We start from the raw sequence: 85,394 nt of genomic DNA, 5'->3' as shown, positions 1-85,394 counted from the left end.
CGTCGATATCGTACTGGATTTCGAGGCGACGAACGACAACGAGAAACTCGACTTCTCGGGGTTGAGCTCGATCTCGGACATCGCGGCCTTCGGGCTGGCGGCGAGCCAGGTCGGCGCGGATGTACTGATCGACACCGGTGGCGGCAAGTCGATCCTGCTGGAGAACGTCGATCTGGGCCAACTGGACGCGGCCGACTTCATTTTCTGACGGTTTCGGCGGGGCGCCGCCGATTCACCGGCGGCGCTTTCCAGTCAATCTTTCGCCACGTTCGTCTACAATGCTATGCCCCGATCCGGGGATGGAGCAGCATGAGAGGTAGACGGCATGGGTGTTGTAAGCGACTATACGGCACTGATCGACGGCACGAGCTGGTCGAGCGAGGACGGCTATCCCGCCGTTGTGAGCTATTCCTTCGGGACCGTGCCGCAATCCTATCTTGCCGATGAAGGTTACACCCAGGGCATGATCGATTCCTTCATGGCCTTCACCGCGCAGCAACAGGCGCTGGCGCAACAGGCGCTGGATGATTGGGCTTCGGTCAGCGGCATCACCTTTGTCGAGGTGGCCGCCGGCGACGGGGACATCCGGTTTGCCAATTACGACTTCAACCAGATCCCGGGCTATTCCGGATCGGGTGGGTTCGCCTATTACCCGTCGCGTAGTCTCTCGGGGACGGAGTATCTTCCCCAAGCTTTTGAGTATGCGCTGGGGGGCGACGTGTTCGTCAACACCTCCAACATGTATGACATGTCCTATTACCTGATCGTGCACGAGATCGGGCATGCCATCGGCCTGAAGCACCCGCTCGAGGGCGATCCGACGCTTGACCCATCTTTGGACGATGGTGACCACACGGTCATGTCCTACAATCAGGTGTGGGGCGTGACGGGCCTGGGCGAATACGACGATGACGCGGCGATTTACTATTACGGGACGCCCACATTCACCCCGTCAACCACCGGCGGCATGGAAAGCTTTGACTGGAATGAAACCGACCTTGTGCTGACGCAGGGGTGGGGCAATGCCAGCTCTGATATCCTGGGCAGCAGTTTTGCGGATATTGTCGATGCGGGAGCGGGAAGTGATCAAGTCGGGGGATACAGTGGCAATGACCGATTGGATGGTGGGACTGGTGACGACAGGCTGATAGGTGGTGCAGGTGATGACACTTTGTTAGCTGGTCTTGGAAATGATGAATTCGTGGGCGGCGACTCGTGGGACGATCCTGTCGGCCTTGACGACCTGCTCAGCTATGCCGCCATTGCCGCTGATCTTCGGGTGGACCTGCGTGACCAGTTCTATACCGGCTCGGTCTGGGTCAACGCGATCAGCAGCGCCACCGGCAACGACACTATCTATGGCATCGAGCATGTCGATTCCGGCGCTGGCAATGACAGCCTGACGGGCAACGACGATGCGAACCGCCTGCGTGGCGGTGCGGGCAATGACACCATGAACGGCGGCACCGGCGATGACACGCTGGAGGGCCAGGAGGGCGCCGACAGCCTGATCGGCGGCGTGGGCTTCGATTACGCCAGCTATGCCACCGCGGCCGAACGCGCGCGGGTGGATTTCCTGAAGGCTGGGGGCAACGGGCGCGCGGCGGCTGGCGACAGTTTCGATGGAATGGAAGGCGTAATCGGCACCGATTTCGACGACCTGCTGGCGACCGACATGAGTGAGAACGCTCTGATCGGCGGGCTGGGCGATGACGTGCTTCGCGCCCGCAAGGGCCGCGACACGATGAGCGGCGGCGACGGCAATGACGAGCTCGATGGCGGAAAGGGCCGCGACCGGATGGATGGCGATGACAACGATGACCTGATGCTGGGCCGGCGCGGGCATGACAACATGCGTGGCGGCAAGGGCAACGATACGCTCGATGGCGGCTCAGGAAAGGACCAGGTACTGGGTGGTCGCGGCAATGACACGCTGATCGGCGGCGAAGACAACGACACGCTGCAGGGCAACCGGAACGATGATGTGTTCGTCTTTGCCGACGGTCATGGTGAGGATGTGATCCTGGATTTCGAAGCCACCAGCAACGCCGAGAAGATCGATTTCTCGGGCCTGTCCACGATCGGTGATTTCGCGGCGGTCCAGGCGGCGGCGAGCCAGGTCGGCGGGGATGTCCTGATTGTCACGGGTGCCGGAAGTTCGATCCTGCTGGAAGGGGTTGCGGAGTCTGACCTGCACGCGGAAGACTTCATCTTCTGATCGCGCGGCCGCGCCCTGACGGTCTGTCGGGTACCAATGCCGGGCATCTGCCCCCTTCTTTATCCGGCTCGGGTAGTGACTTGGCCGGGCGCTGTTGTTACACGGCCCCAGAGTTTTCGGTGGGTTTCGTGGAGAATCGATTGCGGATTGAGAAAACCAGGCTGGATGGGGTGGTGATCGTGACGCCGCGCCGATTTGGCGACAGCCGGGGCTTCTTTTCCGAAAGCTGGAGCCGCCGTGCCATGGAAGAGGCCGGGCTGGGCTTTGACTGGGTGCAGGACAATCACTCGCTGTCGTCACAGGCAGGGACGGTGCGGGGGCTGCATTTCCAGGCGCCGCCGCATGCCCAGGACAAGCTGGTGCGCTGCGGCAAGGGCCGGCTGTTCGACGTGGCGGTGGACGTGCGCAGGGGCTCGCCCACCTATGGTCAGTGGGTTGGTGTCGAGCTGAGCTTTGAGAACGGCAAGCAGCTTTTGGTGCCCAAGGGATTCCTGCACGGGTTTGCCACCCGCGAACCCGATACCGAGATCATCTACAAGTGCTCGGATTATTACGCGCCCGAATGCGATGGCGCGGTGCGGTTCGACTCGCCCGGCCTGGACATCGACTGGGGCCTTGGCGACACGGCCCCGGTGCTGAGCGACAAGGACCGCGATGCGCCGCTCTTTGCCGAGTTCGACAGCCCCTTCACCTATGGAGATGCGCAATGAAGATCCTGGTTACCGGCGGGGCGGGGTTCATCGGGTCGGCCGTGGTGCGGCTGGCCGTGGCGCGCGGGCACGAGGTGGTCAACCTGGACGCGCTGACATACGCGGGACGCCGCGAGAACGTGGCCAGCGTGGCCGATGATCCGCGCCACGTGTTCGAGCAGGTCGATATCCGCGACCGTGCCGAACTGACCCGTGTCTTCGACCAGCACCAGCCAGACGCGGTGATGCACCTGGCCGCCGAAAGCCATGTCGACCGGTCGATCGACGGGCCGGGCGATTTCATCGAAACCAACATCACCGGCACCTACAACATGCTCGAGGCCGCGCGCGCCTACTGGGCGGGCAAGGGGCGGCCCGAGGCGTTCCGCTTTCATCATATCTCGACCGACGAAGTCTATGGCTCGCTGGGCGAGGAAGGGCTTTTCACCGAAGGCACGCCTTATGATCCGCGCAGCCCCTATTCGGCGTCCAAGGCTTCGTCCGATCACCTGGTGCGGGCGTGGTTTCATACCTACGGCCTGCCGGTGGTGCTGACCAACTGCTCGAACAATTACGGGCCCTACCACTTCCCGGAAAAGCTCATTCCCAAGGTCATCCTGAACGCGCTGCACGGCAAGGCGATCCCGGTTTACGGGCAGGGCCTGAACGTGCGCGACTGGCTTTATGTCGAGGATCACGCCGACGCGCTCCTGCTGGCGGTGGAAAAGGGCGTGCCGGGGCGCAGCTATAACGTCGGCGGCCATAACGAGCGGCGCAACATCGACCTGGTGCACACGATCTGCGATCTGCTGGACGCCAAGCGGCCGCGCACGCAGGGCAGCTATCGCGATCTCATCACCTTTGTCGAAGATCGCCCCGGACACGATGCGCGCTATGCGATCGATCCCGAACGGATCATGGGCGAACTGGGCTGGACGCCTTCGGTCACGGTAGAGCAGGGGCTGGACAAGACGGTGGACTGGTACCTGGAGAATGCCGACTGGTGGCAGCCGCTGCTTGAGCTTGAGGGCGTTGGCACAAGGTTGGGAAAAACGGGCTGAAGAACCGAACGCATGCCTATCGTCAGGATCAATGAAAAGCTGGTTTTCTTCGCCCATGTCCCGAAATGCGCGGGCACCGCGGTCGAGCGTTACCTTGAAGAGAGGTTCGGCCCGTTAGGCCTGCATGATCCGGCTTTCGGACGGCGCAGCCCGATCGAGGCCTGGACCCTGTCGCCCCCTCAGCACATCCCCGAACCGGTGCGCCGGGAGCTGCTGCCCGATGGGCTGTTCGATGCGCTGTTTGCAATTGTGCGGCATCCCGCGCTGCGCCTGCGCAGCGTGTTCCTGTTCCAGCGCGAAGTCGAAAAGGCGCTGCCGCCGAAAATGGGGTTCGGCAAGTGGCTGGCCACGCTGCCGCGCACGCTGGCGCTTGATCCGTATGCGCTGCACGGGCATCTGCGGCCGATGGCGGAAATCGTGCCCGAAAGCGCCCGGGTGTTCCGCCTGGAAGACGGGCTTGGCGATGTCGTGTCATGGCTGGACGGGATTGCCGGAACCACCGATGGCCCGCGCGAGATCGGGCAGGCGAATGTTCTAGCCACACGCGTGCCGGGCGGGGACGTGCCCGACATTGCGCTGACACCGGCGATCTGCAACCGGATTGCCGAGCTTTACCCGCAGGATTACACCCGGTTCGGATATTCCGTGATGCCAGGCGACGAGGGGATTGCCGCATGACCCTTCTTGTTTTCGGCCAGACCGGGCAGGTGGCGCGCGAATTGCAGCGCCTGGCGCCCGACGCAACATTCCTGGGCCGGGCCGAGGCCGACCTGTCTGATCCCGAGGCCTGTGCCGCGGCGATCGTGGCGCAGGCGCCCCACGCGGTGATCAACGCGGCGGCCTATACCGCGGTGGACCGGGCCGAGGACGAGGAAGAGCTGGCAACGCGGATCAACGGCGCGGCCCCCGGCGCGATGGCACGGGCCTGCGCCGGCCTCGGCATCCCTCTGGTGCATATCTCGACCGACTATGTCTTCGATGGCGCGGGCGATGCGCCGCGCCGCGAAACAGACCCTGTTCAACCGCAAAACGCCTATGGCCGCAGCAAGCTGGCCGGGGAACGCGCGGTAACCGAAGCGGGCGGACCGCATGGCATCCTGCGCACCAGCTGGGTGTTTTCGGCCCATGGCAACAATTTCGTGAAGACCATGCTGCGCCTTTCTGAGACCCGCGACGCGCTGAGCATCGTCGAGGACCAGATCGGCGGGCCGACGCCCGCCGCCGATATCGCCGCCGCCTGCCTGGATATGGCCGCGCAACTGAGCGCCGATCCGGCGAAATCTGGGATCTACCATTTTTCGGGTGCGCCCGATGTCAGCTGGAAAGACTTCGCCGAGGCGATCTTTGCGCTTGCCGGGCGGAAAGTCGCCGTCAGCGGCATCCCGACAAAGGACTATCCCACACCGGCGATACGCCCCTTGAATTCCCGGCTGGATTGCGGTGCAACCCGTACGGCGTTCGGGATCGGGCGGCCGGATTGGCGCACGGCCCTGAAAACGGTTCTGGCGCAGCTCGGTGAAACGGGCGCAGAGATGAAAACGTGAACGAGGGTAACATGACCAAGCGTAAAGGGATCATTCTGGCAGGCGGGTCGGGTACGCGGCTCTATCCGATCACCAAGGGGGTGTCGAAGCAGCTGCTGCCGATCTACGACAAGCCGATGGTCTATTACCCGCTGAGCGTCCTGATGCTGGCCGGGATCCGCGAAATCGCGATCATCACCACACCGCAGGACCAGGAACAGTTCCAGCGCCTGCTGGAAGACGGCAGCCAGTGGGGCCTCGAGTTCACCTATATCCAGCAACCTTCGCCCGACGGCCTGGCCCAGGCGTTCATCCTCGCCGAAGACTTCCTGGCGGGCGCGCCTTCTACACTGGTTCTGGGCGATAACATCTTTTTCGGCCACGGGTTGCCGAACATCCTGGCCCGCGCCGATGCCAAGACCGAAGGCGGAACGGTTTTCGGCTACCAGGTGGCCGATCCCGAACGCTATGGCGTGGTGGATTTCGACAAGGACGGCAAGGCGATCCACATCATCGAGAAGCCCGAGGTGCCGCCATCGAACTTCGCGGTGACGGGGCTTTACTTCGTCGATGGCAACGCGCCCGAGATGGCCAAGCGGGTCAAACCCTCGCCGCGCGGCGAGCTCGAGATCACCACGCTCCTGGAAATGTACCTGGAAGAGGGCCTGCTGGACGTGCAGCGCATGGGGCGCGGCTATGCCTGGCTGGATACCGGCACCCATGGCAGCCTGCTGGATGCTGGCAATTTCGTTCGCACGATCCAGAAGCGGCAGGGCCAGCAGATCGGCTGCCCGGAAGAGATTGCCTTCGAGATGGGTTTCATCACCCGCGAAGAGCTGGAAAAGCAGGCCGAGATCTACAGCAAGAACGGCTATGGCGCCTATCTGAAACGGCTATAGCAGAACGAGGGCGACGCCAGATATGGCACGCGACATCAACAAGCCGACGCAGGCCACGCCGACCAAGAATATCTGCCTGCGCCTGAACCCGCCGAAGCGGCTGCCGCTGCGGCGGACGCTGGTCGTGCTGGGTGTTGAACGCGGCGGCACGTCGATGGCGGCGGGTGTTCTGCGGGCGCTGGGTGTGCCGATGGGCGACAAGGCCGGCCTGAACCACGAGGATCCGCTGTTCCTGCGCGAAGGCGAGGACAGGCTTGATCGTGCGATCCGCACCCGCAACAAGGAGCATGATGTCTGGGGCTTCAAGGTGCCGAAGGCGTCGCTGATGCTGCCATTCCTGGAAAGCCGCCTTCGCAACCCGTTTTACGTTGTGGTCTATCGAAATCCGCTTAGCATCGTCGACAGCTGGCTGCAGCGCGGTGCCGGGCAGGCGCAGGACGTGCTGAACCGCATCAACACCTACCAGCAGGCGATTGCCGAGATGACGGCGACCACCCGCGCGCCGGTCCTCTTCGTCAATTACGAACGCGCGGTGGCCGATGACGCGGCCAAGCAGCAGGTTGTCGAAGAATTTGCCGATTTCGCGGGCATCGGCCTGACCGGCGATCTGCGCGCGCGGGCGATGTCGATGATGACCGGCGACGGCAAGGGATACGTGAACCTGCCCGAGCATTTCTTCCTGGTGCAGCCGGGCAATTTCCGGGGCGATCGCCCCGCGCTCGACCTGGCCGAGATCGAACCCGGGCACCGCGATGCGGGTGGCTGGGTGCTGAACGAAAAGCCGCGCCCGAAGATCATCTATGGACTGGCAGATGGCGGGAACCTGCCACGCCGGTTCTGGCTTGAGCTGGATGTGCAGGCCGAAGACCTTGATTTCACGGCACAGCCGGTCCGCGTTCACTTCAACTTCACCGGCGCCTATTTTCCCGGGCATTGCGCACGTCCCGAGATCGCGCCGGGGCGCAACCTCTACTGGGTCGAAACCAGCGGGAATGCGTCCGACATGGGTTTCGGCGTGGTAAACGTGCCCGCGCGGCTTAATATCCGGGCGCGGGCCTATTCCGCACTGGACAGCGATCAGCCGGCAACGGTAAATGCCGCGTCCGCCGCCCCCGAGATCGGGCAGAAAGCCGGGCTTGTGTCGCGTGTGGTAACGAGGGTTTTGCAAGATGGCGAATGACAGTGTGACCATCGTCATCCCGGTCAAGAACGGCCTGCCGCACTTCCGCGAGGTGTGCGATGCGCTGTCGGAGCAGGTCTATGATGCGCCCTGGCGTGTTCTGGTGATCGACTCGGGCTCGACCGACGGGTCGCAGGCGCTGGCGCGTGAACACGGCTTCGACGTGCACGAAATCCCGCCGTCCGAGTTTGGCCACGGCCGCACCCGTAACCTCGGCGCCGAGATGGCCGAGAGCGACTTTGTCGCCTTCCTGACCCACGATGCGATCCCGGCCGATGCGCACTGGCTGTCCAATCTTCTGCGGCCCATGCGCGACGATCCGAAAGTGGCGGGCGTGTTTTCGCGTCATATCGCGCATGACGGGGCCGATCCGTACACTGCGCTGGAGCTTGAGCAGCATTTCAAGAGCCTGGCCGATTTCCCGGTGGTCGAAATCACCGACTGGGACGAATACAACGCCAACGAGAGCCTGCGGCAGATCTATCATTTCTATTCCGACAACGCTTCGGCCCTGCGCCGCGAGGTGTGGGAAGAAATCCCCTATCCGGACGTGCAGTTCGCCGAAGACCAGATCTGGGCCCAGACGGTTGTCGAAGCCGGTTACCGCAAGGTTTTTGCTTATGATTCGGTGGTAAAGCATTCGCACAGCTTTGGCCCGTTCGAGACCCTTCAGCGCAGTTTCGACGAATCGCGCGCCCTGAACCGGCTGTTCGGCTACCGGCTGTCGCCCTCGCTGAAAACGGTGGCAAGATCGGCGGTATTTCTGTTCAAGCGTGACATGGGGCTTGCACTGCGCAGGGGCTGGTGGCTAAGCCATCCGGGCAAGACACTGTCTCGCATGGGCGAGGCGCTGACACGGCCGCTGGGGCATTACTATGGATGCCGGCCAAGCCTGCCGGGCTGGCTGGAAAAGAAACTTTCCCGCGACGACTGGATCCGGTCGTTGGGACAAATGAAAGAAGACCAGAACGTGACAGGCGGTGCTTTGAGGAAAGTGATGCGTTACCGGCGGGCCCACGGCACGCGCGCCACGCTGAGCGCGATCATGCGCAAGGTCACCACCGGCAGCGCCACGGGCATCCCCGCGCCAGAGGGAGCCGCCCCGCAGAGCGCCGGCGGCCAGCCGCAGGTACGCGCCTTTCAGAAGACCGATATCCTGGGTTTCTACCGCAATATCCTGGGCCACGAACACGGCAGCGAAGCCGAGCTGAACAAGGCCGACCCGGCGGAGAACACCCTGCAATGGGTGATCCCGAATTTCGGTTTCGGCTCGGGCGGGCACCTGAACATTTTCCGCTTCATCAACCACCTGGCCGACCTGGGCTATGATCAGCGCGTGGTGATCCTGCCGCCCTATGACTGGAAATCGGCCGATCACGCCAAGAAAACGATCGGCGAATGGTATCGCCCGCTCAAGGCCGAGGTGGCCCTGGGGATCGAAGGGTTCCGCCCGGCGCACGCGACCATCGCCACCGGATGGCAGACGGCCTATTGGGTGGCCAAGTACCAGGCGACCCGCGACCGGTTCTATTTCATCCAGGACTTCGAGCCAGCCTTCTATGCCAACTCGTCCGAATACTACTTTGCGGAAAACACCTATCGGCTGGGATTGAAGGGCATCACCGCGGGCACATGGCTGGCCGACATGCTGCACGAGGAATACGGGATGACCACCGGGGCCGTTTCGTTCGGCTGCGAGACGGATTTCTACAAACCCGGCAACCGTCGCCCGGGCAAGCACTTCAACATCCTGTTTTACTCCCGCCATGTGACCAAGCGGCGCCTGTTCGAACTGGGTCTGTGCGCGCTCGACACGCTGTGCCAGGAACATCCCGAGGTCGCGGTGATCTTTGCCGGTGGCGATGTCAGCGGGTTCAACATCCCGTTCCCGCATCTCAACGCCGGTGAGCTTACCCTGGATGAGTTGCCCGATCTCTACACCCAGTGCGACCTGGCACTGGTGCTCAGCGGTACGAACCTGTCGCTTCTGCCGCTGGAACTGGCGGCCTGCAAATGCCCCATCGTGATGAACGATTCACCCTCGGCGCGCTGGCTTCTGCCCGAGGACGCGGCCTATTACGCGCCGCTCGATCCCGATGGCATGGCCGAAACGCTGGCCCGCGCGGTGCGCGATGACAAGGGTCGCAAGGCACGGGCCGAGGCGGCCTACAAACTGGCCCAGGCCACGTCCTGGCGGGCCGAGGCCGAACACGTGGCACGTTACCTGGAAACGCTTTGATGTTCTGTATTCTGGGCGCATCGGGGTTTATCGGACGCAGCATGGCAGAGGCCATGCAAGACCGTGCGATGCCCTACCGCGCGCTGGTGCGCAACAAGGCCGAGCTGCCCGGCGATCTTTTTGCCGGGGCCGAGTCGGTGCACGACTTCGATTTCGAAGGCGGCATGGACATGCGCGTCTTTGACGGTATCAGCACCGTCCTGGTGGCCAGCTGGGCGACGAAGCCCAATACACCGAACAACACCCTGGTATCCGAGCTGCGCGAAAACGTGGTCGCCCACAGCCGGTTCCTGACCGCGCTGAAGAAAACCGGCGTCAAACACCTGATGTTTCTGAGTTCCGGCGGCGCGGTCTATGGCGCCGTGGACCAGAGCGAAAAGATCACCGAAGCGCAGCTCTGCGTGCCCTGCACGCCCTATGGCTATGGCAAACTGTGCATCGAGAAGGCCATCCAGGGGTTCTGGGGTAGTGACGGGCGCCGCTATACCATCCTGCGCCCGTCCAACCCCGTGGGCCGGCACCAGATGCTTTCGGTCGGTGTGCACGGTCTTTTCCCGTCGGTCATTCACGCGCTTATCCGGGGCGAGCCGGTCAACGTCTTCGGCGATGGCACGACGGTGCGCGATTACTTCGCGGTCGAGGACCTGGCCGATCTGGTCCTGGCGGCGGATGCGCGCGACGCGGGCAACCAGATCGTCAATGCCTCGTCCGGCACCGGGCTCAGCATCAACCAGGTGATCGCCCTCTGCGCCGAGGCGACAGGCAGGACGCCACAGCTGCGCCCGCTGCCCGACAAGCAGCCCGAGATCGCCTATAACGTGCTGTCGAATGACAGGGCCCGCCGCATCTTCGACTGGGCGCCCACACGGTCGATTGAGGATGTCGCGCGCGGGCTGGTCCGGGCGCTTGAAACGGGCGGCAACGGCGCCTGAACCGCCACGCTCAGCTGTTGTTCTTCAGCCAGGCCTCGCGCCAGTCGGCCGAGATTTTCCTGCGTTCCTCCGACAGGCCGCGCTCCATCCGGGCCCAGTGCTCCTGCAGGATTTCCTGGAACAGGGCGCGGTCGTTCAGCGCCACCGGCGCCGGCCTCTCCAGCTTGGCCAGCGCGGCCTCGGCGCGCAGGTTATGGCAGATCGCCTTGGCAAGATCGACATAGGCCAGACGCACGGCATCGCCGTCCTGCGCCGCGCTCAGCGCGGCCATGGCCCGTGCGCGGCCCTCGGCATCAAAGCCGAACGGGTTGTGCGTGCCTTCGCCGGAAACAACCCTGTTGGCCTTTTCAAACATCGCCAGGTCAAGCGGATGGCGCGCCGCGATCTCATCGTCGCTCAGCTCAAGCGTCGCCTTCTGCTCCGCCACGCGGCGGCGTTCCATCTCGTGCGGCAGGTTCAACTCGTCCATCAGGCCCTGCACCTGCGCATCCAGCTGCTCGGTCGTGAAGACATAGTCGAACTTGCGCAGGATCGAGATCACCTTGTCCTGCGGGGATTGCGCCCCGGCATCGGCCAGCGCCGCGAACTTGTTGATCAGCAGGGAGGAGAAGAAGTTTTCGCCGTCCTGCCGGACAAAGTCGTCCGAGCTGACCTCGAGCGCGCGCTTGGCCAGGTTGGTCTTGCGGTGATTGAAGCGCGACCGGGTCAGGCCCACCGGGTGGCGCAGCACCACGAGCAGCTTGATCGCGGTGTCGCCCAGCCAGGGCAGCACCTCTGACGATACGCCATGGCCCTGCACGACATGCAGGCCGTCGATGTCCTCACGCGACATTTCTTCCAACTGCGGCCGGTTGGTGAAAAACCGGGTCACGCGGTTGTGCTGGCCATAGGACAGGATCGCGTTGTCGCCAAGGTTGCGCCGGAAGTGATAGAGCAGCGTTGTGCCGCCGGTTTTCGGAATATGCGGAAAGACCAGTGTGAACGGTTTGGGCCCGGGCGGCGGAAAATCGAAACGGCTCACGACATGCCTCTTTGTGATGTTGCGCCCCGCGATAGCAAATGTGCCTGCCACAGGCAATTTGCCGAATCCGGAAAAACGCGCACTTGCTATAGCTTGCCCAGGTAGGCAGCGATTTTCAGCGACCGGTCGCCATGCGCGGTCTGGCGGTAGATACCCGAGCGTTCAAGGTGGCGCAGCGCGCGCGCGCCGGTTTCGGCGCGCAGATTCTGAAAGGACGCGACCAGCGCGCGGTTCTCGGCGGTCAGCATGTCGCTGCACGCTTCGAGCGCGGCCAGGTTGCGGCTGTTCCAGTCGCGGAACCGGTTGTTGAGCACGGCGTAAAGCCGTTTGACCTGCGCCATCAGCCCCGTGTTCGAGCCGATGATGTTGTTGTCGTGCTGGCGGTAAAGGATCGTCGGGGCGGGGTCATAGATTACCCGCCCGCCCGCGGCCGAGATCAACTGGTAGGCCCACCAGTCGTGCGTGACCACGTTCAGTTCGTGATGGGCCTGGCGCAGCAGTTCATGCGCGGCGGCGTTCATCAGCATGGTGTTGCCGCCGGCGATGCTTTGCACGATGGCGTTTGCAAACCCGGGCGGGCGCGTAAACAGCGGCGAATATCCCATCTGCTTCAGGTCGTCATCCACGATAACGGTCCGCGACCCATAAAGCGCCGGCTGTGCCGTGTCCGCGCCGATGGCGCGCAATCCGCGCTCAAGCCGGTCAGGTAGCCAGACATCATCCTGATCGGCAAAGGCGATCGGGCCACGTGGAATATCGGGGCGGTGCACCAGCGACAGGAAATTCCGGGTCGGTCCCTGCCGCGGCCCGTCAAGCCGCGTGATCTGGTGGGCTGTATGATCGGCGGCAAAGTCCTCGATGATCTGCGCCGTCGCATCCGAGGACCCGTCATCGCTGATCCACAGGGACCAGTTGCGATGGCTTTGCGCGGCTATCGAAGCAAGCTGCTCGGACAGGTGCGCCGCGCCGTTATAGGTGGCCATCAGGATCGCGATATGGGTGTTACGCACGCTCTGCCTCACAGCGAGTTCAGGATATCGCGGTTGAATCGATTGAGCAGGATCAATCCGATCACGAGGCAGATCAATCCGAAGAGGAAGGGATAGACCATCGAGACATAATCGCCCTGGTAGTTCGGATAGAAACCGCGCCGCATCTGCCCGATGATGTGCACCAGCGGGTTCCATTCAAGATAGGTTTTCCACGGCTCGGGAATGTCATCGTGCAGGAAGATAACGCCCGACACGATAAGCAAGGGACGATTGATCACTGACCAGGCCTGCTGCCAAAGCGGCGCAACCGAGGTCAGGTAGCAATTCAGGGCTCCAACGCCGACCCCGAGAACTATCGTCGCGCTTACGGCGGACATGACGTAACCCGGTGTGATCGAAGCGCGCGTTTCCCATATCATGATAATGGCGCCAATGATCAGATACCCGATCATGATTTGCGTCATGCTGCTGAATATCAGGCGCGCGATTAGCGAATCCATGTAGGTGACGCTGGGATAGTAGAGCAGTGCCCGCGAGAACCGGATCGAGCTTTGAATTTTCTGCTCAAGGTCACGGTAATAGAGGAACGGGAGCATCCCGGTTGCGTAATAGATCTGGAAGTTTACACCGATCGGCGGCGATCGCATGACCAGCGAGAACACGACCGTCAAGAGACCGATGCCCAGAACCGGTTCCATGATCGCCCAGAAATACCCCCCCGGGGATCTTCCATAGGTGGTCGAAATTTCGCGCACGAGCAGGGCAAAGACGGCGCGGGGCGTCTTGAACCTGCGTTCTTCTGCGGAGCGGACCGAGAAATCAGACATGGCCATGCAAACAGTTCTGCCGGGCTGCGCGCCGTACGGGATGCGCCACCGGAATATCACAGGACCTGGACATGCCGGTCAATGGCCCGGTTCGCCGTGACATGTCAACACGCCTGCCGTGCAAGGTGCACCCCGATCATGACGAAGCGCCGGGCGTTTCCTGCGGCTTTTCCTGTTCCTGGGCAAGCGCGCGCTGCGGCTTCTCGGGGCGGAAATTCCATTTCACCGCATCCTCCAGGAATTGGGTCCGCCACTGCTGGTTTTTCTCGTTGGCAAGCTTGACCAGCTTGCGTTCGGTCCGTGCGAAGCCGCCCTTCAGCCCGGCGATCTGCGCCACGGTATCGAGATGTGTCATCTCCGGATCCCGGGCCACGTCCTCGTAGACGAATTCCGTGGGCGTGATCCCGTTGGTTTCAAAGAACCGATCCCAGGTCAGGTTCTCCAGCACGATCGAGGTCAGATCGCGCAGGATCGGATTGTAACGGTAAACCGTTTGCTTGTTGTAATCCGACTTGTAACCCTTTTGCAGGTTTCCTGCGAAATGGTCGTCCTCGGGCGTGGCGGTGGCGTGGTTGATGCCCGTCTGGCGCGACATCACCCGCGAAATAGCCTGCGCAACCGTGTCGCGGCGGGTGAGCTTGACCCAGGTGTAGCCTTCGAAGGCGGCAGCGAAATGCGGAAACGTGCCGCTGCCCTTCGGCTCGATGAAACTGGCAAGGCAGGCATCGGCATTCGCCAGCTGATTGGCCATGACCTTGATCGACATGACACCGTTCTGGCCGGTCGCGCGTTTGCGCACGGCACCGAACGCATCTTTCCAGTTCACCTCTTTCGCGGGGTCCCACGGCAAAAGCCATTCTTCCGGGCGCCCCATCACGCCGGTATTGCGCATATCCTCGACAAAGAGCGTGGAGCCGCAGCGTTGGGTCGCGCACAGGATCACGTTGTTCATCGGCGGTTCCGGGCTCTGCTCGTTCTGGGTCATCTTCTATTGGTCTTCCTGCTCCGACGTGGACAATATGGCTTTCGCCCACGCAAGAAAAGCCTCGCCTCGGGGATTCAGGCGCTGACGCGGCAAAATCCTTTTGCCGAACAAATCGTTCAGGACGACGAGATTGGAAAGAGCAAATTTCGGATCGCACGCATTCGCCGCAGGCCGCACCGGCCGGGCCGGTCGCCTTTTCAGGCGGGTTCCCGCCGAAGCCAGCCGCTGATGGCGTTTCATGCCTGCATGTCATGGCGAGTGGCCCTGATGCGTCCATACCTGCGCGGAAACTGTGTTTGTCCTCGGTTTGCGTTCATGTAAAAGACGTTTGAACCTGCAGGAAAAGGTGATCTGTTGGATACCGAGAAAACCGCGCAACCAGCTGTGAAGCCTGACGAAAAAGTGCAGGATAACACGCCTGAGACCGCCGAAGAGCAGGCCCAGGCCCGGAAGAAGCGGAACAAGAACAAGGGTGCGGGTCAGGTGAACCCACGCCAACAGCGGCGCGAGGAACAGGCCCGCCGCAAGGCCGAGGAAGCCGAGCGCGCGCAAAAGGTGATCGATGCGATCAAGGTGTCGCCGCCTGCGCGCCCGTCGCGGCCGCGGCGCCGGCACTGGGGTGTCCTTGTCAGTTTCTTCGTCTTTGTCTGCCTGCCGCTGGCGGTGGAATGGTGGTACCTGCACGCGCGTGCCGCCGATCAATACGCCAGCGACGTCGGGTTTTCGGTCCGGACCGAGGAAACCTCCTCGGCGATGGAGCTTCTGGGCGGGCTGTCACAGATTTCGCGGGCCAGCTCTTCGGATACCGACATCCTCTACGAATTCATCCAGAGCCAGGAGCTGGTAAGCCGCATCGACGAGCGCCTGAACCTGCGCGAGATATATTCGAAACCCGAAAACGACCCGGTCTTCTCGTTCCCTGAAAACGGCACGATCGAGGACCTTGTCGATTACTGGAGCCGCATGGTGAAGATCGACTACGATGCCACGGCCGGCCTGCTGGTCCTGCGTGTCCTCGCCTTCGATCCGGTGGATTCCCACACCATCGCCAGCGTCATCTTCGAAGAGAGCTCGGCCAAGATCAACGAGCTGAGCGCGATCGCGCGCGAGGACGCCACGCGCTATGCGCGCGAAGAGCTGGAAGTGGCGATCGAGCGCCTGAAGCAGGCGCGACGCGCGATTACCGATTTCCGCAACAAGCACCAGCTGGTCGATCCGCAAACCGACATCCAGGGGCAGATCGGGCTGCTGAACACGCTGCAGCAGCAACTGGCAGAAGCCCTGATCGAGCTGGATATCCTCAGCACGACCACCTCGGAAACCGACCCGCGCGTGGTGCAGGTGCAGCGCAAGATCGACGTGATCCGCGCCCGAATCCGGGCCGAACGTCAGAAATTCGGCCAGGCCGGCGCGCTCTCGGGCGAAGCCTATTCGACGCTTCTGGGTGATTACGAAGAGCTCGATGTCGACCGCGAGTTCGCCGAACAGGCCTATCTTTCGGCGCTGTCGGCCTTCGACGAGGCCAAGGCCGAGGCGCAGCGGCAATCGCGATACCTTGCCCCGTTCATTTCGCCCACGCGGGCGGAAAAATCGACCTACCCGCGCCGCGACATGATCCTGCTGATCAGTGCGCTGTTCATCGTGCTGAGCTGGTCGACAGGCGTTCTTTTGTCCTATGCGATCAAGGACCGTCGATAGGGTCATGCCATGATCGAGCTGATCGACGTCTGGAAAAGCTTCGTGGAAACCGGCCACCGTACCGTTGTCGCCGCGGGGGTGAACGCGGTTTTTCCCACCGGCGTCAGCGTGGGCCTTCTGGGGCGAAACGGATCGGGCAAGACGACCATGCTCCGGATGATTGCCGGCACCATGAAGCCCGACAGCGGGCAGATAAAGGTGGCCGGCACCCTGTCCTGGCCGGTGGGATTTGCCGGCAGTTTCCATGGCGAGCTCACCGGCGCCCAGAACACCCGTTTCATCGCGCGCGTCTACGGTGTCGATACCGATGAACTGATGGCCTTTGTCGAGGAATTCGCCGATCTCGGGCCGCAATTCCATCACCCGCTGCGCACGTATTCCTCAGGCATGCGCTCGCGGCTGGCCTTCGGGGTGTCGATGGGAATCAAGTTCGACACCTATATCGTGGACGAGGTGACATCGGTCGGGGATACGGATTTCAAGGTGAAGGCCAAGAAGGTCTTTCATGAGAGGATGAAGAATTCATCCGCGATCGTCGTGTCGCACTCGCAGAACATGTTGCGCGACATGTGCGATGCCGGCGCGGTTCTCGAGAATGGGACCTTCACCTATTACGATGACATCCGCGATGCGATCACCCATCACGAATGGAACCTGGAAAACATTGCCCGCCGGCACGGACAGGTCGGCTGGGACGATGAAGGTGACTGGTAGAACAGTCTCTAATCCTGCTCAACCGGCGGCAGGTTGAACACCCGCGACGGGTGCAGCTCTCCGGCCTTGAAGATGCCGACGGCCACCGCCTGACCCTGGTAGGACGCCCAGCATTCCTCGCCGTATTCGACATCGTGGGCGATCACCATGCCGGGGTTGCCGTTGCGCAGGCGCGCGGCGCCCTGGTCGGTCGCCCTGACCTCGGGCAGCTCGGCCAGCCCTTCCTCCAGCGGGCGCAGATAGCTGTCCAGCTCGGGACTTTTCGCGAGCTGGTCGATCGTGTCGATATCCACGCCGTCGCCGGCCTCGAACGGGCCCGACCACAGCCGCCGCAACCAGGTGACATGCCCGTGACAGCCCAGCGCCTCGCCCAGGTCGCGGGCAATGGCGCGGACGTAGCCGCCCTTGCCGCAGGTCATCTCCAGGATCACCGTGTTCGGGTCGGGCCGGTCGATCATCACCAGTTCCTCGACCCAGAGCGGCCGCGCCTCGATCTCCACTTCCTCGCCCTCGCGGGCGAGCTTGTAGGCGCGCTGCCCGTCGATCTTCACTGCCGAGAATTTCGGCGGCACCTGCATGATCTCGCCGACAAAGCGGTTCAGCGCCTCCTTTATCTCGTCGTCTTCGGGGCGCGCCTCCGACGTGGCGATCACCTCGCCCTCGGCGTCGTCGGTATTGGTCGCCTGTCCCAGCCGCACGGCAAAGCGATAGGCCTTCAGCGCATCGGTGATAAAGGGCACGGTCTTCGTTGCCTCGCCCAGAGCCACCGCCAGAACGCCCGTGGCCTCGGGATCCAGCGTGCCGGCATGGCCCGCCTTTTTCGCATCGAACGCCCAGCGCACCTTGTTGACCACGGCGGTCGAGGTCATGCCGGCGGGTTTGTCCACCACCAGCCAGCCGGAAATATCGCGGCCCTTGCGCTTGCGTGCCATGCGTCTTGCCCTCTTGATCGACAGGTTCGGCGGCCTATCCCAAGCGGCGGTCTCCGTCAATCCAGCGCGTATGTCGTTTTCGGGCGTGCAGACCGGCCGCCGGCGCGGTTCAATGCCGTAAAACGAAAGGATGGCCATGCGCGCCGCACTCAGACCGATCGATTTCGCCATGGGCCTTTCCGTTGCGCTCGTCTGGGGCATGGGCATCGTCTTTGCCAAGGCCGCGATCGCGCATTTCCCGCCGATCCTGCTGATGTCGCTGCGTTTCACCGTCACCGCGCTGGCGCTGGTGTGGTTCGTGCGCCCGCCCGTGGGCCATCTTTGGCGGCTCTTCGTCATCGCTATCGTCGCGGCGGCGATCCAGTACAGCCTCACCTTCACCGGCCTGAAAGGGCTCGACGCCTCGGTCACCGCACTGGTCGTCCAGGTCGAAGTGCCGTTTCTGGTTCTGATCGGCGCGCTGTTCCTGGGCGAAACGCCGGGGATGCGCAAATGGATCGGCATCGCCATGGCCTTTGTCGGGGTTGCCTTCATCGCCGGTGCGTCACAGGTCTCGGTCGCGTGGGGCTCGGTCCTGCTGGTCCTCGCCGGGTGTTTCGCCTGGGCGGTGGGCCAGGCGATGGTGCGCGCGCTGAAAGACATCGACGGGCTGACCGTCACCGCCTGGATCGCGGTCTTTGCCGCGCCGCAACTTCTCGTCATGTCGCTGATCTTCGAATCCGGCCACGTGGCCGCGATCGGCTCGGCCGGCTGGGTCGTCTGGGCGGCGGTGGCCTACCTGGGCCTCATCATGACGGCGCTGGGCTATGGCATGTGGTATTCGCTGATCCGCCGCAACCCGGTCAGCCTCGTGGCGCCCTTCCTGCTGATGCTGCCGGTCTTCTCGGTCCTGGGCGGAATCCTTTTTCTTGGCGAAAGTCTAGGCCCGCGCACCCTGTTGGGCGGGGTGATCGTGATCGCCGGCGTGGCCTTCATCGTGGTTGAACGCGCGCCGCGCATAACCATGTCCGAGGTCTGAAACCAGTCTCTGACAAGGCCCAACAGGCCCTATTCGACCACCGCAACCATCGGCCCCAGAGGGGTGAACCCGGCATCCGACCGCCCAATATCCCGCGCGAAAAGCCGCGAGATATTGCCATCGAAAAACAATGCGTTGGGCAATTTCAGCACATCGCGGAAGAGCGTGCCGAATTCATGAAAGGTGACCACAGTATTGGAAATCGCGAACACCACCCGCCGACCGTCTGCCGTGCTGCCCACCCCGTTGCGCACATAGCGGCTGGTGCTGTCGGGCAGGAACCGCGGATGCAACGCGCCGTCGATCACCAGCATCGGCCCCGATTGCGTGGCGAACCGGCACTCCGGCGCCTCGCGCGCATAGCGCCGGGTCTCGATCACGTCGGCGCGTCCGTCGCGGATGCAGAATACGCCATTGGGCAGCAGCCCGAAATTGCCAGGCCCCGCGCTGGTAACAAGGCGCATCTTTTCGACGCCATCTTCGATGAACAGGCCCACGGGCGTGCGATCTTCGTGATACATGCCCGCGTTCATCGCCATCGCCAGGCGCTGGCCGCCCTGGCCCACAAGATCCTCCAGCGCGCCGAAATGGCCGATCACGTCACCCTGCGGCGTTTTCAGGAACAGCCGCAGCGTTTCCTGCGTGACGTCGATCTCGCAAATGGTAAAGCTCTTGTCTCGATGCTCGATATCCCGGCAGTCCACCGCGCCCGCCGCGGCCGGCACCACCAGCGCGCAGAGGGCAAGGGCCACCCGGCGCAGCATCTCAGCTCTCCAGGTCGCGGCGCACGTTGTCCTGCGAAAACAGGCGCCGCGTCTCGTCCATCTGGTCGAATGTCTCGTCCAGCCGGAAGCGCAGGTCGGGGGCATATTTCAGGGTCATCTCCTTGCCGATGATCCGGCGCAGTTCACCCTTGTTGCGGGCCAGAAGCTTCAGAACGTCCTCCTGCCCCTGTCCGCCCAGCGGCAGAACATAGGCGGTGGCGATCTTCAGGTCCGGCGAAACGCGCACCTCGCCCACGGTGATCGACATGCGGTTCAGGTCCGGATCGTGCACATCGCCGCGCGCCAGCACCTGCGCCAGCGTCCGCCGGATCAGTTCACCCACGCGCAGCTGGCGCTGCGAAGGGCCGGGACCATCGTGAAACTTGTTCTTTGCCATGCGCCGCACTTAAGCCTTCAGCAGGGCTTTGCCAAGCTCGGGTTGCTTCGCTAAGGAAGACAAAACCGCATTTCAGGAGAATGACAGATGTCAGACATGCCCCGCACCGATCTTCCCGGCATCGTGATCACCGGCGTTTCGGGCCGCATGGGCCAGATGCTGGTGCGCACCGTGGCGGCCAGCGACAAGGCCCGCCTTGTCGGCGCCATCGAACGGTCGGGGCACGACTGGATCGGCCGCGACGTGGGCGAGGCGATCGGCCTTGGCGCGCTGGGCGTGACGGTCGAGGATGAGCCGCTCGACGCCTTTGCCCGCGCCCAGGCGGTGATCGATTTCACCGCGCCCGAAGCGACGCTGGAATTTGCCGCGCTGGCCGCGCAGGCCCGCGCCGTGCACGTGATCGGCACCACGGGGATGAGCGACGATCAGATTGCCGCGCTCGAACCCGCCGCGCGCCACGCCGTCATCATCCGCGCCGGCAACATGAGCCTCGGCGTCAACCTGCTCACGCAGCTCACCCGCAAGGTGGCCGAGGCGCTGGACGATGATTACGACATCGAGGTGATCGAGGCGCACCATAACCAGAAGGTCGATGCGCCCTCGGGCACCGCGCTGATGCTGGGCGAGGCCGCCGCCGAAGGGCGCGGCGTGTCCTTGACGGACGTGGCCGACCGCGGCCGCGACGGCATCACCGGCAAACGTGTAAAGGGCCATATCGGGTTCAGTGCCATTCGCGGTGGCGACATCGTGGGTGAACATGACGTGATGTTCGCCGCCGCCGGCGAACGTATCATCCTGCGCCACGTCGCCACCGATCGCTCGATCTATGCGCGCGGCGCGCTCAAGGCCGCGCTCTGGGGGCAGGACAAATCGCCCGGTCAGTATGACATGATCGACGTGCTGGGGCTCTGATACCCGCCAGCACGGCGTAAGCCGGGCTTCAGCCCGGCACCCCCGGCTCAGAAATCGATGGCGATACCCTTCTTCTCCCAATCGCCGTAACGCACCGGCTCGGGGCCGTCGCGCCCGCCCAGCTCTTTCGGCATCGCCTTGGCCTCGGCTTCGCGTTTCTTGCGCCGCTCCTCGGCCTCGGCCAGGGCGCGGATCGCTGCGGGGGGAAGGTCTTTCTTGTCGCTCATGCGCTTGATATACGCCGCCATCGACGTCTTGCCAAGGAACGCGCATGTCCACCCCATCTTCCGCCCGCCGGTCCGCCATATACCTGCTCGATCAGGTCCTGGGCGAACAGCGCCTGATGAGCGAGCTGATCGGCTCCGGTGCGCTCGACCGGCTCGATCCCGCCGATCGCGCCCGCGCCCAGCGCCTCGCACTCGATACGTTGCGCGGGCTGGAACGGGCCGACCGGCTCCTGAAGCCCCACCTGCGGAAAAACCCCGCCCTGCACGTCCGCAACGTGTTGCGGCTGGCCACGGTCGAACTGGCGCTCGGCGGCGACGCGCATGGCGTGGTCAACGACGCGGTCGCAATCACCGGCGCGCATCGCCGGCACGGGCGGCTCAAGGGGCTCGTTAACGCCGTGCTGCGCAAGATGGCCGAGGAGGCCCCGTTGAAGTGGGACACGCTGCGCATTCCGCGCCTGCCTAAATGGCTGCGCGGGCCGCTGGTTCAGGCGTATTCGGCTGAAATAGTCTCACATATCGAAGCCGCGCATTTCGCCGGCGCGCCGCTTGACCTGACGGCGAAAGAGGATGCCGCGGCGGTGGCGCAGGCCACCGGCGGCATGGCCTTGCCCACCGGCTCGGTGCGCCTGTCGGATCACGGTCAGGTCTCGGCGCTGCCGGGCTATGACGCGGGCGACTGGTGGGTGCAGGATGCCGCGGCCGCGCTGCCCGCCCGTATCCTTGGGGCACAGCCGGGCGAGACGGTGCTTGATATGTGCGCCGCGCCGGGCGGCAAGACGCTGCAACTGGCCGCGGCAGGGGCCAAGGTGACCGCGCTCGACCTGTCGGAAAACCGCCTGAAACGGGTGCGCGAAAACCTCGCCCGCACCGAGCTCAAGGCCTCTGTCACGCAGGGCGACGCGCTGACTTTCCAGGATGGCCCGTATGACGCCATCCTTCTCGACGCGCCCTGCTCGGCCACCGGCACCATCCGCCGCCACCCCGACCTGCCCCACGCCAAGGACGGGGTCGAGTTCGGCACGCTGATCGAAATGCAGGCCGAGATGCTCGACCACGCGCTGTCGCTTCTGAAACCCGGCGGGCGGCTGGTGTTCTGCACCTGCAGCCTCTTGCCCGACGAAGGCGAATGCCAGGTCGACGAGGCGCTGCTCCGCCACCCGGACCTGCGCGTCGACCGCGACGCGCTTGCCCGTCCCGGCATCGATCCCGCCTGGATCACCGAGGAAGGCGGGTTGCGCCTGCGCCCCGATTTCTGGGCCGATCAGGGCGGCATGGACGGCTTTTACATCGCCTGCCTGCGCACACCCGCCTGACGGGTTTCCGCCCAACACCCCGCCGCGCGACATTCCTTGGTGACCCGCCCGCCAAGCCGGGCTATCATGCCCGCAAATCGCCGGCAGAGCGAAACGAGGCAGAAACGAGATGTCCCAAGGGGAACCGATCAGCGCGTGGGGGTCACGCATCCTGAACCGTGTGCACGCGCGGGCCAGCACCCTTGCGAAATCCGCCACCGCCTTCGTGTCCCACCCCGAACCACGCACCATCGGCCTCTATGCCCGCGGCAAACAGCTGATCGCCGGGAATTTTCTTTTCGCTGGTACCCTGATCGAGGATGACCAGGCCGGCCTCTGGGCCATCGGCGCCCCCAGTGCCGAGTTCGCCCAGGAAACCCATGGCTTCGGCTGGCTGGATGACCTGGCCGCCGTGGGCGACGCCAGGGCGCGTGAAATGGCGCAGGCCTGGCTTTGGCAGTGGATCGCGCGCTTCGGCAACGGCAGCGGCCCGGGCTGGACGCCGGAACTGACCGGGCGGCGTTTGATCCGCTGGATCAGTCACGCGATCTTCCTGCTGCACGGCACCGACAAGGCGCAGTCCGATGCCTTCTACCGCTCGCTGGCGCAGCAGACGAAATTCCTCGGCCGCCGCTGGAGCGCGGCCACGCCCGGCCTGCCCCGGTTCGAGGCGCTGACCGGCCTGCTCTATGCCGGTCTCTCGCTCGAGGGGATGGAGGCCCACGCCGCCCCGGCGATGCGCGCGCTCAGCCAGGAATGCCGGGCACAGGTCGATGAACAGGGCGGCATTCCCACCCGCAACCCCGAAGAACTGCTCGAGGTGTTCACCCTGCTCACATGGGCCGCCGCCGCGCTCGAAGAGACGGGCAAGGCCCCGCTGCCCGCCCATCTCGACGCGATCGAACGCATCGCCCCCACCCTGCGCACCCTGCGCCATGCCGATGGCTCGCTTGCGCGGTTTCATGGTGGCGGCAAAGGGGTCGAGGGACGGCTCGATCAGGCGCTCGCCGCCAGCGGCGTGAAATCGCGTGTCTCCGATGGCCTGTCGATGGGCTACGCCCGTCTCTCGGCCGGCCGCACCAGCGTGATCGTCGATGCCGCCCCGCCGCCCAGTGGCAAGGCCAGCCACGATGCCCATGCCTCCACCCTCGCGTTCGAGCTGACCTCGGGCCGCCGGCCGCTGATCGTCAATTGCGGCTCGGGCGCCAGCTTCGGCCTCGATTGGCGCCGGGCAGGCCGGGCCACGCCCTCGCATTCAACGCTCTGCATCGACGGCCATTCCAGCGCCCGGCTCTCGGGCGGCACCGGCATCTGGGGCGAATTGCTGGTCGATGCCCCCACGCACGTGCCGATCGAGATGAGCCAGGCCCCGGATGGCATCCGCTTCCAGGGCGGGCATGACGGCTGGGTCAAATCGCATGGTCTCACCCATGCGCGCACGCTCGAACTTACCTTCGATGGCGGCGGCATGTATGGCGAAGACCTGCTTGTCGCGCTGGAAGACGGCCACAAGAAGCAGATGGACAAGGTGCTCAGCGAAGCGCTGGATCCCGGGATCCTGTTCCAGATCCGGTTCCACCTGCATCCCGATGTCGATGCCGAGCTCGACATGGGCGGCGCCGCCGTTTCACTGGCGCTGAAAAGCGGCGAACTGTGGGTGTTGCGCACCGACGCGTCGGTCGACATGGAACTGGCCGCCAGCGTCTACCTTGAGAAGGGGCGGCTGAAGCCCCGCGCCGCGCGGCAGGTCGTGCTGTCGGGCCGGGCCACCGATTACGCCACGCGCGCCCGCTGGTCGCTGACCAAGGCGCAGAACTCACCCGTTGGCATCCGCGACGTGCAAATGGACGAACTCTTCCCGGAGACGACATGAGACTCCTCATTCTTGCCTCTTCGGTCGTTAGCCTTCTGCCCGGTCTGGTTGGCGCGGACGCGCCGCGCCAGGCGACCTTGACGGTAACCTCGAACATGACCTGCACGCACAAGGGCGCGGGCATCGACAATCAAAGCTCGGAAGAGACCATTCCGCTAGTGCTGCCGCCCATAGATGGCCCGGTTAAGGGGCAGGGCACCTACAATGTGCGCGGCACATTGGGGCCCTACGCCTTTGGCGGTGTCGCGGCCGCTTCAGGCAATGTTAGAGACGATTCCGAGCTGGTGTTGACCTATCGCCAATGGAACTACAACGGCGAATGGATGGTCTCTTACGCGCCCTTCGTTCCCACGGCGGCACAGCCGGTCACCATCCCGCTCGACCCCGGCGCAGAAAAGGTGGTGAGCTTCACCAATGCAGGCCCTCCCGAGGCACCGTGTTCCGGAACTGTGGTCTATCGGATCGACTTCAAGCGCGAAACGCAGGTCTGGCAGGTATCGCTGCCGGGCCATGTGCGGATCATCTATCACAACATGTATTCGCAGGTGGACCCGGTCACCGGAGCTCACAGCCCGCTCAAATACTCCCACGGGTTCACCTTCCGCTACAAGATGGCGGCCGAGGTCACACTGGAAAAACGTAAAGGCGCCTGGCAGTACAAATCCGGCATCGTAACGCAGGCCCAGATTCGACCGGAATACGAACAGGCGCCGCCGCTATATGCGGTCACGGGACAAAGCTGCCAGGGCTGCAACAAGGTTGCTGCTCTCAAGGGCACCGCAATCGGCGGCACGTCCGATGGTAAAACGCTTGAACTGGACTGGCCTGACATTCGTCCCGAGGCAACGGTCTTTAGCAAATTCGCAATGCAATGTGCGCCTGGTCCCAGCTTTTCCACCTGCCAGAACAAGATCAAACATGGCTCCAGCTTTTCGGATGACGACGGGTATTTCCTGTGGCGGGCAAGCGAGCAGGTTTTGCCGCTCAAAGACGGGCCGCTTACCTTCCGGGATGGCATACCGACCAATACGACCACACTTGATATCCTGCACGATTACAGCCTCAAGCGCCTCAAGTAGGATTTCAACGGAACCGCGACATATCGGCGGTTCAATCTCCGGGTCTTTTCGCGTATGCCGCGGCGCAGAAGCTGCCACCTGATTTACCGGAGCCCCCGATGACCCAATCCGCCCCCATCCACCGCGCCCTTCTCTCCGTCTCTGATAAGACCGGCCTAGTCGATCTGGCACGGGCGCTCGCCGAACGCAGGGTCGAGCTTCTTTCGACCGGGGGCAGCGCCAAGACGCTGCGCGAGGCCGGACTGGCGGTGAAAGACGTCTCCGAGGTCACCGGCTTCCCCGAAATGATGGATGGCCGGGTGAAAACCCTGCACCCGATGGTGCATGGCGGCCTCTTGGCGCTGCGCGATAACGATGCCCATGTCGCCGCGATGAACGAACACGGTATCGGCGCGATCGACCTGCTGGTCGTTAACCTCTACCCGTTCGAGGAAACCGTCGCCAAGGGCGCCGACTATGACACCTGCATCGAGAATATCGATATCGGCGGCCCGGCCATGATCCGCGCCGCCGCCAAGAACCACGCCTTCGTCAACGTGGTGGTCGACGTCGCCGATTATGGCGCGCTTTTGGCCGAGTTAGAGACACATGACGGCCAGACCACGCGCGCCTTCCGCCAGCGCCTGGCGCAAACCGCCTATGCCCGCACCGCGGCCTATGATGCCGCCGTGTCCACCTGGATGGCCGATGCGATCGCCGAAGAAACCCCGCGCCGCCGCGCCTTTGCCGGCACGCTGGCCCAGTCGCTGCGCTATGGCGAAAACCCGCACCAGAAGGCCGCCTTCTACACCGACGGCTCGAACCGCCCGGGCGTGGCCACCGCGCAGCAGCACCAGGGCAAGGAGCTGAGCTATAACAACATCAACGATACCGACGCCGCGTTCGAACTGGTCAGCGAATTTTCCGCCACCGAGGGCCCGGCCTGCGCGATCATCAAGCATGCCAACCCCTGCGGGGTCGCGCGCGGCACCACGCTGAAAGACGCCTATGTGAAGGCGTTTGATTGCGACCGCACCAGCGCCTTTGGTGGCATCGTCGCGCTGAATCAGCCGCTCGATGCCGAAACTGCCGAGGAAATCGTGCAGATCTTTACCGAGGTGGTGATCGCCCCCGAAGCCAGCGACGAGGCGCGCGCGATCTTTGCCGCCAAGAAGAACCTGCGCCTGCTGACCACCGGCGCGATGGCCGATCCCATGGCCGCGGGCCTGACCTTCCGCCAGGTCTCGGGCGGGTTCCTGGTGCAGGACAAGGACAACGGGCATATCGGCCTCGACGATCTCAAGGTGGTGACGAAACGCGCACCCTCGGATCAGGAAATGGCCGATCTGCTCTTTGCCTGGAAGGTGGCCAAACACGTGAAATCCAACGCGATTGTCTATGTGAAGGGTGGCGCGACCGTGGGCGTGGGCGCCGGCCAGATGAGCCGCGTCGACAGCGCCAACATCGCCGCGATCAAGGCCGGCCGGATGGGCGAAGCGCTGGGCCTGCCCGAGAACCCCGCCAAGGGTTCGGTCGTCGCCTCGGACGCGTTCTTCCCCTTCGCTGACGGGTTGATGGAGGCCGCCGCAGCCGGTGCCACGGCGGTGATTCAGCCCGGCGGCAGCATGCGCGACGACGAGGTGATCGCCGCCGCCGACGAGGCCGGGCTCGCAATGGTCTTGACCGGGATGCGCCATTTCCGGCACTAATGGGGCAGAAAATATGACCGAGGGCGGAAAAACCGCCCCGGGGGCAGAGGCAGGAGATAGACCCATGCGCACCGTTTTCTGGGTGGGGTTCTGGACCTTTCTGATCGATCAGGCCAGCAAATGGTATGTCGTCCATTGGCTGAACCTGTCGCAACGTCTGGAAATAGACGTGGTTCCGCCGCTTCTGAACCTGCGGATGGCGTGGAACTACGGCATCAATTTCGGCCTGTTCGCGGAAAACTCCGATCTCACCCGCTGGGTTCTGATCGCCGTGGCGCTGGTCATTTCCGGCGCGGTCCTCTGGTTTGTCCATCACGAAGAAAACGGCACCGCCGTCAGCATCTCCGCCGGTTTCCTGATCGGCGGCGCGCTGGGCAACGTGGTCGACCGGCTGCTTTACGGCGCCGTGGCCGACTTCCTGAACATGAGCTGCTGTGGAATCCGCAATCCTTATTCCTTCAACGTGGCCGATATCGCGGTGTTTGCCGGTGCGCTGGGAATGGTCATCTTTGCCGGGGGCGATACCAAGGAAAAAAAGGCCACGCAGGGAAAATAGGGGCAAAACGCCCCGTGACGCGGGCGCGGCGATAGGGTAAAGCTGTGCCACCGGAGTGGAGTTGAACGATGCGCAAAAGCGCCCTGATCCTGATGATGTCGGCCCTGGGCCTTGCCGCCTGCGGCGGTTATGAACGCGACATCACCCTGCGTGACGTGCGCTCGGCCTCGCCGGGCCCGGATGAGTTTTCGGTGCTTCCGACGAAACCGCTTCAGGAACCCGCCAGCTACTCGGACCTGCCGCCGCCCACGCCCGGCGCCGCGAACCTCGTCGACCAGAACCCGCTTGCCGATGGCGTGGCCGCCCTTGGCGGCCGGCCCGAGCGGCTTCAGGACAACGGTGTGCCGGCCGGCGATGGCGCGCTTGTCCGCCATGCCAGCCGCAACGGCGTCTCACCCACCATCCGCGAAGAACTGGCCGCGCAGGACGAGGATTTCCGCCGTCGCAAGTCGCGCTTCACCAAGTTCCGGATCGTCCGGCAGGACCTCTACAACAAAGTCTACAAGCGCGAAGCTCTCAAACCCCGCAGCGAGACCGAGCGCTTCCGCCGCAGCACCGGCGTGCGCACGCCCAGCTCGCCGCCCGCCAGCCGTTAGGCCCGGATCATCTCCGCCTCTCACATCTGCGTCACCAGACGCGCGATTTCTTGAAGCGCGCGCGGCTTGACGTATCTTTAGCTCAGCACAGCCAGCAAAAGGATGGATCATGCTTCGGATTCTGACGATGCTTTCGGCCCTTGTCGCGCTTGCCACCGTGGCGCGCGCCGACGATCAGGTGACCCATTTCACCCTGGATAACGGGATGGAGGTTGTCGTGATAGAAGACCACCGCGCGCCCGTTGTGGTGCATATGGTCTGGTACCGCGCGGGTTCGGCCGATGAAAAGCCGGGCGTCTCTGGCGTGGCGCATTTCCTCGAACACCTGCTCTTCAAGGGCACCGATACGCTGGCCCCGGGCGAGTTTTCCCGCACCGTGGCGCGCAACGGCGGCAACGACAACGCTTTCACCAGCTTCGATTACACCGCCTATTACCAGCGCGTCGCCGCCGACCGCCTGGAGCTGATGATGAAGATGGAGAGCGACCGGATGGTCAATCTGCGCCTCGACGAGGGCGATATCGCCACCGAACGCGCCGTCATCATAGAAGAGCGCAACATGCGCACCGAGAACAGCCCCTCGGCCCTCTTCCGCGAACAGAAGCGCGCGGCGCAGTACCTCAATCACCGCTACGGCGTGCCGGTGATCGGCTGGCGGCACGAAATGGAGGGCCTCGATCTCAAGGCCGCGCTGGACTACTACAAACAGTATTACGCGCCCAACAACGCCATCCTTGTCGTCGCTGGCGACGTGCAGCCCGATGATGTGCGCGCACTGGCCGAAAAATATTATGGCGCCCTGCCCGCCAACCCCGATCTTGGCGCCCGCACCCGCCCGTCCGAGCCGCGCCAGATGGCCGAACGCCGGATGGTCTTTCGCGATGCGCGCGTGGCCCAGCCCTATGTCAGCCGCTCCTACATCGCCCCCGAACGCGACAGTGGCGCCCAGGAAAAGGCCGCGGCCCTCACCATGCTGGCCGAGCTTCTGGGCGGCGGCACCACGTCCTACCTGGCCGAAAAGCTTCAATTCGAAACCCAGACGGCGGTTTACACCGCGGCCTTCTATGACGGGCTTTCGCTCGATGACAGCACCTTCTCTCTCATCGCCGTGCCGGCCGATGGCGTGAGCCTGCAACAGGCCGAAGATGCAATGGATGCCGCGGTAAAACAATTCATCGCCGACGGGATCGATCCGCAGGATCTCGACCGGATCAAGATGCAGCTCCGCGCCGCGCAGATCTACGCCCGCGACGATGTCGAACGTCTGGCCAACCGCTATGGCCAGGCCCTGACCCAGGGGCTGACCGTGGCCGATGTTCAGGCCTGGCCCGACATCCTTCAGGCCGTCACCGCCGACGATATCCTCTCCGCCGCGCAAGAGGTTCTCGACCGCGATAAGGCCGTGACCGGCTGGCTGATGAGCAAGGAACAGGAGATGACGCAATGACCCGGGTTCTTGCCGTCCTCGCCGCGCTGCTGCTGGCCCTTCCCGCCCGTGCCGGCGTAGAGATCAAGGAAGTCACCTCGCCCGGCGGCATCACCGCCTGGCTGGTCGAGGAGCATTCCATACCCTTCGTCGCGCTGGAACTGCGCTTTCGCGGGGGCGGATCGCTTGATGCGCCGGGCAAACGCGGCGCCACCAACCTGATGGTCGGCCTGCTTGAAGAAGGTGCCGGCGATCTCGATGCACGCGGCTTTGCCCGCGCGTCCGAGGAGCTGGCCGCCAGCTTCCGCTACAACGTGCATGATGATGCCGTGACCGTTTCGGCCAAGTTCCTGACCGAAAACCGCGACCAGGCCGTCGCGCTTCTGCGCGAAAGCCTTGTGAACCCGCGTTTCGATGAGGATGCGATCAACCGGGTGCGCGCCCAGGTACTCTCCTCGATCCGCTCGGACGAGCGTGACCCGCAGGCCATCGCCGGGCGCCGCTTCGATGCGCTGGTCTACGGCGATCACCCCTATGGCTCGCCGCTTGACGGCACGCTTGAAAGCGTCGGCGCGCTCACCCGCGACGATATCGTTGCCGCGCATCAGGGCGCATTGGCCCGTGACAGGCTCTATGTCAGCGTGGTTGGCGACATCACCGCCGAAGACCTTGGCGCGCTGCTCGACACGCTCGTGGGCGATCTGCCCGAAACCGGCGCGCCGATGCCGGCCGAGGTTACGCCCCGGTTCGAGGGGGGCATGACCATCGTCGATTTCGACACGCCGCAATCGGTGGTGATGTTCGGCCAGCCCGGCATTGCCTTCGAAGACCCCGACTATTTCGCGGCCTACCTGCTGAACGTCATCCTGGGTGGCGGCGGTTTTGAATCGCGCCTGATGCAGGAGGTCCGGGAAAAGCGCGGCCTCACCTATGGCGTTTATTCCTATCTCGTCGACAAGGACCAGGCGGATATCTGGATGGGCTCGGTCGCCTCTGCCAACGATCGCGTGGCCCAGGCGATCGAGGTGATCCGCGCCGAATGGGCCCGCGCCCGCGATCAGGGCGTCACGGCCGAAGAGCTGGACCTCGCCAAGACGTATCTCACCGGCGCTTATCCTCTGCGCTTCGATGGCAACGGTCCGATCGCCAACATCATGGTCGGGATGCAGATGTCGGGGATGCCCATCGACTACATCGAAACCCGCAATGATCGCGTGAACGCAGTCACCCTCGATGACGTGAACCGCGTCGCGCGCGCGTTGCTCGACCCCGGGAAACTCAGCTTCGTCGTGGTCGGCCGTCCGCAAGGCCTGTCGAACTAGCCGGCCTGGCGCGATTGAGTATTTTCACCAAGAAAGAGCCCGCGCCATGCTCTTTCTTGGTCATAAATACTCAAAACCCACCCTATCGACCGTGCGCCACGTTAACCTTAATGCGCGTTAACCCGGGCCGTTTTGCCCGACAGCCGGATGTCAGCCGGGCGGTGCACGCAAGTCACCCCCCATATTTCGACCGTGCGGTGGCGTTAACCTCTGCGCGTTCACTCGCCGTAGGGCACCCAGATGTTCTTGACTTCGGTCGCCGCCTCAAGGAAGTCGCGGCCTTCGCCCGCCGGCCCATACCAGTCTCTAACAAGGTCGAAATTGACCCAGGTGCGCTTCAGGTTGCCGGCGCTTTCACGCTCGATCACGCCGGATACGTCCGAGGATGAAAACGACCAGACCGCGTCGACATCCAGATGGCTCGCCAACACCGGCGCCAGTCCCTCGTGCGTCCCCGTCAGGATATTCACCACACCCCCAGGAACGTCCGAAGTTTCAAGGACTTGATAGAAATCCGTGGCCGCCAGCGGATAGGGTTCGCTGGCCACCAGAACCACCCTGTTGCCCATCGCCAGCGCCGGCCCCATCACCGACACCAGCCCCAGGAGCGGCGCTTCATCCGCGCACAGCGCCCCGATCACTCCCAGCGGCTCGCGCATCGCCAGCGCCACACCCCGCAGCGGCACCCCGTGCACCTGCCCGTCGAACTTGTCCGCCCAGGCGGCATAGGTGAACAGTCGCCGGATACTGGCTTCTACCTCTTTCTCGCCGCTGCGCCCACCTTTCATCTGGTTGATTCTGTGGGAAAATTCCTCGGCCCGCGCACTCAGGTTCTCGGCGATGAAATAGAGGATCTGCGCCCGAAGATGACCAGTTGTGCGCGACCAGCCGGAGGCTCCCCGCGCGGCCTCGACCGCGTTGCGGATATCCTTGCGGTTGGCTTCGGGCACCTGTCCCAGAAGCTTTCCGCTCCGCCCGAAGACCTGCCTGCTATAGCCGCCATCAGGCCGGGCCTGCTTACCTCCGATATAGAGCTTCGCCGTCCGGTCAATTCCGTCCACAGCGCCATTTTCGCCCGTGTTAGACTCGATTTTCTCCATTTTCCGCCTGCGCCCCTTGGCCCGCGTATAGGCGCGCAGCCCTTCCCAGCCGCCTTCGCGCCCGAACCCGCTTTCACGCACGCCGCCAAATCCGGCGGCCGCGTCGAACATGTTCGTGCCATTCACCCAGACGACCCCGGCCGCCAGCTTGGGCGCCACGTCCAGCGCCAGGTTCACGTTCTCGCTCCACACGCTTGCCGCAAGGCCGTAGCGCGTGTTGTTGGCCAGCTCGACTGCTTCGCCGGGCGTGCGGAAGGTGGTCGAAACCAGAACCGGTCCGAAAATCTCTTCCTGCATCAGCCGGTGCGACGGCTCCAGCCCGGTGATCAGCGTCGGTGGATAGAAACATCCCCCGGCCGGCAGCTGGGCATGCACGCTGAACCGGTCGCCCTCGGTGCAGTTGTCGACCATTTCGGTGATCGCCTGCAGTTGCACGGGGTCCACGACCGCGCCGATATCGATGCATTTGTCCAACGGGTTGCCGATGCGCAGGCTCTGCATCCGTGCCCTTAACTTGTCATGAAACCGCTCGGCGATCCCCTCTTGCACCAGCAAGCGCGAGCCGGCGCAGCACACCTGCCCCTGGTTGAACCAGATCGCGTCGACCAGCCCTTCGACCGCACTGTCGAGATCGGCATCGTCGAACACGATATAGGGCGATTTGCCCCCCAGTTCGAGCGTCAGCGCCTTGCCGCTGCCGGCGGTTGCCTGGCGGATTCTGCGCCCCACCTCGGTGCTGCCGGTAAAGGCCACCTTGTCGATGTCGGGATGGGTCACGATCATTTCGCCCACGGCGCCATCGCCGGTGACGATATTCACCACCCCCCTGGGCAGGCCCGCCTGACGACACAGATCGGCAAACAGCAGCGCGGTGAGCGAGGTGTATTCAGCGGGTTTCAACACCACCGTATTGCCCATCGCCAAGGCGGGCGCGACCTTCCACGCCAGCATCAGCAGGGGGAAGTTCCACGGGATCACCTGCCCGCACACGCCAACGGGTTCGCGATCGGGCAATTCACTGTCCATCAGCTGTGCCATGCCCGCGTGATAGTAGAAATGCCGCTGCACCAGCGGCACGTCGATATCGCGGCTTTCGCGGATCGGTTTGCCGTTATCAAGTGTCTCTAACACGGCACAAAGCCGTGCATTTTTCTGCAGGAGACGCGCGAGTGAATAGAGGTACCTGGCCCTGCCGTGGCCACCCAGACGGGCCCATTTGCCCTGCGCCCTGCGCGCGGCGGCAACGGCTGCATCCACATCGGCCTGGCTGGCCTGTGTCAGCGTGGCCAGCGTTTCGCCCGTGGCGGGGTTTTTCGACACAAAGCCGTTGCCCGGTTCAGTGAACGCGCCGTCGATAAAATGGCCGAACCGGTCGCCCTGATCCACCAGCCAGGCCAGCGCCTCGCTCGCATCCTCGGGGGCCGGGCCATAGTCCATGCTGTCGTAGATCTCTTTCACGCTCATCCTGTTACCCCATCGGATGCCGGTAGTCGGCAGAATAGGCACCGGTCACGTGGTGTTCCAGCTGCCGCTCGATATCGCCCAGCAGGCTCGATGCCCCAAAGCGGAAGAGGTGCGGCGAAAGCCAGTCGCGCCCCAGTTCCTCCTTGATCAGCATCAGATAGGCCAGCGCATCCTTGGCCTTGCTGATCCCGCCCGCCGGCTTGTACCCCACGCGAACGCCTGTTTGGCTGTAATAGTCTCGAATCGCGCGGATCATCACCAGCGAGACCGGCAATGTCGCGTTCACCCTTTCCTTGCCGGTCGAGGTCTTGATGAAATCGGCCCCGGCCATCATGCAGACAAGCGACGCACGCGCTACGTTGCGCAGGCTGCCCAGCTCTCCGGTCGCCAGGATCGCCTTGACATGCGCATCGCCACAGGCGGCGCGGAAACTGCGCATTTCGTCATAAAGCGCCTCCCAGTTGCCGGTCAGCACGTGCCGGCGCGAGATCACGATATCGATCTCCGCCGCGCCTGCCTTCACGCTTTCCTCGATCTCGTGCACCCGCAGGTGAAGCGGCGACAGGCCCGCAGGAAACCCGGTTGAGACCGCCGCCACCGGAATGCCCGATCCGGTCAGCGCGGTGATCGCGGGCGCGATCATGTCGTGATAGACGCAAACGGCGCCCACTGTCAGCCCCTGCATCCCCAGGGCATCCAGCAGATCGGCCCGCACCGGCTGTCGCGCCTTGGCGCAGAGGCGCGCGACGCGGCCTGCCGTGTCATCTCCGGCCAGCGTGGTCAGGTCGATACAGCTGATCGCCCTGCACAGCCACGCGGCCTGATAATCTTTCTTCACCGTGCGCCGCCCCGGCAACGTGGCCACCCGCCTCTCGATCGCCGAGCGGTTGGCCTGCGCGGCCATCACCCAGTCCAGGTCAAGGTCGGTCCCCGGATTGCGCGGTTCAACCGTCTGCGGCAGTTGCGCGGTTTTTTCACGCGTGTCGGTTTGCATTTCGTGCCCCTGATTTCGCCGGTTCAAGGTCTCACGCCCCCGCACCCAAGGCAAGCGCGTCGGTCTGCACGAAAACTGCGCAACTGCCACGTCCGGCCTGCACAGCCGCCCCTTAGACCCGGACACAGGCAAGACACGAAAGGGACAGACAATGAAAACCTATCTTCTTCGCGGCGTGCCGCATTCGGTGGCCATGGATGGCTGGTGGTTGTCGAGCAGTCCGCCGCCGCCCCCCCGTCCGCATGACCGAGATAGCCACAGCCTCGGGCTGCCGCTGCGGGCGGGGGTTCTGATCGGACTGATCGCCTTGGCCGACCTGTTGCTCTGGAAGGTGATGCCTGGGCTTTCCCTGGCAGTTTTCGGCTTGGTGGTTATCGCGGCGGCTTGGGGGCTGGCCGGCCAACGGGGGTCTGGCGCGCTTGGGTTGGCCGTGCTTTCGGTTCTGCCGGTGATCGAACGGGTGCAGGCACTATCGCTGGGGTTCTGGTTCACCGGCCTGGCACTTTCGGCAGCGTGGATCGCCCTGGCACGTTGGCCGGGTCTTGCGGCCATGCCCCGGATCCTGGGGCAGGCGCCGGTTCAAATGATCCGCGACGTCACGTCCCTGCAGCGGCAGGACACCGGGGCCGAGGCCCGCATGCAGGTCAAATCCCTGTTTCTCGGATGGTCATTGCCGTTCGGGCTCGGGCTTTTGTTCCTGTCGCTTCTGGTCGAAGCCAACCCGATACTGGCCAGCTGGCTCCGCCCTCCCGATCTCCATCTGGTGTCGGCCGAACGCGTTCTTTTCTGGCTTGGCGTCGGCATTCTGGCCTGGCCCTTCCTGCGGCTCACTGAAATCGGGGCCCGGCTCGCCGCGCGACCCGCAGGCGTCGCCAGGCGTGATCGGGCGCTCCCGGCGATCATCAATGCGCCCGCAATTCGCCGCTCTCTCATACTTTTCAACGCGTTGTTCGCGGTACAGACCCTGTCTGACATTGCCATCTTTACCGGTGGCGCCGCGTTGCCCGACGGGATGTCCTATGCGGAATATGCGCATCGCGGGGCGTATCCATTGCTTGCAACTGCGCTGCTGGCTGGCGTCTTCGCGCTGATCGCGCGCCCCTTCGCCCGCGAAAACCGCGCGCTGCATGCCGCGCTTCTGGCCTGGATGGTGCAGACGCTTCTTCTGGTCATTTCGTCTCTGATCCGGCTGGACTCCTACATTTCGGTCTATGGGCTGACGCATCTGCGCCTCGCTGCGCTGGTGTGGATGTGGGTCGTGGCAATCGGCGTTCTGCTTGTGATCGTCCAGATCGTGCTGAACTGGTCCGCCGCCTGGCTCCTGCGCCGCTGCGTGGTGCTGGGCACGGGAACGCTCTATCTGGCAAGCTTCACCAGCTTTGCCGCCATCATCGCGCAGTACAATCTTTCGCATGACGTGCCGCATGACCCGTCTTATCTGTGCAGGCTCGACCGTGCCGCGCTGCCCGCGATCCGCGCCCATGAACAGGCAACCGGTGCCCGTCTTTGTCGAAGTCAGACACCGGCGTTCGTCGCCACTGGCGATTGGCGCGAATGGGGGTTTCGCGACTGGCGCACCGCGCGTAGCCTGCAGGCGATCGAAACGGAGGCGCAGGAATGGCGCGGATACTGATTATTGATGACGATCCCCAGATCCGCGATGTACTGCGCATTGCGCTGAAGCAGGCCGGGTTCAGCACGCGCGAAGCGGGCGACGGCCCCGAAGGTCTTGCCAAGGCGCTCAACGGGCAGGATGACCTGATCGTGCTGGATATCGGCCTGCCGGGCATGGACGGGCTCGAACTCTGCCGCCGCTTGCGGGCCGAGAAGGACACGCCGGTCATCTTCCTCACCGCCCGAGATGACGAGGTCGACCGCATCGTCGGCCTTGAGCTGGGTGGCGACGACTATGTGGCCAAGCCGTTCTCCCCGCGTGAGTTGGTGGCCCGCGTGCGCGCGGTGCTGAAACGAAGCCAGGGGCAGGCCGGGGCAAACGGCATGCTGCGCCGAGGATTGCTCGAGATTGATCCCATGCGCCACCTGTGCCGTTTCGATGGTCGGGATGTGGCTCTGACACAGCGGGAAATGGGGCTATTGGTACATCTCATGGCCCGCCCGGGCAACGTCTATTCCAAGGCCCAGCTGTCCGACGCTGTCTATGGCCCGGTCATTCATGTTTCCGACCGGACGCTGGACAGCCACCTGCGCAACCTGCGCGCCAAGCTGGCCGATGCCGGCGCCGGCGGCGCGATTGAAACCGTGCACGGCGTCGGTGTCAGGATGGGGCCATGCACACGCGCATAAGGCAGAAATGGCGCCCGCCGCTGGCGCTTGTCGTGGCCTGCACGCTCGTTGCGGTTCTGTCGCTGCCGCTGATCGGGCTGGGCCTGTTACGGTGGTGGGCGCCTATCCTGGGCTGGGGGCAGGCGGCCGCGCTGATCGCTGCCGGGGTTCTGGCTGCGACGGGCGGGATCGGTTTTGTCCTCTGGCGTGTGTTGCTGCGCCCGGTCACCGCGCTTGCCGATCGCGCCCGCGCCCTCAAGTCAGGCGCGCCGCATGGCCTTGATCCGCTGGAGCATTACGGCACGGCCGAGTTCCGCGACCTCGGGCAGGCTATGCTGGACATGGGCGCCACCCTGCAGAATCGCGAAACCGGCATTCGCGCCTTCTCCGACCATGTCACGCACGAGATGAAGTCGCCCCTGACCAGTATCAGCGCCGCGGCCGAACTTCTGGATGGTCCGCTGGACGAGTCCGACCGCGCTCCGCTTGTCGAATCGATCCGCACCTCTGCGGCGCGCATGAATGATTTGCTTGGCGCGTTGCGTCGGCTGGCGGCGGCACGCACGCCGCTCGGGCCCGGGCCCGCGGATCTTGCCGATGTGGCCGATGCCTTGCGCGATCAATCCGGGCTGACGATCACGGTCAAGGACACGGGCCAGGTGCCGCTTGGCCGGGCCGGGCTTCTGGCCGTGCTCGAGCAGTTGGCGCAGAACGCCGAAGGACATGGTGCTCAGTCTCTAACACTGCACTATTCGGCCCAAAGCCTGCATGTTCAGGATGATGGCCCCGGCATTCCCGAAGGTGATCGGAGCCGCGTTTTCCAGCCTTTCTTCACGACCCGCCGCGCCCAGGGGGGCACCGGCATGGGGTTGGCCATCGTGCAAACCATGCTCGCTGCCTCGGGCGGGTCCATCGCGCTGATGCCATCCGAAAGCGGCACGCATTTCATCATCCGGTTCTGATCACGGGCCTGTTATTGCGAGTCATTCGCACTCTTGTTGACATTTCTGCGAATGACTCGCATCTTCATCTGCATGATGTCCGAACGGAGCCCGTGCATGCATTCTTCCCGTCGTGCCTTTTTGTCGGTTGCTGCTGGTGCCGCGCTTTGGCCGCTTGCGGCACGCGCCAGCGCGGCGCCGCTGCGCGTGGTGGCAACCACCGGCATGATCGCTGACACCGCCCGCCAGATCGGCGGCGATCTGACCGAGGTGCAGTCGCTCATGGGGCCCGGCGTCGATCCACACTCCTACCGCCAGACCCGTAGCGACATCGTTGCGCTGACCCGCGCCGATCTCGTTTTGCGCCATGGTCTCTATTTGGAGGCCCAGCTGGAAGAGCTGTTTTCACGCCTGTCCAAGCGCGTCACGGTCACGAACGTGGGCGAGGCCGTGCCGAAGGACCAGCTGCTGGCCCATGCCGACTATGACAACAAGTACGACCCGCATGTCTGGATGGTGCCCACGCTCTGGGCCCACGCCGCGGACGCCATCCGCGACACCCTGATCGCGGCCATGCCCGACCAGTCCGACCGGTTCCGTGAAACCGCCATGGCTTTCCGCAGTCAGCTCGATCAGCTCGACGCCTATGCACGGGCCATGCTGTCCACCGTACCCGAACCGTCGCGCGTACTTCTGACAGCGCATGATGCGTTTGGCTATTTCGGGCGCGCCTACGGCTGGGAAGTTGTCGGCATCCAGGGCATTTCAACCGAGTCCGAGGCCGGGCTGAACCGCATCGCGGACCTGGTCGATATGCTGGTCACGCGCAGGATCGGCGCCGCCTTCGTCGAAACCTCGGTGTCCGACCGCAACATCCGGGCGCTTGTCGAAGGCGCGGCAGCGCGTGGGCATGAGCTCAGGATCGGCGGCGAGTTGTTCTCGGATGCCATGGGCCCGCCGGACAGCTACGAAGGCACCTATATCGGCATGATCGATCACAACGTGACCACCATAACCCGCGCCCTTGGCGGCACCGCCCCGGAGCGCGGAATGCTCGGCCGGCTGGCCGCAGGCACATGAAGGGCTGAGCCATGAGCATCGAACTCGCCACCGACGATGGGCAGGCCGTTTTGCCAGGGGATCTCAGCCAGAGCCCCCTCGCCATCCGCGGGTTGACGGTTTCATACGGAGACAAGCCCGCGGTTTTTTCCGTCGACGCAACGTTTCAACCCGGAGCTATGACCGCGATCGTCGGACCCAATGGCGCGGGCAAGTCCACGATCCTGAAATCCGTCCTCGGCATCGTAAGGCCGCTGTCTGGCCAGATCCTCATCCATGGCAAGCCGGCTGCGCGCCAGATCCATCTTGTCGCCTATGTGCCGCAGCGCGCCTCGGTCGACTGGGATTTTCCCGCCCGGGTCATCGATGTCGTCCTGATGGGCCTGTCACGCGAACTGGGCCTGCTGCGCCGCGTCCGCCGCACGCATCTGGACCGCGCCATGGCCTGCCTGGCGCGCGTCGGCATGGAACGGTTTGCTGACCGTCAGATCGGTCAGCTTTCGGGCGGTCAGCAGCAACGCGTCTTCCTAGCCCGCGCGTTGGCGCAGGACGCGCAGATCTACCTGCTCGACGAACCCTTTGCGGGCGTCGATGCCGCGACCGAGGCAGCGATCATCGACGTCTTGAAATCCCTGCGTGACGAGGGACGCACAGTGATCGCCGTGCACCATGACCTGTCCACCGTGTCCGCGTATTTCGACCACGTGTTCCTGATCAACACCACCCGGATCGCCGAAGGCACGGTGGCCCAGGCCTTTACTTCGGAAAACCTGCACGCGGCATATGGCGGCCGCCTGCCGGCGATGCCAGCGGCGGGGCAGGCCGGCTGACATGTTCGGTCTCGGCTACAACGCTATTCTCGTGACCGTTGGCGCCGGTCTTCTGGGCGCGTCGGCGGGTTTGACGGGTACGTTTCTTTTCCTGCGAAAGCGTGCGCTTGTTTCGGATGCCATCGCGCATGCGACGCTGCCGGGGGTCGCGCTGGCATTCGTCGTCATGGTGGCGCTTGGCGGCGATGGCCGCGCCTTGCCCGGTCTGATGGCGGGTTCGGCCCTGTCGGCCTGGCTGGGCCTTCTGGCCGTCGGCTGGCTTTCAAGGCACACGCGCCTTGCCGAAGATGCCGCCATCGGTGCCATCCTTTCGGTGTTCTTTGGTGCCGGAATCGTCGGACTTACGGTGATTCAGTCTCTGAACACGGGCCGACAGGCCGGTCTCGAAACCTTCCTGCTCGGCTCGACCGCCGGCATGCTATTCACCGATGCGATGATCATCGCCATCGGCGGAGCCCTGGCGGTTGTGGCCGTGATCCTTCTGCGCCGGCCCATGCTGGCTGTGTGCTTCGATCCCGGCTATGCCGCGGCCACCGGGCGTGATGTGCACCGGATCGACCTTGCGATGATGGGCCTTGTCATGGCCGTTACCGTCGTCGGGCTCAAGATCGTCGGCCTCGTGCTGATCGTCGCGCTTCTGATCATCCCGCCGGTGGCCGCCCGGTTCTGGAGCGATGAGGCCGGTCGCGTGGTGCTGATTTCCGGCCTGATCGGCGCCTTTTCGGGCGCAACGGGTGCGATCCTTTCTGCCTCGGCCCCGAACCTGCCCACGGGCCCGCTCATCGTTCTTGCGGCCTTCGCGGTTTTCGCCGCGTCCTTCGTCATCGCGCCGAAGCGCGGGCTTCTGGCGTCTGTGCTCTGGCATCTCCGCTACCGCCGCCGCGTGCATCTGCGGCAGGGGCTTCTTGCGCTGGCGCAGGGCCACCCGATCTACGAAGCATTCACCATGCGCCTGTTGCGCCGCGCCGGTCTGGCGCGCGCCGATGGGGTTGCGACGGACCAGGGCCGCGCCGCCGCCGCGAACGCGCTACTCGATGAACGCCGTTGGCAGATTCTCCGCTCCGATCCGAAATTCGAAACCACCGCCGCCCTTTATGACGGGTTGCGCCCGATCGACACGGTTCTCACGCCTGACCAGATCACGCAGATCGACCGCGGCCTCGGGCCCCGGGGGGCGGCATGAACGGGGCCGAGTTCGTGGCGCTTTCGCTGCCGCCGATCCTGATCGGCGTTTTCGCGGCCATCGCCTGTGCGGTTCCGGGCAACTTCCTGCTGCTGCGCCGGCAGGCCCTGATCGGCGATGCCATCAGCCATGTGGCATTGCCCGGCATCGTCGTGGCATTCCTGATCACCGGCGCGGTCACGACCTGGCCGATGATGCTGGGCGCTGCCGGTGCAGCCATCATCGCCGTCGTGCTGATCGAATTGATCCGCCGTCTTGGCCGGATCGAGGTCGGCGCGGCCATGGGCGTGGTCTTCACCACCATGTTCACCGCCGGGGTGCTCCTGCTGGAACAGTCCGACACATCCAGCGTCCACCTCGATGTCGAACACGCGCTTTACGGCAATCTCGAAAGCCTGATCTGGCTGGACGCCACCGGATGGACCTCGCTGGCCGATCCGGCGGCGCTCGCGGGTCTGCCGCCGGAACTGCCGCGCATGGCCGTCGTCGCCCTACTCGTCGGTCTGCTCACCTTGCTGCTCTGGCGCCCGCTCACGATCTCCACCTTCGACGAAGGATTTGCCCGAGCCGCGGGCCTGCCGGTCACGGCCATTGGGCTCCTGCTCGTGATCATGGCGGCCGTCGCGGCCGTGGCGGCGTTCGATGCGGTGGGTTCGATCATCGTGATCGCCATGTTCATCTGCCCGCCCGCCGCCGCCCGGATGATGACCAACCGGCTCGACCACCAGATGGGTTGGAGCATCGGATTCGCTACGGTGTCTGCCCTGTCCGGCTATGTGCTGGCGGGCTATGGGCCGCTATGGCTTGGCTTTGACAATTCGATCAGCGCGGCCGGGATGATCGCCGTCATGTCGGGGCTGATCCTGGCGATTGCGGCGCGTTTCGGCCCCTGCCGGGCGCGGGTTGCAGGCAGCTAGGTCAACGCTTCGCGCGCGGCCTCCAGGCAGGCGCGCACATCGCCGCGCGCCACCGGCACATGCTGCGCCGCCAGCGCCTCCTCATACGCGCGGGCAAGCGCTCCGTCGCCCAGCACGACAACCTCGCGGCCCAGCCAGTAGGAACGCGCCGCCGCCAGCTCGGCGCCGATCAGGTGACCCAGGATTTCGTCACTATTTCCGCCCAAATCGGCCATTGCCAGGTGTTGGGCCAAGCGCTCGGGCCGGGCCATGGTTTCTTCGATGGCCCGGGATTCGGCGCCGTCTTCGGCGTTCAGGGCCCGGGCAAGACGCTCGGTCAGAAATGATACGAAGCCGATGATCTCGCCCGCGCTCAGATACACCCAGTGCGTCGGATCGCCGGGCAGCAGTACCACACCATCCCAGTTGGGCCGCGCCTGCGCCAATCCCGCCACCGCGAGGCGTGCAATGGCTTCCATCCGCGCGCGCGGGCTGCCCTGCACCACGTCCGCATCGCCCAGCGCGGGGCAGGGCACCGTATCGCTCACTTCGCGGAAACCTTCTCGGGTTTGGCCAGCCATTCCTTGCCGCGCAGCATCGCCTTCCAGTAGACCGGCGGCAGGATGCGCTCTTTCAGGAACCATGCCCGGCGAGACGGTTTCGTGCCGTCGATCATCCATTTCGGCAGCGTCGGCATCAGCACCCCGCCATAGCCGAACTCGGCCAGCACGATCTTTCCCCGCTCAACCGTCAGGGGGCAGGATCCGTAACCGGCGTAGATCGCGGTCGGTGACCGTCCTTCGATATCGTCGATCAGGTTATCGGCCAGCACCGGCGCCTGCGCCCGCGCGGCGGCGGCGGTTTTCGAATTGGGCGTGCTGGTCACATCGCCCAGCGCCCAGATGTTATCATAGGTGTTGTGGCGCAGCGTGGCGTTGTGCACGTCCACCCAGCCATCGGCATTGGCCAGCGGCGATACACGGATGAAATCCGGCGCGCATTGCGGCGGGGCCACGTGCAGCATGTCGAACTCGGTCTCCATCCGGCTTACCGCACCATCCTCGCCGGTGACGTCGAACCACGCCTTCCCGGCGCTGCCATCGACGGCCACCAGGTTGTGCTTGAACCGCACGCCGATGTGGTACCGATCGACATATTGCTCCAGCGCCGGCACGTAATCCGGCACGCCGAACAGGACATCGCCCGCCGTCATGAAGCGGATATCGACCTGGTTCAGAACGCCCTCCTGCCGCCAGTAGTCGGCGCTTAGATACATCGCTTTCTGCGGCGCGCCCGGGCATTTGATCGGTAGCGGCGGCTGGGTAAAGAGCGCGCGGCCCTTGCGCGTCTGTTTCACCATCTCCCAGGTATAGGGCGCCAGATCATAGCGATAGTTCGAGGTCACGCCATTGCGCCCCAGCGTCTCTTCAAGCCCCTCGATCGCCCGCCAATCCAGTTTGAGCCCCGGACAGACGATCAGGCGCTTGTATTTCACCACCCGGCAGCCATCCAGGATCACCGCGTTGTCCTTGGGTTCGAACGCGGCCACCGCCGACTTGATCCAGTGCACGCCGGCCGGGATCAGCTTGCCCATGGATTTCGCGGTGGTCGACGCATCCAGCAGGCCACCGCCCACCATGGTCCAGCCCGGTTGGTAATAATGCGTGCCAGCAGGGTCGATGATCGCGATATCCAGATCGCTCTTGCGGCTTTTCAGGCTGGCCGCCACTGCCACGCCGCCCGCACCTGCACCCACGATCACCACGTCGTAATGCGCATCGCCCGCATCGGTGGGCGTTTGGCCGCCGTTCACGATACGCCGTGCCACGCCTGCCATGTCGTATCCGGCCGTCTTCGTTGCATCCAGGATCTCGGGCAGGCTCTTCGTCTCGGCCATAGCCAGCGACCAGCAGGTCGCGCTGCGTGTCCCCGTCCGGCAATAGGCAAAGATCGGGCCTGGCAGCTCGACCATCGCCTGGCGCAGCGCGTCGGCATCGCTGTCTTTCACCGTCCCCTTGTCCACGGGCAGATAGCGGGTGGCAAGGCCCGCCTTCTTCGCCGCTGTCTCGACCTCGCCAAAGGTCGGCTGATCGTCAGCCTCGCCATCGGGGCGGTTGCAGATGATGGCGCGGTAACCGGCCTCGGCAATGGCCTTTACATCCGCGGGGGTGATCTGAGGTGATACCGCGATCTGATCCGAGAGTTTCCTGATTTCCATTTCGCCATCCTGACATCGGGGCGCGCGTTTCCGCCGTCCTATACATGTGCATCGCCGCCGCAATCAACGCGACATCGCGGCTCAGCCCATCAGCCCTGTGGCGTGACGGATTTGCGCGCGCGCCCGCGTTTCAGTCCCAGCCGGTGTTCGCGCAGAATGATGATGACACCGGCCAGGATAACCAGCGCCGCACCCCCCAGCATAGGTGCGGTCGGGACTTCGTCAAAGAAGACATAGCCGATGACCAGGGCAAACAGCATCGAGGCATAGTCGAACGGCGCCACCACGCTGGCATCGGCATGACGATAGGCCGAGGTCAGGAAAATCTGCCCGAACCCGCCGATCAGCCCGATCAGCACCAACAGCACCGCCTCCTTGCCCGTGGGCAGCACCCAGCCAAAGGGCAGGCTCAGCAGTGCCAGAAGGCTGGAGGTGAGCGAGAAGAAGAACACGATGGCCGAGGTCTGCTCGGTCTGAACCAGCTTGCGCACATAGATCTGCGCCAGCGCGGCACAGCCCGCGCCGGCCAGCACCACCATCGCACCCAGCGCCTGCGTGGTCTGCACCGTTTCGCCCGAAAACGCGGTCAGCCGCGGCGACAGCACGATCAGCACGCCCACCATGCCCAGTGCCACCGCGCCCAGCCGGAAAACGCCCACCCGTTCGTTCAGGAACATCGCGGCAAAGATCACCGTCAACAGCGGCGCGGCATAGCCGATCGCCGTCACCTCGGGCAGCGGCAACAGGCCCAGCCCGGTGAACATCAGCGCCATCGCCGTGGTGCCCACGAACCCGCGCCAGAAATGCCCCATAGGCGAGGCCACCTTGAGCCCCGTGCGCAGATCGCCCCGCGCCCACAGCCAGCCCAGGATCACCGGAATGGCAAAGAATGACCGGAAAAACACCGCCTCGCCCGGCGGCACGTGCTCGGACACGGCCTTGACCAGCGCCGACATGGTGATGAACGTCACCACCGACAGAAGTTTGAAGGCTATACCCCTGATCGGGTTCATTGCGCGCGTCCCTTGTCCTGCTCCACTCCTACGCGCCCGCGCGCAAAGATCAATCCGCACTTGAAAATACCCGCCATGCACCGCAGGAAAGGATCATCCGATCCAGGGGAGGTTTCCGATGTATGACGACAACTATCTTGCCCACCGTCTTGCCACGCATCTGGCGGGCAACGCAGACAAGGTGTTCGCCACGCGCCCGGGCCTGCCCGATATCACCTATGGCGAGTTGTTCACCGGGGCCGAGCGTCTGGCGGCCCGCCTGATTGATGCGGGCGTCAAACCCGGCGACCGCGTTGCCGTGCAGGTCGAAAAGACGATCGAGGCGGTGCAGCTTTATGTCGGCACCGTTCTCGCCGGCGGCGTTTTCTTGCCCCTCAACACCGCCTATACCGCCTCCGAGGTCGAATATTTCCTGTCCGATGCCACGCCCGCCGTCGTCGTCTGCGATCCCGCGCGCGAGGTCGAGATCGCGCCGCTGGCCGGCGCGGCCCGGGTCTTCACCCTCGATGGCACAGGGCAGGGCACGCTGACCGCCGATCTGTCCGAGGCCCCCGATTTCAAACCGGTCGCCCGCGGCGCCGATGATCTCGCGGCCATTCTCTACACCTCGGGCACCACCGGCCGCTCGAAGGGCGCGATGCTTTCGCACCGCAATCTCGCGTCCAACTCGGAAACCCTGCGCGACTACTGGCGTTTCACCGCCGATGATGTCCTCATCCACGCGCTGCCCATCTTCCATACGCACGGGCTTTTCGTGGCCACCAACGTGGCGCTCCTGGCAGGCGCCTCCACCGTCTTCCTGCCGAAATTCGACGCCAACGCCATTCTCGATGCGATGCCCACGTCAACCGCGCTCATGGGCGTGCCCACCTTCTATACCCGCCTGCTCGATGATCCGCGCCTTTCCCTTGAAACAGTCTCTAACATGCGGCTTTTCATCTCCGGCTCCGCGCCGCTCCTCGTCGACACGCACGAGAAGTGGGAGGAGCGCACCGGCCATCGCATCCTTGAGCGCTATGGCATGACCGAAACCAACATGAACACCTCGAACCCCTATGAGGGTGAACGCCGTGCCGGCACCGTCGGCTTCCCGCTGCCGGGGGTCGAGCTGCGCATTGTCGACGATGGCCGCGAAGTCGGCACCGGCGAGATCGGCATGATCGAGGTGCGCGGCCCTAACGTGTTCCAGGGCTATTGGCAGATGCCCGAGAAGACAGCCGAGGAACTGCGCCCCGATGGCTGGTTCATCACCGGTGACCTGGGCATGCGCGATGCTGACGGCTATGTCAGCATCGTCGGCCGCGGCAAGGACCTGATCATTTCCGGCGGCTTCAACGTTTACCCCAAGGAAATCGAAAGCCTGATCGACGATATTCCCGGCGTGCTGGAATCCGCTGTGATCGGCGTGCCGCATCCCGATTTCGGAGAAGGCGTGGTGGCGGTGATCGTCAAGGAGGACGAAAGCCTGACGCTTGAAGATATCACAGCCGAAACAGGCTCTAAACTGGCCAAATTCAAGCAGCCCAAGCATTACGAATTCGTGGCCGAGCTTCCCCGAAACACCATGGGCAAGGTGCAGAAAAAGGCGCTGCGCGAAACCTACGCCGGCCTCTTCGCGTAGGCCGGGCTTCAGCCCGGCACACCCTCAATCGGGGGCCAGCATGTAACCCGCCCCACGCACCGTCTGCAGATAGCGCGGCTGCTTCGGGTCGGTCTCGATCTTGCGGCGCAGCCGGGTAATCTGCACGTCCACCGCGCGTTCCTGCGCCTGCCCCCGGTCGCGGCCCAGGTCCTCGACCAGCTTCGTGCGGCTGACCGCCTCGCCGGGGCTCGACGCGAAGATGCGCATCAGCTGGCTTTCCGTTGCGGTCAGCCGGATCAGGTCTTCGCCCCGCCACAGCTCGCCGCGTTCCATGTCGTATCGGATATCGCCCAGGTGCAGCACCTTGGGCCGAACCTCTTCGCCCTGCGCCTCGGGCATCCGCCGCAGGATCGCGTTGATCCTCAGAAGCAGTTCCTTGGGCTCGAACGGCTTGGCCAGGTAATCGTCCGCCCCGGCCTCAAGTCCCGCAATCCGGTCCTCGGTCTCGCCCCGAGCAGTCAGAAGAAGGATCGGCGTGTTCGATGTCTCGCGCAGACTGCGCGTCAGGCTGATTCCGGTTTCACCGGGCATCATCACGTCCATCACGATCAGGTCGAAATCCAGCCCCGACAGGATGCGCCGCGCATGCGCCGCGTCCCGCGCCGCCGTCACCAGGAACCCGTTGCGGTTCAGGAATTTCTGCAAAAGCGTGCGGATACGTTCGTCATCATCGACGATCAGTAGATGTGGATCGAATTCGCTCATGCGCCGCCCTCCCGCAGGGCATTGTATTTCCGCCGCATCTCCGGGTCCATCATCGCCTCCAGCACGGTGCGAAACCCGGCAACGGCCTCAGGCCCGGCCTGGCGATAGGCCGCCCGCATCCGCGCGCGCTGCGCGTCACTCAGGCGCCGTTCCAGCGCCATGCCGTCCTCGGTCAGAAACAGGTTCCTCTCCCTACGGTCGGTGGTTCCGACCTTGCTTTCCACCAGACCGTCTTCGACCAGAGTACGCAAGACACGGTTCAGCGATTGCTTCGTGACCCCAAGGATTTCCAGCAGGTTGTTCACCGTCGTGCCCGGCGCCCGCGCGATGAAATGGATGGCCCGGTGATGCGCCCGGCCATAGGCCATCGTCGCCAGGATCCGGTCGGGATCGGCGGTGAAGCCGCGATAGGCAAAGAACATCGCCTCGATTCCCTGCCGCAACTGCTCGTCGGTCAGGAACAGAAGCGTCTCACCCCCTGTGCTTTCCGACATGCCGCACCCCTTCGATCACAAATTGCCTGTTCCTTACTCACAATACGTCAGCTTTGTTGACATTCCAAGACGCAACTGGTACCGAATCGCAGTTTTGGCGAAATATTATGTCCGCTCCGGACGTATATGGCGCAATAAATGCAAAGCTCGGACCTTGAAGGAGTAGAGAACATGACGGGCTATGATGATCGTGATGGCAAGATCTGGATGGATGGCAAGCTGGTCGACTGGCGTTCGGCTAACGTGCATATCCTGACCCACGCTTTGCATTACGCCTCCTCCGTATTCGAAGGCGAGCGGCTTTACGAGGGCAAGATCTTCCTTTCGCGCAAGCATTCCGAACGGCTGCGCAAATCCGGTGAACTGCTCGACATGCCGATCCCCTACTCGGTCGACGAAATCGAGGCGGCCAAGCAGGCCGTGGTCGAGGCCAACGGGCTGACCAATGCCTATGTGCGCGCGGTGGCCTGGCGTGGTGCGGGCGAAGACATGGGTGTCAGCTCAGCGCGCAACCCGGTGCGCATGGCCGTCGCGGCCTGGGAATGGGGAGACTACTACGGCGATGCCAAGTTCAAGGGCGCCAAGCTGGACCTCGCGAAATGGAAGCGCCCCAGCCCCGAAACCATCCCGACAGCGGCCAAGGCCGCGGGTCTCTACATGATCTGCACCATGTCGAAACACGCCGCCGAGGCCAAGGGCTGCTCGGACGCGATGTTCCTCGACTATCGCGGCTATGTCGCCGAGGCGACCGGCGCCAACATCTTCTTCGTCAAGGATGGCGAAGTACACACGCCCCTGCCCGATGCCATCCTGAACGGCCTGACCCGGCAAACCGTGATCGGCATGCTGCAGGAACGCGGCGTGAAAGTGCATGAGCGTCACATCCTGCCTGAAGAGCTGGACGGGATGGAACAATGCTGGCTCACCGGCTCCGCGGCCGAGGTCACCCCCGTCGGCCAGATCGCCGACTGGAACTTCGAGGTCGGCGCGCTGACCAGGGAAATTGCTACAAGTTACGAGAAACTTGTCCGCGAATGACAGCTGACAACCGCCTGAACGGCACCTTTTGGTCAGGATTCGATCCTACCCTTCGGAATGCGCAGCCGTTCCGGAGGGTTTTTCATGCAGTGCATCGGTGATGAGTGCGTCTCGCGGTCTGCGGCCCGAACCGCGCATGCCCCAACACGCCGCACGGGCCTGCGTAATGTCGCGCTGGGGATCATCTGCGCCGCCGCCGGATATGTCTCGGCGCGCCCCGTGCCGGATGTTGCCGGCGCTGGGCACCTGCCGATCCTTGCGCCGCCGATCGTGATGGTCTCGCATCTCGGGAACTGAGAGCGGCACCGTGCGCTGCATTAACTGAATCGCGCGTTAATCAATGGCGATTCCGCTGGCAGCCGGATGTCAGCCGGGGGGTGCACGCATGTCACCCCACTGTTTCCGACCGCGCGGTGGCGTTTACGATTTGACGTTGGCGGCCTTGTAAACGCGTTGCAGCTTGGCCATCCCACCGATCCAGCGGTCATAGTCGTTGACCTTGTTCTGCATGTATTGCGCCACCTCCGCATGCGGCAGAACCAGGAACTTTTCCGCCCGGATCGCATCCAGCGTTTTCTCGGCAACCTCTTGAGTCGAAAGGATTCCATCCGCCGTCGCGGGGTTCTCGCCGGCCCCGCGCACCATCGCTGTATCCACCCCTTGCGGGCACAGAACGGTCACGCGGATATTGTCATCCTTGTGCCCCAGCGCCAGCGCCTCGGCAAAGCCTACCGCGGCGTGTTTCGTCACCCCGTAAACCGCTGATCCGACTTGATTAAGAAGCCCCGCCGCACTGGCGGTATGCATGAAATACCCGCCTCCCCGCGCCTTCATTTTCGGCACCAGGTGGCGCGCGGCGTGCACGTGCGCCATCACGTTCACCGCCCAGGCCTTGTTCCACTCCTCGGTGCTTGCGAACGCGATGTTATCGAATGATTCATCAAGGCCCGTCAGGATGCCCGCATTCGAACACATCAGGTCGATCGGTCCGATTTCATCCTCGACCTTGTCGATCATCGCTTCGACCTGGGCCTGATCGCCTACATCGCAGGCAATCGCCGTGCCGCCAACTAGGCGTGCGGTTTCTTCGGCGCCTTCGATCTTCAGGTCGACGGCCACAACGTGTTTTGCACCCGCCGCCGCCAGTGCCTCGCACAGTGCGCGGCCGATGCCCTGCGCCGCGCCCGTGACGACGGCGATCTTTCCCTGAATGTCCACTGGTTTGCCCTCCCGTTTACCGGGGGCTCACCCCCCGCAGCCGCTCTGACCGGCGGCGCAACAGTTCCACCGTGGTCAGAAGCAGGATCGAAATGATCACGAGGATCGTTGCAACCGACAGAATTGCCGGGCTGATCTGCTCGCGGATACCGTTCCACATTTGCCGGGGGATGGTCTGTTCGTCCAGACCGCCGACGAAGAGAACAACCACAACTTCGTCAAATGACGTAACGAAAGCGAACAGCGCGCCCGAAATCACGCCGGGCAGGATCAGCGGCATCTGCACCCGGCGGAACGTTGTGACAGGATCCGCACCCAGACTGGCCGAGGCACGCGTCAGCGAGTGATCGAAGCCCACCAGCGTTGCCGTAACCGTGATGATGACAAACGGAATCCCCAGCGTCGCGTGCGCCAGGATGATCCCGAGATACGGAATACCCCAGTTCTGCATCCCGATGCTCGAGTAGAAAAAGAACAGCCCTGTTGCCACGATGATGATCGGCACGATCATCGGCGAAATCAGCATCGCCATGATCGCCCGGCGATAGGGCATTTCGGGGCGTGACAGGCCAAGGGCCGCGACCGTGCCAAGCGACGTGGCCAGAATGGTCGAGAAGAACCCGACAATGATAGAGTTCTTGGCGGCGTTGATCCAGTTCGCGTTGGCCCAGGCATCCGCCCACCAGCTTGTATCGCGCGGCGCTTCAGGCTCAAGCATGCCGAAGGTCAGCAGCAGGTCATACCAGCGCATGGAATACCCGGTGGGATCCAGCTTCAGCATTTTTTCGGTGAAGGTGAAATAAGGCTCGACGTTGAAGCTGAGCGGGATCACCACGAGGATCGGCGCGATCAGGAACAGGAAGATCAGCGCACAGATCACCAGGTAGGCGTAATGCCAGATCCGCTCGAGAGTCGACGCGTGTTTGGGAAGTGCCATGTCTTACCCCAGTTTCAGGTTGTCGATGCCGATCAGGCGATCGTAGAGCCAGTAAAGGATCAGGATGCCGGCCAGCAGCAGCGCCGCCAGCGCCGCCGCCAGCGACCAGTTGAGCGAGTTCTGCATATGGAAGGCGATGAGGTTCGAGATCAGCTGGCCATCGGCGCCACCGACAAGGGCGGGCGTGATGTAGTAGCCAACAGCCAGGATGAAGACGAGCAGCGCACCGGCCCCGATGCCCGGTACGGTCTGCGGGAAGTAGATCCGGCGAAAGGCCGTCCAGCTGGTTGCGCCCAGGCTGCGCGCGGCGCGCACATAGGAGGGGTTGATCGGCCGCATCACCGAATAGAGTGGCAGCACCATGAACGGCAGCAGGATGTGTGTCATCGCCACAACCGTGCCGATCTGGTTGTACATCATCTGAAGCCGGTTATCGTCGCCCAGGATACCCATCCCCACGAGCGCATCGTTAACCACCCCTTGAGATTGAAGAAGCACCATCCAGCTTGTCGTTCGCACCAGAAGCGATGTCCAGAACGGCAACAGGACGAAGATCATCAGGAGGTTCGAATAGCGCAGCGGCAGCGTCGCCAGAAGATGCGCGATCGGGTAACCCAGAAGGAAGGTCAGGAAGGTGATCAGCACCGACAGGAACAGCGTTCGGGTGAACAGCTTGATGTAGATCTGCCGGTTCTCGTCGACACTGACGATCTCGCCGTCGGCATTCTTGGAGCGGTCCAGGGCAGCAAGGTAGAAATTGAACGTATAAGCGGAGGACGCATCGCGCATGACGCGCCAAAGTTCCGGGTCGGCCCATTCCTCATCAACATCCAGGAATGCTTCCTTGTAAGGCGGGTCCATACGTTCCGCACGGCGGGCCGCCTTGGTGAACATCGAACGCGAGCCGCCGCGCTCATAGTTCACGCGGGTGCCAACCTGACCGGGGGCGCGCAATTCGCGAAGCAGCAGCATGTCTTCGTGCAGCGCCGCAAAGGCTGCCTCGTCCGGCTCGGTTCCGGCGGGGTTTTCATCGAACCATACCTTGAGGTTCGTCATGATCGGCGTGCGCTTTCCGCTGCCGATATCCTCGTGCATGACGAAGCCTGGGTTGTAGACCGATTGATGCAGCATTTGCCCGATCGGCATGACAAAGGTGATCAGGATGAATGCCAGAAGCGGTAAAACCAGCAGAAAGGCGCGGCGTCGCGCACGTGCCTGGGCACGGATCAGCGCCGCTTTCAGCGGCTTGCCATCAGCCGTCGTCAGCATTTCGGGCTTTCCGTTTGCGGTCGCGTCGGTCATGTCCGTTTTACACCCTGTCCCTGAGGTCGGACGGGCCTTTGGCGGCCCGCCCTTTATCGCAAGGCCCCGGCCAGACAGGCCGGGGGCAAGGGCCGGCTTAGTTTGCCAGCCAGGCGTTGAAGCGCTCGTTCAGCTCTGCGTCCATGTCGACCCAGAACTCGAAGTTGTTGACCAGCGCGTTTTCGAGGTTCGCCGCAGCCGTCGGCATGTGCGGTGCCATCTCGGTTTTGCCGTCCGAGTAGAGACCCACCATCGCACCCGAAGATTTACGTGCGGGGCCATAGCTGATCCAGCTGGCTTGGTCGGCGAGGCGCTTCGTATCGGTCGAGAACGCGATGAACTTCATTGCCGCGTCCTTGTTCGGCGCGCCCTTGGGAACCACGAACAGGTCGAAGTCGAGGATCTGGCCATCCCAGACGATTTCCAGCGGCTGGCCTTCGCCAACGGCGGCGTTGAAGATACGGCCGTTATAGGCGGTCGACATCACCACTTCGCCATCGGCCAGCAGCTGCGGCGGCTGCGCGCCGGCTTCCCACCAGACGATATCGTCCTTGATGGTGTCGAGCTTGGTAAACGCGCGGTCGATGCCTTCGTCCGTTTCCAGGACGTCATAGACTTCGCCAGCCGGAACGCCATCGGCCATCAGGGCCATTTCCAGCGTGGCCTTGGCCGATTTGCGCAGACCACGTTTGCCGGGAAACTTCCCGGTGTCGAAGAAGTCGGCGATGGTGGTCGGCGTGCCATCCACGTTTTCGCTGTTGTAGGCCATCACGGTCGACCAGACGATGTTTGCAACTGCACAATCCTGCAGCGCGCCCTCGATGAAGTCATCGGTCGCTGCGGTGCCATCCGGGGCTGCCGGCAGCATGCCATGATCGATCGGCTCCAGCAGACCTTCGTCGCACAGGCGCACGGCGTCCGAGAATTCCACGTCGGCCACGTCGATCGAGACGTTGCCGGCTTCTACCTGGGCCTTGATCGGCGTCGCCGGGTTGTCGGCATCGACCGAGTTCACCTTGATGCCGGTCTCGGCGGTAAACGGCTTGTGGTAGGCTTCGACCTGCGATTTGGTGTAGGCGCCGCCCCAGGACATAACGGTAACTTCCTGAGCCTGTGCGCCAAAGGCGACACCGGTCAGAGCCGTTGCCATGAGTACAGATTTGAGCTTCATAAGCTTTCTCCCTTGTTAACCCGTTCGATTTTAAGGACCGCCGTTCCGGGTTTAACGGCTTGGTCCGTGCAGTAACTCCAGGCCAGCAGGGCCGGAGTGTTCACATCATGCATCAAGAGCCCGGCAATCCCGCGGCAACCATCCGATCTCGATATGCTCGCCCGGAGTCATGCGTTTCTGATCGGGCGCGTTCCGGGTCTTGACGATGAACTCGTCATTTCCTGCGACGCGAAGGCGCGTGCGGAAAATGTCACCCATGTAGATGAATTCCAGCACTTCCGCCTTCAGCGTATGGGCTCCCTCGGTGAGACGCGCGGGGTTGGTTTCAACGCGCTCGGGACGGATGGACACACGGGTACGTTCGCCTGGCTTGCTGACGTTGATCGGATTGCAGTCGATCAGTTCGCCATCGTCCAGCTGGACAAGGGCAAGGCCATTCTTGATTTCCTTGATCGTCCCTTCGAGCGTATTGTTCTCACCGATAAACTGCGCAACGAAACTGTTTTGCGGCTCTTCGTAGAGTTTGTCCGGCGTATCGAGCTGCTGGATGATCCCGTCATCGAATACGGCCACACGGTCGGACATGGTCAGCGCTTCGGTCTGGTCGTGCGTCACGTAGACCACGGTGATGCCCAGTTCGTGCGCCAGGTTTGTGATCTCGAACTGCATCTTTTCGCGCAGTTGCTTGTCCAGCGCGCCCAGGGGTTCATCCATCAACACCAGTTCGGGCTCGAACACCAGAGCGCGCGCCAGCGCGACCCGCTGCTGCTGACCACCCGAGAGTTGCGCCGGGCGGCGTTTACCGAAACTTCCCATTTCCACCATGTTGAGCGCGCGCATGACCTTGGCTTCACGGTCGGATTTGCCGATGCCGCGCACTTCGAGCGGGAAGGACAGGTTTTCCTCGATCGTCATATGCGGGAACAGGGCGTAGTTCTGGAACACCATCCCGATGCCGCGCTTGTGCGGCGGGATATTGTTGATCGAATTCCCGTTCAGACGGATATCGCCATGGGTGGCAGTTTCAAAACCGGCCAGCATCATCAGGCAGGTTGTCTTGCCCGATCCGGATGGCCCCAGCATCGTGAGGAATTCACCCTTCGGCAATGTGAGATTGAGATCTTTTACGACGAGTGTTTCACCGTCATAACTTTTCTGTACGCGATCGAATTCAACGAACGCATCCGAACTCTGCGAAGATGCCAATTTTGGCTCCCTGTTTTACTTTTCGGTCTGTGCCGAATGTCGACTCGTATGTAAAACGCGTGTTGCCGCGGGTTGCAACTGGTTTGCGGCATTTCGAGGCAATTTGCGCCAAAAGATAAAAAATGGGGCAGTGCTCTGCGCTATATTGCAGCGAAACGCGTGTATTCCTCGCGATTTCGTGGTCCGGGTCGCCGAAATCGTTCACGACGTCGCAAACGGCACCGGACCGGTCTCTATGAAGGGTCTAACTGTAAAGGCGTATTCCGGGAGTGAAACGAGATGGCAAGAAACAAAGTGGCGTTCAGCACTGCCGAATATGATCGGCGCCTCGCCAAGACACGCGCGGCAATGGCCGAAAGGGGACTTGATGTGCTGTTCGTCGAGGATCCGTCGAACATGGCCTGGCTGACGGGGTATGACGGCTGGTCATTTTACGTTCACCAGGGAGTTGTCCTGAGGCTTGAGGGCGACCCGATCTGGTGGGGCAGGAACATGGACGCGAACGGCGCGCGCCGCACTGCCTGGTTGAGCGAAGATTGCCTGCGCCCCTACGGTGACGAGTTCGTGCAATCGACAACCCGCCACCCGATGCAGCACCTTTCGGCGCTTTTGGCAGAGCTGGGATTTGAAAAGGCGCGCATCGGTGTCGAGATGGAAAACTATTACTTCTCGGCCAAGGCCTACACAACGATGTGCGCATCTCTGCCGAACGCCGAAATCGTCGATGCGACTGCGCTGGTGAACTGGCAGCGCGCGGTCAAATCGGATGAAGAGATCGCATTGATGCGCCGCGCTGCGCGAATTGCCGAGAAAATGGTCGACGGCGCGATCGACCGGGCCGAACCCGGATTGCGCAAGAACGAACTGGTTGCCGAGATTTACCGGGACGCATTGCTGGGCGTTGATGACGACTGGGGCGATTATCCGGCCATCGTGCCGATGTGTCCGTCGGGGGCCGACGCCTCGGCGCCGCACCTGACGTGGGATGGCGAACACCTGAAAAAGGGCGAATGCACCTTTTTCGAACTCGCCGGGGTCTATCGCCGCTATCACACCCCATTTTGCCGGACCGTCTTTCTGGGAACACCGCCAGAGGAGATGACGCGTGCCGAGGCCGCGCTGGTGGAAGGACTCGAGGCCGGGCTGGAAGCGGCGCGGCCCGGAAACCGCGCCCGCGATATTGCCAATGCGCTGGCCGCCCCGTTGGAGAGGGCCGGCATCGAACGCGGTGCGCGTTGTGGCTATCCGATCGGCCTGTCCTATCCGCCTGATTGGGGCGAGCGGACGATCTCGCTCAGATCCGAGGACGATACGATCCTTGAACAGGGCATGACTTTTCATTTCATGCCTGGCATCTGGGCGCCTGAATGGGGGCTGGAAATCACCGAGCCGATCCTGATACGCGAAGAAGGCGCCGCCGAGCCCTTCTGCAACCGTCCGCGAAAGCTGTTCGTGAAATCATGACCGATCTGGCCCGCACCATAGAAATCCTGCGCGATCTCATCGCCTTTCCGACAGTTTCTTCGGACAGCAACCTGGACATGATCCAGCACATGGGCGCGTTGCTGCATGATCTGGGGGCCAAGGTTGACATCTATGCAGATGAAACGGGGACCAAGGCAAACCTGTTCGCGACCATCGGGCCGGAACGCGATGGCGGCATTGTGCTTTCCGGTCATTCCGATGTCGTCCCGGTGGCGGACCAGGATTGGCGCAGCGATCCGTTCCAGCTGTATGAAGCCAACGACCGGTTTTACGGACGCGGAGCCTGTGACATGAAGGGATTCATCGCCGCCACGCTGGCCATGGCCCCGACCTTTGCCGAGCGTGAACTGGCGCGCCCATTGCACTTCGCGTTCACCCATGACGAAGAGGTCGGATGTTTGGGGGCGCAGGCACTTGTTCCGCAATTGCAGGCAAGCGGGATCAGGCCTGCAATGGCGATCATTGGTGAGCCGACGATGATGAAGATCATCGAAGGCCACAAAGGTTGCTGTGAGTACACCACGCGCTTTACGGGGCTCGAAGGGCATGGATCGGCCCCCGACCGCGGGGTAAACGCTGCGGAGTACGCCGTGCGCTACGTGTCACGCCTGTTGGAGTTGCGTGAAGAATTGAAGACCCGCGCACCGAAAGGCGGGCGTTTCGATCCCCCATGGACAACGGTAAATATCGGACGTGTTGGTGGCGGCGTGGCCCATAACGTAATCGTCGGCAAGGCCGAGGTGGAGTGGGAGTTCCGCCCGGTTCAGTCCACCGATTTCGACTATGTGAAATCCGAGATCGCCCGCTATGCGGATGATGTCCTTCTTCCGGCAATGCGAGCCGTGCATCCGGATGCCGCGATCGAAACCGAGGTGATCGGCGAGGTCGCGGGGCTTGAGCCAATGACTGACAACGAGGCACGCGACCTGGTGGCCGGCTTGACGGGCGACAATGGCGCAGACGTCGTTGCCTTCGGGACCGAGGCGGGCCTTTTCCAGTCGATCGGAATGTCCGCGGTCGTCTGCGGGCCCGGCTCGATCGAGCAGGCGCACAAGCCTGACGAATTCATCGCGCTGGATCAGCTTTCGGCTTGTCTCGATATGCTCAGGGGGTTGGGTAGCAAGATCGCGGCTTAGGACAGGTAATCCCGGCGCAGATCGCGTTTCAGGATCTTTCCGATCTCGCTACGAGGCAAACTGTCCCGGATGACGACATTCGAAAGGCGCTGGCTCTTGCCCAGCTTCTCGTTGGCCTTGGTCAGAACATCCGCCGCGCCGCACGTCGCACCTTGGCGCAGGACGACGAAGCCCAGCGGTGTTTCTCCCCATTCATCAGAAGGAACGCCAACCACGGCGGCATCGGTTACGTCCGGATCAGCGAGAAGGACAAGCTCAAGATCATTGGCATAGATATTCAGACCGCCCGAGATGATCATGTCCTTCTTCCGGTCGCTCAGCACCAGAAACCCGTCTTCGTCGAAACTGCCCATGTCACCAGACCGGAAAAACACGCGACCCGTTTCATCTGTCCAAAGTGTTTCGCGGGTCAGATCATCACGTCCGAAATAGCCCGACATCATGGCTCCCGACCGCCCGCAAATCTCCCCGATCTGGCCCGGCGGAACTTCGGTGCCGTTTTCGTCGATCAACCGGATTTCGACACCCGGTGCCGGCTTACCGACTGTGTGCAGCTTGTCAGGAAATTCATGTGCGGCCAAGACGGTCACGCCGCCTCCTTCTGTCAGGCCATAGTATTCGGTCAGCCCACCCGGGAAGCGGGCCAGAACATCGCGCTTGATATCTTCACGCAACGGCGCGGATGTCGAGAATTTCGCCTTCATCGACGACAGATCGAAATTGCCGAAATCGGGGTGCTCCATGATCCGCTTGTACTGAACCGGGACCAGCATCGTATGCGTGATGCTTTCGGCTTCAACGATTTCCAGATAGCGGCGCACGTCAAACTTGCGCATCAAGTGCACGCAGGAGCCTCCGGCCATTGTCGGCAGGAATGACACGATTGTCGTGTTTGAATAGAGAGGCGTGGAAAGCAGCGTCCTGGCGTCGTTCAGATATCCCAATGGTTCGATCCGCTCCATCTGCACGGCCCGCATATAGTGATTGTGCAGGATGCCCTTGGGCGTTCCGGTGGTGCCGGATGAATAGATCAGGTTGAAAGCATCCTGCATCCCGATCGGGATCATCGGGTCCCGGATATCCGCTGAATCGCGCATGACCGTGTAGTCTCGCCAACCTTCCTGTGCAAAATCGATGGCGATTTTTTCCAGTTCCAGGTCCGGTAGGAAGGGCGCCGCCAATGTGCGATATTGTTCTGAGAGAAAAAGCACCTTCGGCTGACAATCCGCGACCATCTTTCCAAGCGCATCTGACGAAGCCATGGTGGAAAGGGGCACAAGGCACGCGCCCGCCCGTGTCGCCCCCAGGAAAATCTCTGCGTAGTCGGCGCTGTTTTCCGACAGAACGGCGACGCGATCGCACCTCTCGATCCCCAGGGCGATAAGGGCATTGGCAACCTGGTTGATCCGTTGGTCCAGCATCCGCCACGTGAGCCGCGTTTTGCCTTCGACCAGCGCTTCGCGATCCGCGTTTCGCTTTGCCGCACCGCGGATCATGTCGACTACGGTTTTCGCGGGTTCGGTTTCCGGTTTGCCCGGTTGAAATTCGATCACGCCCAGCCCTCCATCCTGTAGGGCCAGATCGTCATTTCGGCGCGTTGAGATATCAAGACGAACGTTGCGTTGCAGTGCCCGGAGGATTAACTCGCGGCGACCATAAGGCCATCTTCCTTGATCTTCGCATGGCATTCATCCAGCGATTTCCAGGCGCGTTCGATCAGAATGTCGATCTCGTCTTTCGAGATGACGAGCGGCGGCGAAATGATCATTCGATCGCCGACATGGCGCATGACCAGATTGTTGGCGAAACAGCGTTCGCGGCAGACGAAGCCGACGGTCCCGGGATCGGCTGCAAACTTGGCGCGCGAAGCCTTATCCGGCGTCAGGGCGATCGAACCCATCATGCCAACGATGCGGGCCTCTCCAACCAGCGGATGATCAGCCAGCGTTTCCCACTTCTGCTTGAGGTAAGGCGCAGTTTCCGCGCCGCAGGTCTCGACAATTTTTTCCTCGTCGAGGATGCGCAGGTTTTCCAAAGCGACCGCAGCGGCAACAGGGTGGCCCGAATAGGTATAGCCGTGGTTGAACTCGCAGGCATTGATCACTTCGGCGACCTCGTCGCAGACGATCGACCCACCAATCGGCGCGTAACCCGAGCTGAGCCCCTTGGCGATCGTCATGATATGTGGACGGATGCCCATGGTCTGGCTTCCGAACCACTGTCCGGTTCTTCCGAAACCGCAGATCACTTCGTCCGCGATCAGCAGGATTTCGTACTTGTCGCAAATGCGCTGGATCTCGGGCCAGTAGGTCTCGGGGGGCACAATCACGCCGCCCGCGCCCTGAACGGGTTCGGCAATGAATGCGGCAACCTTGTCTTCCCCGAGTTCGAGGATCGCCTTCTCCAGCGCCTGCGCACGTTGAAGGCCGAACTCCTCCGGGCTCATGTCGCCACCTTCTGCCCACCAGTGAGGCTGATCGATGTGATGGATGCCGGGAATCGGCAGGCCTCCCTGTTCATGCATGGGCGTCATCCCGCCCAGTGACGCGCCGCCCATCGTTGATCCGTGATAGGCGTTCTTGCGGCTGATGATGATATGTTTTTCCGGTTTTCCTTTTTGCGCCCAGTAGGTGCGGACCATACGAATGTTGGTATCGTTGGCCTCAGATCCCGACCCGGCATAGAACACGTGGTTCAGATCGCCCGGGGCCAGTTCCGCGAGACGCCTGGACAATGCAATGGCGGGCACGTGCGTGGTTTGGAAGAACGTGTTGTAGTAGGGAAGTTCGCGCATCTGGCGGGCCGCCACCTCGGCCAGTTCCTCGCGGCCGTAACCGATGTTCACGCACCACAGCCCTGCCATTGCATCCAGAATCTGGTTGCCGTCGCTATCCGTCAGCGTGACGCCGTTTGCCCGGGTGATCACGCGCGCGCCTTTTTGGGCCAGCTGATCGCCGGTTGAGAACGGGTGCATATGGTAAGCGGCATCAAGTGCCTGCAGTTCGGCGGTCGGCATATGGTTGGTGATCTGTGGCATCGGGAATCTCTTGCGGTCGAGCATTTGGGAACCACGGTCTAAGCCGTGGATTAGTCACGATCAGAATATGATCAAATTATGGGGTGTCAATCGAATCGTCGGTTCAGACAATCGATTCGGAGAGGGCCTGCCGAACCTGCTCCATGCCTTGAATGACATCATCGCGCATGGCGCTGGCCGCGGCTTCTGCGTCGCCTGCGCGCATCGCTTCGATGGCTTCCTTGTGCTGATCGGGCAAGTTCTGCGTGCCGATCCTGCCGCACACCATGCGCAGGGACGGCCCGAAACGCAGCCATAGGCCATCTGCGATCGCTGACAGGATCGGCGCGTCGGCGATCGCGTAAAGCGAAGCATGAAACAGGTAGTTCTCCTCGAGATAGGCCCGGACGTTTCCGCTTGTAATTGCAGCGTCCAGCCGGGCGTCAATCGCGGCCAGCCCGGCGATGTTCTCGGGTGTCGCCCGTGTGGCCGCACGCAGGGCCAGTTCAGTCTCAATTGCCTGTCTGGCATGGATTAATTCGTCGACATTGCCGGGGCTCAGCATAGGCACGCCGACCCGACGGTTGCCACTTGCTTCCAGCGCGCCTTCGGCGACGAGCCGGCGTATCGCCTCTCGCACCGGGGTCATTCCCGCGCCCATCATTTCGGTCAGCCCCTGGATCGTGACGGGCTGACCCGGGGCGAGTTCTCCGAACAGTATATGCGCGCGAAGTTGCCGATAGACGAGTTCATGCACGGGCAGCGCAGGAGTGGGGCCATCCGTGGATAGCTTATTCACAGCCCAGTTTGCCGCATTGTTGTTCATTTCGCCTAACCCGCTTTCGTCTCATGCTGGAATTTTCCAAGCTTACAGGTAGGGGACGAAAAAAGCCATGTTGCATGACGTGCCAAAAATTGATCAAATCTCATGCAATGGGGCGAACAAACCCACTCAATAGGGAGACTGATATGAAGAAACGAATGCTGACCGCGGTTGCGTCTGTAGCACTTTTCGCGGGTGCCGCTTACGCGGAGGAGGTCCGGGTCTACAACTGGTCGGACTACATCGATGAAGAGCTACTGACCAAGTTCGAGGAAGAAACCGGCCTCGACCTGATTTACGACGTGTTCGACAGCAACGAGGTTCTTGAAACCAAGATGCTCGCGGGCGGATCGGGCTATGATGTCGTTGTGCCGTCGGGCACATTCCTTCAGCGCCAGATCACCGCAGGTGCCTTCCAGAAGCTCGACAAGTCGAAACTGCCCAATCTGGCGAACATGTGGGACGTGATCTCGGAACGAACCGCAGCCTATGATCCCGGAAACGAGTATTCGATCAACTACATGTGGGGCACAACGGGCATCGGGGTGAATGTCGGCAAGGTGAAGGAAGCGCTTGGCGAAGATGCACCCATGAACAGCTGGAGCCTGGTATTCGACCCGGCCAACATGGAAAAGCTTGCCGGCTGCGGCGTGCATTTCCTGGACGCACCAGCCGAGATGATCCCGGCAGCGCTAAACTATATCGGTGAAAACCCGGACAGCCATGACCCGGACGTGATCGCCAAGGCCGAAGGCGTTTTCATGCCCGTACGCCCGCATATCCAGAAGTTCCACAGCTCGGAATACATCAATGCGCTGGCCAATGGCGACATCTGTGTCGCCGTTGGCTGGTCGGGGGATATTCTTCAGGCGCGTGATCGCGCCGACGAAGCGGGCAACGGTGTCGAGATCGCCTATTTCGCCCCCAAGGAAGGTGCACAGATGTGGTTTGACCAGATGGCCATTCCGGCAGACGCCCCGAACCCCGACGGCGCGCACAAGTTCCTGAACTTCATCATGGACGCGAACAACATGGCGGCCGCGTCGAACTACGTCTACTACGCCAACGGCAACAAGGCGTCGCAGGAATTCCTGGAGGAAGACGTGATCGGCGATCCGGCGATCTATCCGGACGAGGCGTCGATGGCGAACACGTTCACCACCACGCCCTATCCGGCCAAGGTTCAACGGGTCGTCACCCGGCTCTGGACCAAGATCAAGTCCGGTACCTGATCCATCCAACTGGCCCACACCCCACAGGTGTGGGCCTTTTACCTTTAGGAGATGCGGATGGCGCAAACCGCGTTTGCCCCGTGGGATGATCCCGAAGCCAAACCCCTTATCGAGTTTCGCCACGTCACGAAACGGTTTGGAGATTTCATCGCGATCGATGATTTGTCCCTCGAAATCTACGAGCGCGAGTTCTTCGCGCTTTTGGGCCCTTCGGGCTGTGGCAAGACGACGATGATGCGCATGTTAGCGGGGTTTGAACCGCCAAGCGCAGGCACGATCCTGCTGTCTGGTCAGGACATTGCGCCGGTGCCGCCGAACAAGCGCGCAGTGAACATGATGTTCCAGTCTTACGCGCTTTTCCCGCATCTGACCGTCTGGGACAATATTGCCTTCGGGCTCAAACGGGACAAGTTGCCGAAAGAGGCGATCGAGGCGCGTGTCGCGGAGATGTTGAAGCTGACACGCCTTGAAAAGTTCGCCCGGCGCAAACCGCACCAGATATCCGGTGGCCAGCGGCAGCGTGTGGCACTGGCGCGCAGCCTGGCAAAGGCGCCTAAACTGTTGCTTCTGGATGAACCACTGGGTGCGCTGGACAAGAAGCTGCGACAGGATACCCAGTTCGAGCTGATGGATATCCAGGAAAAGACCGGCACCACCTTCGTGATCGTCACCCACGATCAGGAAGAGGCAATGACCGTGGCAAGCCGTGTTGCAGTTATGGACGAGGGACGATTGATCCAGGTGGATACGCCCGACCGGATCTACGAATATCCCAACTCGGTCTATGTCGCGGACTTCATCGGCGACGTGAACATTATCGAGGGCCACGCGGAAAAATCGGGCGACGGATACGAGGTAACCTTTGCCGAGGGCCAACCGAAACTGCGCGCGAAAACGGCAAACGGTTTGCGCGGGTCAGGGCGATGCTATCTCGCTATTCGGCCGGAGAAAATCGCGATCTCGTCGCAAGAGCCGCAGGATGCCGCCAATGCCGTCAGGGGGGTGATCGATGATATTGCCTATCTCGGAAACCTTTCCACCTACTATGTGCGACTGGACAATGGCAAAATCATCAAGGCGCAAACGGCAAATACGCGCCGGATCGCCAAGCGCGACCTGACTTGGGAAGACTCTGTCTGGCTGAGCTGGACCGACACAGCCGCAGTGGTTCTGGAGAACTGAGATGCGGCGCCTGCTACTCATCTCCGTTCCGTACCTCTGGCTGCTGGCGCTGTTTCTGGTGCCTTTCTTCATCGTTCTGAAAATCTCGCTTTCGGACACGGCACTTGCGATCCCGCCCTATACGCCAACACTGGATCTGGGCGCAGGTTGGGCAGGACTGAAGGGCTTTTTCGCCGAGCTTGACCTTGAAAACTTCTGGTTCCTGACGACCGATGACCTGTATTGGAAGGCTTACCTGTCCAGTGTCTGGATCGCGCTATTTTCGACATTGCTGACGCTGATCGTCGGCTATCCGATCGCCTATGGCATGGCCCAGGCGCGCGAAGAATGGCGCCCGACCCTGATGATGCTGGTGATCCTGCCGTTCTGGACCAGCTTCCTGATCCGGGTCTATTCGTGGATGGGTATCCTGAGCCAGGAGGGGGTGCTGAACCAGTTCCTGATGTGGAGCGGGGTTATCTCCGATCCGCTGATGATTCTGAACACCAACACGGCGGTCTATATCGGGATCGTTTATACCTACCTACCGTTCATGATCCTGCCGATCTATGCCGCTCTGGAGAAACTCGACATATCCTTGATCGAGGCGGCCGAGGATTTGGGGTGCTCGCGGTTTCAGGCGTTCTGGCTGGTGACAGTGCCACTGTCGAAGAACGGCATCATCGCGGGCTGTTTCCTGGTCTTCATCCCGGCCCTGGGCGAGTTCGTCATCCCGTCGCTTCTGGGCGGGTCACAGACCCTGATGATCGGCAAGGTGTTGTGGGAAGAGTTCTTCAACAACCGCGACTGGCCGGTGGCAAGCGCCGTGGCGGTGATCTTGTTGCTGATCCTGATCATTCCCATCATCCTGTTCCAGCGCAATGAGCAGAAACAGAGGGAGGCCGAGGGATGAGACGGTTTTCCTGGTTCAATGCCACGTCGCTGACGCTGGGCTTTGCGTTTCTCTACATGCCGATGGTCATCCTGATCATCTACAGCTTCAACGAGTCGAAGCTGGTGACTGTCTGGGCCGGGTTCAGCACGAAATGGTACGGCGAACTTCTGCAGAACGAGGCGTTCTTGAGTGCGGCCTGGGTCACGGCGAAGGTGGCGGTGGCTTCCTCGACCATTGCAACGGTTCTTGGAACGATGGCGGCTTATGTTCTCGTACGCGCGGGGCGTTTTCGGGGGCGCACGCTGTTTTCCGGCATGATCTATGCGCCGCTGGTGATGCCCGAAGTGATCACCGGCCTGTCACTGCTCCTGTTGTTCATCGGGATCGGCCTGGACCGGGGCGTAATGACGATCATTCTGGCGCATACCACGTTTTCGATGTGCTACGTCTCGGTTGTCGTGTCCTCGCGGCTGGTGAGTTTTGATCGCTCGCTTGAAGAGGCGGCGCTTGACTTGGGATGCTCGCCTTTCGAGGCGTTTCGGCTTGTCACGCTGCCGATCATTGCGCCTGCGGTTATTTCGGGCTGGCTCTTGGCGTTTACACTTTCGCTCGATGATCTGGTGATCGCGTCTTTCACGTCCGGGCCGTCGGCCACGACCCTGCCGATCAAGATATTCTCTGCGGTTCGCCTCGGGGTCAGCCCCGAGATCAACGCTCTGTCCACGATCATGATCGGGATCGTCACCGTGGGCGTGATCACCGCGTCGCTGATCTCGAAGCGGGCAAGCCTGCGATTGCAGGCCGAAGAACAGGCCGCCGCGCGTACCTGATCATGAAACGGATATTCGCCCGCCACGCCTATGACGACGCCCGCATCGCCGGGTGCTACTGGGCCGAGGCGGTGCCCGATCGTCTTTTGCAGCGCCCCGATCTGGCCGGTGACCAAAAGGCCGATGTCGTTGTCATCGGGGGCGGGTTTACCGGTCTGTCTGCGGCGCTGGCGCTGGCAAAGGATGGTGCCGATGTCATGGTGCTTGATGCGGTTTTTCCCGGATGGGGTGCGTCGGGCCGGAACGGTGGATTTTGCTGTCTGGGCGGCAGCAAGTTGGACAATTCGTCGTTGGAGCGATCCGTCGGCGTAGCTGGACGGCGCGAATGGCGCGCAGCGGAAAAAGCAGCCATCGAACTGGTGGATGATCTGTTGACGCGCCACGGTCTCGATGTTGATCGCCACTCGGACGGCGAGACCCTGCTTGCGCATAAACCGACCTTTGCCCGCTTCGAAGACGAGATCGCCGAGGTCGAGCGAGACTATGGCGTGACGCCGGAAATCCTGACGCGGGACATGCTGGCAGAAAGAGGGCTGGCAGGGGGTTTTCATGGCGGCATGACGGTTCCGCTCGGGTTCGCACTGCACCCGCGGAAATACCTTGTAGGATTGCTAACTGCGGCAGAAGCCGCAGGCGCCCGCGTTTTTGGCAACAGCCCCGTCGCCGGGATCGAGCGTATTGGAAGCGGTTGGCGTGTATCGACGCCAAGGGGTCATGTTGATTGCAGCCAGGTGATCATTGCGACCAATGGCTATTCCAGCGAGGACGTGCCCGATTGGATGGCAGGGCGATACATGCCGGCCCAGTCGAGCGTGATCGTGACCCGGCCAATGAGTGACAGCGAACTGGCCGCGCAGGGCTGGACATCGCACCAGATGGCCTATGACACACGGCGCCTGCTGCATTACTTTCACCTGATGCCCGAAAACCGGTTCCTGTTCGGAATGCGTGGCGGCCTCCGCGCATCGCCGGGTGCCGAAGCCGGCATCTCCCGCGCGATCCGGCGTGATTTCGACGCCATGTTTCCTGCATGGCGGGGAGTCGAAACAACGCATTACTGGAGCGGAATGGTCTGCCTTGCGCCGAAACTGGCGCCATTCTGCGGCGAGGTCCCGGACATGCCGGGCGTTTTCGCGGGGTATGCCTATCACGGCAATGGCGTGGCGATGGCGTCGTATTGCGGTGCGCTTCTGGCCGATCTGGTGCAGGGGCGGTCGCCCGACAGGCCCTATCCAGAGATCATGAAAAAACCGCCCGGGCGTTTTCCGCTCGGACGGTTTCGCAGGGCTATCATGTTCGCAGCCTATGCCGGGTTCTGGCTGCGCGACCGTTTTTCCTAGGCGGCGGAGAAACCGGCATCGAGGGCATCGAGGATCGTCTGAACCTCGCTTTCGGTGATGGTCAACGGGGGCGACATCAGGATGTTGTGCATGCCCAAACGCACCATCGCGCCCGCCTCGTAGGCGGTCTTGTGAATGCGTTTCATCGTGGGCATGTCCATCGGCGTCTTGGCCGCCTTGTCGCTGACAAGTTCGATCCCGGTCATCAAGCCGTGACCGCCACGAACATCACCGATGATGTCGTGCTTTTCAGCCAGTTTCAGCACGCCTTCGTAAAGCTGTGTGCCACGCGCCGCGGCGTTTGTCTTGGTATCCAGGCGCAGCGTTTCCGACAAACAGGCGGTTACTGCTGCCGCACCGACAGGATGGGCCGAGTAGGTGTAGCCGTGGAAGATAGCCCCTTCGCCTGTGGTGTCGTTTTCGAACACGTCGGCGACTTTCTCACCCATCAGGGCGGCACCAACGGGGAAATAGCCGCTGGTGATACCCTTGGCGGTGCTCATCATGTCGGGCTTCACGCCCCAGTGGCGAGCGCCGGTCCAGTCACCGGTGCGGCCGAAACCGGTGATCACCTCGTCCGAGATCATCAGGATGCCGTGACGATCGCAGATCTCACGCATCAAGGGCATGAAGGTTTCGCCCGGCACGATGACGCCGCCGGCACCCTGAATCGGCTCCATGATGAAGGCGGCGATGGTGTTGGCACCCTGGAAGGCGATCTCGTCCTCCATCGCCTGCGCGATCAGCTGGGCCAGTTTCGCCGGATCTGTTTCGTTGAACGGATTGCGGTAGGTATAGGGCGACGGCATGTGATAGCATCCCGGCAAAAGCGGCTCGTAATTGATGCGGAACCGGTTGTTGCCGTTCACCGAAGCGCCGCCGAAATGGGTGCCGTGATAGCCTTTTTTCAGCGAGAGGAACTTGGTGCGCGTGGGCTCGCCGCGCAGGCGGTGGTACTGTCGCGCCAGTCGCAGCGTCGTTTCAACCGAGTCCGAGCCACCGGAGGTGAAGAAGCTGCGGACCATACCATCTTCGGCGAAGAACTCGCGCACCGCGTAGGAGGCCTCGATTGCCGTGGGGTTGGTCGAGCCTGCGAAAGCCGAGTAGTAGGGCAGATCGTAGAGCTGCTTGGCGATGGCCTCTTTCACCACATCGTTCGAATAACCGAGGTTCACGCACCAGAGCCCGCCCACGGCATCGACAACGCGGTGCCCGTCGAGATCGGTGATGTGAACACCGTCGGCCCCCTTGATGATGGTCGGCGGGTTTTCAAGGCTGTCTGCGGGATGCCCCATCGGGTGCCACATGTGGCGGGCGTTGTTTTCTTTCAGGAAATTGTCGTCTTTCATCGGTGCGCTCCCCGGAGATGATCGGAATTTGATCAAATCCTACCACGCGGCCAGGGCCGCTCCAAGCCTGTCAGCGTCAGAAGTGTCGGTTTCAAGCGTGGGCGTAGCGATCGACGAAGTTGCGCAGGACGAGTTCGGGGGCATGCACATCGGCGGCGCGGCACATCGCGATCAGCATGTCGGCATCTTCGGGGGGGAAATACCCGCGATCCTTGTAGATGCGGATGCGCACCTCGAATCCTGCGCTGTCGGCTTCGGGGTGGAACTGGGTGGCATAGACGTTTTCGCCATAGCGGATCATCTGGAATGGGCAGGTGGGGGAGCTGACCAGATGAACGCAACCTTCGGGCAGGTCCTGCACGGCCTCCTTGTGGCCCACGAAGGCCTGGAAGGTATCGGGCATTCCCTGGCAGAGCGCATCGGTTCTGCCGGCTTCGGTCAGGCGGCAATCGGAGGTTCCGACGTCTTCGCCATAGCGGGCCTTGCTGACTTCTCCGCCCAGGTGATGGCCTAGAATCCCTATGCCGTAGCAGCAGCCCAGATAGGGGAAATCGCGTTCGGCGATGGCGGGCATCAGTGACAGGACGGCCTTTTCGATGCGGGCCTCGACCGGGGTTTTCTTTTCGGGTGGATCGCTGACGCAGCCGGGACCGCCCCCGACGATCACGCCGGAATAGTCATCGAGATCAAGGCCTTGGGGAAGATCCTGCTGATCCAGTCGGATGCGCGTGACCTGATCGGCGGACAATCCGCCCTTGCGCAGGATTGCCGCGAATTCATCGTCCGCGGCTTCGGTTTCGGGGCGCAATTGCAGGATCAGAAACGGCTTCATCGGGGTCCTCCGTGGGCCCCTGATTTCCCCGAGCGGTGCCTGCGCGTCAAGGCGGCATTTCGACAGGGCGTTTCTTGACCCCAACCTGCAAACGCTTAGGTTGGGCGGCGCAACCGGACCAGTTTGGAAGATGCACCGTGACGGAAGCCCCTGCAAACGCGCAAGAAGCCAGTCGCCGACCGGCCGGAAAGGCTCTTTAAGTGCGGGCGTTCGGCAGGTCGATTTCGCTGGCAGCCTACCTGGCTTTGGCGCGGCGCGGTGCGAAAGCGGCGCTCGAGTTTCCGCAAGAACGGCCGGATGGGCATCTGATCTGGGGGCATGCAACATCGCCCGAAAGGGCGGCCGCGCTGCTGCAACTGATCGCGCGGTTGCGGGTTCAGCGACCCGAGATTCATTTCTTGTTGACGACACCGTCGAACGATCCCGCGCCCGACCATCTGCGCAAGCGGGATATCTGGCAGGTGTTGCCGGACGACACGACCGGTGAAAGTGAAAAATTTCTATCTCATTGGCGTCCTGACCTTGGATTGTGGACCGGCGGTTATTTTCGACCGGCTGTGATCGAGGTGGCAAAGAGGCGGGAGTTGCCGATGTTTTTGATCGACGCAGGTGAAGAAGGATTTAACGCAGCGCACCAGCGCTGGCTGCCGGAGATCGCGCGATCGAACCTGGAGGCGTTCAGCGCGGTTTTCGCGCGGTCGGGAACAGCGGCGCAGATTCTGCGGCGGTTGGGCGTTCCCGAGGAAGAAATCACCGTGACCGGGCCGCTGCAGGAAGGCGGTATGGCGCTGGCCTGCAACGAAGAGGAACGCGAGGACCTTGCCCAGTCGCTGGCCGGGCGTCCGGTGTGGCTGGCGGCCATGGTGCAACCCGAGGAACTGGATGACATTCTCGAGGCGCACAGGCTGTCGAGCCGCATGGCACACAGGCAGCTTCTGATCCTGGTGCCGGATGACGAAACCGAGGGTGCCCGGATGGCCAGGAGAATCCGCGCCAAGGGTTTTAACCTGGCGGTATGGTCCGAAGGTGAAATGCCGGACGAGGCAACGCAGGTCCTGCTGGCCGATACGCGAGGCGAGATGGGGCTTTGGTACCGGCTTGCGCCGGTGACGTTCATGGCCAGTTCGCTGAAATCCGGCCATGGCGGGCGTGATCCGTTCGAGCCCGCGGCACTGGGCTCGGCGATTCTGTATGGTCCGAATGTGGGGCGCTACCTGTCGGCTTACTCGCGGCTTGCCACGGCGGGCGCGGCCAGAATTGTGAAAGATTCCGAGACCTTGTCGGCCGCGTTGCAGCAACTGACGGCACCGGACCGGGTGGCACAGATGGCGGCGGCCGGCTGGGAGGTGGCTTCGCAGGGGGCGGAGGCAACGGACCGGATCGTCGATCTGGTGCAGGACACGCTGGACGTGATGGAGGCGGGCTGATGCGGGCGCCGGGATATTGGTTTACCCCACCGGACCAGCCTGCCTTGCAGGCGCGACTGCTGGCGCCGTTCGGGTGGCTTTATGCCTGGGCCACGGCGCGCAGGCTACGCCGGAATGGGCCCGACGATCCCGGGGTGCCGGTGATCTGCGTGGGCAACCTGAATGCCGGCGGCACGGGCAAGACGCCGACGGTAATTGCACTGGCGCAAAGGCTGCAGGAAAAGGGGTTGAAGCCGCATGTCGTCTCGACCGGCTATGGCGGGTCGATCGAGGGGCCGGAGCGGGTGAACGAGCGACGGCACAAGGCCAGCGAGACGGGGGATGAGCCGCTGTTGCTGGCAGCCTTCGTGCCGACATGGGTGGCCAAGGACCGGGTTGCCGGGGCCCGTGCGGCAAGGGATGCCGGCGCGGACCTGGTGTTGCTGGATGACGGTTTTCAGAACCCTATGATCCGCAAGGATATTTCCCTGATCGTTGTCGATGCCGCCAAGGGGTTTGGCAATGGCCGCTGCCTGCCCGCGGGGCCGCTGCGCGAGCCGGTGGGCACGGGCATGAAGCGCGCCGACGCGGTGATTTCCATCGGGCCGGAGGCAGCGCAGGAAAGCTTTGCCGCGCAATGGGGCAAGGCGATTTCGGTGCCGCATCTGAAGGGCAGCCTTGAGACCTTGCAGATGGGCATGGACTGGACCGGGCAACGCTACCTCGCCTTTGCCGGGATCGGCCATCCGGAGAAGTTTTTCGCGACATTGCAGGGGCTTGGCGCGGAGCTGGTCGAGACAAGGGCGCTAGATGATCACCAGCCGCTGACCAGTGCGCTGCTGAGCCGGCTGGAGGCGCGGGCCAATGCGCTGGGGGCGCAGCTGGTGACAACGGAAAAGGACGCCGTGAGACTGCCGATGGAATATCGCGCAAAGGTGCTGACCCTGCCGGTGCGTTTGCAGATCGAGGACTGGTCGGCGCTGGACGATCTTATCGATGCCTTACCCCGCCGTCCCGGACGGTAAACGGCCCGAAATCCCCGCGATTCAGGGGGGTGACATGCGTGCACCGCCCGGCTGACATCCGGCTGCCGTCAAAAAATTCGCAAAGCGTTAACTCTTTCGGTAAACGCACCGCGCGATGCCTAGCTGTTGTCTTCGCCCAGTTTCGGGCTGGGGCGGTGCAGCGCCAGCTCGGCATCCGAGAACTTGAACGGCGCGCGCACGCCCGGCACGCCATCGAGCGAAACCTGCATGCCGCGGGCCTGCACCTGCGGATCGGCAAAGACCTCGGACATGTCGTTGATGGGACCGGCGGGAATGCCCTGATCCTCGCAACCCTGCAAGAGATCGGCCTTGGTCCATTTGCGGGTTTCGGCCATCAGGTTGTCGATCATCTCGGGGCGGTTTTCGACCCGGTCGGCGTTTTTCAGGAACTTCGGATGCTCGGCCATCCAGTCGAGGCCGAGAAGTTTGCACAGCCGCTGATACTGGGCATCGTTGCCGGTGGCGATGATGATGTAACCATCGGAACAGTCGAACACCTGGTAGGGCGTCAGGTTCGGGTGGTAGTTGCCCGTACGCCCCGGCGGCGTGCCGGTGGCGAGGTAGTTGAGCGACTGGTTGGCCATCGCGGCGACGGCGCAATCGAGAAGCGCCATATCGACATGTTGCCCCCGGCCCGTGACCGAGCGCTGGTGCAACGCGGCGAGGATGCCGGCGACCGAATAGAGCCCGGTGAAGAGATCGGTGATGGCGACGCCGGCGCGCTGGGGCTGGCCATCGGGATCGCCGGTGATCGACATGAAGCCTGACATGCCCTGAATGATGTAGTCATAGCCCGCGCGGTGGGCATAGGGGCCATCCTGCCCGAAGCCGGTGATCGAGCAGTAGATGAGCCGCGGGTTGAGGTCTTTCACGGTCTCATAGTCGAGCCCGTATTTCGCCAGTCCGCCGACCTTGAAATTCTCGATCAGGATATCTGCATCCTGGATGAGCGCCTTGAGCCGGTCGAGATCGGCGGGATCGCGGAAATCGACCGTGATGCTGGCCTTGCCGCGGTTGCAGGAGTGGAAATAGGCGGCGGTCTTGTCGCCATCGCGTTCGATGAAGGGCGGGCCCCACTGGCGGGTGTCGTCACCCTGGGGCGCTTCGACCTTGATGACCTCGGCGCCGAGGTCGGAAAGCGTCTGACCGGCCCAGGGGCCGGCCAGGATACGGGCGAGTTCGACGACCTTGAGGCCGGCCAGTGGTGCCGTCATTCCGCGCCGAGCTCCTTGTCGATGAGGGCTTTGAGATCGGAGTAGGCCATGTTGGTATACTTCGTCCCGTTGATCACCAGGCTGGGCGTGGAATCGATGCCGTCGGCTTCGCGGTTTTCTTCGAACCAGGCGACGAGCGCGGTGGCCTTGTCGGCGTCCGACAGGCAGGCCTCGATCCGGTCATCTGCGAGGCCGGCAACCTTGCCCAGCTTGCGCAGGTTGTCGGCGATCTGGACCGGATCGCGCGAGTTGAGCCATTCGCCCTGCTTTTCGTAAAGCAAGCCGCTGACGCCGAAGAAGCGCGGGCTTTCGCAGCGGGCCAGCATCGCGGCCCAGAGGCCGATACGGTCGAAATAGACATCGCGGTAGATGAAGTGGATCTTGCCGGTGTCGATATACTCGGCCTTGAGCTTCTTGAACTGGCTGCCGTGAAAGTTGGCGCAGTGCGAGCAGGTGAAGGAGGCGTATTCGATCAGGGTTACCGAGGCCTCGGGGTTACCGAGGGCCATCTCGACGATCTCGGTCGAGGCTTCGCCCTCGGTGGGGGCTTCGGCCTGGCTCTCGGCGATGGCGGGGGCCTGCCATGCAAGCACGGCAAGAAGCGCGGCGGCGAGGGTGCGGAAATGGATCATTCGGTTGGCCCTTTCTGGCGTTTCGATCTGGATAGGACGTTTTGCCCGAGGGTTTCAAGCGCGTGGCGCAGGCCGTCGTCGGCAACCTGGCCCGCCGTTTCCCGGGCGGCACGGAGGGTGGCGGGATCGGGCGCGGGTGCCGTGGGTTTCTTCGGGCGGTGTTCGAAGCTGACCTGCCCTTCGGCGAAACCGGTGGCATGGGTCTGGGTCACGCGCACGCGGGCGATGGCGTTGTAGCCGTAGGCGGCATTGACGCGGTCGCGGATCTTTTCCTTCTGCATTTCCAGAAGTGGCGCCTGCGCCCCGGTGGTGAGAAGCGAGAGCGTGGCACCGAAACCGCCGCGACCATAGGAGACCTCGACCGGGCGGGAAATGGCGGCGATGTCCTCGCCCGCGATTTCGGCCCAGTGGGTGAGGATGCGGGACACGGCGAAGCCGCGCGATTCGCCCGCCTTGCGGATATCGGCCCGCAAGAGCGTGGATGCGCGGGTAAACCCCTTGCCATATGGTGCGTCGCGCCGGGCGATCGTTGCCTCCCTTGGTTCCGGGCCAATTTAGTGGCAGGAGAGGGGGGCGAACAGGGTTTATCGGGGCGGGAGCCATAAAACTTGCGTGACAGGGCCGGAGAGCTTTTGGCGTGGTATGATGTTCATGCGCGCGATCTGCCGTGGCGGGTGCCGCCGGGCAGCGGGGCGCGGCCCGACCCCTATCGCGTGTGGCTGAGCGAGGTGATGCTGCAGCAGACCACCGTGGCGGCGGTGAAATCCTATTTCGAACGGTTCACGACACTGTGGCCCACGGTGGAGGCGCTGGCCGCGGCGCGCGACGAGGACGTGATGGGCGAATGGGCGGGGCTGGGATATTACGCCCGTGCCCGGAACCTGCTGAAATGCGCGCGGGTAGTGGCGGACATGGGCGGTTTTCCCGAGACGCGCGAAGAGCTGATGAAGCTGCCGGGGATCGGGCCCTATACCGGGGCGGCGATCGCGGCGATTGCCTTTGACCGACCCGAGGTGGTGGTCGACGGCAACGTAGAGCGGGTGATGGCGCGGCTCTTCGAGGTGACGACGCCCTTGCCGCGCGCCAAGCCGGAATTGACGGAAAAAGCGGCTCTGATCACGCCCGAAACGCGGCCCGGGGACTATGCCCAGGCGGTGATGGACCTGGGCGCGACGGTGTGCACGCCCAAGAACCCGGCCTGCGGCATCTGCCCCTGGATGGGCCATTGCACGGCGCGCAAGGCGGGCACGGCGGAGGGGTTGCCGGCAAAGGAGCCGAAGAAGCCAAAGCCCGTGCGCAACGGTATCGCGTATGTCGGGCGGCGCGCGGATGGCGCGTGGTTGTTGGAGCGGCGGCCTGAAAAGGGGCTGTTGGGCGGGATGCTGGGCTGGCCCGGGGCCGAGTGGGGTGAGGTGGCGCAGGAAGCGCCGCCCGTGGCGGCGGATTGGCGCGATATCGGGGCCGAGGCGCGCCACACATTCACCCATTTCCACCTGCGCCTAGGTGTGCGCATCGCGGATTTGCCACAGGATACGGATCCGGGACCGGGGATCTTCGTGGCGCGGCACGATTTCCGCCCCTCGGACCTGCCGACGGTGATGCGCAAGGTTTTCGATCTTGCGCAAGGCCGGTTCGAGTGAACAGGGGCTTGGGACGGGAATGCGGTGGGTCGCGACATGTGCCGCCACACGATCAGCACGCGATTTCGGTCGCATTGGCGCCGGGGGCGGGATGGATAGGGCCCGGATGCAAGTGGCCGGATGCCAGGCCCCTCCGGCAATCGAAATTGACATCAGTCATACGAAATGATCCCGCCTAGTGATACGTTTTCATCCATTGAAGCCGGAAATTTGGAGAAAACATTAATGCAACAGCAAGTCGAATACGAAACCGCCAGAGCGCGCGCCGAAGCCAAGTATGGGTTCATCGTTCATGCCGCCGTTTATCTTGTCGTCATGACGACTCTGGTGATCATTGACCTTCTTACATCGCCCGGACACATCTGGTTCGTCTGGCCACTGGCGGGTTGGGGGCTCGCGGTTGTACTTCATGGTGCAGGCGTCTTTCTTGTCGGTGAACGACATTCGATGATCGATGCATTGACTGAGCGCGAGATGAGACGCACGGGCGCAGGCGGTAACGACAGGCCCGTTTAAGCCCGGGTACGAGCGATATGACGAAACGGCAGTTCGCCAACTTGCCGTCGGAGCAACCGGGGGCGTGGCCTCTTGCGCGAAGGCCGTGGTTTGAGCCCTGGTTTGACTGTGATGCCGGCTGAATTGCCGGGTGGGTCCTGGTTGCCGTTCTTGGGCGGATAGAGGTTGCCCGAACGGAATGCAATCAAGGAGAAGCATGCGATGCCACGGATATTCTGGTTTCTACTCGCCGCGATGCTGGCGTCCTGGTCGAGCATGAATCTTTGGACAGTTCCAAGGATCGAAGAACTGTCCGGCGGGTTGCGCCTACTGGACATGCGCTTCACAGGGTATTCCTTTGACGAGGCACAGGCCTTTGTCGCCGCGATCGGTGACGAGGGAGCGGCCTTGTATCTTGGTGCGCAACTCTGGCTTGACTATATCTTTCCCCCGCTTCTTGGGGCGGTCCTTTTCTTCCTTTATCGCTGGCTGTTCCCGGGATTGCCCGGTCTGGTGATCGGCACTGTATCGTTGACCTACGTGCTGGCGGATTTCCTTGAAAACGCTGCGGTCGCCGCAATGTTGCGTGCCGGGGCCGATGGAATGACCCCGGAAATGGCGGCCGGAGCCAACCTGTGGACGACAACGAAGTGGAGCCTTGCGCTTGTCGGGGTGGTGATGCTGATCATCGGCATCGCCCTGCGGCTGCGGCGACGATGGCAAGCGGCCTAGGATGGACCGACGCAGGGAACAGGCGCATTCTGGTGGCTGGGTGCTAACGGTCGTTGCTGCATCTTTGAACACCGGGATCTGGGTTTCCATACCCGCTTGACCGCGAGACGCCGCGCGCAAGGCACCTGCAAGATTTGCCCCCGCCAGGTTGCGTGATCTTCCCGTCGCCCGAACCGAAGCCGAGGAGAAGGTTGACCTTGCTTTAGGCGCATTCGAGAATACGTAGTGGATATACACCGCAAGGTGTGGGTCTGTTATTTTGGAAAGTTGCCCATGATTTCCGCAGAAGAGATTTCCCGCCCGCAAAACGCCCTGCCCTTCTGGATGTCGCTGTTGCTGATCCCGATTGCCTGGATCGGGGCGATCTATGGCGGCTGGACCGTGATCCTGCTGCCGGTGGCGACGTGGTACCTGTTTTCCGCGCTGGATGCGGTGCTGGGCCTGAACCTGGAAAACGCCGATCTGGAAACCGGCGACGACCAATTGGCGTGGTACACGGTGATCACCAAGGCCTGGGTGCCGCTGCAGTTCCTTACGCTCTTTGGCCTGATCTGGTACGTGACCGGGCCGGGGGACGCGCATCTGAACGCGCTGGAAACCATCGTGCTGTTTTTCGGCGTGGGCGTGATTACCGGGACGGTGGGCATCAACTATTCCCATGAGCTGATGCATCAGAAGATCAATTTCGAGCGGTGGCTGGGCGATATCCTGCTGGCGATGGTACTGTATTCACATTTCCGCAGCGAGCACCTGCTGGTGCATCACCGTTATGTCGGCACGCCGCGCGACCCGGTCACGGCGCGCTATAACGAGGGGTTCCACCGGTTCTATCCGCGCGTGCTGATCGGATCGCTGAAATCGGCGTTCCGCGCGGAGCAGGAAAAGCTGGCCAAGAAGGACCTGCCCTGGACCGATGGCAGCAACCCGTTCTGGCGCTATTGGGCGCTGCAGGGCGGGATGCTGGTGCTGGCGCTGATCATCGGCGGATGGGAGGGGCTGTTGCTGTTCATCCTGCAGGCCGGCACGGCGATCTGGCAGCTGGAGATCGTGAACTATGTCGAACATTACGGGCTGACCCGCAAATACCTGGGCGACGGTAAATACGAGCATGTGAAGCCGCAGCATAGCTGGAACGCGGCGCACAGGGCATCGAACTGGTTGCTGATCAACCTGCAGCGCCATTCGGACCATCATTACAGGCCCGACCGGCGGTTCCCGCTATTGCAGAACTATAGCGAGGCGCAGGCGCCGCAACTGCCCTATGGCTATCCGGTGATGACCATGCTGGCGATGGTGCCGCCGCTGTGGCGCAAGGTGATGAACCCGCGGGTGCGGAAATGGCGCGAGATGTACTACCCCGAGATCACCGACTGGAAGGCCTATAACAAGGCGACCAACCCGATGCCGGAATGAAAGCTTGTCTGGCCTGATGGCCAGCCTCGCGAGACCAGCGCGCAAGGGCTGGGTGAGCGGCGCTGAAAAAATGCCCCGCCGGTGAGGGCGGGGCAGTTGAAGTGCCATGTGTCAGGCCACAGGCACCGGCGGTGTTCGAGGTATGTGTCAGTTCCGCATCTCTGCGCGGATCTGCTGACGGAAGATATCGATCGGGACCTGCTTGCCGTCTTTCTTGATGCACCAGTAGGTCCAGCCATTGCAGCTGGGCGCGCCTTCGAGATGGGCGCCGACCTGGTGGATCGATCCCTTGATGTCGTCGCCAATGAGCGTGCCGTCGGCGCGGACCTTGGCCTTGTGCCGGCCGTTGATCGAGTAGAGCTCTTCGCCCGGGCGCAGCATGCCGCGTTCGACGAGCTGGCCGAAGGGCACGCGCGGCTCAGACCGTTTCGAGGCGGTGACCTCAAGCGCGGCGCGGTCGAACTTGCGGATCTTCGACAGCCGCTTCTCGGCCACCTTGCGATAGGCCTCTTCGCGTTCGATGCCGATGAAATCGCGGCCCAGCATCTTGGCCACGGCGCCGGTGGTGCCGGTGCCGAAGAACGGATCGAGGATCACGTCACCCGGGTTGGTGGTGCCGACGAGAACACGGTGCAGAAGGGCCTCGGGCTTTTGCGTCGGGTGGGCCTTGTCGCCCTTTTCATCCTTGAGGCGCTCGCCGCCATTGCAGATCGGGATCACCCAGTCCGAGCGCATCTGCACGCCTTCGTTCAGCGCTTTCAGCGCTTCGTAGTTAAAGGTGTATTTCGCGCCTTCGGATTTCGATGCCCAGATCAGGGTTTCATGGGCGTTGGTAAAACGCTTGCCGCGGAAATTCGGCATCGGGTTCGATTTGCGCCAGACCACGTCATTGAGGATCCAGTAACCCTGGTTCTGAAGCTCGGCGCCCATGCGGAACACGTTGTGATAAGAGCCGATCACCCAGATCGCGCCGTTGGGTTTCAAGAGGCGGCGCGCGGCCTTGAGCCAGTCGCGGGTGAACTTGTCATAGACCTTGAAGCTGTCGAACTGATCCCAGTGATCGTCGACGGCGTCGACCTTGGAATTGTCGGGGCGGTGAAGCTCGCCCTTGAGCTGGAGGTTATAGGGCGGGTCGGCGAAGATGAGGTCGATGGAGTTCGCGGGCAATGCGTTCATCGCCTCGATGCAATCGCCGTCGAGAATCGTGTTGAGAGGGAGCGCCTTGGCGCCCTTTTCCGTCTTTGTCTTCGTCATTTTCTGCCTCTGTCCCGGCGCGGTTCTGTGCGCTCAGTTGTTGCCCTCAAAGATGAGTCAGAGGCGATTCGTCGTCAATTTCTTTTTTGAATCAGTCACTTACATTTTTTTGTTGATACAATATATTGTGCACCGGTTTGAACGAGCGTCTATGGTGTGGGGTGACCCCGATATTTTGGAGCGCCAGTCTGTGGCTTTTTGACGGGTAACCGGCGTTGGTTTCCCAGCCGTAGCCGGGGAACTGTTGCGCCAAATCCCACATGACATAATCCCGCCTGATTTTTGCCACAATCGAGGCCGCCGCGATCGACAGCGAGCGGGCATCACCCTTGATCACGGCCTCGCTGGAAAGGGTCAGGTCGCGGGGGATGAGATTGCCGTCGATCAGGCAGTGATCGGGCGGCGCGGGCAGGCCGGCGATGGCCCGGGTCATCGCGAGATGCGAGGCGCGCAGGATGTTGAGCGTGTCGATCTCTTCGACCGTGGCCTCGGCGATGGAGACCTGCGCGGTGGCGTGAAGCTCGTCGCTCAGGGCCTGACGGCGCTTGGCGGTGAGTTTCTTGGAATCGTTGAGACCCGGCGGGATATTCGCGGGATCGAGAATGACGGCGGCGGCGACCACAGGGCCGGCCAGGGGGCCACGGCCGACTTCGTCGACGCCGGCGACACGCGCAAGGCCGCGCGCGATGGCGGCCTGTTCGAAGGTGAAATCAGGCTTGGTCATGCCCCCTTGAAACAGGAAGCCGGGGGAGGAGACAAGCCCCTCCCCCGGTCCCTTGAACCACCTGGGCCGTGGGGCATGGCCCGGGTGGACTGCTCACTCAGCGGTTCAGGTGGCGGCGTTCATAGCGGCGCACGCGATCGGGCAGCGGGCGCGGCTGAACGTGGGAGTGCTGGCGGCGCACTTCGCGGCGGGCCTCACGGCGGGCTTCGCGGCGCACCTCGCGGTGCATCTCGCGCTTCTTGTGGCGTTTCTGAGCCTTGGGCGCGTGGTGGCGCGCGGGTTCGCCGACGCGATGGCGGTGCAGTTTGCCGTGGCTGTGGTGGCGATGGGTGATGTAGCCGTGATGGCCGTTGCCGCGGGTGATGACCTTGGGCTTGTGGCGATCGTCATGATCCGACAGCGCCTTGCCGATGATCACCAGCGCGGTGGCCCCGGCGAGAAAGCGGACGAGATCGCGATCGCCGGCCTGGGCCTGCGCGGTGGAAAACCCGGTGATGGCGATGGCGCCTGCGACGATGGTTGCGATGAACTTGCGCGACATGGGACTGGTCCTTTCCTGTCTGGTTCGGTTCGGTTTCGATCGGTGCCGGGGCATCTGCCCGTGGCGGTGATGAGACCAACCTGGCCAGCCGGTCGGCAGACAGGCAATAACAGCGCGCTGTTATCGAATAACACGGCGGGGACCGGCCCATGGATATTGAATAACGGCAGAGTCTCGCGCAGTGTCTGGGCCATGAAACGGATATCACGCATCACAACACTGGCCCTTGGCCTGACGCTTGCCGCCGCGGGTGCGCAGGCCGCCTGCATCGTCGAATACAAGGCCAAGCGGGACAACCCGCTTGAACTGTTCTATGGCACGGCACAGGTAGGCGGCGATTGCAGCACCGCAGACGCGAGCGCGCGGCTGCAGAAGAAACTTGCCAAAGACGGGCTGACGCTGCTCAAGGTCTTGTCAATCAGGAAAGAGTGAGCATGGCCGAGGACGCCGTTAACGATTTGCCCAATGCCGTGACCGACGCCCGCCGAACGGGTGGCCGCGTGGTGATGTTCGGGGTCATAGGTATCGTGGCGATCCTGGCCGTAACGGCGGTGTTCCTGTTCCTGTCGCTGCCCGATGCGAACGCGTTCAACGCGCGGGTGGAACGGATCTTTGTGGAGAACGATGCGCTGACCTCGGATGCCGAGATCAAGTTGCTGGAGATCCTGGCGCTGTCCGGCACGGCGTTTTCCGAAACGCTGACCAGTTATCGGATGGTGATTTTCGTGTTGCTGGTCTTTGCCACCGCGCTTCTGATCGCGGCGCTGGTGTTCCTGGTGATGCTGGTGGCGATGAACCGGCGGATGGCGCAGATTGAACGGGCCGGGATCCAGGTGAATTCGCTGTTGATCAGCCGCGAGGAAAACACAGTTTACCTTAACAACCTGGGTTTCAAGCTGACCGATGCGGCGATGGAGACGCTGAGCATACTGGCCGAGGCGCGGATGGATGACGACCTGCTGACCGGCACCCAGATCGAGGCGATGATTTCGGGGCGCAGGGAGGCCGATTGCGACGAGGCGGCGGGTGCTACGCGAGTGAAGCGGCTGCGCGATACGCTGGGAAACCAACTGGTCAGCGAGCTTTTGGTCAAGAACGTCGCGCGGCGGGGATATTTCCTGGCCATCGACAAGGACGTGATCCGGGTTTTGTAGGGGCGGGTGGGGTGAAACCCCACCCTACGGCCGGTTCAGCCGTGCTCCCAATCGACAAGCTGGGCGCGCAGATCGCGCATCAGGATACCGAGGTTTTTCTCGTAAAGCTCACCCGTCAGGTGGCCGTTTTCATCGAACTGGTTGGTGCTGTCATGGACGGCGATTTCCGGGCCCAGCAGAAGGTTCGGGCGGAACGGCGTGAGGCAGGTGCGCAGCATGACCTGCGCGCGTTCACCGCCCGCACGACCGGCAGCGGCGGACATGGTGGCGACGGGTTTGCCTTTCCAGGGGTTGCCCTTGGTGCGGCTGATCCAATCGAGCCCGTTTTTCAGCACCCCGGTCAGGCCCTTGTTGTATTCCGGTGTCGAGATGATGACCGCATCGGCCGCCGCGATCTGGTCGGAGAGCGTCTGAACCGCGGCGGGGATGCCGTGGGCATCTTCATCATCACCATTGTAGAGGGGCAGGTTCAGGTCGGCATCGACATACTCGGCATCGCCGAAAAGGCGGGCGGCCTCGTGCAGGAGCTTGCGGTTGGTCGAATCGGTGCGCAATGCACCGCAGATGCCGAGAAGAACGGGTTTGGTCATGTCTTTTGCCCCTCGCTGTTGGGTTTCACCCGAGATAAGCGGCGGAGCATGGCGAGGCAAGGCAGGGATGTGCACGGGCACTGTGCGCAAATGAAAGGCCCCGCCGGAGCGACGGGGCCTTGAAGGGATTGCGGATGTGATCAGGCGCTGGGCAGGATCACGATTTCCACCCGGCGGTTCTGTTGGCGCCCCTCGGGCGTGAGGTTGGAGGCGATCGGTTGATCCTCGCCCCGGCCGATGGACTGGACGCGGCCCGGCGCGACGCCTTCGGACATCAGCACCTGCGAAACCGCATCGGCGCGGCGGTAGGAGAGATCCTGGTTGTAACCGGCGTCGCCCACGTTGTCGGTGTGGCCAAGCACCTGCACGGTGGAGTTGGGATAGGCGTTGAGGTTGCCGGCGACGGCGCGGAGATCGCGCACCAGGTCAGGGCGCAGCGTTGCGCTGTCGGTGGCGAAGAGGATGTCCTGCGGCAGGGTCACGATCAGGCGGTCGCCAGTGTTGTTGATCGCCACGTCATTGCCGACGGCATTGCGCAGGTCGCGTTCCTGGCGGTCGAGGATCGAGCCGCCGATAACGCCGGCGGCGGCGCCCATGACGGCGCCGGTCATCGCGCCCTTGGCGCGGTTGTTGCCGCCAGCCGTGATTGCGCCGATCGCGGCCCCCACGCCCGCGCCCAGAAGCGCGCCCTGCTTGGTGTTGCGGTCGGGATCATCTGCGCCGATATAGCCCGGATCGGTGCAGGCGGTGGTTGTCAGAAGGGACCCGGCGGCCAGCGCCAGGACAATCTTGTTTGCTCGTTTCATTCTGTCTGCCTCGTAGTGGTGCCGCTTCCCCCGCGGCTCAGCCCTGAATATAGCCAAGCCGGTCCGATCCCCCAAGCGCGGATCGAGGGGAAATCGGCGGCATTTCGCGCATTTTCGCCGGTATTTACGTGGTGGCGTCGGCGCGGGCGCCTTCCCAGGCCAGAAGGGCGCGTTTCACGGGCAGACCCCAGTGATACCCGCCGAGCGCGCCGGACTTGCGCAGGGCGCGGTGGCAGGGGATGAGCCAGCTGACCGGGTTGCGCCCCACGGCGGTGCCGACGGCGCGCACCGCGCGGGGGCTTCCGATGGCATTGGCGATCTCGGAATAGGTGGTGACTTCGCCGCTGGGGATTTGCAGGAGCGCCTCCCAGACCTTGATCTGGAAGGGCGCGCCGATCAGGTGCAGCGCGGTTTCACCCTTTTGAGCGAAGGCCGCATCGACCAGCGGCTTCAGACGCATCGGATCTTCGGTGAAGGTGGCCTTGGGCCAGCGCGAGAGCATGTCCTGCATCGCTGCCTCGGTTCCGGTTTCGGCGGCAAAGGCCAGCCCGCAGATGCCTTTTGCCGTGCCCATGACGAGGGCGAGATCGAAGGGGCTGTCGAACCAGCCCCAGAAGACCTCGAGCCCGTCGCCACGGCGCGCGAATTCGCCGGGGCTCATCGCCTCCCATCGGATGAAGAGGTCGTGCAGGCGGCCCGAACCCGACAGGCCGAGGGAGTGCGAGACCTGCAGCGTTGTCATGTTTTCGGCCAGCATGCGTTTGGCCTGACCCAGTTGCAGGTATTGCTGGTACCTTTTGGGCGAGACGCCGACCCATTGGGAAAAGAGCCGCTGGAAATGCGCCGGGCTCATGTCCATCTGCCCGGCCAGATCTTCGAGTGAGAGCGGCGCCTCGGCCGCGTCGATCAGATCGAGCGCGCGACGCATGACGTGGTAGTGGTAGCTGTTCTGCGGCTCGGCATTCATCGGTTGTCCTCCGGTTGGGGCGACAATAGGGCCGGCTGGCGATCCGTGCGACCCGGATTTTGCGCATTGGCGGTTGACCGGGTGCGTCGCAACAGGTTCGTTCGGAACATGGATCACAGGAGCTTTCTGAAATCCCTGCCGGACGAGACGGCAAAGACGCTGACCCGCCGCAGCGACGGCCCTGGCCTGCGGCATCTGGCGGCGCATGGCGGGTTGATCATTCTTGTTGGGGCCTGGATTGCAGCAGGCTGGCCGTTGTGGTGGGTGCTGATCCCGGTACAGGGGGTTTTGATCGTTTTCCTGTTCACCCTTGAGCACGAAGCCACGCACAAGACGCCGTTTGCCAATGAAATGCTGAACGAATGGGTGGGTCGCATTTGCGGTGTGCTTTTGCTGCTTCCGTTCGAGTGGTTTCGCTATTTCCACCTGGCGCATCACCGCTACACGAATATCCCCGGGAAGGATCCTGAGCTGGGCCCGGATGACCGCAAGCTGGACGCGTTAGGGCCGTGGCTGTGGCATGTCTCGGGTCTGCCGTACTGGGGCGCGATGGCGCGGCAATTGATCGTGAATGCAATGGACCGGGCTAAGGCGGACTATCTTCCGCCAAGGGTGCTGCCGCGGATCGCGCGCGAGGCACGGATCATGTTGGCGGTTTACGCCGCAGCGGCGGTGAGCCTTGTCGTGATCCCGCTGCTGTTCTGGGTCTGGATTTTGCCGGTGCTGCTGGGCCAGCCTTTCCTGCGGCTTTACCTTCTGGCCGAACATGGGCGCTGTCCGCGGGTGGTCAACATGTTCGACAATACGCGCACCACCTATACCAACGCCGTGGTGCGGTTCCTGGCGTGGAACATGCCCTATCATACCGAACATCACGTTCACCCGGCGGTGCCGTTTTTTCGCCTGCCCGAGATGAACCGCCTGATGAAGGCGCATCTGATGCATGAAGAGGACGGTTATGCCAGGTTCACGCGCGAGACGCTGGCGAGGTTCTGATGGCTTGCTCTCCGGGACACTTGCAGGGATAAGGCGGCATGGCCAGGCAACTTGATTATCATACGATCCGCGAGATTTTTTCACGCTTTCATGCCTCGGAACCCGAGCCGAAAGGCGAGCTGGAGCATGTGAATGTCTATACGCTGGTGGTGGCGGTTGCGCTGAGTGCGCAGGCGACCGATGCGGGGGTGAACAAGGCGACGCGGGAGTTGTTCAAGATCGCGGACACCCCTGAGAAGATGCTGGCGCTGGGCGAAGAAGGGCTGATCGAGCATATCAAGACGATCGGGCTTTACCGCAACAAGGCCAAGAACGTGATCAAGATGGCCAAGATCCTGGTCGACGAATACGGCGGCGAGGTGCCCAACAGCCGCGCGGCCCTGCAGGCGTTGCCCGGGGTGGGGCGCAAGACGGCGAACGTGGTGCTGAACATGTGGTGGCATTATCCGGCGCAGGCGGTGGACACCCATATTTTCCGCGTCGGCAACCGCACCGGCATCTGCCCGGGCAAGGACGTGGTGGCCGTTGAGCGCGCCATCGAGGACAATATTCCGGTCGATTTTCAGCAGCATGCGCATCACTGGCTGATCCTGCACGGGCGCTATACCTGCGTTGCCCGCAAGCCGAAATGCGCGGCCTGCCTGATCCGTGATCTGTGCCAATTCGAGGAGAAGACCCTGTGAGCAAATACCAGGTGGTCGGCATCGGCAACGCCATTGTCGACGTGATTTCGCAGTGTGACGACGGGTTCCTGTCGCGCATGGCTATCGACAAGGGCGTCATGCAACTGGTCGAACAGGACCGCGGCGAGTTCCTTTATGAGCAGATGCAGAACCGAACCCAGGCGCCGGGGGGCTCGGTGGCCAACACGCTGGCCGGCCTTGGCAGCCTGGGGCTTTCGACCGCGTTCATCGGTCGGGTGCATGAT

At 62.9% G+C, this 85,394-nt stretch carries 84 protein-coding genes and 1 pseudogene (1 of these 85 cut by a window edge); 50 read left to right on the top strand and 35 right to left on the bottom strand.

Annotation, left to right across the window (positions count from 1 at the left end):
* The 10 genes and pseudogenes from E0501_RS21195 to E0501_RS18355 form a co-directional block, all read left to right on the top strand.
* A pseudogene (locus tag E0501_RS21195) lies at positions 1-208 on the top strand (hypothetical protein); the annotation flags it as partial.
* Between the two features lie 117 nt (positions 209-325).
* Positions 326-2,218 carry a matrixin family metalloprotease gene (locus E0501_RS18395; RefSeq protein ID WP_137702852.1) on the top strand — a complete coding sequence of 631 codons (1,893 nt, stop codon included), beginning with the start codon at positions 326-328 and terminating at the stop codon, positions 2,216-2,218.
* Between the two features lie 140 nt (positions 2,219-2,358).
* Entirely contained in the window at positions 2,359-2,928 is a 570-nt protein-coding gene (gene rfbC / locus E0501_RS18390) for a dTDP-4-dehydrorhamnose 3,5-epimerase (RefSeq protein WP_137702851.1), read from the top strand.
* Positions 2,925-3,968 (top strand): dTDP-glucose 4,6-dehydratase, encoded by a 1,044-nt coding sequence (gene rfbB / locus E0501_RS18385; protein WP_137702850.1) that lies wholly within the window; start codon positions 2,925-2,927, stop codon positions 3,966-3,968. The genes rfbC and rfbB overlap by 4 nt, the downstream gene beginning before the upstream one ends.
* Before the next feature lie 12 nt (positions 3,969-3,980).
* Positions 3,981-4,646, top strand: coding sequence for a sulfotransferase family protein (locus tag E0501_RS18380; RefSeq protein ID WP_137702849.1), 666 nt, complete (start codon positions 3,981-3,983; stop codon positions 4,644-4,646).
* A complete protein-coding gene (gene rfbD / locus E0501_RS18375) occupies positions 4,643-5,512 on the top strand; it encodes a dTDP-4-dehydrorhamnose reductase (RefSeq protein WP_137702848.1) in 870 nt (289 codons plus the stop codon). The genes E0501_RS18380 and rfbD overlap by 4 nt, the downstream gene beginning before the upstream one ends.
* 11 nt (positions 5,513-5,523) lie before the next feature.
* Complete coding sequence (gene rfbA / locus E0501_RS18370; protein WP_137702847.1) at positions 5,524-6,390, top strand: glucose-1-phosphate thymidylyltransferase RfbA; 867 nt, start codon at positions 5,524-5,526, stop codon at positions 6,388-6,390.
* A gap of 22 nt (positions 6,391-6,412) precedes the next feature.
* Positions 6,413-7,570 (top strand): hypothetical protein, encoded by a 1,158-nt coding sequence (locus E0501_RS18365; protein ID WP_137702846.1) that lies wholly within the window; start codon positions 6,413-6,415, stop codon positions 7,568-7,570.
* On the top strand, positions 7,560-9,809 hold the full coding sequence (locus E0501_RS18360) for a rhamnosyltransferase WsaF family glycosyltransferase (protein WP_137702845.1): 2,250 nt from the start codon (positions 7,560-7,562) through the stop codon (positions 9,807-9,809). The genes E0501_RS18365 and E0501_RS18360 overlap by 11 nt, the downstream gene beginning before the upstream one ends.
* Positions 9,809-10,741 (top strand): NAD-dependent epimerase/dehydratase family protein, encoded by a 933-nt coding sequence (locus E0501_RS18355; protein ID WP_137702844.1) that lies wholly within the window; start codon positions 9,809-9,811, stop codon positions 10,739-10,741. Before E0501_RS18360 ends, E0501_RS18355 begins: the two co-directional genes overlap by 1 nt.
* Before the next feature lie 10 nt (positions 10,742-10,751).
* Here E0501_RS18355 and E0501_RS18350 read toward each other — a convergent pair whose 3' ends face one another.
* The 5 genes from E0501_RS18350 to E0501_RS18330 form a co-directional block, all read right to left on the bottom strand.
* Positions 10,752-11,762: a hypothetical protein gene (locus E0501_RS18350; protein ID WP_137702843.1), complete on the bottom strand. Its 1,011-nt coding sequence runs from the start codon at positions 11,760-11,762 to the stop codon at positions 10,752-10,754.
* 86 nt (positions 11,763-11,848) lie between these two features.
* Entirely contained in the window at positions 11,849-12,772 is a 924-nt protein-coding gene (locus E0501_RS18345) for a glycosyltransferase family 2 protein (protein WP_161594659.1), read from the bottom strand.
* A gap of 8 nt (positions 12,773-12,780) precedes the next feature.
* Positions 12,781-13,587, bottom strand: a complete 807-nt coding sequence (locus tag E0501_RS18340; RefSeq protein ID WP_137702841.1) for an ABC transporter permease — start codon at positions 13,585-13,587, stop codon at positions 12,781-12,783.
* 130 nt (positions 13,588-13,717) lie between these two features.
* Positions 13,718-14,566, bottom strand: a complete 849-nt coding sequence (locus E0501_RS18335) for a Stf0 family sulfotransferase (RefSeq protein ID WP_137702840.1) — start codon at positions 14,564-14,566, stop codon at positions 13,718-13,720.
* Between the two features lie 3 nt (positions 14,567-14,569).
* Entirely contained in the window at positions 14,570-14,806 is a 237-nt protein-coding gene (locus E0501_RS18330; RefSeq protein WP_137702839.1) for a hypothetical protein, read from the bottom strand.
* A gap of 114 nt (positions 14,807-14,920) precedes the next feature.
* Between E0501_RS18330 and E0501_RS18325 the strand changes: the two genes are divergently transcribed.
* Both E0501_RS18325 and E0501_RS18320 read left to right on the top strand, forming a co-directional pair.
* A complete protein-coding gene (locus E0501_RS18325; protein ID WP_137702838.1) occupies positions 14,921-16,264 on the top strand; it encodes a sugar transporter in 1,344 nt (447 codons plus the stop codon).
* Between the two features lie 9 nt (positions 16,265-16,273).
* Entirely contained in the window at positions 16,274-16,978 is a 705-nt protein-coding gene (locus tag E0501_RS18320) for an ABC transporter ATP-binding protein (protein ID WP_137702837.1), read from the top strand.
* 8 nt (positions 16,979-16,986) lie between these two features.
* Here E0501_RS18320 and truB read toward each other — a convergent pair whose 3' ends face one another.
* Positions 16,987-17,910 (bottom strand): tRNA pseudouridine(55) synthase TruB, encoded by a 924-nt coding sequence (gene truB / locus E0501_RS18315; protein ID WP_137702881.1) that lies wholly within the window; start codon positions 17,908-17,910, stop codon positions 16,987-16,989.
* Between the two features lie 136 nt (positions 17,911-18,046).
* On the opposite strand from truB, the gene E0501_RS18310 reads away from it, so the two are divergent.
* On the top strand, positions 18,047-18,928 hold the full coding sequence (locus tag E0501_RS18310) for a DMT family transporter (protein WP_137702836.1): 882 nt from the start codon (positions 18,047-18,049) through the stop codon (positions 18,926-18,928).
* Between the two features lie 29 nt (positions 18,929-18,957).
* Here E0501_RS18310 and E0501_RS18305 read toward each other — a convergent pair whose 3' ends face one another.
* The gene (locus E0501_RS18305) at positions 18,958-19,692 is read right to left on the bottom strand and encodes a phosphodiester glycosidase family protein (protein ID WP_193555915.1); all 735 of its coding nucleotides are present in this window, start codon (positions 19,690-19,692) and stop codon (positions 18,958-18,960) included.
* A 1-nt stretch (position 19,693) separates the two neighbouring features.
* Entirely contained in the window at positions 19,694-20,089 is a 396-nt protein-coding gene (gene rbfA, locus E0501_RS18300) for a 30S ribosome-binding factor RbfA (protein WP_137702835.1), read from the bottom strand.
* An 87-nt stretch (positions 20,090-20,176) separates the two neighbouring features.
* On the opposite strand from rbfA, the gene dapB reads away from it, so the two are divergent.
* Entirely contained in the window at positions 20,177-21,001 is an 825-nt protein-coding gene (gene dapB, locus E0501_RS18295; RefSeq protein ID WP_235857901.1) for a 4-hydroxy-tetrahydrodipicolinate reductase, read from the top strand.
* Between the two features lie 47 nt (positions 21,002-21,048).
* On the opposite strand, the gene E0501_RS18290 is transcribed toward dapB, so the two are convergent.
* Positions 21,049-21,228 (bottom strand): DUF1674 domain-containing protein, encoded by a 180-nt coding sequence (locus E0501_RS18290; protein ID WP_137702834.1) that lies wholly within the window; start codon positions 21,226-21,228, stop codon positions 21,049-21,051.
* A gap of 44 nt (positions 21,229-21,272) precedes the next feature.
* Between E0501_RS18290 and E0501_RS18285 the strand changes: the two genes are divergently transcribed.
* The 8 genes from E0501_RS18285 to E0501_RS18250 all read left to right on the top strand — a co-directional run bounded on the left by E0501_RS18285 (position 21,273) and on the right by E0501_RS18250 (position 31,063).
* On the top strand, positions 21,273-22,544 hold the full coding sequence (locus E0501_RS18285; RefSeq protein WP_137702833.1) for an RsmB/NOP family class I SAM-dependent RNA methyltransferase: 1,272 nt from the start codon (positions 21,273-21,275) through the stop codon (positions 22,542-22,544).
* Positions 22,545-22,653: 109 nt separating this feature from the next.
* A complete protein-coding gene (locus E0501_RS18280; RefSeq protein WP_137702832.1) occupies positions 22,654-24,396 on the top strand; it encodes a heparinase II/III family protein in 1,743 nt (580 codons plus the stop codon).
* Positions 24,393-25,475, top strand: a complete 1,083-nt coding sequence (locus E0501_RS18275) for a hypothetical protein (RefSeq protein WP_137702831.1) — start codon at positions 24,393-24,395, stop codon at positions 25,473-25,475. The genes E0501_RS18280 and E0501_RS18275 overlap by 4 nt, the downstream gene beginning before the upstream one ends.
* A 98-nt stretch (positions 25,476-25,573) precedes the next feature.
* Complete coding sequence (gene purH, locus E0501_RS18270) at positions 25,574-27,163, top strand: bifunctional phosphoribosylaminoimidazolecarboxamide formyltransferase/IMP cyclohydrolase (RefSeq protein WP_137702830.1); 1,590 nt, start codon at positions 25,574-25,576, stop codon at positions 27,161-27,163.
* A gap of 64 nt (positions 27,164-27,227) precedes the next feature.
* Positions 27,228-27,719 (top strand): signal peptidase II, encoded by a 492-nt coding sequence (gene lspA, locus E0501_RS18265; protein WP_137702829.1) that lies wholly within the window; start codon positions 27,228-27,230, stop codon positions 27,717-27,719.
* Between the two features lie 68 nt (positions 27,720-27,787).
* Positions 27,788-28,315 carry a DUF3035 domain-containing protein gene (locus E0501_RS18260; protein ID WP_137702828.1) on the top strand — a complete coding sequence of 176 codons (528 nt, stop codon included), beginning with the start codon at positions 27,788-27,790 and terminating at the stop codon, positions 28,313-28,315.
* Between the two features lie 109 nt (positions 28,316-28,424).
* Positions 28,425-29,762: a M16 family metallopeptidase gene (locus tag E0501_RS18255; RefSeq protein WP_137702827.1), complete on the top strand. Its 1,338-nt coding sequence runs from the start codon at positions 28,425-28,427 to the stop codon at positions 29,760-29,762.
* Positions 29,759-31,063 (top strand): M16 family metallopeptidase, encoded by a 1,305-nt coding sequence (locus tag E0501_RS18250; RefSeq protein WP_137702826.1) that lies wholly within the window; start codon positions 29,759-29,761, stop codon positions 31,061-31,063. The genes E0501_RS18255 and E0501_RS18250 overlap by 4 nt, the downstream gene beginning before the upstream one ends.
* 218 nt (positions 31,064-31,281) lie before the next feature.
* Here the strand turns inward: E0501_RS18250 and E0501_RS18245 are convergent, their stop codons facing one another.
* A complete protein-coding gene (locus E0501_RS18245) occupies positions 31,282-33,627 on the bottom strand; it encodes an aldehyde dehydrogenase family protein (RefSeq protein ID WP_137702825.1) in 2,346 nt (781 codons plus the stop codon).
* Positions 33,628-33,631: 4 nt separating this feature from the next.
* Positions 33,632-34,621, bottom strand: coding sequence for a deoxyribose-phosphate aldolase (deoC, locus tag E0501_RS18240; protein ID WP_137702824.1), 990 nt, complete (start codon positions 34,619-34,621; stop codon positions 33,632-33,634).
* A gap of 151 nt (positions 34,622-34,772) precedes the next feature.
* On the opposite strand from deoC, the gene E0501_RS18235 reads away from it, so the two are divergent.
* The 7 genes from E0501_RS18235 to E0501_RS18205 all read left to right on the top strand — a co-directional run bounded on the left by E0501_RS18235 (position 34,773) and on the right by E0501_RS18205 (position 41,834).
* The gene (locus E0501_RS18235) at positions 34,773-36,254 is read left to right on the top strand and encodes a DUF4153 domain-containing protein (RefSeq protein ID WP_137702823.1); all 1,482 of its coding nucleotides are present in this window, start codon (positions 34,773-34,775) and stop codon (positions 36,252-36,254) included.
* On the top strand, positions 36,239-36,925 hold the full coding sequence (locus E0501_RS18230) for a response regulator transcription factor (protein ID WP_137702822.1): 687 nt from the start codon (positions 36,239-36,241) through the stop codon (positions 36,923-36,925). The genes E0501_RS18235 and E0501_RS18230 overlap by 16 nt, the downstream gene beginning before the upstream one ends.
* Positions 36,910-37,866 carry an ATP-binding protein gene (locus E0501_RS18225; RefSeq protein WP_137702821.1) on the top strand — a complete coding sequence of 319 codons (957 nt, stop codon included), beginning with the start codon at positions 36,910-36,912 and terminating at the stop codon, positions 37,864-37,866. The genes E0501_RS18230 and E0501_RS18225 overlap by 16 nt, the downstream gene beginning before the upstream one ends.
* Positions 37,867-37,962: 96 nt before the next feature.
* Positions 37,963-38,925 carry a metal ABC transporter solute-binding protein, Zn/Mn family gene (locus E0501_RS18220; protein WP_137702820.1) on the top strand — a complete coding sequence of 321 codons (963 nt, stop codon included), beginning with the start codon at positions 37,963-37,965 and terminating at the stop codon, positions 38,923-38,925.
* Between the two features lie 11 nt (positions 38,926-38,936).
* Positions 38,937-39,734 carry a metal ABC transporter ATP-binding protein gene (locus tag E0501_RS18215; protein WP_137702819.1) on the top strand — a complete coding sequence of 266 codons (798 nt, stop codon included), beginning with the start codon at positions 38,937-38,939 and terminating at the stop codon, positions 39,732-39,734.
* A 1-nt stretch (position 39,735) separates the two neighbouring features.
* Positions 39,736-40,917, top strand: coding sequence for a metal ABC transporter permease (locus tag E0501_RS18210; RefSeq protein ID WP_137702818.1), 1,182 nt, complete (start codon positions 39,736-39,738; stop codon positions 40,915-40,917).
* Positions 40,914-41,834, top strand: coding sequence for a metal ABC transporter permease (locus E0501_RS18205; protein ID WP_137702817.1), 921 nt, complete (start codon positions 40,914-40,916; stop codon positions 41,832-41,834). Before E0501_RS18210 ends, E0501_RS18205 begins: the two co-directional genes overlap by 4 nt.
* Here E0501_RS18205 and E0501_RS18200 read toward each other — a convergent pair.
* The 3 genes from E0501_RS18200 to E0501_RS18190 form a co-directional block, all read right to left on the bottom strand.
* Positions 41,831-42,361, bottom strand: coding sequence for a 2-dehydro-3-deoxygalactonokinase (locus tag E0501_RS18200; protein ID WP_161594658.1), 531 nt, complete (start codon positions 42,359-42,361; stop codon positions 41,831-41,833). The genes E0501_RS18205 and E0501_RS18200 overlap by 4 nt on opposite strands.
* A complete protein-coding gene (locus tag E0501_RS18195; RefSeq protein ID WP_137702815.1) occupies positions 42,358-44,031 on the bottom strand; it encodes a bifunctional protein tyrosine phosphatase family protein/NAD(P)/FAD-dependent oxidoreductase in 1,674 nt (557 codons plus the stop codon). Before E0501_RS18195 ends, E0501_RS18200 begins: the two co-directional genes overlap by 4 nt.
* Before the next feature lie 89 nt (positions 44,032-44,120).
* A complete protein-coding gene (locus E0501_RS18190) occupies positions 44,121-45,044 on the bottom strand; it encodes a DMT family transporter (RefSeq protein WP_137702814.1) in 924 nt (307 codons plus the stop codon).
* Positions 45,045-45,162: 118 nt separating this feature from the next.
* Here E0501_RS18190 and E0501_RS18185 point away from each other — a divergent pair, with 118 nt between their 5' ends.
* Positions 45,163-46,665 (top strand): malonate--CoA ligase, encoded by a 1,503-nt coding sequence (locus E0501_RS18185; RefSeq protein WP_137702813.1) that lies wholly within the window; start codon positions 45,163-45,165, stop codon positions 46,663-46,665.
* A gap of 24 nt (positions 46,666-46,689) precedes the next feature.
* Here the strand turns inward: E0501_RS18185 and E0501_RS18180 are convergent, their stop codons facing one another.
* Positions 46,690-47,391 (bottom strand): response regulator, encoded by a 702-nt coding sequence (locus E0501_RS18180; protein WP_137702812.1) that lies wholly within the window; start codon positions 47,389-47,391, stop codon positions 46,690-46,692.
* Positions 47,388-47,885 carry a MarR family winged helix-turn-helix transcriptional regulator gene (locus tag E0501_RS18175; RefSeq protein ID WP_137702811.1) on the bottom strand — a complete coding sequence of 166 codons (498 nt, stop codon included), beginning with the start codon at positions 47,883-47,885 and terminating at the stop codon, positions 47,388-47,390. Before E0501_RS18175 ends, E0501_RS18180 begins: the two co-directional genes overlap by 4 nt.
* Before the next feature lie 171 nt (positions 47,886-48,056).
* Here E0501_RS18175 and E0501_RS18170 point away from each other — a divergent pair, with 171 nt between their 5' ends.
* Both E0501_RS18170 and E0501_RS18165 read left to right on the top strand, forming a co-directional pair.
* Positions 48,057-48,923, top strand: coding sequence for a branched-chain amino acid aminotransferase (locus E0501_RS18170; protein ID WP_137702810.1), 867 nt, complete (start codon positions 48,057-48,059; stop codon positions 48,921-48,923).
* An 84-nt stretch (positions 48,924-49,007) separates the two neighbouring features.
* Positions 49,008-49,220, top strand: a complete 213-nt coding sequence (locus tag E0501_RS18165; RefSeq protein WP_137702809.1) for a hypothetical protein — start codon at positions 49,008-49,010, stop codon at positions 49,218-49,220.
* 123 nt (positions 49,221-49,343) lie between these two features.
* On the opposite strand, the gene E0501_RS18160 is transcribed toward E0501_RS18165, so the two are convergent.
* The 5 genes from E0501_RS18160 to E0501_RS18140 form a co-directional block, all read right to left on the bottom strand.
* Positions 49,344-50,141, bottom strand: a complete 798-nt coding sequence (locus E0501_RS18160) for an SDR family oxidoreductase (protein ID WP_137702808.1) — start codon at positions 50,139-50,141, stop codon at positions 49,344-49,346.
* A 16-nt stretch (positions 50,142-50,157) separates the two neighbouring features.
* A complete protein-coding gene (locus E0501_RS18155; protein ID WP_137702807.1) occupies positions 50,158-51,078 on the bottom strand; it encodes an ABC transporter permease in 921 nt (306 codons plus the stop codon).
* Between the two features lie 3 nt (positions 51,079-51,081).
* Positions 51,082-52,380, bottom strand: a complete 1,299-nt coding sequence (locus tag E0501_RS18150) for an ABC transporter permease (protein ID WP_170222790.1) — start codon at positions 52,378-52,380, stop codon at positions 51,082-51,084.
* Between the two features lie 97 nt (positions 52,381-52,477).
* A complete protein-coding gene (locus E0501_RS18145; protein ID WP_137702806.1) occupies positions 52,478-53,551 on the bottom strand; it encodes an ABC transporter substrate-binding protein in 1,074 nt (357 codons plus the stop codon).
* Positions 53,552-53,656: 105 nt separating this feature from the next.
* Complete coding sequence (locus E0501_RS18140) at positions 53,657-54,757, bottom strand: ABC transporter ATP-binding protein (protein WP_137702805.1); 1,101 nt, start codon at positions 54,755-54,757, stop codon at positions 53,657-53,659.
* A 279-nt stretch (positions 54,758-55,036) separates the two neighbouring features.
* Here E0501_RS18140 and E0501_RS18135 point away from each other — a divergent pair, with 279 nt between their 5' ends.
* Complete coding sequence (locus E0501_RS18135) at positions 55,037-56,221, top strand: M24 family metallopeptidase (RefSeq protein ID WP_137702804.1); 1,185 nt, start codon at positions 55,037-55,039, stop codon at positions 56,219-56,221.
* The gene (gene argE / locus E0501_RS18130; RefSeq protein ID WP_137702803.1) at positions 56,218-57,378 is read left to right on the top strand and encodes an acetylornithine deacetylase; all 1,161 of its coding nucleotides are present in this window, start codon (positions 56,218-56,220) and stop codon (positions 57,376-57,378) included. Before E0501_RS18135 ends, argE begins: the two co-directional genes overlap by 4 nt.
* Here argE and E0501_RS18125 read toward each other — a convergent pair.
* The 3 genes from E0501_RS18125 to E0501_RS18115 all read right to left on the bottom strand — a co-directional run bounded on the left by E0501_RS18125 (position 57,375) and on the right by E0501_RS18115 (position 61,220).
* Positions 57,375-58,931 (bottom strand): class I adenylate-forming enzyme family protein, encoded by a 1,557-nt coding sequence (locus E0501_RS18125; RefSeq protein WP_235857900.1) that lies wholly within the window; start codon positions 58,929-58,931, stop codon positions 57,375-57,377. The genes argE and E0501_RS18125 overlap by 4 nt on opposite strands.
* A gap of 86 nt (positions 58,932-59,017) precedes the next feature.
* Positions 59,018-60,415 carry an aspartate aminotransferase family protein gene (locus tag E0501_RS18120; protein ID WP_137702802.1) on the bottom strand — a complete coding sequence of 466 codons (1,398 nt, stop codon included), beginning with the start codon at positions 60,413-60,415 and terminating at the stop codon, positions 59,018-59,020.
* A gap of 103 nt (positions 60,416-60,518) precedes the next feature.
* Positions 60,519-61,220, bottom strand: a complete 702-nt coding sequence (locus tag E0501_RS18115) for a GntR family transcriptional regulator (protein ID WP_137702801.1) — start codon at positions 61,218-61,220, stop codon at positions 60,519-60,521.
* A gap of 143 nt (positions 61,221-61,363) precedes the next feature.
* On the opposite strand from E0501_RS18115, the gene E0501_RS18110 reads away from it, so the two are divergent.
* The 5 genes from E0501_RS18110 to E0501_RS18090 are packed head-to-tail and all read left to right on the top strand — an operon-like array spanning position 61,364 to position 66,675.
* The gene (locus E0501_RS18110) at positions 61,364-62,449 is read left to right on the top strand and encodes a polyamine ABC transporter substrate-binding protein (protein ID WP_137702800.1); all 1,086 of its coding nucleotides are present in this window, start codon (positions 61,364-61,366) and stop codon (positions 62,447-62,449) included.
* Positions 62,450-62,506: 57 nt separating this feature from the next.
* The gene (locus tag E0501_RS18105) at positions 62,507-63,631 is read left to right on the top strand and encodes an ABC transporter ATP-binding protein (RefSeq protein ID WP_137702799.1); all 1,125 of its coding nucleotides are present in this window, start codon (positions 62,507-62,509) and stop codon (positions 63,629-63,631) included.
* A 1-nt stretch (position 63,632) separates the two neighbouring features.
* On the top strand, positions 63,633-64,523 hold the full coding sequence (locus tag E0501_RS18100; RefSeq protein ID WP_137702798.1) for an ABC transporter permease subunit: 891 nt from the start codon (positions 63,633-63,635) through the stop codon (positions 64,521-64,523).
* Positions 64,520-65,335 carry an ABC transporter permease gene (locus E0501_RS18095; RefSeq protein ID WP_137702797.1) on the top strand — a complete coding sequence of 272 codons (816 nt, stop codon included), beginning with the start codon at positions 64,520-64,522 and terminating at the stop codon, positions 65,333-65,335. Before E0501_RS18100 ends, E0501_RS18095 begins: the two co-directional genes overlap by 4 nt.
* A gap of 2 nt (positions 65,336-65,337) precedes the next feature.
* Positions 65,338-66,675 (top strand): NAD(P)/FAD-dependent oxidoreductase, encoded by a 1,338-nt coding sequence (locus E0501_RS18090; RefSeq protein ID WP_137702796.1) that lies wholly within the window; start codon positions 65,338-65,340, stop codon positions 66,673-66,675.
* On the opposite strand, the gene E0501_RS18085 is transcribed toward E0501_RS18090, so the two are convergent.
* Both E0501_RS18085 and E0501_RS18080 read right to left on the bottom strand, forming a co-directional pair.
* A complete protein-coding gene (locus E0501_RS18085; RefSeq protein ID WP_137702795.1) occupies positions 66,672-68,024 on the bottom strand; it encodes an aminotransferase class III-fold pyridoxal phosphate-dependent enzyme in 1,353 nt (450 codons plus the stop codon). The two genes, E0501_RS18090 and E0501_RS18085, sit on opposite strands and share 4 nt — an antisense overlap.
* A 91-nt stretch (positions 68,025-68,115) precedes the next feature.
* Positions 68,116-68,856, bottom strand: coding sequence for a glutamine amidotransferase (locus tag E0501_RS18080; protein WP_137702794.1), 741 nt, complete (start codon positions 68,854-68,856; stop codon positions 68,116-68,118).
* 200 nt (positions 68,857-69,056) lie between these two features.
* Between E0501_RS18080 and E0501_RS18075 the strand changes: the two genes are divergently transcribed.
* Complete coding sequence (locus E0501_RS18075) at positions 69,057-70,283, top strand: 3-deoxy-D-manno-octulosonic acid transferase (RefSeq protein WP_137702793.1); 1,227 nt, start codon at positions 69,057-69,059, stop codon at positions 70,281-70,283.
* Positions 70,283-71,287 carry a tetraacyldisaccharide 4'-kinase gene (gene lpxK, locus E0501_RS18070; RefSeq protein WP_137702792.1) on the top strand — a complete coding sequence of 335 codons (1,005 nt, stop codon included), beginning with the start codon at positions 70,283-70,285 and terminating at the stop codon, positions 71,285-71,287. The genes E0501_RS18075 and lpxK overlap by 1 nt, the downstream gene beginning before the upstream one ends.
* 119 nt (positions 71,288-71,406) lie before the next feature.
* Here the strand turns inward: lpxK and E0501_RS18065 are convergent, their stop codons facing one another.
* From E0501_RS18065 to E0501_RS18055, 3 genes are read right to left on the bottom strand one after another with little or no spacing between them, the layout of a single operon-like run.
* Positions 71,407-72,522, bottom strand: a complete 1,116-nt coding sequence (locus tag E0501_RS18065; RefSeq protein WP_137702791.1) for a CaiB/BaiF CoA transferase family protein — start codon at positions 72,520-72,522, stop codon at positions 71,407-71,409.
* Positions 72,519-73,154, bottom strand: coding sequence for a DsbA family protein (locus E0501_RS18060; RefSeq protein WP_137702790.1), 636 nt, complete (start codon positions 73,152-73,154; stop codon positions 72,519-72,521). The genes E0501_RS18065 and E0501_RS18060 overlap by 4 nt, the downstream gene beginning before the upstream one ends.
* Positions 73,151-73,627: a DUF721 domain-containing protein gene (locus E0501_RS18055; protein ID WP_235857899.1), complete on the bottom strand. Its 477-nt coding sequence runs from the start codon at positions 73,625-73,627 to the stop codon at positions 73,151-73,153. The genes E0501_RS18060 and E0501_RS18055 overlap by 4 nt, the downstream gene beginning before the upstream one ends.
* A gap of 135 nt (positions 73,628-73,762) precedes the next feature.
* Between E0501_RS18055 and E0501_RS18050 the strand changes: the two genes are divergently transcribed.
* From E0501_RS18050 to E0501_RS18035, 4 genes are all read left to right on the top strand, one after another.
* On the top strand, positions 73,763-74,794 hold the full coding sequence (locus E0501_RS18050) for an A/G-specific adenine glycosylase (protein ID WP_137702788.1): 1,032 nt from the start codon (positions 73,763-73,765) through the stop codon (positions 74,792-74,794).
* A 165-nt stretch (positions 74,795-74,959) separates the two neighbouring features.
* Entirely contained in the window at positions 74,960-75,310 is a 351-nt protein-coding gene (locus E0501_RS18045; RefSeq protein ID WP_137702787.1) for a 2TM domain-containing protein, read from the top strand.
* Positions 75,311-75,475: 165 nt separating this feature from the next.
* Complete coding sequence (locus E0501_RS18040) at positions 75,476-76,021, top strand: hypothetical protein (RefSeq protein ID WP_137702786.1); 546 nt, start codon at positions 75,476-75,478, stop codon at positions 76,019-76,021.
* A 273-nt stretch (positions 76,022-76,294) separates the two neighbouring features.
* Positions 76,295-77,434, top strand: coding sequence for an alkane 1-monooxygenase (locus E0501_RS18035; protein ID WP_137702785.1), 1,140 nt, complete (start codon positions 76,295-76,297; stop codon positions 77,432-77,434).
* Between the two features lie 147 nt (positions 77,435-77,581).
* Here the strand turns inward: E0501_RS18035 and E0501_RS18030 are convergent, their stop codons facing one another.
* The 3 genes from E0501_RS18030 to E0501_RS18020 all read right to left on the bottom strand — a co-directional run bounded on the left by E0501_RS18030 (position 77,582) and on the right by E0501_RS18020 (position 79,953).
* Positions 77,582-78,688, bottom strand: a complete 1,107-nt coding sequence (locus E0501_RS18030; protein ID WP_137702784.1) for a site-specific DNA-methyltransferase — start codon at positions 78,686-78,688, stop codon at positions 77,582-77,584.
* 91 nt (positions 78,689-78,779) lie between these two features.
* The gene (locus E0501_RS18025) at positions 78,780-79,412 is read right to left on the bottom strand and encodes a ribonuclease HII (RefSeq protein WP_137702783.1); all 633 of its coding nucleotides are present in this window, start codon (positions 79,410-79,412) and stop codon (positions 78,780-78,782) included.
* A 97-nt stretch (positions 79,413-79,509) separates the two neighbouring features.
* Complete coding sequence (locus tag E0501_RS18020) at positions 79,510-79,953, bottom strand: hypothetical protein (RefSeq protein WP_137702782.1); 444 nt, start codon at positions 79,951-79,953, stop codon at positions 79,510-79,512.
* Positions 79,954-80,145: 192 nt separating this feature from the next.
* Here E0501_RS18020 and E0501_RS18015 point away from each other — a divergent pair, with 192 nt between their 5' ends.
* Together E0501_RS18015 and E0501_RS18010 are read left to right on the top strand one after the other, a co-directional pair.
* On the top strand, positions 80,146-80,385 hold the full coding sequence (locus E0501_RS18015; RefSeq protein ID WP_137702781.1) for a hypothetical protein: 240 nt from the start codon (positions 80,146-80,148) through the stop codon (positions 80,383-80,385).
* A gap of 2 nt (positions 80,386-80,387) precedes the next feature.
* Positions 80,388-81,107, top strand: a complete 720-nt coding sequence (locus tag E0501_RS18010) for a hypothetical protein (protein WP_137702780.1) — start codon at positions 80,388-80,390, stop codon at positions 81,105-81,107.
* A gap of 35 nt (positions 81,108-81,142) precedes the next feature.
* Here E0501_RS18010 and E0501_RS18005 read toward each other — a convergent pair whose 3' ends face one another.
* From E0501_RS18005 to E0501_RS17995, 3 genes are all read right to left on the bottom strand, one after another.
* A complete protein-coding gene (locus E0501_RS18005) occupies positions 81,143-81,697 on the bottom strand; it encodes an NADPH-dependent FMN reductase (RefSeq protein ID WP_137702779.1) in 555 nt (184 codons plus the stop codon).
* Between the two features lie 140 nt (positions 81,698-81,837).
* A complete protein-coding gene (locus tag E0501_RS18000) occupies positions 81,838-82,503 on the bottom strand; it encodes an OmpA family protein (RefSeq protein WP_137702778.1) in 666 nt (221 codons plus the stop codon).
* A 124-nt stretch (positions 82,504-82,627) separates the two neighbouring features.
* Complete coding sequence (locus E0501_RS17995) at positions 82,628-83,470, bottom strand: methylated-DNA--[protein]-cysteine S-methyltransferase (protein ID WP_137702777.1); 843 nt, start codon at positions 83,468-83,470, stop codon at positions 82,628-82,630.
* 108 nt (positions 83,471-83,578) lie between these two features.
* On the opposite strand from E0501_RS17995, the gene E0501_RS17990 reads away from it, so the two are divergent.
* The 3 genes in view from E0501_RS17990 to E0501_RS17980 are tightly spaced (at most 38 nt apart) and all read left to right on the top strand, a layout consistent with a single transcriptional unit that may run on beyond the window.
* Positions 83,579-84,466 (top strand): fatty acid desaturase, encoded by an 888-nt coding sequence (locus E0501_RS17990; RefSeq protein WP_137702776.1) that lies wholly within the window; start codon positions 83,579-83,581, stop codon positions 84,464-84,466.
* A 38-nt stretch (positions 84,467-84,504) separates the two neighbouring features.
* Positions 84,505-85,149: an endonuclease III gene (nth, locus tag E0501_RS17985; RefSeq protein ID WP_137702775.1), complete on the top strand. Its 645-nt coding sequence runs from the start codon at positions 84,505-84,507 to the stop codon at positions 85,147-85,149.
* Positions 85,146-85,394, top strand: partial view of an adenosine kinase gene (locus E0501_RS17980; RefSeq protein WP_137702774.1) — the 5' portion only. It continues 735 nt past the right edge of the window; only the first 249 of its 984 coding nucleotides appear in the window; it begins with the start codon at positions 85,146-85,148; its stop codon lies beyond the right edge, outside the window. The genes nth and E0501_RS17980 overlap by 4 nt, the downstream gene beginning before the upstream one ends.

The sequence above is a fragment of the Marimonas lutisalis genome (assembly GCF_005434965.1).
In the GTDB taxonomy this organism is placed as follows: Bacteria; Pseudomonadota; Alphaproteobacteria; order Rhodobacterales; family Rhodobacteraceae; genus Marimonas_A; species Marimonas_A lutisalis.
The sequence above is the reverse complement of the archived record's forward strand: the minus strand, read 5'-3'. Positions and strand labels throughout refer to the sequence as shown.

Excerpts from the sequence above, each read along its gene's own strand:
- E0501_RS18340 (WP_137702841.1), bottom strand. The coding sequence starts at position 13,587 with ATGGCCATGTCTGATTTCTCGGTCCGCTCCGCAGAAGAACGCAGGTTC.
- truB (WP_137702881.1), bottom strand. The coding sequence starts at position 17,910 with ATGGCACGCAAGCGCAAGGGCCGCGATATTTCCGGCTGGCTGGTGGTG.
- E0501_RS18380 (WP_137702849.1), top strand. The coding sequence starts at position 3,981 with ATGCCTATCGTCAGGATCAATGAAAAGCTGGTTTTCTTCGCCCATGTC.
- E0501_RS18185 (WP_137702813.1), top strand. The coding sequence starts at position 45,163 with ATGTATGACGACAACTATCTTGCCCACCGTCTTGCCACGCATCTGGCG.
- E0501_RS18225 (WP_137702821.1), top strand. The coding sequence starts at position 36,910 with ATGCACACGCGCATAAGGCAGAAATGGCGCCCGCCGCTGGCGCTTGTC.
- E0501_RS17995 (WP_137702777.1), bottom strand. The coding sequence starts at position 83,470 with ATGAATGCCGAGCCGCAGAACAGCTACCACTACCACGTCATGCGTCGC.
- E0501_RS18015 (WP_137702781.1), top strand. The coding sequence starts at position 80,146 with ATGAAACGGATATCACGCATCACAACACTGGCCCTTGGCCTGACGCTT.
- E0501_RS18090 (WP_137702796.1), top strand. The coding sequence starts at position 65,338 with ATGAAACGGATATTCGCCCGCCACGCCTATGACGACGCCCGCATCGCC.
- E0501_RS18065 (WP_137702791.1), bottom strand. The coding sequence starts at position 72,522 with ATGACGGCACCACTGGCCGGCCTCAAGGTCGTCGAACTCGCCCGTATC.
- rfbA (WP_137702847.1), top strand. The coding sequence starts at position 5,524 with ATGACCAAGCGTAAAGGGATCATTCTGGCAGGCGGGTCGGGTACGCGG.
- purH (WP_137702830.1), top strand. The coding sequence starts at position 25,574 with ATGACCCAATCCGCCCCCATCCACCGCGCCCTTCTCTCCGTCTCTGAT.
- E0501_RS18360 (WP_137702845.1), top strand. The coding sequence starts at position 7,560 with ATGGCGAATGACAGTGTGACCATCGTCATCCCGGTCAAGAACGGCCTG.
- E0501_RS18000 (WP_137702778.1), bottom strand. The coding sequence starts at position 82,503 with ATGAAACGAGCAAACAAGATTGTCCTGGCGCTGGCCGCCGGGTCCCTT.
- E0501_RS18210 (WP_137702818.1), top strand. The coding sequence starts at position 39,736 with ATGTTCGGTCTCGGCTACAACGCTATTCTCGTGACCGTTGGCGCCGGT.
- E0501_RS18115 (WP_137702801.1), bottom strand. The coding sequence starts at position 61,220 with ATGAACAACAATGCGGCAAACTGGGCTGTGAATAAGCTATCCACGGAT.
- E0501_RS18220 (WP_137702820.1), top strand. The coding sequence starts at position 37,963 with ATGCATTCTTCCCGTCGTGCCTTTTTGTCGGTTGCTGCTGGTGCCGCG.
- E0501_RS18290 (WP_137702834.1), bottom strand. The coding sequence starts at position 21,228 with ATGAGCGACAAGAAAGACCTTCCCCCCGCAGCGATCCGCGCCCTGGCC.
- E0501_RS18365 (WP_137702846.1), top strand. The coding sequence starts at position 6,413 with ATGGCACGCGACATCAACAAGCCGACGCAGGCCACGCCGACCAAGAAT.
- argE (WP_137702803.1), top strand. The coding sequence starts at position 56,218 with ATGACCGATCTGGCCCGCACCATAGAAATCCTGCGCGATCTCATCGCC.
- E0501_RS18150 (WP_170222790.1), bottom strand. The coding sequence starts at position 52,380 with ATGACCGACGCGACCGCAAACGGAAAGCCCGAAATGCTGACGACGGCT.
- E0501_RS18095 (WP_137702797.1), top strand. The coding sequence starts at position 64,520 with ATGAGACGGTTTTCCTGGTTCAATGCCACGTCGCTGACGCTGGGCTTT.
- E0501_RS18235 (WP_137702823.1), top strand. The coding sequence starts at position 34,773 with ATGAAAACCTATCTTCTTCGCGGCGTGCCGCATTCGGTGGCCATGGAT.
- E0501_RS18230 (WP_137702822.1), top strand. The coding sequence starts at position 36,239 with ATGGCGCGGATACTGATTATTGATGACGATCCCCAGATCCGCGATGTA.
- E0501_RS18330 (WP_137702839.1), bottom strand. The coding sequence starts at position 14,806 with ATGAAACGCCATCAGCGGCTGGCTTCGGCGGGAACCCGCCTGAAAAGG.
- E0501_RS18025 (WP_137702783.1), bottom strand. The coding sequence starts at position 79,412 with ATGACCAAGCCTGATTTCACCTTCGAACAGGCCGCCATCGCGCGCGGC.
- E0501_RS18335 (WP_137702840.1), bottom strand. The coding sequence starts at position 14,566 with ATGACCCAGAACGAGCAGAGCCCGGAACCGCCGATGAACAACGTGATC.
- E0501_RS17990 (WP_137702776.1), top strand. The coding sequence starts at position 83,579 with ATGGATCACAGGAGCTTTCTGAAATCCCTGCCGGACGAGACGGCAAAG.
- E0501_RS18060 (WP_137702790.1), bottom strand. The coding sequence starts at position 73,154 with ATGATCCATTTCCGCACCCTCGCCGCCGCGCTTCTTGCCGTGCTTGCA.
- E0501_RS18355 (WP_137702844.1), top strand. The coding sequence starts at position 9,809 with ATGTTCTGTATTCTGGGCGCATCGGGGTTTATCGGACGCAGCATGGCA.
- E0501_RS18395 (WP_137702852.1), top strand. The coding sequence starts at position 326 with ATGGGTGTTGTAAGCGACTATACGGCACTGATCGACGGCACGAGCTGG.
- E0501_RS18255 (WP_137702827.1), top strand. The coding sequence starts at position 28,425 with ATGCTTCGGATTCTGACGATGCTTTCGGCCCTTGTCGCGCTTGCCACC.
- E0501_RS18100 (WP_137702798.1), top strand. The coding sequence starts at position 63,633 with ATGCGGCGCCTGCTACTCATCTCCGTTCCGTACCTCTGGCTGCTGGCG.
- E0501_RS18205 (WP_137702817.1), top strand. The coding sequence starts at position 40,914 with ATGAACGGGGCCGAGTTCGTGGCGCTTTCGCTGCCGCCGATCCTGATC.
- E0501_RS18010 (WP_137702780.1), top strand. The coding sequence starts at position 80,388 with ATGGCCGAGGACGCCGTTAACGATTTGCCCAATGCCGTGACCGACGCC.
- E0501_RS18145 (WP_137702806.1), bottom strand. The coding sequence starts at position 53,551 with ATGAAGCTCAAATCTGTACTCATGGCAACGGCTCTGACCGGTGTCGCC.
- E0501_RS18080 (WP_137702794.1), bottom strand. The coding sequence starts at position 68,856 with ATGAAGCCGTTTCTGATCCTGCAATTGCGCCCCGAAACCGAAGCCGCG.
- E0501_RS18260 (WP_137702828.1), top strand. The coding sequence starts at position 27,788 with ATGCGCAAAAGCGCCCTGATCCTGATGATGTCGGCCCTGGGCCTTGCC.
- E0501_RS18180 (WP_137702812.1), bottom strand. The coding sequence starts at position 47,391 with ATGAGCGAATTCGATCCACATCTACTGATCGTCGATGATGACGAACGT.
- E0501_RS18165 (WP_137702809.1), top strand. The coding sequence starts at position 49,008 with ATGCAGTGCATCGGTGATGAGTGCGTCTCGCGGTCTGCGGCCCGAACC.
- E0501_RS18310 (WP_137702836.1), top strand. The coding sequence starts at position 18,047 with ATGCGCGCCGCACTCAGACCGATCGATTTCGCCATGGGCCTTTCCGTT.
- E0501_RS18285 (WP_137702833.1), top strand. The coding sequence starts at position 21,273 with ATGTCCACCCCATCTTCCGCCCGCCGGTCCGCCATATACCTGCTCGAT.
- E0501_RS18035 (WP_137702785.1), top strand. The coding sequence starts at position 76,295 with ATGATTTCCGCAGAAGAGATTTCCCGCCCGCAAAACGCCCTGCCCTTC.
- E0501_RS18155 (WP_137702807.1), bottom strand. The coding sequence starts at position 51,078 with ATGGCACTTCCCAAACACGCGTCGACTCTCGAGCGGATCTGGCATTAC.
- E0501_RS18245 (WP_137702825.1), bottom strand. The coding sequence starts at position 33,627 with ATGAGCGTGAAAGAGATCTACGACAGCATGGACTATGGCCCGGCCCCC.
- E0501_RS18135 (WP_137702804.1), top strand. The coding sequence starts at position 55,037 with ATGGCAAGAAACAAAGTGGCGTTCAGCACTGCCGAATATGATCGGCGC.
- E0501_RS18020 (WP_137702782.1), bottom strand. The coding sequence starts at position 79,953 with ATGTCGCGCAAGTTCATCGCAACCATCGTCGCAGGCGCCATCGCCATC.
- E0501_RS18250 (WP_137702826.1), top strand. The coding sequence starts at position 29,759 with ATGACCCGGGTTCTTGCCGTCCTCGCCGCGCTGCTGCTGGCCCTTCCC.
- rfbB (WP_137702850.1), top strand. The coding sequence starts at position 2,925 with ATGAAGATCCTGGTTACCGGCGGGGCGGGGTTCATCGGGTCGGCCGTG.
- rbfA (WP_137702835.1), bottom strand. The coding sequence starts at position 20,089 with ATGGCAAAGAACAAGTTTCACGATGGTCCCGGCCCTTCGCAGCGCCAG.
- rfbD (WP_137702848.1), top strand. The coding sequence starts at position 4,643 with ATGACCCTTCTTGTTTTCGGCCAGACCGGGCAGGTGGCGCGCGAATTG.
- lspA (WP_137702829.1), top strand. The coding sequence starts at position 27,228 with ATGCGCACCGTTTTCTGGGTGGGGTTCTGGACCTTTCTGATCGATCAG.
- E0501_RS18280 (WP_137702832.1), top strand. The coding sequence starts at position 22,654 with ATGTCCCAAGGGGAACCGATCAGCGCGTGGGGGTCACGCATCCTGAAC.
- dapB (WP_235857901.1), top strand. The coding sequence starts at position 20,177 with ATGTCAGACATGCCCCGCACCGATCTTCCCGGCATCGTGATCACCGGC.
- E0501_RS18105 (WP_137702799.1), top strand. The coding sequence starts at position 62,507 with ATGGCGCAAACCGCGTTTGCCCCGTGGGATGATCCCGAAGCCAAACCC.
- E0501_RS18215 (WP_137702819.1), top strand. The coding sequence starts at position 38,937 with ATGAGCATCGAACTCGCCACCGACGATGGGCAGGCCGTTTTGCCAGGG.
- nth (WP_137702775.1), top strand. The coding sequence starts at position 84,505 with ATGGCCAGGCAACTTGATTATCATACGATCCGCGAGATTTTTTCACGC.
- E0501_RS18005 (WP_137702779.1), bottom strand. The coding sequence starts at position 81,697 with ATGACCAAACCCGTTCTTCTCGGCATCTGCGGTGCATTGCGCACCGAT.
- E0501_RS18120 (WP_137702802.1), bottom strand. The coding sequence starts at position 60,415 with ATGCCACAGATCACCAACCATATGCCGACCGCCGAACTGCAGGCACTT.
- E0501_RS18085 (WP_137702795.1), bottom strand. The coding sequence starts at position 68,024 with ATGAAAGACGACAATTTCCTGAAAGAAAACAACGCCCGCCACATGTGG.
- E0501_RS18320 (WP_137702837.1), top strand. The coding sequence starts at position 16,274 with ATGATCGAGCTGATCGACGTCTGGAAAAGCTTCGTGGAAACCGGCCAC.
- E0501_RS18275 (WP_137702831.1), top strand. The coding sequence starts at position 24,393 with ATGAGACTCCTCATTCTTGCCTCTTCGGTCGTTAGCCTTCTGCCCGGT.
- E0501_RS18030 (WP_137702784.1), bottom strand. The coding sequence starts at position 78,688 with ATGACGAAGACAAAGACGGAAAAGGGCGCCAAGGCGCTCCCTCTCAAC.
- E0501_RS18190 (WP_137702814.1), bottom strand. The coding sequence starts at position 45,044 with ATGAACCCGATCAGGGGTATAGCCTTCAAACTTCTGTCGGTGGTGACG.
- E0501_RS18195 (WP_137702815.1), bottom strand. The coding sequence starts at position 44,031 with ATGGAAATCAGGAAACTCTCGGATCAGATCGCGGTATCACCTCAGATC.
- E0501_RS18170 (WP_137702810.1), top strand. The coding sequence starts at position 48,057 with ATGACGGGCTATGATGATCGTGATGGCAAGATCTGGATGGATGGCAAG.
- E0501_RS18175 (WP_137702811.1), bottom strand. The coding sequence starts at position 47,885 with ATGTCGGAAAGCACAGGGGGTGAGACGCTTCTGTTCCTGACCGACGAG.
- E0501_RS18110 (WP_137702800.1), top strand. The coding sequence starts at position 61,364 with ATGAAGAAACGAATGCTGACCGCGGTTGCGTCTGTAGCACTTTTCGCG.
- E0501_RS18045 (WP_137702787.1), top strand. The coding sequence starts at position 74,960 with ATGATCCCGCCTAGTGATACGTTTTCATCCATTGAAGCCGGAAATTTG.
- lpxK (WP_137702792.1), top strand. The coding sequence starts at position 70,283 with ATGCGGGCGCCGGGATATTGGTTTACCCCACCGGACCAGCCTGCCTTG.
- deoC (WP_137702824.1), bottom strand. The coding sequence starts at position 34,621 with ATGCAAACCGACACGCGTGAAAAAACCGCGCAACTGCCGCAGACGGTT.
- E0501_RS18305 (WP_193555915.1), bottom strand. The coding sequence starts at position 19,692 with ATGCTGCGCCGGGTGGCCCTTGCCCTCTGCGCGCTGGTGGTGCCGGCC.